Origin of the sequence: Pseudomonas sp. G166, from assembly GCF_037027455.2 — a bacterium.
Classification (GTDB): domain Bacteria; phylum Pseudomonadota; class Gammaproteobacteria; order Pseudomonadales; family Pseudomonadaceae; genus Aquipseudomonas.
In genome coordinates, this window is the sequence record NZ_CP146985.1 from 5614594 (window position 1) to 5729936 (window position 115343).

A 115343-nucleotide genomic window follows, 5' to 3' on the forward strand; every position below is an offset into this window, starting at 1 on the left:
CGCAGGGTCGCGTCGTCCGCCAGGTAGGTGAACAGGCCGACCGCCGAACCGGACAGCGCCGTCAGGGCAATACCGGCCAGGAGCATGGTCGCGACATGGGTCTGGCCATTACGTCGGCCGAGGCGATAGACCAGCGCCGTGACCCCAAGCCCACCAAGAAACGCACACAACGACAACACATAAGGGCCGAAAGCTTCGGGCAACCCGCCCAACGCTGAACCCGCGACAATCGCGAAAGCCGCGCCCAGCGCCGCGCCGCTGGACACGCCCACCAGCCCCGGGTCGGCCAGCGGGTTGCGGAACAGGCCTTGCATCGCCACACCGGACAACGCCAGCACCCCACCCACCGCCAGCCCGAGCAAAGTGCGCGGCAAACGAATCTGGCCAAGGATCAGTTCGGCCTGCTCCAAACCCTCGGCGCTCACCGGCAACCCCAACAGGCGCAAAGCCGCGCGCGCGGTGTCGAACAGCGGCAAACTCACCGGCCCCAAGGCCAGGGACAACCAGATTGCCAACAGGCACAGCGCGCTCAAGCCGATGAATAAGGACCGCGGCTTGACCACCGGCCTCATGGTGCCTTGGCCGGTGCGGTCGGATAGAACCCATCCGTCAGTTCCACCAGGCTTTGCGGTAGCCGCGGCCCCAGCCCACCCACCAGCAGCGTCGGGTCCAGCTCCATGACTCGCCCATCCCTGGCCGCCCGGGTCGAGGCAAGGATCGGGTTGTCCTTGAACAACGCCGCGCGGGCCTCTTCCCCCTTCAAGGCGCGGTCGGCGAAGACCAGCACTTCAGGATTCAGGCCGGCGAGGTTTTCCATGGAAAATGGCTTGTAACCGTTGTGAGTCGCCAGGTTATGACCACCGGCCTGCTGCAACAGCCAGTCGGCGGCGGTGCCCTTGCCGGCAACCAGGGGTTTGCCACCCGCGCCCCCGACCAACAGCAAAACCCCTGGAGCCTTTTGCTTGAGCTGGATTTCACTCACCCGGGCGTTTTGTTGAGCGAGCTGCTGCTGATAACGCTCGAACAGCCGCGCAGCCAGGGCCTCGCTGCCCAGCAATTGACCCAGGTGCCGCAGATTGCCTTGCAGGGTCGGCAGGTCCGGCGTGGCCGAGAACAGTTCGACTTGTACCCCGGCGCTGCGAACCTGCGCCAGGACCGGTGGTGGCCCCATTTCTTCGGTGCCCACCAGAATCTGCGGGCGCAGGCTCAGCACACCCTCCGCCGACAGCTGTCGCTGATAACCGATACTGGGCAGGGCCCGCAAGGACTCGGGATGCTGGCTGGTGGTATCCACCCCCACCAGTTTCGACTCGCCACCCAACGCACTGACCCACTCCGACAAGGCGCCGCCGACGCTGACCCAGCGTTGCGGCAAATCGGCCGCAGCGACTCCCTGGTTGGCCAGCAGTGCGATACAGAGCGCAACAATGCGGATATTCAGGCGCATCAGGCCGTTTCCTCAAAGAAGTTGTTCGCAGGACCGGGCATGGATTCGCCAGGCCAAGTATCCTCAGTCACCTGCGCAGGAGCGGCCATTTGATAATTGTTTTCATTTGACCGTCAAGCATGAACCTTTTGCCATACGAAACCTTGTGGGAGTGAGCTTGCTCACGATAGCGGCGTGTCAGTCACTGAGATGTTGAATGTGTCGTCGTCATCGCGAGCAAGCTCGCTCCCATAACGGGTTCACTCCGACAAATATCGAGACACACATGAAGTTTCTTTGTACCGCCACCCAATTGCCCGACAACGGCAGTCGCGGTTTCGACATCGATGGGCGCAAGGTGCTGGCCGTGCGCCGCGCGGGCCAGGTTTATGCGTACCTTAACCGCTGCCCGCATCGCGGCGTGCCGCTGGAATGGCAACCCGACCAGTTTCTCGACCCCAGCGCCAGTCTGATCCAGTGCGCCACCCACGGCGCACTGTTTCTGATCGAGAGCGGAGAATGCGTGGCCGGTCCCTGCGCCGGTCAGTTCCTTGCTGCGTTAGACAGCAGGGAGGATGAGCAAGGCATCTGGGTGGCACTGTAGCGGTTCGAGCTGCACCGGCAACGAATGGGCCACCCACATCTCATCCGGCGTCAGCGTGACCCCATAGGCCAGCACCTCCACCCCGGCCGCCACCGCATCGTGCAAGGCGGCCGCATACACTGGGTCGATTTCCTGCGCCGGGCGTACCGCGTCAATGCCACTCAGGTTCACGCAATACAGCTGCACCGCCCGCACGCCCTCGCGGGCCAGGCAAGCGAGTTCGCGCAGATGCTTGGCCCCACGTAGGGTCACCGCATCGGGAAATGCCGCGACGTTCGTGCCATCGAAACCCAGTGTGACGCTTTTGACTTCGACCCAGGCCGAGCTGTTTTCGTAGTCCAGCCTGAAATCGATCCGACTGTTTTCCTGACCATAAGCCACTTCACGCTTTAGCCCGGTAAACCCGTTCAGTTCGCTGATGACCTCGGCCCGCAGGGCCTCTTCGATCAAGGCATTGGCCCGCGCGGTATTGATGCAGGCCAAGCGCCCCTGAGGGGTTTCGCCGATTTCCCAGGTACCGGGCAGCTTGCGCTTGGGGTCGCTGGACCGACTGAACCAGACACGTGCGCCCGGCGCCATGCAATTGAGCATCGAACCAGTGTTCGGGCAATGAATGGTCAGCAATTCGCCATGAACGGTCTCGATATCGGCGAGAAAACGCTTATAACGTCGAATCAGCCGACCTTCTTCCAAAGCAGGGGAAAAACGCATCAGCCTTGCCAACTCCGCAGTCCACGTGCGATTCGCTCCACCGCTTCCTGTAGCCGCGGCAGGCTCTGGGTGTAGGCAAAACGTACATGATGGCCGGCCTGATAGCGGCCGAAATCCAGACCCGGCGTAAACGCCACGTGTTCGGTTTCCAGGAAATGCTGGCAGAACGCGAAGGCATCACCGCCGAACGCGCTGATATCGGCGTAGAGATAAAACGCCCCTTGCGGCTCCACCGCGATACCGAAGCCCAGTTCACGCAAGGCTGGCAGCAGAAAGTCGCGGCGCAGCGCGAACTCGGCCCGACGCTGCTCGAAGATCGCGATGGTGGCGGGTTCGAAACAGGCCAGCGCCGCGTACTGGGCCATGCTCGGCGCACTGATGTAGAGATTCTGCGCGAGTTTTTCCAGCTCGCCGACGGCTGCCGAAGGCGCCACCAGCCAGCCCAGCCGCCAGCCGGTCATGCCGAAATACTTGGAAAAACTGTTCAGGACAAAGGCATCGTCGTCGACTTCCAGCACGCTGGCGGCGTCGGTGCCATAGGTCAAGCCGTGGTAGATCTCATCCACCACCAGATGACCATTGTGCCGCTTGATTGCCTTGGACAACCCGGCCAACTCGTCTCGGGAGAGGATCGTCCCAGTCGGGTTGGCCGGCGACGCCACCAACGCGCCGACGCTGTCCTGGTCCCAATGGCGGTCCACCAACTCCGGAGTCAGCTGGTAACGCACCTCAGGGCCTACCGGCACCAATTGCGCCGCGCCCTCTACCAACCGCAGGAAATGACGGTTGCACGGATAGCCAGGGTCGGCCAACAGCCAATGCTTGCCCGGGTCCACCAGCAACGCGCTGGCCAGCAGCAACGCACCGGACCCGCCCGGGGTGACCAGGATGCGCCGCGGATCGATGTCCACGCCGTAGCGCTGGGCGTAGAAACCGGCGATAGCCTCGCGCAACTCAGGAATGCCACGGGCGGCGGTGTAACGGGTCTTGCCCGACGCCAGCGCCGCCTGGCCGGCCTGGATGATCGGCTCAGCCGTGGTGAAATCCGGCTCGCCGATCTCCAGGTGAATGACGTCGTGCCCCGCAGCCTGCAATTCATTGGCACGGGCCAGCAACGCCATCACATGAAAAGGTTCGATAGCGCGGCTGCGCGCACTGTAGGGCTGAGCCATTGGCCTTCCTTACGTAAGAAAAAGAACCGATTCTACCCAACTCAGGAACCCGTGCGGGAACGAGCGCGAACCTGAAGCGGTCAGAGCCCTCGGATTGCAGGAAATGACTCCGGCGATTGGCCCAGGCTTGACTAGAATCAAGCATTGAGCAGGTTTACATCCGCACCGAACCGAACCCGACCACGCTTTGCAAAGTCCCCGGCCGCTGCAGGCTCGACAACCGGGAGTAGCGCGGCCCGATTTGATCTGGTAAGTTCGCCCGCTTGCAGCCGCAGGGCCGGCAGGTGTCGGTGATGGAGCAATCCTGCGTAGTGGATTACAAGAGTAGAGGCGGTCCATTCATGCCCACCCAAGCAAAGCAAAATCAAAATCAGACGCTCAGCGGGTTTGAGCCTTACGTCCCGCAAGCTGGCGAAGAGTACATGGGCGCCCCCATGCGCGCGCACTTCACCAAGATCCTGAATAAGTGGAAACAGGACTTGATGCAGGAAGTCGACCGCACCGTGGATCACATGAAAGACGAAGCGGCCAACTTCCCTGACCCGGCCGACCGTGCCAGCCAGGAAGAGGAATTCAGCCTCGAACTGCGCGCCCGTGATCGTGAGCGCAAGCTCATCAAGAAAATCGACAAGACCCTGCAACTGATCGAAGACGAAGAATACGGTTGGTGCGAGTCCTGTGGCGTCGAGATCGGCGTCAAGCGGCTGGAAGCCCGTCCGACCGCCGACATGTGTGTCGACTGCAAGACCCTGGCGGAAATCAAGGAAAAACAGGTCGGCAAGTAATTGCCCCGGCTGTAACGAAAACGGAGCGTTCACACGCTCCGTTTTTTGTTTCTGGCACCCTCTGTACGCCCAATACCCTTTTGGGAACGAGCTTGCTCGCAATGACGGCGGCATATTCAATACGGGTGCAAGCTGACCCACCGCTATCGCGAGCAAGCTCGCTCCCACAGGGATCAGGTTTCGTCAGCAAGCGCTATATCCCTACCGCTCAGACTCAGTAACATTCTCCCCATGACTGCCACCGCCCCCTACATCGGCCGCTTCGCCCCCACACCCAGCGGCCACCTGCACTTCGGTTCACTGGTCGCCGCGCTGGCGTCGTACCTGGATGCCCGGGCGGTGGGAGGGCGCTGGTTGTTGCGCATGGAAGACCTCGACCCGCCCCGGGAAGAACCTGGCGCGCAAACGGCGATTTTGAAGGCACTGGAAAGCTACGGGTTTGAATGGGATGGCGAGATGGTCCGCCAGAGCGAGCGCCATGAGGCCTACGACCAAGTCATCAACCGACTGCTCAGCCAGGGCCTGGCCTATGCGTGCACCTGCTCGCGCAAACAGCTGGAGGCGTACCACGGCATCTACCCGGGGCTGTGCCGCAACGCCGGGCATGGCGCTGAAAACGCCGCCATTCGCCTACGTGTCCCTGAACTCGAATACCACTTCACCGACCGCGTACAGGGCCAGTTCCGCCAGCACCTGGGACGTGAGGTCGGTGACTTCGTGATTCGCCGTCGCGACGGGCTCTACGCTTATCAGCTGGCGGTAGTACTGGACGACGCCTGGCAAGGGGTGACCGATATCGTGCGCGGTGCCGACCTGCTGGATTCCACGCCACGCCAACTCTACCTGCAAGAGCTGCTCGGGCTGCCGCAACCGCGTTACCTGCACGTGCCGTTGATCACCCAACCCGACGGGCACAAACTGAGCAAGTCCTATCGCTCGCCACCGCTGGCGGCTGATCAGGCCTCGCCATTGTTGTTGCGGGCCCTGCGCGCGCTGGGCCAGCAACCGGGCCCTGAGCTGGTCGATGCCAGCCCACCGCAATTGCTCGAGTGGGGTATTCGCCACTGGGATGTAGCAAAGATCCCGCGCACACTGAGCCTGCCCGAAGCGCAAATACGTTGACGGGCCTTGCAGCTTGGCGCCCATCCGTTACCATCGCCGCACGTTTTCGGGCACGCGCATAAATAAGAGAGGCCGGGATGTATATCTATCGCTTGGTCCTGCTCCTGGTAGTGGGGATTTATCTGTTCTCCCCGGCCATCATGGATTGGTGGATCGATGCCACGGGTGCCTGGTATCGGCCGTACCTGCTCTGGCTGATCCTGATCGTCGTGACCTTCATCCTGCAGAGCCAAAAAGATGCCGATGAGCTTTAGCCTGACCCAGATGGTCCTGATCAGCGCAGCCTACCTGGCTGTACTGTTCGGCGTGGCCTGGATCAGCGAACGGGGCATGATTCCCCGGGCGATCATCCGCCACCCGCTGACCTACACCCTGTCGTTGGGTGTCTATGCCAGCGCATGGGCGTTCTATGGCACCGTCGGGCTGGCCTATCAGTACGGCTATGGTTTCCTGTCCAGTTACCTCGGTGTCTCGGGCGCGTTCCTGCTCGCACCCGTGTTGCTCTACCCGATCCTGAAAATCACCCGCACCTATCAACTGTCGTCCCTGGCCGACCTGTTCGCCTTTCGTTTCCGCAGTACCTGGGCCGGCGCGCTGACCACCATCTTCATGCTGGTCGGCGTGTTGCCGCTGCTGGCCCTGCAAATTCAGGCCGTGGCCGATTCCATCGGCATCCTGACCCGAGAGCCGGTGCAGCACCGCGTGGCACTGAGCTTCTGCGTATTGATCATCCTGTTCACGATTTTCTTCGGTTCCCGGCACATCGCCACACGGGAGAAACACGAAGGTCTGGTGTTCGCCATTGCCTTCGAATCGGTGATCAAGCTGATCGCCATCGGTGGTGTCGGGCTCTATGCCCTGTACGGCGTGTTCGATGGCCCGCAACAGCTGGAAGTGTGGCTGCTGCAGAACCAGACAGCCCTGGCCGCCCTGCACACACCCTTGCAGGAAGGCCCATGGCGCACGCTGTTGCTGGTGTTCTTCGCTTCGGCAATCGTGATGCCGCACATGTACCACATGACCTTTACCGAAAACCTCAACCCGCGTTCGCTGGTCAGCGCGAGCTGGGGGCTGCCGCTGTTCCTGCTGCTGATGAGCCTAGCGGTACCGCTGATCCTGTGGGCGGGCTTGAAGCTGGGGGCCAACACCAATCCAGAGTATTTCACCCTGGGCATCGGCATCGCCGCCAACAGCAAGGCCCTGGCATTGCTGGCTTATGTCGGCGGTCTGTCGGCGGCCAGTGGCCTGATCATCGTCACCACGCTGGCGCTGTCGGGGATGGCCCTCAACCATTTGGTGCTGCCGCTCTATCAGCCGCCGGCGGAAGGCAATATCTACCGTTGGTTGAAATGGACCCGTCGCGCACTGATCGTCGCGATCATCATGGCCGGCTACGGTTTCTACCTGATGCTCGGCGAAGGCCAGGACCTGGCCAACCTGGGCATCGTCGCCTTCGTCGCCACCCTGCAGTTCCTGCCCGGCGTGCTGTCGGTGCTGTATTGGCCGACCGCCAACCGCCGCGGCTTTATCGCCGGTTTGCTGGCAGGGATCCTGGTGTGGCTGGTAGCCATGCTGTTACCGCTGCTGGGCAACTTGCAGGGTTTCTATATTCCGCTGCTGAACATGATCTATGTGCTCGACGACACCAGTTGGCACATGGCAGCCATCGCCTCGCTGGCGGCGAACGTGCTGATGTTCACCCTGATTTCACTGTTCACCAACGCCAGCAGCGAAGAAGCCAGCGCCGCCGAAGCCTGTGCCGTAGACAACGTCCGCCGCCCGCAGCGCCGAGAGCTTCACGCTGCCTCGCCCCAGGAGTTCGCCACACAGCTGGCCAAGCCCCTGGGCGCCAAGGCCGCGCAAAAGGAAGTCGAACAGGCCCTGCGCGACCTCTATCTGCCCTTCGATGAGCGCCGTCCCTATGCCTTGCGTCGCCTGCGGGACCGCATCGAAGCCAACCTGTCCGGCCTGATGGGCCCCAGCGTGGCCCAGGATATGGTCGAGACATTCTTGCCCTACAAGGCCGGTGGCGAGAACTACGTCACTGAAGATATCCACTTCATCGAAAGCCGCCTCGAGGACTATCACTCGCGCCTCACCGGCCTGGCCGCCGAGCTGGACGCTCTGCGCCGTTATCATCGCCAGACCTTGCAGGAGTTGCCGATGGGCGTGTGCTCCCTGGCCAAGGATCAGGAAATCCTGATGTGGAACAAAGCCATGGAAGAGCTGACCGGGATCGCCGCCCAGCGCGTGGTCGGCTCCCGCCTGAGTACCTTGGGCGAGCCGTGGAAAGGCCTGCTGCAGGGTTTCATCGACCTGCCGGACGAGCACCTGCACAAACAGCACCTGGCCCTCGACGGCCAGACCCGCTGGCTGAACCTGCACAAGGCCGCGATCGACGAGCCGCTGGCGCCGGGTAACAGCGGCCTGGTGCTGCTGGTGGAAGACCTGACCGACACCCAGATGCTCGAAGACAAGCTGGTCCACTCCGAACGGCTGGCGAGCATTGGCCGACTGGCCGCCGGGGTGGCCCACGAGATCGGCAACCCGATCACCGGCATCGCCTGCCTGGCGCAGAACCTGCGCGAAGAGCGCGAGGACGACGGCGAACTGACGGAAATCAGTGGCCAGATCCTCGAACAGACCAAGCGCGTGTCGCGCATCGTCCAGTCGCTGATGAGCTTCGCCCATGCCGGCGGTCACCAGCATAATGATGAGCCCGTCTGTCTGGCCGAAGTGGCCCAGGATGCCATTGGTCTGCTGGCACTGAACCGGCGCAATTTCGAAGTGCAATTCTTCAACCTGTGCGACCCGGATCATTGGGTCGATGGCGACCCCCAGCGGCTCGCCCAGGTGTTGATCAACCTGCTATCCAACGCGCGGGACGCCTCACCGGCCGGCAGCGCGGTGCGGGTCAAGAGCGAAGCCTTCGAACACACGGTCGACCTGATCGTCGAGGACGAAGGCAGCGGTATCCCACAGAACATCATGGACCGATTGTTCGAACCTTTCTTCACCACCAAGGATCCTGGCGAAGGCACCGGTCTGGGCCTCGCACTGGTCTATTCCATCGTTGAAGAGCATTATGGACAAATCACCATCGACAGCCCGGCCGATGTACAAAGCCAACGCGGCACCCGTATCCGGGTGACCTTGCCGCGTCATGTCGAAGCGACGTCCGCTGTGAACTGAGACCGTCGAGAGAATCGAATCAATGCCGCACATTTTGATCGTCGAAGACGAAACAATTATCCGCTCCGCCTTGCGCCGCCTGCTGGAACGCAACCAGTACCAGGTCAGCGAAGCCGGTTCAGTGCAGGAAGCACAAGAGCGTTTCAGCATCCCAACGTTTGACCTGATCGTCAGCGACCTGCGCCTGCCTGGCGCTCCCGGCACCGAGCTGATCAAGCTCGGCCAGGGCACGCCGGTACTGATCATGACCAGTTACGCCAGCCTGCGCTCGGCGGTCGACTCCATGAAAATGGGCGCCGTGGACTACATCGCCAAACCGTTCGACCACGACGAGATGCTCCAGGCCGTGGCCCGTATCCTGCGCGATCGACAGACAGCAGCCGGCACTACGTCGGAGCCCGCGGGCAAGACTTCCGCCGCGGCGAAAGCCGGCGCCAGCAACCATAACGGCGAAATCGGTATCATCGGTTCCTGCCCGCCCATGCAGGACCTGTACAGCAAGATCCGCAAAGTGGCGCCGACCGACTCCAATGTCCTGATCCAAGGCGAGTCCGGTACCGGTAAGGAACTGGTAGCCCGCGCCCTGCATAACCTCTCTCGCCGAGCCAAGGCGCCGATGATCTCGGTGAACTGCGCGGCGATCCCGGAAAGCCTGATCGAGTCCGAGCTGTTCGGTCACGAGAAAGGCGCGTTCACCGGCGCCAGCGCCGGGCGTGCCGGATTAGTGGAAGCGGCGGACGGTGGCACACTGTTCCTCGACGAAATCGGCGAACTGCCGCTGGAAGCCCAAGCGCGTTTGCTGCGTGTGCTGCAGGAAGGCGAGATCCGCCGAGTCGGGTCGGTACAGTCGCAGAAAGTCGACGTACGCCTGATCGCGGCGACCCACCGTGACCTCAAGAGCCTGGCCAAGATCGGCCAGTTCCGCGAAGACCTGTATTACCGCCTGCACGTCATCGCCTTGAAACTGCCGCCCCTGCGCGAGCGCGGCGCGGACGTCAACGAAATCGCCCAGGCGTTCCTCGCCCGCCAGAGCGCGCGGGTCAACCGCACCGACCTCAAGTTCGCCCCGGACGCCGAACAGGCCATTCGTCATTACGCCTGGCCGGGTAACGTTCGAGAGCTGGAAAACGCGGTCGAGCGGGCAGTGATCCTGTGTGAAAGCCCGGAAATCTCTGCGGACCTGCTGGGCATCGACATCGAACTGAGTGACCTGGACGACGAAGAGTTCATCGGCCTGGCCCCACAACAAGGCGGCGCTGCCAACAACACCAGCCACGAGCCTACCGAAGACCTGTCCCTGGAGGACTACTTCCAGCATTTCGTCCTCGAACATCAGGATCACATGACCGAGACCGAGCTGGCCCGCAAGCTCGGCGTGAGCCGCAAGTGCCTGTGGGAACGCCGCCAGCGCCTGGGCATCCCACGGCGCAAGACCGGGGTAGCAAGCGAAAGCTGATTTGTGGGAGCGCGCTTGCTCACCCCACAGGAGGAACGGCTCGAATAGCCATGAATGTGAAAAAACTGTTACCTCAGCTTTTTCACGTAACAGAAGCCGGGGTTTACGGTAACGAAACCCCGGCTTTTTTTCGGCCTGAAAAAACCACTCTATCCTTAGAACCCCCGGTTTCCGGGGTTTAGCAAAAGTTGGCACGCCCCCTGCTATAGCGTTGGTACAAGAACAATAACAAGCAATGCAAAAGACAATAAAAATAAGACGAATCGACTCACGCACAATAAAAACAAGACGGCGAGAGGCGCAGCTAACTGATTCTTTTGGAGAGGCGTTGTATTTGGGGCTTGCCCCACAACCAGGCCGAGAACAATAAAAACTGTCTCAAGACAGGTGCCTGAACTGGTTGGATCGATTGATCACTGCAACACAGCGACCAAAGCAATCCGTTTGCTCTTGACTCCCGATTGGGAGGGTCACGAAGGAAAAAACCTTGTGGCGCGGGCACTCAACAAAAACAAGAAGCCCGAAATCAATAATAAAAATAGAGCACGTAACTAATTCTGGGGGAGCTTCGGCTCCCCTTGTGGTTTCTGTCATTCCCTTCCTTGAAGCCTACAGAGCTTGTCGCTTGAAGCTTGCAGCTCAAAACTGCTCCGTCCTACACCATCCCTCGACTAAATGCTAGAATCCCCGCCCATCATGCGGTCATTCTTCGTTTTTGGCCGAATATTCCTTCAAACAGTGCATCCCATGCTGAAGAAGCTGTTCCAGTCATTCCGTTCCCCCTTGCGTCGTACGCAACACATTCGCAGCACGCCTGAAGTGCTCAACAGCAGCCAGCATTCGCTGCAAAAGGCCCAGTTCAGCCGTTATGCGGTGAACATCGTCGAACGCCTGCAGAACGCCGGTTACCAGGCTTACCTGGTCGGTGGTTGCGTGCGCGACATGCTGCTCAACATCACGCCCAAGGATTTCGACGTCGCCACCAGCGCCACGCCGGAACAGATACGGGCCGAATTTCGCAACGCACGGATCATTGGCCGGCGCTTCAAGCTGGTCCACATCCACTTCGGTCGCGAAATCATCGAAGTGGCGACATTCCGCGCCAACCACCCGCAAAACGATGACGAAGAAGACAGCAACCAATCTTCTCGCAATGAGAGCGGGCGCATCCTGCGCGATAACGTCTACGGTACGCTGGAAGAAGACGCGCAACGCCGCGACTTCACCATCAATGCCTTGTATTACGATCCGGTCAGCGAGCGCATCCTCGATTACGCCAACGGCGTACATGACATCCGCAATCGCTTGATCCGCCTGATTGGCGACCCTAAACAACGCTACCAGGAAGACCCGGTACGGATGCTGCGGGCCGTGCGTTTCGCCGCCAAGCTGGATTTCGGCATCGAAAAGCACAGCGCCTTGCCGATTCGCGAATTGGCCCCGATGCTGCGGGAAATTCCTTCGGCTCGCCTGTTTGAAGAGGTGCTCAAGCTGTTCCTGTCGGGCAACGCGGCGGACACCTTCGAGATGCTGGTGGACCTGCAACTGTTCGACCCGCTGTTCCCCGCCAGTGCCGAGGCGCTGGAGCACAACCCGACGTACACCCACACCCTGATCAGCGAAGCGCTGATCAACACCGACCTGCGCATCAAGCAGAACAAGCCGGTAACCCCGGCCTTCCTGTTTGCCGCCCTGCTCTGGCCTGCTCTGCCGGCCCGGGTACTGCGCCTGCAGGAACGTGGCATGCCGCCGATCCCGGCAATGCAGGAAGCCGCCCACGAGCTGATCAGCGAACAATGCCAGCGCATCGCGATTCCAAAACGCTTCACGATGCCGATCCGCGAGATCTGGGACATGCAGGAACGCCTGCCACGGCGCAGCGGCAAACGTGCCGACCTGTTGCTGGACAACCCACGTTTCCGTGCCGGCTACGACTTCCTGCTGTTACGCGAAAGCGCCGGCGAACAGACCGATGGCCTGGGTGAATGGTGGACCGATTACCAGGACGCCAACGAGAGCGAGCGTCGCGACATGATTCGCGAGCTCAGCGGCAAGGATGACGGGGCCACCGGCCCGCGCAAGCGGCGGCGCAGCAGTGGCGCCAAGCGTAAGCGCGCCGGTGTGCCGAGCGCTTCGGGCGAGTGATCGATGGAGCGCATCTACATCGGCATGGGCAGCAATCTGGCCGAACCCGCTGAACAATTGCGCAGTGCCGTCCAGGCGCTGGCGCAATTGCCCGATACCCAGCTGGTAGGCGTTTCAGCGTTCTACCAGAGTGATTCCCTGTTGCCCGGCCAGCCACGCTACACCAATGCGGTGGCTGCGCTGGACAGCCGGCTGGCGCCGCTGGACTTGCTCGATGCGCTGCAAGCCATCGAAACCGGGCAAGGCCGCGAACGCCTGGAACGCTGGGGGCCGCGCACGCTGGACCTGGACATTCTGCTGTTTGGCGACCATCTGATCGACGTACCCCGTCTCAAGGTCCCGCACTACCACATGCAGGCGCGCGCCTTCGTACTCTACCCCCTCGCAGAACTGGCCCCCGCTAACCTGCGCCTGGCCGATGGACGCCTGCTCGAGGACCTGCTTGCGGCGTGCCCGTTTGTCGGCTTGGAACGCCTGCCGCCTAACTGATGCAAGCCCCCTGTGGGAGCGGCTTGCTCACGATGGCTGTGGATCAGTTGCCCCCCATGCGACTGACATACCGCGATCGCGAGCAAGCTCGCTCCCACAGGTTCCAGCACCAGACAGTCATTCTGGGACGCTCATCCAAGCTGAAACGCATCAGTAACCTCGGTAACACTCAGCGGTAACACATCCAATTGACTTCCCGAGAGCTCCTCACGACTATAGGCGTCCCGCTGCCGCCAACGCGGCGTTTAAAGGGCGCAATCCAGGCCTTACAAGCACCACACATAGAGGGTGCGCCTGTATAGATGACGATTCATGCGCGTTACTCGCAGTAGCTCAAGAGCGCCTAATGAGGACTTTTTCATGCCAGCTATTACCCTGACCACGCTGCAAGGTCTCAAGCAAAAAGGTGAGAAAATCGCCATGCTGACCTGCTATGACGCAACCTTCGCCCACGCCTGCAACGAGGCGGGTGTCGAAGTGCTGCTGGTGGGCGATTCCCTCGGCATGGTGCTGCAAGGTCACGACAGCACGCTGCCGGTGACCACTGCCGAGATGGCCTACCATGTAGCCGCCGTCAAACGCGGTAACACCGATGCGCTGATCCTCGCTGACCTGCCGTTCATGGCTTACGCCACCCTCGAACAAACCATGACCAACAGCGCCATGCTGATGCAGGCCGGTGCCCACATGGTCAAAGTCGAAGGCGCGTTGTGGCTGGCCGATTCGATTCGGCTGTTGGCCGAACGCGGCATCCCAGTGTGCGCCCACATGGGCTTGACCCCCCAGTCGGTAAACATTCTCGGTGGTTACAAAGTCCAGGGGCGCAATGAGAACCAGGCACGGCAGATGCGCGCCGACGCCATTGCCCTGGAACAGGCCGGTGCCGCGATGTTGCTGCTCGAATGCGTACCCAGCGAGCTGGCTGAAGAAATCACCCAAGCGGTAAAAATACCGGTGATAGGGATCGGCGCCGGCAACGCCACCGACGGCCAGGTACTGGTGCTGCACGACATGCTCGGACTGTCGATCACCGGCCGAGTACCCAAGTTCGTGAAGAACTTCATGGCCGGGCAAACCTCTATCCAGGCGGCCTTGAGCGTCTACGTCGCTGAAGTCAAAGCAGCGACCTTTCCAGGCGTTGAACACGGATTCTCTGCATGAACACCGTCAAAACCGTGCGTGAACTGCGGGCCGCCGTGGCCCGCGCCCGTAGCGAAGGCAAACGCATCGCCTTCGTGCCAACCATGGGCAACCTGCACAGCGGCCATATGGCGCTGGTCACCAAAGCCGCGCAACGAGCCGACTTCGTGGTGGCGAGCATTTTCGTCAACCCACTGCAATTCGGTGCCGGCGAAGACCTGGACAAATACCCCCGCACCCTGGCGGCCGACCAGGAGAAACTGCTCCAGGCCGGTTGCCACCTGCTGTTTGCCCCCAGCGTCGAAGAGATGTACCCCGACGGCATGGCCGGGCAGACGCGGGTCAGCGTCCCGCAATTGTCCGAAGGCCTGTGCGGCGCTAGCCGGCCCGGGCATTTCGAGGGCGTGGCGACGGTGGTCAGCAAGCTGTTCAACATGGTCCAGCCTGACCTGGCGGTGTTCGGCCAGAAAGACTTCCAGCAACTGGCAGTGATCCGTGCGCTGGTCCATGACCTGAACATGCCGATCCAGATCATCGGCGAACCCACTGTGCGCGCCGAGGACGGCCTGGCGCTGTCGTCGCGCAACGGTTTCCTCAGCCCCGAGCAGCGCGCCGTCGCACCCGCGATCTACCGCAGCCTGAACCAGATCGCCGAGGCGATCCGCCAGGGACAACGGGATTTCCCGGCGTTGATTGCCGAGCAGCTCAAGCAACTGGACGCCGCCGGCCTGCGCCCCGATTACCTGGAAATCCGCCATGCCCGGACCTTGCGCCCGGCCACAGCCGAGGATCGTGACCTGGTGATACTGGTGGCGGCATTCCTGGGTACAACGCGGTTGATCGACAACCTGCACCTGGACCTCGACGCGCCCGCCTGAACACCCCACCCCCTGTGGGAGTGGGCTTGCTCGCGAAAGCGGTGTATCTGTCACATTGACGTTGGATGTGTCGACGCCTTCGCGAGCAAGCCCGCTCCCACAAGGGTACTGCGGTGTTATTGCCGCTTCGGTAGCCTTCGGGCAAACTGCCCGCCGTTCGGACCCGACCAGAGGAAACACTCATGCACGCCATCATGCTCAAGGCCAAGCTGCACCGCGCCGAAGTCACTCACGCCGTGCTCGATTACGAAGGCTCCTGCGCCATCGATGGTGAATGGCTGGACCTGTCGGGTATCCGTGAATACGAACAGATCCAGATCTACAACGTCGACAACGGCGAGCGTTTCACCACCTACGCCATCCGTGGCGAGGAAGGTTCGCGGATGATCTCGGTCAATGGTGCCGCCGCGCACAAGGCCAAGGTCGGTGACCGCGTCATCATCTGCGCCTACGCTCATTACAGCGAAGCCGAACTGGTCAACTTCAAGCCCCGCATGCTGTACATGGCTCCGGGCAACGAACTGAGCCACACCAGCAATGCCATCCCGGTTCAGGTTGCCTGAGTCCCCCTTACCTTGTGGGAGCGAGCCGCTCGCGATGCGGTCGATCAGTCACATAGCCTGGCAGGTACACCGCTATCGCGAGCAGGCTCGCTCCCACAGTTGATCATTGTCATCCACCGACCTTCCGTCTGTCGGACCATTCCCGGCCCATTTGTATAAAAAAGTACCGGCAACCGGTCTGACAAAGTCAAGACAGATCGCAACGCGAGGTTTACTGTAGTCGCCCTGCGCCCAGAGATCGTGTCGACGCAGTTGTCCGGACGCCCACCTTGGGCCGGGCCGGAATTTTTAGTGTACAAAAGGTCGTTCAAGTAAAAAGGAAACCCGCAGCGATGGCGTATTACCGAACCCCTCATGACGTGACCGCTCTGCCTGCCTGGCAAGCGCTGAATGACCACCGCAAAGCCATGCAGGATTTCAGCATGCGCGAAGCGTTCAATGCCGATCCGCAGCGTTTCAGTCAATTCACCCTGTCGAGCTGCGGCTTGTTTCTCGACTATTCAAAAAACCTGATCAACGCCCAGACCCGCGACCTGCTGGTGGGCCTGGCCAACGAAGTCGACCTCAAGGGCGCGATCAAGTCGCTGTTCGAAGGTGAAATCGTCAACGCCTCCGAAAACCGCCCAGCCCTGCACACCGCCCTGCGTCGGCCGGTGGGCGACAAGTTGCTGGTGAACGGCGTCAACGTGATGCCGGACGTGCACAAAGTGCTGAACCAGATCACTGACCTGGTGGGCCGCATTCACGACGGCCTGTGGCGCGGCTACACCGAAAAGCCGATCACCGATGTGGTGAACATCGGCATCGGTGGCTCCTTCCTCGGCCCGGAGCTGGTGTCCGAAGCGCTGTTGTCCTACGCGCATAAAGGCGTGCGCTGCCATTACCTGGCGAACATCGACGGCAGCGAGTTCCACGAACTGACGATGAAGCTGCGCGCCGAGACCACGCTGTTCATTGTCTCGTCGAAATCCTTCAACACCCTCGAAACCCTGAAGAACGCCCAGGCTGCCCGTGCCTGGTACCTGGCCCAGGGTGGCTCCGAAGCGGAGCTGTATCGCCATTTCATCGCGGTATCGAGCAACAACGCCGCCGCCGTGGCCTTCGGCATTCGCGAAGAAAACATCTTCCCGATGTGGGACTGGGTCGGCGGGCGTTACTCGCTGTGGTCGGCCATTGGCCTGCCAATCGCCCTGGCCATCGGCATGTCGAACTTCAAGGAATTGCTCTCCGGGGCCTATTCCATGGACCAGCATTTCCAAAGCGCGCCGTTCGAGCAGAACATGCCGGTACTGCTGGCACTGCTGGGCGTGTGGTACGGCAACTTCTGGGGTGCGCAAAGCCACGCGATCCTGCCGTACGACCACTACCTGCGCAACATCACCAAACACTTGCAGCAACTGGACATGGAATCCAACGGCAAGAGCGTGCGCCAGGACGGCACGCCCGTGTCTACCGATACGGGCCCGGTGATCTGGGGCGGCGTCGGTTGCAACGGTCAACACGCCTACCATCAGTTGCTGCACCAGGGCACCCAGTTGATCCCGGCCGACTTCATCGTGCCTATCGTCAGCTTCAACCCGGTTTCCGACCATCACCAGTGGCTGTACGCCAACTGCCTGTCCCAGAGCCAGGCGCTGATGCTGGGCAAGACCCGCGCCGAAGCCGAAGCCGAACTGCGGGACAAGGGCGCCAGTGAAGAAGAGGTGCAGAAACTGGCGTCGCACAAGGTGATCCCGGGCAATCGTCCGAGCAACACGCTGGTGGTCGAACGCATCAGCCCACGGCGCCTTGGCGCGCTGGTGGCACTGTATGAACACAAGGTGTTCGTGCAAAGCGTGGTCTGGGGCATCAACGCCTTCGACCAATGGGGCGTGGAGCTGGGCAAGGAGCTGGGCAAGGGCGTCTACAACCGGCTGGTGGGCAGTGAAGAAAGCCCGGCCGAAGATGCTTCGACCCAAGGCTTGATCAACTACTTCCGTGGGCGTCATCGCGGCTGACCCTTAGGCTTTGCATTACCCCTGTGGGAGCGAGCTTGCTCGCGATGGCGGTAGATCAGTTGATACCTATGTTGACTGACAAACCTCTATCGCGAGCAAGCTCGCTCCCACAGTTGCTTTGTACATGACTTGAACCCTCCGGCCACTGGGCGCATCTTTATGACTTGTCGCAAAAACAAGAATAAGGAACCGTCATGTTCGATATCAGCCAGTACCCCCAAGCCGATGCCGTCCGCCGGGCTGCGCAACTGAGTCAGGACGAGTACCAGCGGCTCTACAAAGAATCCATCGAGCACCCCAGCGCCTTCTGGGCCGGACAGGCCACGCGCTTTCTCGACTGGATGACGCCTTGGCAAACTGTCCAACGGTATGACCTGAAGATGGGTGACGCCACCTGGTTCGCCGGCGGCAAGCTGAACGTCAGCGCCAATTGCATCGACCGTCACCTGCAAACACGTGGTGACCAGACGGCAATCATCTGGGAAGGCGACAACCCCACCGAATCGGCAGAAATCACCTACAAAAAACTTCACAACCATGTTTGCCGCCTGGCCAACGTGCTGAAAAGCCGTGGGGTGAAGAAAGGCGACCGGGTCTGCATCTACATGCCGATGATTCCAGAAGCCGCCTACGCCATGCTCGCCTGCACCCGCATCGGTGCAGTGCATTCGGTGGTGTTCGGCGGTTTTTCGCCGGATTCGCTGCGCGACCGAATCCTCGATGCCGATTGCCGCACCGTGATCACCGCCGACGAAGGCGTGCGCGGTGGGCGCTTCGTACCGCTCAAGCGCAACGTCGACAAAGCGCTGGAGAGCTGCCCGAACGTCAGCACCGTGCTGGTGGTCGAGCGCACCCAAGGCGAGGTGGGCTGGGTTGAAGGGCGTGACCTGTGGTACCACCAGGCCATGCACGAGATGAGCGACGACTGCCCACCCGAACCGATGGACGCCGAAGACCCATTGTTCATCCTCTACACCTCCGGTAGCACCGGCAAACCCAAGGGCGTGCTGCACACCACCGGCGGTTACCTGCTGCAAGCGGCGATGACGTTCAAGTACGTGCTCGATTACCGCGATGACGAAGTGTTCTGGTGCACCGCCGACGTCGGCTGGGTCACCGGCCACAGCTACATCGTCTATGGTCCGTTGGCCAACGGCGCCACCACCCTGATCTTCGAAGGCGTGCCGAGCTACCCCAGCAGTTCGCGCTTCTGGCAGGTGATCGACAAACATCAGGTCAACATCTTCTATACCGCGCCGACGGCCCTGCGGGCGCTGATGCGCGAAGGTCCCGGACCGTTGCAGGAAACGTCGCGCAAAAGCCTGCGATTGCTCGGCAGTGTCGGTGAGCCGATCAACCCGGAAGCGTGGGAATGGTACTTCAACGTGGTCGGCGAACAGCGCTGCCCGATTGTCGATACCTGGTGGCAGACCGAAACCGGCGGCATCATGCTCAGCCCGCTGGTGAGTGCGCCACGGCTCAAGCCCGGCTGCGCGACCCGGCCGATGTTCGGCGTACAACCGGTCTTGCTGGATGAAACGGGCAAGGAAATCAGCGGCGCCGGCAGCGGCGTGCTGGCGATCAAGTCCAGCTGGCCGGGGCAGATTCGCAGCGTCTACGGCGACCATCAGCGCATGGTCGACACCTACTTCAAGCCCTACCCCGGCTATTACTTCACCGGCGACGGTGCACGCCGCGATGAAGACGGCGACTACTGGATCACCGGGCGCATCGACGATGTGATCAACGTCTCCGGGCACCGTATCGGCACCGCCGAGGTGGAAAGCGCCCTGGTGTTGCATGACAACATCGCCGAAGCGGCGGTCGTCGGCTACCCCCACGACCTCAAGGGCCAGGGCATCTATGCTTTTGTCACGCCGATGAACGGTGTGGAGGCCAACGACGAGTTGAAGAAAGAATTGCTGGCCCACGTCAGCAAGGAAATCGGCAGCTTCGCCAAACCCGATCTGATCCAGTGGGCGCCGGCGCTGCCCAAGACCCGTTCAGGCAAGATCATGCGGCGGATCCTGCGCAAGATTGCCTGCAACGAACTCGACAGCCTTGGTGATACCTCGACATTGGCCGATCCGAGCGTGGTGGAGGGCTTGATCGACAAGCGCCTGAATCGCTGAGCCAAACGACTCGGTCCCCCTAAGGCACCGAGTCCCTGTGGCGAGGGGATTTATCCCCTCGTCACAGATAAATCCCTCGCCGCAGATGGGCGTCTGGTCCATAACTGCTAAACTCCCGCGCCTCATTTCTCTAAGGCGCGCCCGGCATGTCTTCCTTGAATCAGGCGCTGCGCGCCGCCCTCGACCAACGCCAGGACCTGCTTGGCCAGTTGCATCAGCAAGGCACCGATTGCTATCGCCTGTTCCACGGCAGCCAGGAAGGCGCTCCCGGGCTGACCGTCGACCGCTACGGCCCGCAACTGTTGGTGCAGAGTTTCCATCAGTCCCTGGAACGCGATGCCTTGTTGCAACTGCACGGCATCGTCAACGAACGCCTGGGCCAGGACACCCTGCTGGTCTACAACGACCGCGCCCGGGGCAATTCGCGCATCGACCGCCAGGACACGGTGTACCAAGCTGACGAAGCCGCCCTGCAAGACCTGATCGGCCATGAATGGGGCCTGAACTATCGCGTGCGCGGGCGCCATACCGGGCAGGATCCGCTGCTGTTCCTCGACCTGCGCAACGCCCGGGGCTGGGTCAAGGAACACAGCCGTGACAAAAGCGTACTGAACCTGTTCGCCTACACCTGCGGCGTTGGCTTGAGCGCTGCGGCCGGTGGAGCGCGCGAGGTGTGCAACCTGGACTTCGCCGAAGGCAACCTGGCGGTGGGTCGCGAGAACGGCCTGCTCAACCCCGCTTTGCCACCCATGGAATTCGTGCAATCGGATTACTTCCCGGCGATCCGCCAACTGGCCGGTCTGCCTATCAGCCAGCGACGCGGGCAGAAACTGCCGGCTTATACGCGCCTGGAGCAACGTCAATACGACCTGGTACTGCTCGACCCGCCGGCCTGGGCCAAGAGTGCTTTCGGCACCGTCGACCTGTTGCGCGACTACCAAAGCCTGCTGAAACCGGCGCTGCTCACCACCGCCGACAATGGCGTGCTGATTTGCTGCAACAACCTGGCAAAAGTGCCCATGGACGACTGGCGCGAGCAGGTGTTGCGTTGCGCGCAAAAGGCCGGCCGCCCGGTGCGCGAATGGAGCGTGTTGACACCCGGCCGTGATTTCCCCTCCCTGGATCAGCAGCCACCGCTCAAGACATTGATCCTCCAGCTCTAAACGCGCACCGCAATTCTCACGCAGAAAACAGACAAATCTCATAAATCACAGTGGCTTCGGAACCGTAAACGCATGCCATACTCCAAGGCATTCCGAATTCACACCAAGATGAAGCCGCACATGCCCAAAGGATTGATTCGCGCTATCGGCGCTCTGTTGACCGCACTGGCCCTCTACAGCCTGTTGGGTTTCCTGATAGTGCCGGGCATCGCCTTGCGCATCGCCAACCAGCAATTGGCCGCCCTTGCGACGGTGCCGGCCCAGATCCAGCGTATAGAACTCAATCCCTTCAGCCTGGAAGTCACCCTCTGGGGTTTGAATATCGGCGAACCGGGCAAGGAGCAGGTCGGCTTCGAACGGCTCTACGCCAACTTGCAACTCGATAGTCTGTGGTCCGGCGCCCTGCACCTGGTCGACATCGAACTGGACAAGCCAAAGACCGAAGTCGTGTTCACCAAGGACGGCCAGTTGAACCTGCTAGGCCTGTTCAAGCTGCCGGCCAGCGAACCGACGCCCGCCGATCCCGAAGCCCGCCCCTTCCCGCTGTGGGTCGATCGGATCAAGCTGGCCGGCGGTTATGTGCACTTCCAGGACCTGCGCCCCAGTGAACCCATCGAATTTCTTTACGACACCCTCGATTTCGAGCTGAAAAACCTCAGCACCCTGCCCGACGACAATGCCGACATGACCCTGGTGGCCGCCGGCCCCGAAGGCGGGCATATCGACTGGAGCGGCAATTTCAGCCTCACGCCGATTGCCTCCCAAGGCACACTCAAAGTCACCGGCGGCCAGATGAAAGCCTGGTGGCCCTATGTCCGCGATGCGGTACCCCTGGTACTGGAAAACGGCATCCTGAATCTCAGCACCGACTACAAGCTCAACCTGGCCAAGGGCACCGAGCTGCTGCTCAACAACGTCGCCGTCAGTGTCGCACCTTTCGCCATCAAGGCCCCCGATGGCCGTCCACTGGTGAAACTCGAACGCCTGGATGTCAGTGAAACCACGGTGGACCTGGCCAAGCAGCAAGTCATCGTGGGCAAGATCCGCAGCCAGAAACTGGAAACCTGGGCCGCGCGCGAGGCGGACGGGCAGTTGGACTGGCAGAAACTCTTCGCCAGCCAGCCAGCCAAACCCCAGGTAAAGGCCGAGCCTGCCTCAGCCCCGGCTGCCGCCGATTCGCCGAAGCCAGCCCCCCAGGCGCCCAGCAAACCGTGGCAGGTGGTGTTGAAGGATGTGCAACTGCGCAATTACCAAGTGCATCTGGCTGACCGTCAGGCCCAGCCCGCCGTAGCACTTGAGATCGGCCCGCTGAACCTCGACCTGCAGAACTACGACACCCTCAACGGCTCACCCTTTACCCTCAAGCTGGACACCGGGCTGGGTAAGCAAGGCAAGATCCTGGCCGACGGCGAGGTCAACCTGAACCCGATCACCGCCCGGCTCAAGGTCAAGACCCAGGATGTCGACCTGCGGGTGGCCCAGTCGTATATCAACCCGTTCATTCGCTTGGAATTGCGCTCCGGGATGCTCGGCAGCGATCTGGCGGTAGATCTCAAAAGCACCGAGCCGCTGGCATTCGCCGTTACCGGTCGCGCCCAGGTCGATCAGCTACACACCCTCGACACCCTCAAGACCCGCGATTTCCTCAAGTGGCAGAGCCTGGTCCTCGAGGGCCTCAACTACCAGCACGGTGACAGCCTGTCCATCGACAAGGTCAACCTGTTCCAGCCGTACGCGCGCTTCATGATCAACGACGACCGCACCACCAATGTCGATGACCTGCTGATCCCGCAACCGGCCGACAGCGGCACGAAGAAAACCGCGGCAAAATCGGCCTCCCAGGAAAAACCGCTGGGTATCCACATCGGAGGCATCGCCATCAACGACGGCTCGGCCAACTTCGCCGACTTCAGCCTGACCCCCAACTTCGCCACCGCCATCCAACAGCTCAACGGTCAGATCGGCACCATCGACAGCCGCCAGGCCAAACCGGCCAGCGTGGACATCAAGGGCAAGGTCGATCGCTATGCACCGGTCACCATCAAGGGGGCGGTCAACCCCTTCGACCCAATGGCCAGCCTCGACATCGCCACCAGCTTCAAACGGGTCGAGCTGACCACCCTGACGCCCTACTCTGGCAAGTTCGCCGGCTATCGCATCCGCAAGGGCCGGCTCAATCTCGACCTGCATTACCGGATCACCCAGGGCAAGCTCCAGGCGGAGAACAAGGTGGTGGTCGAGCAACTGCAACTGGGGGAAAAAGTCGACAGCCCGGATGCCGTGAGCCTGCCACTCAAATTGGCCGTTGCATTGCTGAAGGATTCAGACGGCAGGATTTCCATCGAACTACCGGTTTCCGGTGATCTCAACGATCCGCAATTCAGCGTCATGCCGATCATCTGGCAGACCCTGCGCAACCTGGTGGTACGAGCGGCCCAGGCGCCGTTCAAACTCATCGGTGGGTTGGTGGCCGGTGGCGGTTCGGAAGACTTGGGCAGTGTGTCGTTCGCTCCGGGTTCCAGCGATCTGAGCAAAGAAAACGAAGGTGTACTGCTCAAGCTGTCCGAGGCCCTGGGTAAACGTCCCGAGCTGCGCCTTGAGATCGAAGGCACTGCCGCCGAGAGCAGCGATGGCCCGTTGCTCGCCGCCCAGCGCCTGGAACGTGAATACCAGTACAACTACTACAAGATGCTGCAACGTCGGGGCGACAAAGTACCGGCTCAGGCCTCGCTGATACAGGTGCCCGAGGATGAAAAGCCACCGCTGCTCGAAGGCATCTACCGCACCCGCCTCAAGACCCAGCCGCCCGCCGAATGGACGCAATTGGATAAAAAGGCACGAATCGAGAAACTGCGCGAGGGCGTGATCAAGTTCTGGAGCGGCAGTGACGTGCTCTTGCGCCAACTGGGGCAGGAGCGGGCTAGCAGCATCAAGGACTTCCTGGTGGACAAAGGGCAGTTGGCCGACGACCGTGTGTATTTCATAGACGCCAGCCTCGGCCAGGCCGAGAGCGACGGCAGTGTGATCACGCCTATGCATCTGGATGCCGAATAAGATGAAGTACCTGTACGGCCTCAGCCTGGCTTTATTGCTGGCCGCTGGCCAAATGGCGGCAGCCGATACGCTGCGCTGCGGCAGCCAGTTGATCAGCGTCGGAGACCGCTCGAGCGAAGTGCTGCAAAAGTGCGGGGAGCCGGTAGCGCGGGATGACCTGGGCTATAAACGCAGTGTCAATCGCCGGGAAGAATACCCGGTGGAAGAATGGACCTACGGCCCCAACAGCGGCATGTACCAGTACCTGCGTTTCGAGGGGAATCGGCTGGTGCAGATCACCAGCAAGCGCGGGCGCTGAGCTTGTGTTGAATGTGCCGCCGCCATCGCGAGCAAGCTCGCTCCCACAGGGGGGACACGGTGAACATCGATTTGGGGATCACCCTGAACAATGGGGGAGCGAGCTTGCTCGCGATGGCGGCGACTCGCTTCTGATTCGGGCGCAAACGCTGCCCCACAGATTAATCCCGCAATAGAACAGGCCCCCGGCACGAATGCCGGAGGCCTGTAACGGCCACATCCATGTGGCCTTTCGCATGAACTCCAAAGCGACGGCAAACGTATATCCTGGCCCGCTTGCCGCGCCTTCTCCCAGCCCAGGCGAGAAGTCTTAGCCTTACTCGGCTTTCAGGCCATCAGCCGATACGGCCTTGACGCCTTTGATTTTCTTGGCGATCGCCACAGCGGTGTCTTTTTGTGCATCAGTGACTTTGGTCATCGAAGATAGGGACACAACACCTTTGTTGGTTTCGACTTTGATATCAGTGCCTGGAATGCCTTTTTCGGTGACCAGGTCAGCTTTGACCTTGGTGGTGATCCAGGTATCGGAAACGTCCTCTTTGGCCTCTGTCACTTCGCCAGCAGCCAGCATCATCGGCGCCTGAGTCGCTTGAGTGGTCTCGGCGAATGCGCTAGCCATGGTCAAGGTCAGTGCGGTTGCAGCGGCGGCAGTGATAGCGAACTTCTTCATACGAGTAACTCCTGTTTTTCTCAAAAACTGCCGGACGTGCATCCCGGCAGGGTTATCAGGAGTAGTGCGAAGGCTGTGCCAGTTTTTGAAAAACCATTAATTTGTTTTAAATCAATTAGTTAAGCGAAGCGGCGATTTTCACAATCATGCAAAATGCATGAAGCGGTGATTCTGGACATGCAACTTGCGGGTTTTGGCTTCCCGCTAAGCTTATGAATTACGAAGGTTTTCTTTTAGTGAGGGAGCAAGCCCCCTCACCTCGTCACGTATCAGACGCCAGGGCAGCCAGCCGGCAGGAATTCCTTGGCAGCGTTAGATGCGCATGTCCAGGCACCGGCGGCGTCTCGGCTAAGGGTGATCGTCTTACCCGCTACAGCAGCAGGAGCATTTGAGAGGGTACAAACGATGGTGCCTGTGCCTGCCGAAGCAGTACCCGTGACTGCTATTGCGCAGTTGCTGGTAGGCGTCGTGATGTTCATGTTGGCCGCTGTTGGGTTAGTTCCCTGATTCATCATGTCCTCGTACGGTACCTTCAACGCAGAAATCTCCCCAAGCCCGGCCGTAGCCTTGGCTCGCGCCTGGTACTTGGAATATTGCGGCAACGCAAACGTTGCCAGAATGCCGATGATCGCCACGACGATCAGCAGCTCGATCAGCGTAAAACCCTTGTGCTTATTCATAGATATCTCCATAGCATGAGGCGAAATCTCATGACCTGAAGCAGCCACTGCACGGCACATGCCAACCCTCACAGCCCAGCCAGCAGCAGGTTTGAGTCTTAAAAAACCCTGCGTCCTACCCCAACAACCGCACTATCTGACGTTTTTTGTCACCCTTGCTTGCTGGTTAGGCGCTTACGCTTGACTAGGCTATAAGTCATGAACTGTTCGCCGCCGGGATTCCCATGAATGACATCGCCCTCAGCGGCCTGACCAAGCAATTGGTGCTGGCCGAACTGCTCACCGAGCAAAGTGCGCAGCAGGCGTACCAACAGGCCCAGCACAGTCGCACGCCCCTGGTCAGCTATCTGGTACAGAACAAACTGGTCCAGAGCCGCCAGGTCGCGGAGATCGCCTCGGAGCATTTTGGCGTCGCCCTGCTGGACCTCAACAGCCTGGACAAAGAGACCCAACCCACGGGCCTGGTCAGCGAAAAACTGGTGCGCCAGCACCACGCCCTGCCACTGTGGCGGCGTGGCAATAAATTGTTCGTGGGCATCTCCGACCCGACCAACCACCAGGCCATCAATGACATCCAGTTCAGCACCGGCCTGACCACCGAAGCCATCCTGGTGGAGGACGACAAGCTCAGCGACGCCATCGAGAAGTTCTTCGAATCCAGTAGCACGGGCCTGGAAGGTATGGGCGATGTCGACCTCGATGGCTTGGACATCGAGTCGATCGACGAGCACAAGCAGGATTCCATCGCTGGCCAGGACACCGACGACGCGCCGGTGGTGCGGTTCGTCAACAAGATGCTGCTGGACGCGATCAAGGGCGGCTCCTCCGATTTGCACTTCGAGCCCTATGAAAAAATCTACCGGGTGCGGGTGCGTACCGATGGCATGTTGCGGGAGGTGGCCCGGCCACCGATCCAGTTGGCCACCCGTATCGCCGCACGCCTCAAGGTGATGGCCAGCCTCGATATCTCCGAACGGCGCAAACCCCAGGACGGGCGCCTGAAAATGCGCCTGTCGAAAAGCAAATCGATCGATTTCCGGGTCAACACCCTGCCCACCCTCTGGGGCGAAAAAGTGGTGATCCGGATTCTCGACCCGTCCAGCGCACAAATGGGCATCGATGCCCTGGGCTACGAACCGGATCAGAAAGACCTGTACATGGCGGCCCTCAAACAACCACAAGGGTTGATCCTGGTGACCGGGCCGACCGGCTCGGGCAAGACCGTGTCGCTGTACACCGGTCTGAATATCCTCAACACCGTGGACATCAACATTTCCACCGCCGAAGACCCGGTGGAGATCAACATGGAAGGCATCAACCAGGTCAACGTGAACCCACGCCAGGGGCTGGATTTCGCTCAAGCCCTACGCTCGTTCCTGCGCCAAGACCCGGATGTGATCATGGTCGGCGAGATCCGCGACCTGGAAACCGCCGAAATCGCCATCAAGGCAGCGCAGACCGGGCACCTGGTGCTCTCCACGCTGCACACCAACAGCGCCGCCGAAACCTTGATTCGCCTGCAGAACATGGGCATTCCGGGCTTCAATATCGCCACCGCTGTACACCTGATCATCGCCCAACGGCTGGCGCGCAAGCTGTGCAACCACTGCAAGAGAACCATCGAGGTGCCTGAGGAGACCCTGCTCAAGGAAGGTTTCCCCCGGGAACGCATCGGCACATTCACGATCTATGAGCCGGTTGGATGCGAACAGTGCAACCACGGTTACAAAGGGCGCGTAGGGGTTTATGAAGTGGTCAAGAACACACCTGAGCTGCAACGGTTGATCATGGCCGAGGGCAACTCGCTGGAAATCGACCTGCAAATGCGCAAGGACGGTTTCAATGACCTGCGCACATCGGGGCTGCTCAAGGTGATGCAGGGCATGACCAGCCTCGAGGAAATCAACCGGGTCACCAAGGATTGAACATGGCGGTCAAAGCAGTCAAAACCGATGTCTACACTTGGGAAGGCAAAGACCGCAAAGGCACAAAAATGAGCGGCGAGCTGACCGGTCAGAGCCCGGCCCTGATCAAGGCTCAATTGCGTAAACAGGGCATCAACCCGGAGAAGGTACGCAAGAAGTCCACCTCGATTTTCAGCAAGGGCAAACGCATCAAGCCGTTGGATATCGCCCTCTTCACCCGCCAGATGGCCACGATGCTCAAGGCCGGCGTACCTCTGTTGCAAGCGTTCGACATCATTGGTGAAGGCTTCGACAACGCCAACATGCGCAAGCTGGTGGAAGAGGTGAAACAGGAAGTCGCCGCTGGCAACAGCTTCGCCGCATCGCTGCGCAAGTGCCCGCAATATTTCGACGACCTGTACTGCAACCTGGTGGACGCCGGTGAACAGGCCGGCGCCCTGGACACACTGCTGGACCGGGTCGCGACTTACAAGGAAAAGAGCGAAGCGCTCAAGGCCAAGATCAAGAAAGCCATGACCTATCCAGCGGCCGTCGTTCTCGTCGCCGCGGTGGTCACGGGGATCCTGCTGGTCAAGGTGGTGCCGCAGTTCGAGTCGGTGTTCTCCGGGTTCGGTGCGCAGTTGCCGGCCTTCACGGTGATGGTCATCGGCCTTTCGGAGTTCATGCAGCAATGGTGGTGGATGCTGCTCGGCGGGCTGGTGGGTAGTTTTTTTGCGGTGAAATACGCCCTCAGGCGCTCCGAGGCCTTTCGCGACTGGCGCGATAAATGGCTGCTCAAGCTGCCTCTGATAGGCACCCTGATGTACAAATCCGCCGTGGCCCGGTACGCCCGCACGCTCTCCACCACATTCGCCGCCGGCGTGCCGCTGGTGGAAGCCCTGGACTCGGTCTCGGGCGCCACCGGCAATGTGGTGTTCAAGCGCGCGGTGCAGCGCATCAAGCAAGACGTCTCGACCGGCATGCAGTTGAATTTCTCCATGCGTACCTCAGGGATCTTTCCGAACCTGGCGATCCAGATGACCGCCATCGGTGAAGAATCCGGTGCGCTGGATGACATGCTCGACAAGGTGGCGAGTTTTTATGAGGCCGAAGTGGACAATCTGGTGGACAACCTCACCAGCCTGATGGAACCCTTCATCATGGTGGTCCTGGGGGTGGTCGTCGGTGGCCTGGTGGTTGCCATGTACCTGCCCATCTTTCAACTCGGCTCAGCGATCTGACATGCCCCTGACTGACTTCTTCGTGCTGTATCCCCTGGCCTTCGTGCTCACTGCGTTATTGCTTGGATTGATCGTCGGCAGTTTCCTTAATGTCCTGGTGTGGCGCCTGCCAAAGATGCTCACCCGCGAATGGCGCCTGCAAGCCCACGACCTGCTGGGCCTGCCGGCCGAAGCCCCCGGCCCGGTCTACAACCTGATGCTGCCCCATTCCCAGTGCCCCCACTGCGGCCATCGCATCCGCGCCTGGGAAAACATCCCGTTGCTGAGCTACCTGATATTGCGCGGTCGCTGTTCCAACTGCGCCGCCCCCATTGGCAGGCGCTACCCGCTGACCGAACTGGCCTGCGGCGCCTTGTCAGCGTTTGTCGCCTGGCACTTCGGCTTTGGCTGGCAGGCCGTGATGGTGATGGTATTGAGCTGGGGCCTGCTGGGCATGAGCCTGATCGATGCCGAACATCAATTACTGCCCGATACCCTGGTGCTGCCGTTGTTGTGGCTGGGTTTGATCGTCAACAGCTTCGGGCTGTTCGTTTCCTTGAATCAGGCGATGTGGGGCGCGGTAGCCGGCTATCTGGCGCTGTGGTCGGTGTTCTGGGTATTCAAATTGATCACCGGCAAGGAAGGCATGGGCTACGGGGATTTCAAGCTGCTGGCGATGCTGGGGGCCTGGGGTGGCTGGCAGATCCTGCCACTGACCTTGCTGCTGTCGTCGCTGGTGGGGGCCGTTGTCGGGGTTATTGTGCTGCGCCTGCGTGACGCTCCGGGATCGACGCAGATCCCCTTCGGACCCTATCTGGCAATTGCTGGCTGGATTGCCTTGCTCTGGGGTGGTCAAATAACCGACTTCTATTGGCGGTCTGTCGGTTTCTAATGTCGATGTTTATGAATAGCTCCGTGAAAAAACCCTGGATTCTCGGCCTGACCGGTGGCATCGGCAGCGGCAAGAGCGCGGCGGCCCAGCACTTCATCGACCTGGGCGTGCATGTCATCGACGCCGATCACGCGGCGCGCTGGGTGGTCGAACCAGGGCGCCCGGCGCTGGCTGAGATAGCGGAACACTTCGGCCCTGGCGTATTGCAGGCCGACGGCACGCTGGACCGGGCGGCCCTGCGCAAACTGATTTTCGAAAATGCCGAGGAGCGCCGTTGGCTCGAGGCGCTCTTGCATCCATTGATCGCCGAAGAGATCGCCCATCATCTGGCCCAGGCACAATCGCCCTACGCGATTCTGGTATCGCCGCTGTTGATCGAGTCGGGGCAGTACGCCATGACGCAACGGATCCTGGTGATCGATGTGCCGGAACAACTACAGATCGAACGCACCTTGCAGCGCGACCAGATCAGCGAACAACAGGTCCAGGCGATCCTCAAGGCCCAGTCCAGCCGCCAGGATCGCCTGAGCCATGCCGACGACGTGGTGGTCAACGACCGCGACCTCGCCTGGCTACACAGCGAGGTCGAGCGCCTGCATCACTTTTACCTTACTTTGCGTGGAGGCCAGTCATGAGCCAAACCCCAACCGTTGATTGCCCAACCTGCGGCGCCCCTGTGGAATGGAGCCCGGAAAGCAAATTCCGGCCATTCTGCTCCGATCGCTGCAAACTGATCGACCTGGGCGCCTGGGCGTCGGAAGAACACAAGATCCCGGTCAGCCCCGATGCCGAGGATGAGCTGTTCAGTGAAGATTTCGAGCCTCGCTCACATCATTAGGGGGCGTTCTCAATTAGTTTCCGGTGGGGAAACTAATTGAGCCCCCCTAAGGCCGCATGAAACCGTAGTCCTGTTCATCGTCGAGGTTTTCCGCCAGGAAACTCAACTCATCGGCCAGGTCTTCAGGGCTGCGCACTGTCTTGCTCTGTTGCACGATCGCACTGAGCAAGGCACGCAGACTCAAGCCCGGGTCGAAGCCGATCTCCATTGCGGCATCGTGACTACGCTTGATCTCTTGCCTCGCCCATTCATAAACACTCATGGTTGTACTCCTGGAAGTTTTCCAGAGCATGAAGGGCCTGCGCGGGTGCAGCCTTGATGTGAATCAAGGCTTGTCGTCATCCTTCCAGGGGGCCGACAGATAGCGCGTGCGGTTGAACGTCTCCAGCCATTCAGGGCTGAACACCACCAGCGCACTGACCACCATGCCGTTGATGAAGGCCTCGGGGAAAATGATCAGCCAGAGGTAGCCGACGAAGTCCTCCAGCCAGTAAGGCATGGCGAACACGCCGTCGTACCACAACAGACCGAGCCCCAGCAGCAGGCACAACAACGCCGAAAGCGCGGCGGCGAGAAACCCCGAGCAGAAGATGTACACAAACAGATTGCGCGGTTGCGCGCGCTCCACCAGGATCGCGCAGCACTCGGTGACCAGCACCGGCAACAGAATCAGCAACACGCCGTTGACGCCCACCGCTGCCATGTCCTGGCGGCCCAGCAGCACCAGCGCAAGCTGGGCGAAAAGGCCGCCGAGGATCGCCAACGGCCAATCCAGCAGCAGGGTCACGGCGGTCATGCCGATAAAGTGATACGAAACGCCCGTGTCGAAATCCCGCCGTACCAGCCACAACAGGAATAGCGCCAACACCGTGCCAAACAGCAAGTGCTGGCGACGACTGTCGGTGAACAACTCGACCCACGGCGCCCTCGACACCGCCCAGACCAACACCGGCACATAAATCAGCCAGCCGCATGCCAGGGTCTGCGGTGAGAGCAGTTCGGCACCGATCATGGACGACTCCTGCGAGAACTTGAAAACGGCACTGCGCTTAATCGAGCGACGGACCTCAAAACGCAGTTCGTTCGCTACTCCGTAGCGACACTCCCTGCCTGCTGTACCAATGCCATTGCAAACTGACCAAAGCCCACCGACCAATCCGAATAGTCATTCTCATGCATGAAGATGAAAACGTCTTGCGGACGAACCTTAGCCTGGACACCAAGATTGTCAGCAATTTTTTTGTAGAGTTCCCGTTTCATCGCATCACTGCGGCCTCTGCGCATCGTAATCTCAATCACGATCAAATTGTCCGAACGAGCCACGCCATTAAACGTGCGGCTGTAGAAAAACTGCTCCGGATCATAGTCCGCGACCAGGTTGAACAATTCATCCTCGGGCATACCAATGCTCTCGACCAACGCTTGGTGTATCGCGTCCACAATGCGCTGGCGTTGCTGCTGGCTGGTACCTTTGATAACGGCTGTACGAACGAATGGCATGTGAGGTGCTCTCAATTTGATTTGGAGTGCTCCGCCATCCTGCCGATCCTGAGCAGTCAGCAAATACTTGGGGAACCAGGGGATTCTGCAAAATCCAGGCGCTGCCTGATATCGATTTATGCGCCCCATCTAATTGAGTTAAAGTCACTTTATGAGACGTCGACTCCCTCCACTGAATGCACTGCGTACCTTCGAGGCTGCTGCTCGACTGGGAAAAATGACGGCTGCCGCCGAGGAGCTGTCTGTCACGCCCGGCGCGGTGAGTCGCCAGGTACGCCAGCTGGAGCTGAGTCTTGGCGTGGACCTGTTTGAAGGCCCAAAAAACAAACCGCAGCTCACCGCTGCCGGAAAAGAACTCCTACCGGATTTGACAGCCGCGCTGGATCATATCGAGGCTGCGGTGGGCAGGGTCCGAGACACGGCGACCGGCACCTTGGACGTGTCCTGCTTCAGCACATTTACGGTCAAGTGGCTGATACCCCGCCTTTTCGACTTCAATACGACTTACCCCGACATCAAGATTCGCCTGAGCTCCCCAGTCCACGGGACCGATCCGGGCCGGGACCGATACGACGTCATGATCACCGCTGAACAAGGTGTCGTTGCAGAACAAAAAAACACCGTCCTGCTGTTTCCTGAACGCTTGGGCATCGTTTTGTCGCCCACATTATCCGCGCGCATTCAATTAACTGACTTGAACTCGATTTTCAGCCATCCCCTCCTGCATACGAAAACCCGCCCGGATGCCTGGACAAATTGGGCAGATGCGATTGGATATCGGGGCACTCCGCCGGCCGGACCGGAATACGAGCACTATTACTTTACGTTGGAGGCAGCCATTGCCGGCTTGGGGATTTGCGTCGCCCCGTGGCATCTGGTGGCCGACGACATTCGCCTGGGCCGCCTGGTGGCACCGTTCGGATTCCACCCAAGCCGCTACGCCTATATCGCGAAGCGAAGTGCCCAACACAGCAAGAAACTGGAGCTGTTCTGCGCCTGGTTGGTGCGCCAGGTTGAGCAGGACGGGTTAGCGGGCCCTACCTGATCGAAAATTTGCCCCTTCACGGCAAGCTTTATTTTTTTTGATCACATTTGGACGCTAAGCTTGGGCTCATGGATGACTCCGATTATTTACGCCTGCTGACCATCGCGGCCGAGCAAGCAAACGCCTTTCTCTCCAATGCCCGCAAATGGGAGCGTGAGCGTTGGGTCTGCCAGCGCCTGCTGCAAGGGCTGAACGTGCCCTATCGCGCCGACGAATTCGCCCCTGCCGGGGAGCCGCCGGACGTCTTGTTTCGCGACGCCAACTTCGAGGTGTTTTTCGTCCTCGACGAAGGTCGTCGCCTCAATGACGAATGGCGCGACGAACTGCAACGTCGCCGCAGTGCGTTCTCCCTCAGCCAACTGGTGCGCCGCGAAGCCAAGCCTAGGCGGATCCCGGCCAACGAGTTCCTGATGCGGCTGGCCCCGACCTTGCGCAAGAAAGCCCACAACTACACCGAGCGCGGCATGGACCTGGGCGATCTGGACATCATCGCCTTCGCCAGCCTCAAGCGTGAAGTGCTGGACCTCAACAGTCATTTCCCACCGCCGACCGAATACCTGCGCCAGGGTTGGCGTTCGCTGTCGCTGGTGGGGCCGACGTTTGCCCGGGTATTGTTCGCCCATCCCGACGCGCCGGATTTTCTGCGCAGTAACCTGGGGCGCAGCATTGTGTTCGATGTCGGGATCAGCCTGTGAGCCCTCTGCAAGAGTTGATTGCCGCAGTGCCCCAGCAAGGCCGCGTACGCTGGATCGGCGTGCGCCCCCAGGGCCATGCCCCCATGATCGAACTGGACGCCGTGGAGGCACGCCTGGAAGCAGGCCTGACGGGTGATCATGCCCGCCCCAGCGTGCGCAATGCGCGGCAAGTCACCTTGATTCAGTGGGAACACCTGGCCGTGATCGGTTCACTGATGGGCCGCCCGGCGGATCAACCGGTGTTGCCGCAAGAACTGCGACGCAACCTTGTGATCAGCGGCATCAACCTGTTCAGCCTCAAGGGCCGGCGCTTTCGCATCGGCCAGGCGATCTTCGAAACCACCGGCTGGTGCCAGCCGTGTGCGCGACTGGAGCGCAACCTCGGCGAAGGGACGTTCCAGGCCGTGCGCGGCCATGGCGGAATCACTGCACGGGTGTTAAAAAGTGGAATCATTCGCCTGGACGACAGCCTGCGTGTCGAACCTATTCCGGCGAGCGGCTACGCTGCTTTCAATGCCGGATAGCCTGACGCTGTAGCGTCTACACATTTCGCAACGTCTACCTGACGAGGCCTTTATGACCAGCCGCCTGAACCCAGAAGACCAGAAGCATGTCGAAGAGTACCTGCAACTGTCCCAGCACCGAGTCGAGCGCCGACCCTTCCGGCCGTGGATGCTCCTGGTGGTGGTACTGGCCATCACGATTGGCCTGGGCCTGTTGAGCCGATTGATCAGTTACCTGACGCTATGAGTTGCATTGCACTCGCTCGGGTAACGGCACCGATTTCCTTTAGCCTTGCGAGATATCCCCATGACTCATCGTATTGTCATCGTTGGCGGCGGCGCCGGCGGTCTGGAGTTGGCTACCCGTCTGGGTAAGACTCTGGGCAAGCGCGGTACGGCCAGTGTGATGCTGGTCGACGCGAACCTGACCCACATCTGGAAACCGCTGCTGCACGAAGTGGCCGCCGGCTCCCTGAACTCTTCCGAAGACGAACTCAACTATGTCGCCCAGGCCAAATGGAACCACTTCGAGTTCCAGCTGGGGCGCATGAGTGGCCTGGATCGCGAGCGCAAGAGAATCCAACTGGCCGCCACCTATGACGAGGCCGGCGTCGAATTGTTGCCGGCCCGGGAACTGGGCTACGACACCCTGGTGATTGCCGTCGGCAGCACCACCAACGACTTCGGCACCGAAGGCGCGGCGCAGCATTGCCTGTTCCTCGACACCCGCAAGCAAGCCGAGCGCTTCCATCAGCAGCTGCTTCACCACTATCTGCGTGCCCACGCCGGGCAGACCGATGTCGTTGAGCGCATCAGCGTCGCTATCGTCGGCGCCGGTGCGACCGGGGTCGAACTGGCGGCCGAGCTGCATAATGCCGCCCATGAACTGCACGCCTACGGCCTGGACCGCATCAAGCCGGAAAACATGCACATCACCTTGATCGAGGCGGGCCCACGCGTCTTGCCAGCACTGCCGGAGCGTATCGGCGGACCGGTGCACAAGACTTTGGAAAAACTCGGGGTCAATGTCATGACCAACGCCGCCGTCAGCCAGGTGACCGCCGACAGCCTGATTACGGCAGATGGCAAAGTGATCGACGCGAGCCTGAAAGTCTGGGCCGCCGGGATTCGCGCACCAGACTTCCTCAAGGACATCGACGGGCTGGAAACCAACCGAATCAACCAATTGCAAGTGTTGCCTACCCTGCAAACCACCCGCGACGAGAACATCTTTGCCTTCGGTGACTGCGCCGCCTGCCCGCAACCGGGCAGCGAGCGTAATGTTCCACCGCGTGCCCAAGCGGCGCACCAGCAGGCCTCGTTGTTGGCCAAATCGGTGAAGCTGCGAATCGAAGGCAAGGCCCTGCCCGAATACAAATACACCGACTACGGCTCACTGATCTCGCTGTCGCGTTTTTCGGCGGTGGGCAACCTGATGGGCAACCTGACCGGCAGCGTGATGCTCGAAGGCTGGCTGGCGCGGATGTTCTACGTCTCGCTGTACCGCATGCACCAGATGGCGCTGTACGGCATGTTCCGCACGGCGATGCTGATGCTGGGCAGCAAGATCGGGCGTGGGACTGAGCCTCGGCTGAAGTTGCACTGAGGAAACCGGGCCTGCCAGTGATTGCGGTGAACCAGCGGCATTGATGCCGAATGATCCACCGCTATCGCGAGCAAGCTCGCTCCCACAGAATGACCGCGATCAACTGTGGGAGCGAGCTTGCTCGCGATGAGGGCAGCATAGCCAGTACTTAACCCTCAGTCACACCTGAAACCGCTGCACCATCGTGCGCAACGAATTCGCCAGTTGCGACAACTCATGGCTGGACGCGCTGGTCTGGTTCGCACCGGTGGCCGAGCGCACGGACAAATCCCGAATGTTCACCAAGTTGCGATCCACCTCACGGGCCACCTGGGCCTGCTCTTCGGCGGCGCTGGCGATCACCAGGTTGCGTTCGTGAATCTCGTTGACCGACGCCGTGATGGTCTGTAGCGCCTCCCCTGCCCGCTCCGCCATCGCCAGGGTGCTGGCGGCGCGACTGGAGCTGGCCTGCATGGAGTCCAGCGCCTGGGTGGCGCCGCTGCGCATGCCCTGGACCATCTGCTCGATTTCCTGGGTCGATTGCTGCGTGCGATATGCCAGCGCCCGCACCTCATCGGCCACCACCGCAAACCCGCGACCGCTTTCCCCAGCCCGGGCCGCCTCGATGGCCGCGTTGAGGGCCAGCAGGTTGGTCTGCTCGGCGATGGCCCGAATCACATCCAATACCTTGCCGATATCCTGCGACTGGTTGGCCAGGGACTGCACCAGACCACCAGTCACCTGTACATCGCTGGCCAGGGCGCCAATGGCATCGACCGTGTCACTGACCCGCTGCTGCCCGATAGACGCCGACTCACTGGACTGACGCGTGGCATCGGAGGTGGAAACCGCATTGCGCGCAACTTCCTCCACGGCAGTGGTCATCTCAGTGACAGCAGTGGCGGCCTGTTCGATTTCGTTGTTTTGCTGTTGCAAGCTATGGGTGCTATCGACGGTGACTGCGTTCAACTCATCGGCAGCGGTCGCCAGCTGCGCAGCCGAGCCACTAATGCCCTGCAAGGTTTCACGCAGGTTCTGCTGCATGGTCGCCAGCGCCTTGAGCAAGCGGCTCACTTCATCGCTGCCATGGGTCTCGATCGCACGGGTCAGGTCACCTTTGGCCACGCTCTCTGCGGCACCCAGCGCCTCGCCCAAGGGCTTGACGATGCTACGGGTGAGCAGCATGGCCAGGGCAACCGTAGCCAGGGCGGCGAGCACCACGAACAGGCTGACGATCATCCGGGAATTGACGTAATGCTCCTGGGATTTCTGGCTCTCGATGGAGACTTGCTTGGAGAACAGCTCCGCCAAGTCGTTGAGCTGTTTGCCGGAACCATCCACCACGGTCTTCATGTCCACCAGCAGCAGCTTGATCAGCTCGTCCCGGCGCCCTTGTTCTGCGAGGGTGAAGGATTGGGCGATGCCCGTACGGTAAGCGGCGAAGGTCTGCTTGAACTGGTCATAAAGCGCCTTGCCTTCAGGCGTGACGACCAGCTTTTCGTAACTGGCGATTTTTTCGCTCAGCTCCTTGTCGCGAGTGTCCATTTGCCCACGGTATACCGGGATGTTCTTCGGATCCTGATCCAGGGCCATGCGCAAGGAAATCGTGCGGATGCGCAACATCCACTCGCGGATCTCATCACCACCGCGAATGCTCGGCAGCCACTGGGTTTCCACCGCCACTTCGCTGTCGCGGATACTCGACATCTGCCCCAGCGCAAACACCCCGAGCAACGCCACCAGCACGGCGATCAAGGCAAAACCCAGCGCCGCGCGCGGGGCGATATTCAGCTGACGAAGAAACATAACGAGGTGCCTTTTTTATTGTTGGCCTGAGGTGGGGCTAGGCCCCTGTTGGCGGGTTATCGGCAACTTGTACGATGACTTAACACCATTTGCTTTTTCGCAGGCAAAAAAAATCCCCGTATCTTTCGATACGAGGATTTTCAATATGGTCGGGGTAAGGGGATTCGAACTCCTGACATCCTGCTCCCAAAGCAGGCGCGCTACCGGACTGCGCTATACCCCGGTAAAAAAAAGGCGACCTTCGCAAGTCGCCTTCTCGATCAGCGCTTTTGGCCTCTGATCTTAAGATTCGATTCCAGCGAACTGGTTTCAAAAATGGTGGGTCGTGTGGGATTCGAACCTACGACCAATTGGTTAAAAGCCAACTGCTCTACCAACTGAGCTAACGACCCAAAAATGGTCGGGGTAAGGGGATTCGAACTCCTGACATCCTGCTCCCAAAGCAGGCGCGCTACCGGACTGCGCTATACCCCGATTGAAATGGCTCCGTGACCAGGACTCGAACCTGGGACCCAATGATTAACAGTCATTTGCTCTACCGACTGAGCTATCACGGAACTGATATTTCAAGTTACAACGTTGAAGCTAGCTTCAACCTCTTCTACCCTTACGCATCGCTGCGTTCGTGTGTCTGAGGCGCGCTATTCTACAATCTTAAAAACCTCTGTCAACCCCTTAAATTGCTTTCAAGACAATGATTTGCAACTTGTTTCGGGTTGCTTCCCAAAGAGAAGTGACCCTAGGGGGTGACGTACTGCGGGGCGCACTTTACAAGCCTTTTCCTTTGAGTTCAACGGCCTGATGAAAAAAATGGCCTCGCAGTGCGAGGCCATTCCAATCACCCGATACGCGGGCTTTCAGTTGAAGACGATTTCGTCGTTCTCCACAGTGCCCGTCACGGTTTCGCCTGGCATGAAGCGACCGGACAGAATCAACTGCGCCAGCGGGTTTTCGATCCAGCGCTGGATCGCCCGCTTCAGCGGCCGTGCGCCATAGACCGGGTCGTAACCCACTGCGATCAACTTGTCCAAGGCTTCGTCGCTCAACTGCAGCTTCAGCTCGCGCTCGGTGAGGCGGCTGCGCAGACGACCCAGCTGGATCTCGGTAATGCCGGCAATCTGATCACGGGCCAGCGGCTCGAAGATCACCACTTCATCCACCCGGTTGATGAACTCAGGCCGGAAGTGGGTGGAAATCGCGTCCATCACCGCAGCGCGTTGCGCCTCGCGATCACCGACCAGTTCCTGGATCTGCGTCGAGCCCAGGTTGGAGGTCATCACGATCACCGTGTTGCGGAAGTCCACCGTACGCCCATGGCTGTCGGTCAGGCGACCATCCTCCAACACCTGCAGCAGAATGTTGAACACATCCGGGTGGGCCTTCTCGACCTCATCGAGCAGGATTACCGAGTACGGTTTGCGCCGCACAGCCTCGGTCAAGTAGCCGCCTTCTTCATAACCGACATAACCCGGTGGTGCACCGATCAACCGTGCCACGGAATGCTTCTCCATGAACTCGGACATGTCGATACGCACCATGGCCTCTTCGGTGTCGAAGAGAAACTCGGCCAAGGCCTTGCACAGCTCGGTTTTACCGACACCGGTCGGGCCAAGGAACATGAACGAACCACTCGGCCGGTTAGGATCCGACAGCCCGGCACGCGAGCGGCGCACGGCGTTGGACACCGCCACCACCGCTTCTTCCTGGCCAATCACACGCTGGTGCAGCAGGCTTTCCATTTTCAGCAGCTTGTCACGCTCGCCTTCGAGCATTTTCGACACCGGAATGCCGGTCCACTTGGAGACCACTTCGGCAATTTCTTCCTCGGTGACCTTGCTGCGCAGCAACTGGTTTTCGCTCTTGCCGTGCTGGTCGACCATTTGCAGGCTGCGCTCCAGGTCCGGGATCACCCCGTACTGCAGCTCGGCCATGCGGTTGAGGTCGCCTTTGCGGCGGGCCGCTTCCAGTTCCTGGCGGGACTGTTCGATCTTTTGCTGGATCTGCGCCGAACCCTGGACTTCGGCTTTCTCCGAGTTCCAGATTTCCTCGAGGTCGGAATACTCGCGCTCATGGCGAACGATCTCTTCCTGCAACCTTTCCAGGCGTTTCTTCGCCGCTTCGTCGCTTTCTTTCTTCAGGGCCTGGGACTCGACCTTGAGTTGAATCAGGCGCCGCTCCAACCGATCGAGTACCTCCGGCTTGGAGTCGATCTCCATGCGGATGCGACTGGCCGCTTCGTCGATCAGGTCGATGGCCTTGTCCGGCAACTGGCGGTCGGTGATGTAGCGATGGCTGAGCTTGGCCGCCGCGATGATCGCGCCATCGGTGATCGCCACCTTGTGGTGAACTTCGTAGCGTTCTTTAAGGCCGCGCAGGATCGCGATGGTGTCTTCTTCGCTCGGTTCTTCCACCAGCACTTTCTGGAAGCGCCGCTCCAGCGCCGCGTCCTTCTCTATATATTGGCGGTACTCATTGAGCGTGGTCGCGCCGACGCAGTGCAACTCGCCACGGGCCAGCGCGGGCTTGAGCATGTTACCGGCGTCCATCGAGCCTTCGCCCTTGCCCGCACCGACCATGGTGTGCAATTCGTCGATGAACAGGATGATCTGCCCTTCCTGCTTGGACAATTCATTGAGCAGGGCCTTGAGCCGCTCTTCGAACTCGCCACGGTACTTGGCGCCAGCGATCAACGACCCCATGTCCAGGGACAGCAGGCGCTTACCCTTGAGGCCGTCCGGCACTTCGCCGTTGATGATGCGTTGGGCCAGGCCTTCGGCGATGGCGGTTTTACCCACGCCAGGCTCACCGATCAGCACCGGGTTGTTCTTGGTACGGCGTTGCAGCACTTGGATCGTGCGGCGAATCTCGTCATCGCGGCCAATCACCGGGTCGAGCTTGCCCTCTTCGGCACGCTTGGTCAGATCGACGGTGTATTTGTCCAGCGCCTGGCGGGATTCCTCGTGATTGGCGTCGTTTACCGCTTCGCCGCCACGCAGGTTGTTGATGGCGTTTTCCAGGGCTTTCTTGCTCACGCCTTGGCCAAGCAGCAATTTGCCGAGCTTACTGTTCTCGTCCATGGCGGCGAGCAGCACCAGCTCGCTGGAAATGAACTGATCCCCCTTCTGCTGGGCCAGACGGTCGGCCTGGTTGAGCAGCCGCGCCAGATCCTGGGACATGTTCACGTCCCCGGTCGGATTCTGGATCTTGGGCAGTTGGTCGAGTTCTTTGGCCAACTCTTTACGCAGGCTGCTCACGTCGAAGCCCACCTGCATCAGCAGTGGCTTGATGGAGCCGCCCTGCTGCTCGAGCATGGCCTGCATCAAATGCGCCGGTTCAATACCGGGATGGTCCAGACCGACAGCCAATGACTGGGCATCGGACAGGGCCAACTGTAATTTGCTGGTTAAACGATCAATACGCATGGGTCACCTTCCTAATGAGCAGGCCGGACCTTGGACACATCCTGAATGAAGAAACCTGCCAGATACCGTTATAGATGTGGTCGATTCTGGAAGATTCAAGCCGGGCGCCCTTGATACAGATCAGAGAAGTCTAGCGATCAATCCAGATCAGGGAGGCGAAGCGACCGGTGCGCGGATTGCGGCGGTAGGAAAAGAAGCGCGGATCCGTCACGGTACAAAGACCGCCACCGTACACGGCCGTGACACCGCGTGCCGCCAGCCGCAGACGGGCCAGCGCATAGATGTCAGCCAGGAACTTGCCAACGTTGTGGCTCGGTACAAAGGCTTGTGCCGCCTGAGGCAGTTGCGCAATGAAAGCTTCGCGCACCTCAGGCCCGACCTCGAAGGCTTGCGGACCAATGGCCGGACCGAGCCAGGCAAGGACTTCACCCACAGGCACTTCAAGGTTGTCGAGAGTGGCCTCCAGCACGCCGTTGGCCAGCCCCCGCCAACCGGCATGGGCCGCCGCGACGCGGGTGCCGGCACGGTTGCAGAACAGCACGGGCAGGCAGTCCGCCGTCATCGCTGTGCAGGCGATACCCGGCGTGGTGGTCCAACTGGCATCGGCGGTGGCCACCTGGGTCGGGTCGGCTTCGACCACGGCAACCCCATGGACCTGCTGCAACCAGGCCGGACGCATGGCGAATCGATCGGTGAGGCGGCGACGGTTTTCGGCGACGGCCTCAGGGGCGTCACCTACATGATCGCCCAGGTTCAGGCTGTCGAACGGCGCCAGGCTGACGCCGCCCGCACGGGTGGTAACACAGGCCTTTACCCAGGCCGGCGCGGGCCAGTCGGGTATCAGCCAGTCACTCATCCGATGAACGCCTCGCGGTCCTGCTTGAGCAGCGTCAGCAGCCAGACAAAGTCATCCGGCAACGGCGACTCCCAGCTCATGCGCTTACCGGTGGTCGGATGGTCCAGCTCCAGGAAACGCGCGTGCAGCGCCTGGCGCGGGAAATTCTTCAGCGATTCGACCATGGTCTGGCTGGCAGCCGGCGGAATGCGGAAGCGACCGCCGTAGGCCGGGTCACCCACCAACGGGAAGTTGATGTGGGCCATGTGCACACGGATCTGGTGGGTACGGCCGGTTTCCAGCTTGACCCGCACGTGAGTGTGGGAGCGGAAGCGTTCGAGCACGCGGTAATGGCTGACCGCCTGCTTGCCACCCTCCATCACCGCCATGCGCTGGCGCTGCTGGCCGTGTCGACCGATGGGGGCGTTGATCTTGCCACCGGCGGTGACCACGCCGATCACGATGCACTCATAGATACGGCTGACGCTGCGGCTTTGCAACTGAGTGACCAGTTGTGTCTGCGCCTGGATGGTCTTGGCCACCACCATCAGACCGGTGGTGTCCTTGTCCAGGCGGTGGACGATGCCGGCACGCGGCACGTTGATGATGTCCGGGACGTGGTGCAACAAGGCGTTGAGCAGGGTGCCGTCGGCATGACCGGCGGCCGGGTGCACCACCAGGCCCGCTGGCTTGTTGATCACCAGGATGTCATCGTCTTCGTAGACGATGTCCAGGGCAATGTCCTGGGCGACCCATTCTCCCTGGGCCTCCTGTTCGGCAGTCAGCTCGAGAATGGCGCCGCCGTGGACGATGTCGCGCGGGCGGATCACCGCCCCATCCACAGTCAGGCGGCCGTCCTTGATCCAGGCGGAAAGGCGCGAGCGAGAGTGCTCGGCGAAGAGTTGTGCGGCGACTTGATCGAGGCGTTGGCCGCCCAATTCGGACGGCACCTCTGCGCGAAGTTCTATTTTATCGGACATGCTCGGACTGGGCGTCGGCACAGCCTTTGGTTTCGGCTGCGCGCTTGTGGTTAAATACGGCGTCTTTTGCCCCGAGGCTTTTCAACGGGGCGCTCATCATAACAGGACGGCCCCGCCCAAGACAGCGGCCGTCATAGGGACGCAAGCCGCCATGCAAGTGAAACACCTGCTGCTGATCGCCATCCTCGCATTGACTGCTGCTTGCTCGTCGAAGGAAGTCGTAGACGAAAACCTGAGCGAAGTCGAGCTGTACCAACAGGCGCAGAACGACCTGGACAACAACAGCTATACCAGCGCCACGGCCAAGCTCAAGGCCCTGGAGTCGCGGTATCCGTTCGGTCGCTACGCCGATCAGGCCCAACTGGAGCTGATCTACGCCAACTACAAGAACGCCGAGCCGGAAGCTGCAAAATCCGCCGCCGAGCGTTTCATTCGCCTGCACCCGCAGCACCCGAACGTCGATTACGCCTATTACCTCAAGGGCTTGACCTCCTTCGACCAGGACGTTGGCCTGCTGGCGCGTTTCCTGCCGCTGGACATGACCAAGCGTGACCCAGGCGCCGCGCGCGACTCCTACAATGAGTTCGCCCAGCTGACCAGCCGCTTCCCCAACAGCCGCTACTCGCCGGACGCCAAGCAGCGCATGATCTACCTGCGCAACCTGCTGGCTTCCTACGAAATCCACGTGGCCGACTACTACCTGACTCGTCAGGCCTACGTCGCCGCCGCCAACCGTGGTCGCTACGTGGTGGAAAACTTCCAGGAAACCCCATCGGTGGGCGACGGCCTGGCCGTGATGACCGAAGCGTACCAGCGCCTGCACCTGGACGAGCTGGCGGCCACCAGCCTGGAAACCCTCAAGCTGAACTACCCTGATCACCCTTCCCTGGTTGATGGCCAGTTCACCCCACGGGTCGACGAAGCCGACAACCGTTCGTGGTTGAGCAAGGCGACCCTGGGCCTGATCGAATCCCGCCCACCCCTGCCGCCGGGCGAAACCCGCGCCAACCAGGACGTGCAGCGTCAGTTCCAGGATGCCAAGGAAGCCATTCCGAACGAGCTCAAGCCCAAGGACGAAAATGGCGACGTGATCGAAGAAGAAGAGCCTGAGAAAGAGTCCGGCGACCGCTCCTGGTTCAGCCACCTGACCTTCGGCCTGTTCGACTGAGGCCAAGCCATCAGCAAAAAGGGAGACCCAGCGGTCTCCCTTTTTTGTGCCTGGCTTTTATTGCGCTGTGCGCCGTTCCAGTCCTTGGCTAAACTGCCTGATCACTCGCCAAAAAGCCGCCCATCATGCTTCGTCTATTGATTCTGTTCGCCGTCGTTGCCTCCGCCATATGGATCTTTCGCGGGATGAAAAACAACGGTCGCACCTCACGTCCTACCCAGGAACAAGACGCACCGCCCATGGTCCGTTGCGCCCATTGCGGCGTACACCTGCCACGTGACCGGGCCCTGGCTCTCGAACAACAGTGGTACTGCAGCCAGGCTCATCTCGAGCAAGGCCCGGGCAGTCGTGATCGCTGAGGCCTCGAGCCCCCGCGTCAAACAGGCGCAGCGCCTGCTGCGCCTCTATCACCTGTATCGCCTGAGCATCGGCATCACCCTGGTGCTGTTGATCTCCAGCAAACTGGACAATCGCCTGCTGGAGTTCGCCAACGACGACCTGCTGCGCAGCGGTAGCTGGTTGTACCTGGTGCTGAACATCCTGCTGGTGGTGTTCCTTGAGAACACTCGCCGCCCTGCCCGACTGTTCGGCCTGGCACTCACCGACGTACTACTGCTTTCGTGGCTGTTCTTCGCCGCAGGCGGTGTGCCCAGTGCCATCGGCAACCTGCTCATCGTCTCGGTAGCCATCGGCAATACGCTATTGCGAGGCCGGGTCGGCCTGTTGATCGCCGCTGTCGCCACGATCGGTATCGTCGGGTCGACGTTCTTCCTCGGCCTGAGCGACTCAAACCGTCCCAGCAGCTATCTGCAAGCTGGCACCCTGGGAGCACTGTGTTTTGCCGCCGCCCTGCTGGTACAAGGCCTGACCCGGCGACTGGAAGCCAGTGAAACCCTGGCCGAGCAACGGGCCAGCGAAGTGATCGGCCTCGAAGCGCTCAATGCACTGATCCTGCAACGCATGCGCACCGGCATCCTGGTCCTCGACCGCGAGCGGCGCGTGCAATTGGCCAACGAAAGCGCTTTGAACCTGCTAGACATGCATGACCTGGTCGGCCAGCGGATCGATGACTATTGCACCGCCCTGGTCGAACGCCTGCAATTGTGGTTGAACAACCCCAGCCTGCGCCCACCCAGCCTGACCGTGGCTGGCACAGGCCTGACCCTGCAACCGAGCTTCATCGCCCTGGGGCATCACGATCAGCAGCAGATCCTGGTATTCCTTGAAGACCTGGCCCAGGTTGCCCAGCAGGCCCAGCAACTGAAACTCGCCTCCCTCGGGCGCCTCACCGCGGGCATCGCCCATGAAATCCGCAACCCCTTGGGGGCGATCAGCCATGCAGCGCAATTGCTGCGCGAATCCGAGGAACTGAACGACGCGGATCGACGTCTGACGCAGATTATTCAAGATCACTCCCAACGAATGAATCGCGTCATTGAAAACGTCTTGCAACTGTCCCGCCGCCAGCAGACCACGCCGCAACGCCTGGACCTACGGGCCTGGCTCGAGCAGTTTGTCCGTCAGGCCCGCGAAAACGCTGCCGAGCACCAGCAGTTGCACTTGAGCATCGACCCAGGCGACTACACCACGCTGATGGACCCCGACCAACTCACCCAAGTGCTCGACAACCTGCTGCGCAACGCCTGGCGCCACAGTGCAATGGCCCATGAACAGGCCGAGGCCTGGCTGAAACTGTTTATCGATCCCCACAGCCAGCTGTCCACCCTGGACATCATCGATAACGGTCCTGGTGTGACGCCAGAGCAACAGGCGCATCTGTTCGAACCCTTCTTTACCACCAGCAGCCAGGGAACCGGCCTTGGGCTCTATCTGTCCCGTGAGCTGTGCGAAAGCAACCAGGCCCGCCTAGACTTCAAACCACGCCAAGGCGGCGGCTGCTTTCGCATCACTTTTGCTCACGGACGGAAACAGATTTGAATATTCGCTCACGGCAACGAATCCTGATCGTCGATGACGAACCGGACATCCGCGAACTCCTGGACATTACCCTGGGCCGGATGAAACTCGACACCCGCAGCGCCAAGAACCTTGCCGAGGCCCAAGCCCTGCTGACGGACGAAGCCTTCGACCTGTGCCTGACCGACATGCGCCTGCCCGATGGCACCGGCCTGGAACTGGTGCAACATATCCAGCAACGTTACCCCCAACTCCCCGTGGCGATGATCACCGCCTATGGCAGCCTGGAAACCGCCATCGACGCCCTCAAGGCCGGGGCCTTCGACTTCCTGACCAAACCGGTCGACCTGGGCCGGCTGCGAGAACTGGTCACCAGCGCCTTGCGCCTACCGCCGGTCGCCACGCCGGTCGCCACCATCGAGCGCTGCCTGCTGGGCGACTCTCCACCGATGCGCAGCGTGCGCAAACAGATCGAAAAGCTCGCCCGCAGCCAGGCACCGGTGTACATCAGCGGCGAGTCAGGCTGCGGCAAGGAACTGGTCGCCCGGCTGATCCACGAACAAGGCCCCCGCTCCAGCCAGGGGTTTGTGCCAGTCAACTGCGGGGCAATTCCCAGCGAGCTGATGGAAAGCGAGTTTTTCGGCCATCGAAAAGGCAGCTTCAGCGGCGCCATCGAAGACAAACCCGGGCTGTTCCAGGCCGCCCACGGCGGAACGCTGTTCCTCGATGAAGTGGCCGATCTGCCCCTGGCGATGCAAGTCAAACTGTTGCGAGCGATCCAGGAAAAGGCCGTACGCGCCGTGGGCGGCCAGCAGGAAGAAGTGGTGGATGTACGCATCCTCTGCGCCACCCACAAGGACCTGGACGGCGAAGTGGCCGCCGGGCGCTTTCGCCAGGACCTGTACTATCGGCTGAACGTCATCGAACTGCGGGTCCCGCCGTTGCGTGAGCGCCGTGAAGATATCGAGCCGCTGGCCAACCACATGCTCCAGCGCCTGGCAGCCAACACCGGCAGCCCACCGGCCAGGTTGCATCCCCAAGCGTTGGACGCCCTCAGGAATTACCGCTTCCCGGGCAACGTGCGCGAACTGGAAAACATGCTCGAACGTGCCTACACCCTTTGCGAACAGCAACAGATCGAAGCCGTCGACCTGCGCCTGGCCGAGGGCAGTAGTGCTAGCGAGGCGGGCAATCCCGATTTGATGCAGGTCGACAACCTGGAGGATTACCTGGAAGACGTCGAACGCAAGCTCATCCTCCAGGCCCTGGAGGAAACTCGCTGGAACCGCACGGCGGCGGCGCAGCGGTTGAAGTTGTCGTTTCGGTCGATGCGGTATCGGTTGAAGAAGTTGGGGTTGGATTGAGCCACGGCGTTGAAGCCACGCTAACCCCTGTGACGAGGGGGCTAGCTCCCTTGCCACAGGTTCTGTGTTTGCCTTGGCAACTCTTCTAGCCTTGCGCCACCGGCACCTGTTTATCCAGTACTCGATTGGCCAACAACTCGCTCAGCTCAATCAACTGCTGTACCCCCAAGGCAACATGTCGCCGCGAGCCTTCGAGCTCGAAGGCCAGGTCGCTGACCGTTGCGTTGGCGGAGGCCAGGGTTTCGCTGAGGTTGGTGAGGAGGCATTCGGTGTCGATGCTGTCCACGACAGTGAATAGCTGGTTTGAGGCGGGTTTCTTTTTGGCTTCAGGCTTTGGGCCGAGGTAATAGTCGAGGGCGCGTTTGGCGGCTTCATCGAGTTCTTTCGAGTTAAGGCCGGTGTCATAAGAAGCGTTATTGGTTTCTGAAGGTGATGAAGGTTTGTCACACATTGCGGTACTCCAAAGGGGGAATGGATTACCAAGTTTTCGGGCCGCGACGCCCGGTCGCTGAATTGGCAGCGACAGGAGAAGGTTAGCCAGAGCCCTTCCCACCCGGCAACCGCCGGAACTCGTCGGAAAATTCGGTTTGAATCAGGAATCTTGTCCGACCATTCCCACAAAGCCTGGTCAGCTGTAAGGGCGGTGTGTATATCCGTTTCTTCGATAACGGCTGCTGGCGGTTCCGCCCTTACAGCGGCTCACTTTTGAAAAGCGCAAAAGTAAGCAAAACGCTTTATGCCCCACCACTCGGTGCCTCGCCTAGGCTCGGCATGCCCTCACTCCGGCATTGCTCCGTGGGCCCGCCGCGAAGGGCCATCCATGGCCCAGCGCGGCTATCCCGGCATCCATGCCGGGATGCCCACTGCGCAATGCCTGCGTTCGGCCAGCGTGGTTAACGGGGCGCCAAAATCTACGTCCACCGCGAGGCGGCCTTATAGCCGACCTGACTCTTGGTGAGACCGCGTTTCTCCTGTGGGAGCCAGCCTGCTCGCGAAGAGGCTGGAGCATTCAACATATTCATCGACTGTACTGTCACCTTCGCGAACAGCCCCACAATTGGTTCGGGGGCACAGCTGGAGAAACAGGTCGGCTATAACGCCGCCTTCGCGAGCAAGCTCGCTCCCACACTGGGTCGGTGACAATCTACAGATTTTCGGCCACTGCAAATCCCTGTGGGAGTAAAACTTGCTCGCGATGGCGGTGGACCAGCTTGCATCAGCCTTGGATGTACCGCCGTCTTCGCGAGCAAGCTTTGCTCCCACAGATTTGACGGGTGTACGACCAGGAGAACCAGGTCGGCTACTAGGCCGCCTCGCGGTGGACGTTGATCTCGGCGCCCCGTTAACCACGATGGCCGAACGAAGGTATTGCGCAGTGGGCACCTCGGCATGGATGCCGAGGTAGCCGCGCTGGGCCATGGATGGCCCTTCGCGGCGGCCCACGGAGCAATGCCTTCGTTCGGGCATGCCGAGCCTAGGCGAGGCACCGAGTGGTGGGGCAGAAGCGCTTTGCTTACTTTCGCGCTCTTCGAAAGTGAGTCGCTGTAAAAGCGAAACCATAAGTGGCCGTTACCGCAGGAATGGATATGTACTCGGTCAACAAATCCCGGCCGGCTGTAAGGCCGCCATCGCGAGCAAGCTCGCTCCCACAGTTTGATCGGAGTACGACCGGGAGAGACAGGTCGGCTTTAAGGCCGCCTCGTCACCAAAACTCCCGAGCCAAAGCCGAGCCCTACAAGCGCCCCGCCGGCGCATAAGGCGCAGGATCAATCACCGGCTCAAGCCCCAACATCAAATCCGTAAACAACCGACACGACGCCGGCGCCAACACCAACCCATTGCGATAATGCCCACAGTTCAACCACAACCCCGCAAACCCCGGCACCTCGCCGATATAAGGAATGCCTTCAGGCGATCCAGGCCGCAGCCCAGCCCAGTGCCCGACCACCTCAGCATCGGCCAGCTCCGGAATGAGTGCCACCGCCGAAGCCTTCAGGCTCTCCAGCGCAGCATCGGTCGGAGTCTTGTCGAACCCCTCACGCTCCAGCGTACTGCCAACCAGAATGTGCCCATCACGACGCGGAATCGCATAACGCCCTTTGGCCAAAACCATGCTCGACAGAAAATCCGACGCGCACTTGTACAAAATCATCTGGCCCTTGACCGGTTCGACCGGCAACTTCAAGCCCAATGTCTTGAGCAACTCGCCGCTCCAGGCACCGGCGGCCAGTACCACCTCATCGCCACGAATTTCACCGGCCGAACTGTGCACACCCACCACTCGCCCGCCATCACGGATGAACCCACTGACTTCGCATTGCTCATGAAGTGTGACATTGGGTAGCGCCTGCAACGCTGCCTTGAGAGATTTGACCAGTCGGGGATTACGCACATTGGCCACGTCAGCCATGTAGATCGCCCGGGAAAAATCCGCGCCCAGCACCGGCACCGCATCGTGGACAGCCGAGATTTCCACAGCCCGCAGCGGACGCCCTTCCCGCTCGGCCCAGGCCAGCGCTTCTTCCTGGTCGTCCAGATCCAGCCAATACAACCCGGTGACATGCACTTGCGGATCGACCCCTGTCGCCGCGAACAAACGCTCGCCCAGTTGTGGATAAAAATCCTGCGACCAATGGGCCAACGCTGTGACCGCCGGGCTATAGCGCCACGGATACAGAGGAGACACGATACCGCCGCCAGCCCAGGACGATTCCTGGCCGACACTGGAACGGTCCAGCAGCACCACACGCTGCCCTTCGGACGCCAGATTGAACGCAGTCAGCAGGCCAATGACTCCGCCGCCGACAATCACCACTTGCTGTTGCCTGGTCATGTTCTGATTCGACTCATAAGACAAAGGGCGCAAGGGTGCGCCCGAACAAAGAAACTCAGCGACCCCAGCAATCCTTGGCGGTCAGCCCGGCGGCGGCGTTGATCATGCCCCGTACGCCAGTATTGTTGATGGTGAAATCACCGCACTTGTCCGTGGCCATGGACGAACCGCTCTTGCGCACGGCGGTCAGCGTGAAGCTCTGGTCCGCCAGTGTCTGGGTAATGGTATAGAAATCGTTGCCGCCGCTCAGGCCGGTCGCGTTGGTGTAGACGTTATTCTTCGAGTAATAACGCTCGAGAATCTGCGCCTGCTGCGACAGCAACCCAGCGATTTCAGTACGCCGCCCCTTCTTCATGTATTCGGTCAGGCTCGGATAGCCGACGGTGATCACGATACCGATGATCGCAATCACGATCATGATTTCGATCAAGGTGAAACCCCGGTTGGATCTGCGCATGCCTTACCTCTCACTGTATTTGTCGCCACATGATGCGACGGCTGCCGCCCACGGATTTTTCCAGCAGCTCGGTGATGTTGCCGCTGGAGTCATTGACGATCATGTTGGTGGCCCCGCTGGCGCTAACCACGGCGCTCAAGGTCGGGATACCGCCCGTGAAGACCACCCCGCTGGAAATCGTATCGGAGCTGTTGATCGTGCCGTCACCGTTGGTATCGAGCACCGCATAATTGAGCATCTTACCGTTGAACGCATCCAACTCGATCAGTTTGCCGGTACCGAAGCTGGCGCAAGGGTCGGTGGTGTCGACGGCGGCCGTGGTAAAGACCACGCGCCCGCTCACCAGATTGGCCGGGTTGATCACCCGCTCTCCGGTCAGCACGTTGTTGTACACCAAGGGCAGGTACCAGCCCTTTTTCGAAGGATAAGCCACGTCGTTCTGGCTGGTGGTCACGAACTGCCCCGTACTGCCTGAGAACACCCCCGTGATCGACTGGGCCTGCAGGTTCGACACGGTGATTTGCCCGGCACCGCCGGTGGCGTCCCATATCGAGTAGAACCCTTGCAGGTCCTTGTTGAGTTTATCCGCCGTTTCGTTGAACTTGCCGGTGCCGAAAAACACCTGGGTACCGCCCTGCGGGTTGTCGGCCAGCAGCGGTTGAACGGTGATCGGCTGAGTCGCGCCACCGGGCGCAGTGAACAATGGCTGGCCGGAAAACGCCACGCCCCATGTGGTCGGGGAAGTACCACTGAGGTCGAACTTCCACATCCGCCCTTTCAAGTCGCCACCGTAAGCCGCCTGCACCACGTTCTGGGAGTTGACCCGCAACTTGACCGACGACAGGCCATTATCGGTTTCGCTGCCGTTGATCACGATTTTCCTGATCAGCGAGCCATCGCGGATATCCACCACGTACAACGCCGCGACACCGCTGTTGCTGCCGTAGCCATTGGAGATGAACGCAGCCCAGCGCCCGTCCGCCAGGCGGGCGACTTCGGGGCGGGCGTAGGCGTAGCCCAGGTCATTGAAGGCGTTGGCGGTGTTGGCCACGGTCGGTGCACTGATCTCCCACAACGCTCGCAATACATTACCCGCCGTCGCATCGAACAACTGGACCGCATAGAACGTCTTGCCCCCGGCACCGGTACCGCCCAGCGCCACTGTCTTCCAGGCACTCCCCGATTGCGTATCGAATACGCCGACCTGCCCATCCACCAGAAACTTGTGGCTTACACCGTTGACGTAGTTGGTGTCGGCAATGTCCTGCAACAATGACAACACGCTCGACGGCATATAGGCGTAACGCCGGGTACCGTTGGCACTGTTGATGACGCTGAAAAAACCGTCGTTGGCGTTCACCACCAGGCTGGTATTCATGTTCGTCGCCTTGGTCGTCAGGTACGAGCTGTAGCTGGTGTCGTTGAGCAAATCCGCAGCGGTCTGCTCATTGGGCGAAGCCAGCACCAGCGGTGAGTTGATAATGTCCCCCAGCAATACACTGCGAACCTTCAAGCCGGTCTTATTGACGCCCTTGCTCCACTCCACCAGGTCGTTGCCGGTGATCCCCGTGGGCAGGTTCTGGCTGAGGCTGGTTTGCTGGGCCGGCGAGAAGTTAGCGTAGGCCAGGGTGACAGGCACATTGGTCGCAGTATTCCACGACTGATAAATCGGCGCCGTGGCACCGGGCACGATGGCGGTGTCGGTGGTCCATTGCACCGCGGCTCTGTCGACCGTGCCTGCCGCGGTGAAACCGAACGCCCGGATGGTGCCGCGCCAGTCCTTGGGGTCATAGGTGGTCTGATAATAACTGGAGGTGCTGGACACCGTGGCGGCGTTGGTGGTGCCAGCACCTCCGGACCCGGCCTTGGAGGTGATGTCGCTCAGGGCTGATGACAGGGCATCGTTCAAACCCTCGCTGTCGGTCGCCTGGTAATACTTGCCTGCCCCGTAGCGGGCGGCGTCGGACAGCATCTGATTGGTGGCGGTAAAACCCACAGTGTAGGTATTGAGGTACTGCCGGGGAAAATCCGTCGCGTTCCAACTCTGGCCGGTGGCGTCGGTGCCAGTGGAGCGCATGTCGATGTCGAAGGCGAACTTGGCAATGTCGTCCAGATACAGCGTGTCGCCCTCGCTGTCACCACTGGGGTTGTCGCCATCGTTGGTGCTGATGCCATCCCAGTTGGGCAGCCGGGCGCCGCCCGTTGGGGTACCCTGCGGGTCGTTGGTGGGGAACGTCCGGTCATAGGTGGGCAGCCCGTCGGTGATCACCACGCCGAAATTTTTCTGGCAACGGTACTGGATCGGGCTGGTGTAGGTGCTCGGTGTGCTGTTGTAGTACGGCGCCATGCCCCTGAAATAGCGGGTGACTTCGTAATAACTCTCGGCAAGCGGTGTGTTCGCGACGGCACCCAGGGCGTTGATGGCGTTGATCAGGGCGCTGTAGTTGGTGTTGGCCTGGGTCTGGGTCACGCTGCCGCTGACCGGCGAAAGGTCGCTGATGGCCCGAGCGATGTAGCCTCCTGGCCCGGAATTGCTGCTGTTGGGCGGGTTGAACGTGGCGAGGCCGATACGCAAGGCACGATTGCTGGTAACCAGGTCGTTGGACACATCCCGCGCCACGTTGATTCGATAATCGTTGGGAATCGTGCCGGTGGTGAAATCCCGGCTCGAGCCGTTGGCCAGGGTCACCAGATACGCCAGGTATTTACCGGTGTAACGGGTATTGCCGCCTCCCACAGGATCTGGCAACCGAAGGCAGACCCGCCCAATGCTGGGTCGATAGAAACCGTACCAGCCAGACGAGCAGCCGCCACGCAACAGGCCCACCAACAGGATGTTCGAATCTTCCAGGTCCAGCTCATACCTGTCGTTACAGTTGTTACTGGCGCTGCAGGCATAAGTGCGCACTTGCGTCACAGCCGGATCAAACCCCGCCGCCCAGATGATGTTATTCATACTCCCCGAATCATCGATCAGCAGCATCACGTTCGGCGTAACCGCAGCCGCACTCAACAGCGGCGAATCCGAGGGCGTGAACGCATACGCCGGGGCCGCCAGGTAAAGGCTCAGCAGCGCGCCCCACAGCGCCTGCGTCCAATTGCGGCGTACCTTAGTACTTCGCATAAATGCTCTCCACCACGCTGCGCTGGTTATTCCCCACCACAGCCACCGCCGTGATCCTGTACAGCGTCGCCGAGGTATTGCTCGGCACATTGACCGCCGCCATCGTGGTGCCGATGTTCTGCACGCCATAAAACCCACCAGCGGCGGCAACCCAGGTCACCCCCGAGGATGAATAGCGTCCTGCCGTCGTAACGGTCGCTGATTCAGGCGGCGGCGCGCATTGAGCCGTGCTATTGCAGACTGGCAAGGAGTAAGCCTCGACCTGCACCGCACTCTCACCCACCCTCAACGCCGCTTCGGCGATCTGAAAAGACTGGTTACGCAGCATGACGCTGCTGGTCATCTTTTCCTGGAGCGTGGCGCTCTGCATCGACGACAGGCCAATCAGGGTCAGGAGCAGCAGGAAAACCAGGCTGACTAGCAAGGCCATGCCGCGCTGGCGGTGTGCAATGGCGTTCGGATTCATCGGTCGCCCCCTCACAAAAGCCGGTTGCGCAAAGCGGCAACCACGTTGAAGGTCTGCTCGCGCACGGCGTTCTTCGGATCAAAGAGCGTCAGGGTCAGGCGCACGCTGCGAATCAGTGCCGGGTCAGTTGGATTGCTGCTGTAGCTCGACGCCGCGATGTCCGTCGCGCTGCTGGCTACGCCGAAAGTCACGTTGAAGGTTCGGACGTTGTCCACCAGCACCGCCAGGGTCGGGTTACCGGCACCAGTGCCCATCAGCAACTGGTTATTGCTGAAGCTGTAGATCAGCCGTCGTATCGGAAACGCCGTCTGCCCGGCCGCAGGTACCCGTACTCCGGTGTAGGCGGTTGCCGAGGTGCGGCAATCGGAGACGACGGTCCAGGTCGGTACGCCACCACCACCGCCGACATCCGTTGTCACCAAGGTCAGTTTCAGGTTGGTGTTGTCCCAGCGGATCGGCGTGATCTGGCTGGCATTGAAGTCCCCCGCCGAGGAAGCATCGGTAATGGTCCCCAGGCAACCGAACATGCCCACCATGCGCAGTTCCTGGACCATTTTGCTCAAGGCGAACCGGGCGTCCTCCTGCATCACCGCCGCCGCCCCCTGGCTGATGTAGGTGTTCTTGGCCGCAATGAAAATCTGCACCACGCCCAGCACGACGATCAGGCTGAGCACCAGCGCGATCATCAATTCAATCAGGCCGAATCCCCGGCAATACTTGTTCAAGGCGGTGTCCCCACCGGGTCGACAGCGACACGACTGGTCAGCACGAAGCTGCGTCGCGCCTCGGCCGCGTCGGACGTGTTGGCGGCGCGGTCGTCGTCCCAGGAAATGGTGATGGTGTAGACCCGCTGGTTCAGCCGTATGGTGCCGGTGGCCGTGGCGCCGCCGAAGGCAATGATGTTGGTCTTGAAATCGTAGAGGTCCTGGTCGCGAGCAACGTTGAGGTTCGGCGAACTGGGCGGCGTGACGGTGTAGTCGGCACCGGAGTTGGCGCGGATGCGGTCCAGAATGTCATAGGCGATGAAACTGGCCTGGCTGGTCATGCGCGAACTGTCGGTGTACTTGAGGGCATTGAGCTGAATCATCGCCGCCCCCAGCAAACCCACGCCGAGGATCAGCACCGCCACCAGCACTTCGATCAGCGTCATGCCCCCCTGTGCCTTGTTACTGCAATCCTTCATCCGCAACTTCCACCCAAAACGATTCTTCCATTGAGGCAAACACTCAGCGTCCGACTCTGCGCCCCCCTTACATAATTGAAGCTCACTGGCGTAGCCGGGGCCGACAACCCGCCAAGGCTGTTGAAATCTATGTTGGTCACCTCTGAGGTTAGCGTCAGAGTGACGCCGCTGCCCATCGCTGGAACAACCCGCAATACATTGGTCGGGGTGGTCGGATTGCCAGTGTTGTCATACACCATCAATTCACCGCTCCAGGCACCGCCCTGGGTCGTGGGGCGAATCCGAATGGTGACACCACGGTCGATCGCTTCCATTCGGGCAAAGTTCAGCGCCCGGCGCAGATCGCTGATCTCGGTATCGGCCTTGGTGCTCTGCATCGATCCGGTAAACGCCGGCACCGCCAGGGTGATCAGGATCAGCATCACGCCGAGGGCCACCACCACCTCAATCAGCGTGAAACCTTTTGTACGAAGATCCATCGGTGCCCTCCGTTGCCGTCGGCTATACCTGCTTGTACACGCTAGAACAAACCACCGCCGCGTGTACGGTTGTTTTGGAATACGGCGCACGGATCGCGCCGCTTAACACGCTTCAGGGAGGAGATGTCATGCACCAACAGGGCTTCAGCCTGATCGAGCTGCTCATGGGACTGGCGATTACGGCAATTGTTCTGTCGTGGGCCGGCTCCGGCTACAAAGCGCTGGTCGAATCCACTGAACGCAAAGACGCCGCGCTGCTATTGGCCAGCGGCTTGCGCAGCGCTCGCAGCGAAGCCATCGCGCGCAACCGAACCGTCGTGATCAGAGGAATAGACAACGATTGGGGCCGGGGCTGGCGAATCACGCTGGACGACAAAGAGAAGACATTGCTGATGGAACGCAGCAGTCGCGCCCGGGTGATTGGCAACTGGCCGGTGAAGCGGTCGGTGCGGTTCAGCAGCCTGGGGGAGGCACTACTGCCCAGCGGCGCCTTCCAGGCCGGCACGCTACACGTGTGCGCCAAACGCGAGCCACTCAGTCACCATCAGGTGGTGCTGGCGCGCACCGGACGCATCAGCCTACGCAGCGAAAAAGCCGAGCAGGCCGCATGCGAAAAGGACTTAAAGCAGGGAACGGACGCGTAGCTCTTTGGGCATCGAGAAAGTGATGTTCTCCTCGCGACCGGCCAATTCATCGGCACCGGTTGCGCCCCAGGCCTGCAATTGCTGGATCACGCCACGCACCAGCACTTCCGGCGCGGAGGCACCGGCGGTGATGCCGATACGCTCGACGCTGTCGAACCAGCTACGCTGCATGTCCTCGGCGCCGTCAATCAGATAAGCCGGCGTGTCCATGCGCTCGGCCAGCTCACGCAAGCGATTGGAGTTGGAGCTGTTCGGGCTGCCGACCACCAGGACCACATCGCATTCGTTGGCCAGTTGCTTGACCGCGTCCTGACGGTTCTGGGTGGCGTAGCAGATGTCGTCCTTGCGGGGCCCGCCGATGGCCGGGAAGCGAGCACGCAGTGCGTCGATCACCCGACTCGTGTCGTCCATGGACAGGGTGGTCTGGGTGACAAAAGCCAGGCTCTCGGGGTTACGGACCTGCAAGGCCGCGACGTCAGCCTCGTCCTCGACCAGGTAGATCGCCCCGCCATTCTTGGCGTCGTACTGGCCCATGGTGCCTTCGACTTCCGGATGCCCCTCGTGGCCGATCAGGATGCATTCGCGACCGTCACGGCTGTAGCGCGCGACCTCGATATGCACCTTGGTCACCAGTGGGCAAGTGGCGTCGAACACCTTCAGGCCACGGCCGGCGGCTTCGGTGCGCACCGCTTGGGAAACCCCGTGGGCGCTGAAAATCACGATGACGTCGTCCGGGACCTGGTCCAGCTCCTCGACAAAGATCGCTCCGCGGCTACGCAGGTCTTCGACGACGAATTTGTTGTGGACCACTTCGTGGCGCACATAGATCGGCGGCCCGAAGACTTCCAGGGCGCGGTTGACGATTTCGATCGCCCGGTCCACACCGGCGCAGAAGCCACGGGGGTTGGCGAGTTTGATTTGCATGCTGTGCCTCGTGTCTGTGGGAGCGAGCCTGCTCGCGATGCGGTGGATCAGTGAACTCGACGGTGGCTGGGACTCAGCTATCGCGAGCAGGCTCGCTCCCACAGGAATTGTGGGGGCAGCCACTGCCCGTTAAACCTTAAAGCGCCTTGACCTCGAGGATTTCCACTTCGAAGCTCAAGGTCTTGCCCGCCAGCGGATGGTTGAAGTCCACGGTCACCTGGGCGTCGTCGTAAGTCTTCACCACACCTGGCAGCTCGGTGTTGGCAGCGTCGTTGAAGATCACCAGCAGACCCTCGGACAGCTCCATGTCCTGGAACTGGGAGCGTGGCATGGTCTGCACGTTTTGTGGGTTGGGCTGACCAAAGGCGTTTTCTGGTGGAACGACCACGGTGCGCTTGTCGCCGGCCTTGAAACCGAAAATCGCTGCTTCGAAGCCGGGCAACAGGTTACCGTCGCCGACCTTGAATACCGCCGGGGCTTTGTCGAAAGTGCTGTCGACAGTGTCGCCGTTTTCCAGGTGCAGGGCGAAGTGAAGCTTCACTTCAGTGTTTTGAGCGATACGCTGCTCAGTCATGGACGGCTTCTCCGGTTTTCTTGCTCTTGAACATATCCAGGGCGAGCATCACGGCGCCCACGGTGATAGCGCTGTCGGCAAAGTTGAACGCCGGGAAATACCAGCGGTTCTGCCAATGCACCAGTATGAAATCGATGACGTGGCCCAGGGCAATCCGATCATAGAGATTGCCCAACGCGCCACCGAGCACCAACGCCAGCGCCACGGCCAGCCAGGTTTCATCGCGGCCCAGGCGCTTGAGCCAGACTACCAGCACGGCGCTGACCACCACCGCGATCAGGGCGAACAGCCAGCGCTGCCAGCCCGAACTGTCGGCCAGGAAACTGAACGCCGCCCCCGTGTTGTAGGCCAGGGTCCAGCTGAAGTAGTCAGGGATGACCACGATCTGCTGGTACATGGTCAGCGAGTGCTCGAAGTAGTACTTGCTGGCCTGGTCGATGACCAGGACCAACACGCTCAACCACAACCAGCCCAGCCGTCCGAAACGGCTCGCCACGTTAGGCATAGTGACGAACCTCACCGCTGCCGCTGATGTTATCGACGCAACGACCGCAGATTTCCGGATGTTCCGGGTTCACGCCGACGTCTTCGCGACAGTGCCAGCAACGGGCGCACTTGGTGTGGTTCGACTTGACGATCTTGAGCTTCAGGCCGCTGACTTCAGTGACCACCGCATCGGCCGGTGCCTGCACGAAAGGTGCAACACTGGCAGTGGAGGTGATCAGCACGAAGCGCAGCTCGTTGCCCAGTTTGGCCAGGTCGCAGCCCAGGGCTTCTTCGGCGTAGAGGGTCACTTCGGCCTGCAGGTTGCCACCGACGGCCTTGGCCGCGCGCTGGATCTCCATTTCCTTGTTGACCGCCGCCTTGACCGCCATGATCCGGTCCCAATAGGCCCGGTCCAGCTCAAAGCCTTGCGGCAACTCGGTGAGGCCTTCGTACCAGGTGTTGAGCATCACCGATTCGTTGCGCTCGCCCGGCAGGTACTGCCACAACTCGTCGGCGGTGAACGCCAGGATCGGCGCGATCCAGCGCACCAGCGCCTCGCTGATGTGGAACAGCGCGGTCTGGCACGAACGGCGCGCCTTGCTGTTGGCGCCGGTGGTGTACTGGCGATCCTTGATGATGTCGAGGTAGAAACCACCCAGCTCCTGCACGCAGAAGTTGTGGATCTTGGAGTAGACGTTCCAGAAGCGGTATTCGCCGTAGTGTTCCTGCAACTCGCGCTGCAGCAGCAGGGTACGGTCCACGGCCCAACGGTCCAGCGCGAGCATTTCTTCGGCCGGCAGCAGATCGGTGGCCGGGTTGAAGCCGGTCAGGTTGGAAAGCAGGAAGCGCGCGGTGTTACGGATCCGCCGGTAGGCGTCCGCGCTGCGCTGCAGGATCTGCTCGGAAACAGCCATCTCGCCGGAATAATCGGTGGAGGCAACCCACAGGCGCATGATGTCGGCGCCCAGGGTGTCGTTGACCTTCTGCGGCGCGATCACGTTGCCCAGGGACTTGGACATCTTGCGGCCGGACTCATCGACGGTGAAGCCGTGGGTCAGCAGCTCGCGGTACGGCGCGTGGTCGTCGATGGCGCAACCGGTCAGCAACGAGGAATGGAACCAGCCACGGTGCTGGTCCGAACCTTCCAGGTACAGGTCGGCACGCGGGCCGCTCTCGTGGCCCATCGGGTGCGAACCGCGCAGCACGTGCCAATGGGTGGTGCCAGAGTCGAACCAGACGTCCAGGGTGTCGCTGATCTTGTCGTACAGCGGCGCTTCGTCGCCCAAAAGCTCAGCGGCATCCATCTTGAACCAGGCTTCGATGCCTTCGACTTCGACGCGCTTGGCCACTGCTTCCATCAGCTCAACGGTGCGTGGGTGCAGCTCGCCGCTTTCCTTGTTCAGGAAAAACGGGATCGGCACGCCCCAGTTGCGCTGGCGGGAGATGCACCAGTCGGGACGGTTGGCGATCATCGAGTGCAGGCGCGCCTGGCCCCAGGCCGGCACGAATTTAGTGTCTTCGATGGCCTTGAGGGATCGCTGGCGCAGGGTGTCGCCAGTGGTGGGCTGCTTGTCCATGCCGATGAACCACTGCGCGGTGGCGCGGTAGATCAGCGGGGTCTTGTGGCGCCAGCAGTGCATGTAGCTGTGTTCGATGACGGTGGTGTGCAACAGCGCGCCGACTTCGGTCAGCTTGTCGACGATGGCCGGGTTGGCTTTCCAGATGAACTGGCCGCCGAAGAATTCCAGCGACGGCACGTACACGCCATTGCTCTGCACCGGGTTGAGGATGTCGTCGTTGACCATGCCGTATTTCTTGCAGGTCACGAAGTCGTCAACGCCATAGGCCGGCGCGGAGTGAACTACGCCAGTGCCCGCACCCAGTTCCACGTAGTCGGCCAGGTACACCGGCGACAGGCGATCATAGAACGGGTGACGGAAATTGATCAGCTCCAGCGCCGAACCTGGCGCGGTGGCAACCACCGAACCTTCGAGGCTGTAGCGGGCCAGGCAGGATTCGACCAGCTCTTCGGCCAGCACCAGCAGCTTGTCGCCGACGTCGATCAGGGCGTAGTTGAACTCCGGGTGGACGTTCAGCGCCTGGTTGGCCGGGATGGTCCACGGGGTGGTGGTCCAGATCACGATCGCGGCCGGTTTGGCCAACTTGCCCAGGCCGAAAGCGGCGGCGAGCTTGTCTTCATCGGCAATCGGGAACGCGACGTCGATGGTCGAGGACTTCTTGTTTTCGTACTCGACTTCCGCCTCGGCCAGGGCCGAACCGCAATCGAAGCACCAGTTCACCGGCTTGAGGCCCTTGAACACGAAGCCGCCCTCGACGATTTTCGCCAGGGCACGGATTTCGCCGGCTTCGTTCTTGAAGTCCATGGTCTTGTACGGATTGGCGAAGTCGCCCAGCACGCCAAGGCGAATGAATTCGGACTTCTGCCCTTCGATCTGCTCGGTGGCGTAGGCACGGCACAGCTCGCGGGTCTTGTCCGCGCCCAGGTTCTTGCCGTGGGTCACTTCGACCTTGTGCTCGATCGGCAGGCCATGGCAGTCCCAACCCGGGACATACGGCGCATCAAAACCCGACAGGGTCTTGGAGCGGATGATCATGTCCTTGAGAATCTTGTTCAGCGCGTGACCGATGTGAATGGTGCCATTGGCGTACGGAGGGCCGTCGTGCAGGACGAACTTCGGACGATCCTTGCCAATTTCGCGCAACTTTCCGTACAGGCCAATGCTGTCCCAACGCTGCAGAATCTGTGGTTCGCGCTGAGGCAGGCCGGCCTTCATTGGGAAGGCGGTGTCCGGAAGGTTTAGCGTGGCTTTATAGTCGGTCATTTAAGGCTCTTCATTAGCGATTGGCGCTGGTTGCGACAAGGGCACGGGCGGCGGCGATATCTGCATTGATCGCCGTCTTGAGCGCCTCCAGAGAGGCAAAACGCTGCTCTTCACGCAGCTTTTGGTGGAAAACCACCGTCAAACGCCGGTCATACAGATCGCCGGCAAAATCCAGAACATGTACTTCGAGGTGGGCCTTGCCATCCCCTTGGACCGTGGGCCGTACGCCGATATTGGCGACACCGGGCCAGGTCTTGCCGTCGATCTCGACACTCACCAGGAACACCCCGGTCAACGGTACACGACGACGCTTGAGTTGCACGTTGGCCGTCGGCGTGCCCAATTGGCGCGCCAGTTTCTGCCCGTGCAGGATCCGCCCGGCAATCCGGTACGGCCGGCCGAGCAAGCGCTCGGCCAATTCGAAGTCGCCAGCTGCCAGGGCATTGCGGACCTGGGTGCTGCTGACGCGCAAGCCGTCGATCTCGACAGTCTGCGCCGCCTCGACAGTGAAACCCTGGGCGATACCGGCCTGTTGCAAGTAGTTGAAATCCCCTACCCGGTCGCAGCCGAAACGAAAATCGTCGCCCACTTCCAGATGCTTCACACCCAGACCGTCCACCAGGATGGTCTCGACGAACGCGGCGGCGCTGAGCTTGCTCAGGCGCCGGTTGAAGGCCAGGCACAGGACCCGGTCGATGCCTTCGGCGGCCAGCAGTTGCAGCTTATCGCGCAAACGGGCCAGACGGGCCGGGGCGGTGGCAGGGTCGAAACATTCCCGGGGCTGCGGCTCGAAGATCACCACGCAGCTCGGCACGCCCAATTCCAGCGCACGCTCGCGCAGCCGCGCCAGGATAGCCTGGTGGCCACGGTGAACACCGTCAAAGTTGCCAATAGTGGCGACACAGCCCCGATGTTGGGGGCGCAGGTTGTGGAGGCCTCGAACCAGCTGCATAACGCGCTTCTTGCTCATAAAGTGGCCGATTATAACCACACCCGGCGGCCAACGACAGGCAACACCGCAAGCCAAAGTGATCGAACCGACAAAACCGCTGCCCGGCCCGGGATTCTCGAAGGCAAACCCTCAGCTCAAGGCCTTGCGATTGAAGTCGCGCAGGCGGAAACCCATCAACAGCAACATACCGAAATATGCCACCACGCCGGCGACGACCAGCACGCCCAGACGCAGGAAACGCGCGAGCATCTGCCCTTCGCCCCAGGCCGGCATGAAATGCATCGCGCCAAGCAGGACTGCCGACATCACCGCCACGGCCACCAGCAGCTTGAGGCCGAACTTGCCCCAGCCCGGCTGCGGCTGATACATCTTCTGTTTGCGCAGTTGGTAAAACAGCAACCCGGCGTTGAGACAGGCGCCGGCACTGATCGCCAAGGCCAGGCCGGCGTGCGCCAGCGGACCGATCAGCAACAGGTTGAACAGTTGGGTCATCACCAAGGTAAAAATGGCGATTTTCACCGGCGTGCGAATGTTTTGCTGGGCGTAGAAGCCTGGCGCCAGCACCTTGATCACGATGATCCCGAGCAAGCCCACCGAGTATGCGATCAGCGCACGCTGGGTCATCAAGGCGTCGAACGCATTGAATTGACCGTATTGGAACAGCGAAACCGTCAGCGGCTCAGCCAGGATTCCCAGCGCGAGGGAACAGGGCAAGACCAGCACGAAGCACAGGCGCAGGCCCCAGTCGAGGATGCGCGAGTATTCCTGGCGGTCCTGGCTGGCGTAGGTCTTGGCCAGGGTTGGCAGCAGGATCGTGCCCAGGGCCACGCCCAGCACGCCGGACGGCAACTCCATCAGGCGGTCGGCGTAGTACATCCACGACACCGAGCCGGCCACCAGGAACGAAGCGAAAATGGTGTTGATAATCAGGGAAATCTGACTCACAGACACCCCGAGGATCGCCGGCAGCATCTGCTTCATCACCCGCCATACACCGCTGTCGCGCAGATTCAGCCGCGGCAGAACCAGCATGCCGATCTTTTTCAGGTGCGGCAGTTGGTAAAGCAACTGCGCCAGGCCACCGACCAATACCGCCCAGCCGAGAGCCATCACGGGAGGGTCGAAGTATGGCGTGAGGAACACCGCAAACACGATCATGCTGACGTTGAGCAGGGTCGGCACAAAGGCCGGCACGGAAAAACGGTTCCAGGTATTGAGGATTGCCCCGGCCAGGGACGACAGGGAGATCAGCAATATATAAGGAAAGGTCACCCGCAGCAGGTCCGAGGTGAGCTGGAATTTTTCCGGCGTATCGGTGAAACCCGGGGCCGTGGCCCAGATCACCCATGGCGCGGCGAGCATGCCGGCGGCCGTGACCAACGCCAGCACCAAGGTCAGCAGCCCTGTGACGTAGGCGATGAACGTGCGGGTCGCCTCGTCGCCCTTCTGGCTTTTATATTCCGCCAGGATTGGCACAAAAGCCTGGGAAAAAGCGCCTTCGGCGAAGATCCGGCGCAACAGGTTGGGCAATTTGAAGGCGATGAAGAAGGCGTCGGTGGCCATTCCGGCACCGAATATCCGCGCAATCAGCGTGTCGCGAACGAACCCCAGGACGCGGGAGAGCATCGTGATAGAGCTGACGGCAGCCAACGATTTGAGCAGATTCATGAAAAGAGTTTTTGCCTGTCGATAAACAGCAGGCGAACAACGCGCCCACTTATGCGATACTCCGCGCCGCTAAACAGTGCAGAGCCAAAGCCCGCGAGTTTACAGGTCGCACGCCGGAAAGAAATCCTTCGGTGCGCCGCACCTGCCATTCAGCGGAACGCGTCACCCGCCCTTGACAAGACCTCAACTCATCGGCATGATTCGCGGCCTATTTTGTTTGCTATTTCCTAAAAAGTCTTTCGAGGAGCTCGACGGTGGCCAACACACCTTCCGCCAAAAAACGTGCAAAACAGGCTGAGAAGCGTCGCAGCCACAACGCCAGCCTGCGTTCCATGGTCCGTACCTACATCAAGAACGTAGTTAAGGCCATCGACGCAAAAGACGCTGAAAAAGCCCAAGCTGCTTACGTTCTGGCTGTGCCAGTTATCGACCGTATGGCCGATAAAGGCATCATCCACAAGAACAAGGCTGCTCGCCATAAGAGCCGCCTGAATGGCCACGTAAAGGCCTTGAACGTTGCCGCTGCTGCCTAAGCGACGCGCTCGTTAAAAAACCGACCTTAGGGTCGGTTTTTTATTGCCTGGGATTTACCCCACGCCAGAGCACCCCTCCCCTGTGGGAGCGAGCTTGCTCGCGATGGCGGTGGATCAGATGACGGAAATGGTGACCGCACCGCCGTCATCGCGAGCAAGCTCGCTCCCACACTGGATCTTCAGCGGGCATAAGCCCCGCGCCCACCACACATCCCCTGCGGGAGCCTACTCACCAAAATTGAAAACCACTGGCTTGGGTGGAGGGCAACCGCCAGGCGGTGGGAAATTCTGTACACCGGCCTCATCGTAGCCGGTGTAACACCCCACTATCTTGTCATCCTTGAAGTTCATGCGACGCTCAACCACGCCCGTCGGGTAATAGTAGATCGTCTCGCCCTCACGCTTGGCGTATGAGTAGTCCTTGTATTCCCGCCCCTCGACCGTTATCAGGCGAAAGCCCTGCTTGGCTTCGGAGAACTTCAACTGACCGTTGGGGTAGTACTCGTTGTGAGTCACGCGATCATCAGGCCCCAGCAACACCTCTCGGACGTTACGCCCATCCTGGGTGTGGCGGACACTTTGCTCGTTTCCGAACAGGTAGTCGCTCTCAGAGTCGAAATGGCCGTTATTGAAAGCCCCTCGCTGCTTGCCGCAGCGCTTGATGCTGGTGTACTTGCCATCAGGCACATGGCAGTAGTTCCTGTCAGCGATCAGCACGCCATTCGCATCAAAGGATTGCAGATTACCAATGGGCTCATCGCCCTCGTAGGTTGCCACCGTATCGGGCTGACCATTGGGGTGATAGAGGCGAAACGGGCCCTCTTTCGAACCATGCCGCCACGAGATATCCGAAAGCAGCACCGCGCCGTCATCACTGTAGGTCAGGGCGCGCCCCTCGATCTGGCCGCTGGCATAGTTGGCCGAATAGGTGAGCTTGCCATTGGCCGCGTAGGTTTCTTTCAAGCCATCCAGCACGCCTGCACGGTAATGCTCGACGAGCCGCAAGACACCCGCAGCATCCACTTCACGCAATTCGCCCTGCTTCTTATCAGCAACGAAATCCACGGTCTGGGCACCACCACCTTCTACATTCAGCTTCCAACGACCTTCCCGGACACCGCGCACATAACGCCCCTCACCCCAGGGCATTATCCAGTTCCCGTGCTGCATTCCCGCCACAAAATCGCCACGCTGGATGACCTCACCCTGACGCACACGCTCGGAAGGCCCGTCAAAATCACCATGCTTGTAAGTATCGAAGCCGGACATCGCCCCTTCATCGTCGCGCCCCTCGATCGTCCAGCGCCCCTCATAGAAATCGTCGACGATCATGCCCCTGGAAACCGTGCCCCCATCACTGACAACCCACGGCCCCTGGCGCAATCCATCTACATAGGCGCCAGTGGACTCGTAGCCCGACTCGTCGAATTCAGTCCACTGACCCGATCTCTTACCCTGGACATACGAGCCCCGCGCCCAGAGCCGCCCATCGCCCAAGGCCACCCACGCCCCATCCTCGGAGCCCTGATAGACCTTTGGATTGGTTTCCCAAGCCATTCTGCTGACACGGTAGGCAGAACCAACATCCTCGTCCTGGGGAGGCACGCGCTCATACGTCAGCGTGAGCCAGCGCCCTTCGCGCTGCAGGAAAGTCTTCTTGTAGGTGTCGCGATGAGGATCCTCCGCCGGCTGCCCCACCGAAGCCGGGACACCGTCGACACCGAAATAGCCCACCAGCGTGCCACTCGCAGGCGCCAGCGTGTCGAATTCGGCAATACCGGTCTTGGGCAACACAGCGCTGTAATCGTAAGGCGGCAATTTGCCCAGTTCTTTCTGGACCAGCGCGGCAGTGAGAACCTTGTGATCAGCGGCAATACGATCCAACACCGGCTGCAGCGTCTCGAGCCGGCGATACCCGCCAACGGACGGCACGAAGCGATAACCGTGAAGTGCAGACCGCCCCTTGGCCCGGGACAGCACGATCAACGTCTGCAGATCACTGTCGAGACTGGCATAGAACACCGACTCGATGCTCGCATCACCATAAGTGTCGAGCACTTGCGGGACACCGTCCGGCGAATCGCACAGGCATGAATAACCGACGACACCCTCCGCCTCGCGGATAAACGCCAGCGTCGCCCCACTTTCCTGGGAAGTTTTTATCACCGGATGCGCCAGCGGCTTTGCGCCATAAAACGGTTCGGCCAACGCCCCGGCGCAAACGGAACAACCCAATACAAACAGCAGCAAAAACGAACGCATACGAATCCCTTCGCGCCAAAAGCACAACAAATCCATGAAAATTAAAAAAGCGAGCCGATCGGCTCGCCCATTATTCGAGACTTAACGCCACGGCAAGATCGGAATGGCTGTCACCGCATTCTGCGGGCTGCCTTCGATCACGCGGTCGCTATAGACCAGGTACACCAGCGTGTTGCGTTTCTTGTCGAGGAAACGCACCACCTGCATGGTCTTGAACACCAGCGAAGTGCGCTCCCTGAACACCTCTTCGCCGTCCTTGAGTTCACCCTTGAAGCTGATGGGCCCAACCTGGCGACAGGCGATGGACGCCTCGGCGCGATCCTCGGCCAGGCCCAGACCGCCCTTCACGCCGCCGGTCTTGGCTCGCGACAGGTAGCAGGTCACACCGTCGACCTTGGGATCATCGAACGCCTCGACCACGATCCGGTCGTTCGGCCCGACAAACTTGAACACCGTCGATACCTGGCCGATTTCTTCAGCCGAAGCCAGCAGCGGCAATGCCAGCAGCAAGCCGATCAATCCTTTTGCCAAACCCATGATTTTTCCTTAGACAAGGATCAGGTTGTCACGGTGAACCAACTCAGGCTCAGCCATGTAACCCAACAGACCGACAATCGCATCAGACGACTGCCCGATGATTTTCTGTGCTTCCAACGCGCTGTAGTTGGCCAGGCCACGGGCGATCTCGCGACCATCCGGCGCCACGCACACCACCATTTCGCCACGACGGAAACTGCCCTGGACCAGCTTCACGCCCACCGGCAACAGGCTTTTGTTGCCTTGGGACAAGGCCGCCACCGCACCTGCGTCCAGCACCAGGGTGCCACGGGTTTGCAGGTGCCCGGCCAGCCATTGCTTGCGTGCCGCCAGCATGCCGCGCTCAGGGGAGAGCAAGGTGCCGATGCGCTCGCCGGCCTTCAGGCGATCCAGCACACGCTCCAAGCGACCGCCGACAATGATGGTGTGGGCCCCGGAGCGCGCCGCCAGACGCGCCGCACGCAACTTGGTCTGCATGCCGCCACGGCCCAGCGCACCACCGGTACCGCCCGCCACCGCATCCAGCGCCGGGTCATCGGCACGGGCTTCGTAGATCAGCTTGGCATCGGGGTTGTTGCGCGGATCGGCGTCGAACATGCCGTCGCGATCCGTGAGAATCACCAGCAGGTCCGCTTCCACCAGGTTCGCCACCAGCGCGGCCAGGGTGTCGTTATCGCCAAAGCGGATTTCGTCGGTGACCACTGTGTCGTTCTCGTTGATCACCGGGATGACCTTGAGCTCCACCAGCGCGCGCAGGGTGCTGCGGGCGTTGAGGTAGCGCTTGCGGTCGGACAGGTCGTCGTGGGTCAGCAGGATCTGCGCCGTATGGCGACCGTGCTCGGCAAAGCTCGATTCCCAAGCCTGCACCAGGCCCATCTGGCCGATAGCGGCAGCGGCCTGCAATTCGTGCATCGCGCTGGGTCGCGACGTCCAGCCCAAACGGCTCATACCGGCTGCCACAGCCCCCGAAGAGACCAGTACCAGCTCGACGCCAGCCTCATGCAAGGCCACCATCTGCTCGACCCACACCGCCATTGCCTGGCGATCCAGGCCCTTGCCATCCGCTGTCAGCAGTGCGCTGCCGATCTTCACGACCCAGCGCCGCGCACCCGTCACCTTGCTCCGCATCATCTTCAACCTTTGCCAGCGAACGGCGCGACCCAGCGCCGCCCATGGGATTATTCGTATTTGCGTTTTACAGATACCAAAACGCCGCTCGAATGAGCGGCGCCTTGGAAACCGGCTGGCTGCGATGATAACACCGCGCTGAAACACTTAAACCTGTGGGAGCGAGCTTGCTCGCGATTGCATTGGGCCAGCAATATTGATACCGGCTGTCACACCGCTATCGCGAGCAAGCTCGCTCCCACAGGCCCCAGCTTCAACCGAGCGACATCAGCACACGATCAGTCGCGAACGTAGATGATTTCCGGACCGTCTTCGTCATCCACATCTTCTTCGTCCCAATCGTCGTCACCGATGTCATGGACCGACTTCACGCCGCTGCGGCGCAGGGCTCGCTGGTCATCCAGCGCCTGCAACTGGGCACGCGCCTCGTCTTCGATGCGCTGGTCGAGCTCAGCCAGCTCTTCCTTGTAGGCCGGATCGTTGGCCAGGCGATCGGCACGATCTTCCAGGTAACGCATGATGTCGTGGCACAGACGCTCGGTGCCTTCTTTGGCAATGGCCGAGATCACATAGACCGGACCTTCCCACTCCAGGCGATCGACGATTTCCTTGACCCGCTCGTCATGCTCCTCTTCGAGGATCTGGTCGCACTTGTTCAGCACCAGCCAACGGTCACGCTCGGCCAGGGCCGGGCTGAACTTGGTCAGCTCGCTGACGATGACTTCAGCGGCATCGGCGGCATCAGTCTCATCCAGCGGCGCCATGTCCACGAGGTGCAGCAACAGGCGAGTACGGGACAAGTGCTTGAGGAAGCGAATCCCCAGGCCAGCGCCATCGGAAGCGCCTTCGATCAGCCCCGGGATGTCCGCGACCACGAAGCTCTTCCAGCGGTCGACGCTGACCACGCCCAGGTTCGGCACCAGGGTGGTGAACGGGTAATCGGCGACTTTCGGCTTAGCCGCCGACACCGAGCGAATGAAGGTACTTTTACCGGCATTCGGCAAACCCAGCAGGCCCACATCGGCCAGCACTTTCATTTCCAGCTTGAGGTCACGCTGCTCGCCCGGCTTGCCTGGCGTGGTCTGGCGTGGCGCACGGTTGGTACTGGATTTGAAACGGGTGTTGCCCAGGCCGTGCCAGCCGCCATGGGCAACCAGCAGACGCTGGCCAGCCTTGGTCAGGTCGCCAATGACTTCCTGGGTGGCGGAGTCGATCACCGTGGTGCCGACTGGCACGCGCAGGACCAGATCCTCACCTTTTTTGCCGGTGCAGTCGGTGCTGCCGCCGTTGGAGCCACGCTCGGCATCGAAGTGCCGGGTGTAACGGTAGTCCACCAGGGTGTTGAGGTTTTCGTCGGCGAGCATGTAGATCGAGCCGCCGTCGCCACCGTCACCACCGTTCGGGCCACCGTTTTCAATGAACTTTTCCCGACGGAAACTCATGCAACCATTGCCGCCGTCGCCAGCCTTTACTCGAATCGATACTTCATCAACAAACTTCATGACACACGCCTCTCGCCATACGGACGAGCCAAAAAAACAAGACATAAGACTCTTGCAAAAATGAGCGCAGCGACCTGATGACACGCCCCAACCGCAGCGCCGACAGCCCATACAAACAGTTTTGCAAGAGACTCACCCCACAAACGAAAAAGCCCCGTCGCAAGACAGGGCTTTTCCAGCGGTCTCGCAATTAAGCTGCGATAACGCTTACGTAACGACGACCGAAGGCGCCTTTTACTTCGAACTTGATCACGCCTTCGACTTTAGCGAAGAGGGTGTGATCTTTACCCATGCCCACGCCGTAGCCAGCGTGGAATTGGGTGCCGCGCTGACGCACGATGATGTTGCCTGCTTTGATAGCCTGGCCGCCATACATCTTCACGCCAAGGCGTTTGGCTTCTGAGTCGCGACCGTTACGGGTACTACCACCAGCTTTTTTGTGTGCCATGAGTTCAATTCTCCTAGTGAGGAATTAGGCTGAAATTAAGCCTGAATACCGGTGATTTTGATCTCGGTGTACCACTGGCGGTGGCCCATACGCTTCATGTGGTGCTTACGGCGACGGAACTTGATGATGCGGACTTTATCGTGACGACCTTGGGAGATCACTTCAGCCACAACGGTAGCGCCAGCAACGACTGGAGCGCCGATATTCACGTCATCGCCATTGGCGACCAACAGAACGCGATCAAAAGTCACGGATTCGCCGGTAGCGATTTCCAGTTTTTCGATCTTCAGGTATTCACCTGGGGCGACCTTGTATTGCTTGCCACCAGTAACAATTACTGCGTACGACATGGTATTTCTCCGATAATCCTGCTCACCCAGCGCTTTATAAGAAGAGGTATTGGCTGGCATGGCTGCATGGGCTGGAAGGCCCGGATGCAATTGCGTAAGGCAGGTGCTGCCCAGGAAGTTCAGGGTGCGCGATTGTACGCAAGGCGCAACAGCCTTGCAAGTAGCCGTCCATCGCGCCTTGACAGGCCTGGGTGGGGGTCCTAGCATGCCGCGCAACCCTTCTGGAGCACCTGTCGCTGATGCAACCCCAAGCTTTCTACCGCGCGGTGGCGGACGATTTTAGCGCCGTCGACGGCATCATCAAGAAGCAGCTGACTTCCCGAGTGCCTCTGGTATCGAAAATCGGCGACTACATCACGTCAGCGGGTGGCAAGCGCCTGCGTCCTTTATTGGTGCTGTTGTGTGGCAAGGCCCTGGGCCGCGAAGGCGACGACCTGCGCCTTCTGGCCGCCACCATCGAATTCCTGCACACCGCGACCCTGCTGCATGACGACGTGGTCGACATGTCTGGCATGCGCCGTGGCCGCTCGACTGCCAATGCCATGTGGGGCAACGCCCCAAGCGTGCTGGTGGGCGACTTCCTGTATTCGCGCTCGTTCGAAATGATGGTCGAACTGGGCTCGATGCAAGTGATGAAGATCCTGTCCCAGGCTACTCGCATCATCGCCGAAGGCGAAGTGCTGCAGTTGTCCAAGGTGCGCGACGCCAGCACCACCGAAGAAACCTACATGGAAGTCATTCGTGGCAAAACCGCGATGCTCTTCGAAGCCTCGACCCACAGCGCCGCCGCGCTGGCCGGCGCCACTGCCGAGCAGAGCGAAGCGCTGCGCACCTTTGGCGATCACCTGGGCGTGGCCTTCCAGTTGGTGGACGACCTGCTGGACTACAAGGGCGACGCCGAGACCCTGGGCAAGAACGTCGGTGACGACCTGGCCGAAGGCAAGCCTACCCTGCCATTGATCTACACCATGCGCGAAGGCACGCCTGAACAGGCGGCCCTGGTCCGCCAGGCGATCCAGAAAGGCGGGATCGAGAACCTGGAAAGTATTCGTGAAGCGGTTGAAGCGTCCGGCTCGCTGGACTACACCGCGAAACTGGCCCGTGACTATGTCGCCCGCGCGATCAAATGCCTCGACGCCCTGCCGGCCAGCGAATACCGCGATGCGCTGGTGGAATTGAGCGAGTTTGCGGTGGCGCGTACCCATTAAGTCGATCACCAGAGGCTTTTTTGTGAAGAGGGGATTTCTCCCCTCTCCACAATGCTCCCGCAGCAGCCATCCTTTTCAGCAACAAAACCCTATATAATGTGCGCCCTTTTGCCCTCCTGATACCCAAGGAACCTTAGTGAGCACGTTGCCTCCCTGCCCGAAATGCAATTCCGAATACACCTACGAAGACGGTACTCAACTGGTCTGCCCGGAGTGTGCCCACGAATGGTCTGCCAATGGCGAAGTCGAAACGGCGTCCGATGACACCGTGAAGAAAGATTCGGTCGGCAACGTCCTGCAGGACGGCGACACCATCACCGTGATCAAGGACCTCAAGGTCAAGGGCACCTCACTGGTGGTCAAGGTCGGCACCAAGGTGAAAAACATCCGCCTGTGCGATGGCGATCACGACATCGACTGCAAGATCGACGGCATTGGCCCGATGAAGCTCAAATCCGAGTTCGTCAGAAAGGTCTGAGCCCGCTATTTCCCATCCCACGCGCTGCGTGGGATGGTGCTTGGCCCTCCTCGCTTTTGTCCTATCCCCACGCGCCAGCCATCTCGGGCTGCCACGACCCATCGTCAGAAAACCAATCGGAACACCAATAGAGACTTGCTATTTAGCGAATAAGAATTATTCTCATCGAACCCCATCAAGGAGATGAGAACCATGACTTATTTGATCGATGCCTGGCTGGACCGCCCACATCCCTATCTCAGGATCCTGCATCGGGAAACCGGGGAAGTCTGTGCGGTGCTTGAAGAAGAAGCCTTGAGCGAGCTGCAGGACCAAGGGGATCTGGACCTCAACAGTCTCAATTCCAGCGAACCGTTGGTACTCAAGGAGCTGGTGCGTAATCTGTTCCTGTTCTGCTACGCCCGGGCGTTGCGCCCGACGAGCGATTTCAATGGCAGGTTTCACGGATGAAGCACCAAACCCTGTGGGAGCGAGCTTGCTCGCGATAGCGGTGTGACAATCAACTGGGATGTTGAATGTAAGTCCGCCATCGCGAGCAAGCTCGCTCCCACAGGTATTTAGGGTCTTACAGAACGTCCAACAGCTCGACGTCAAACACCAGTACGCTGTGCGGCGGGATGCTACCAACGCCTTGAGCGCCGTAAGCCAGTTCGCTCGGTACGTACAGGCGCCATTTGCTGCCGGCGTTCATCAGTTGCAGTGCTTCGGTCCAGCCTGGAATCACGCCGCCCACCGGGAATTCGGCAGGCTGGCCACGATCATAGGAGCTGTCGAACACAGTGCCGTCGATCAGGGTGCCGTGGTAGTGGGTACGCACCTGGTCTTCACGGGTCGGCTTGGCGCCTTCGCCCTGGGTCAGCACTTCGAATTGCAGGCCGGAAGCCAGGGTGGTGATGCCTTCACGCTTAGCGTTTTCGGCCAGGAATGCACGGCCTTCGCCAGCAGCGGCTTCAGCCTTGGCAGCGGCTTCGGCCTGCATGATTTCGCGGATGACCTTGAAGCTGGCGGACATCTCGTCCTGGCCCACACGGCTCGGCTTGCCGGCGAAGGCGTCGGTCAGACCGGCCAGGATCGCGTCCAGGCTCACGCCCGGTGGCGGGTTGTCGCGCAGTTGGTCGCCCAGCTGGCGGCCAATGCCGTAGCTGACGCGGGTTTCGTCGGTGGACAGGTTAACTTCGGACATGATGCTGCTCCGCTGTGCGGACGGCTCGGGAAATTGCCGTGGATGACACAGCGCCTCCCGGAGCGCCCGGAACCAAAAGGGCGAGCAGACTAGCACAGATGCCGGGGCGGGTGACGAGCCCCGCATCGAGCGCCGCCGCCAGAAACGACAACGCCCGCCTGCTTCTCGACAGGCGGGCGCTACGCCAGGGCGATGAAACGACCTCAATGCTTGGTCAGTTTATCCAGGTAGCCCATGGCAAATGCCGACACCACGAACGTCATGTGAATGATCACATACCACTTCAGGTGCTCGGGATCGACGTTCTTGGCATCCATGAAAATGCGCAGCAGGTGAATGGAGGAAATGGCCACGATCGAGGCCGCGACTTTCATCTTCAGCGATGAAGAGTCCATGGTGCCCAGCCAGTTGAGCTTTTCCTTGTCGGAATCGATGTCCAATTGCGAGACGAAGTTCTCGTAGCCGGAAATCATCACCATCACCAGCAGGCCGCCCACCAGCGCCATGTCGATCAGCGACAGCAGCACCAGGATCAGATCGGATTCGGCCATGGAAAACACGTTGGGAATGACGTGAAAGACTTCCTGGAAGAATTTCAGCGCCAGGGCCAGCAAGCCCAGGGACAGCCCGAAGTAGATCGGCGCCAGCAGCCAACGGGAGGCGTACATTGCGTTTTCGATAAAGCGTTCCATTGAATCTCACACCAGGGCTGAAAAATCGCGGCGAGTATATCAGCCACGACCAACCCCACAAACGCCGGGCCGATCCTTGGCTCCGACCCTTGTTTCAAAACTTTACTGCACATGCCCGTCCGAAGATGCCGCGTCAATGCAGTGGACGAAACTCGAAACCATCAACGCTACGGCACCGGCCGCCATTGATTTCACGCAATTGGGCTTGCATGTGCAGGCACCAGATTTGCGGGTCGTCGGCCAGTTCATAGCCGTGCAATGTCAGGCTCTGAACGATGGTGTCGAGGATGGATTCAGCGGCGTTCGGGCCAGGAAACGGGCCCTGGGCCTTGATCGCGGAAGGTTGTTCACCGGCCATTCCGGCGGCGAAGAGCAAGGTCCACATGCCGGTATCACCCGCCAGCGGGCGAATGGCGCATTCGATACGGGTGACAAGGCCCAGGCATTGACGAGTGAGGCAAAGGTTGCGCGACATGGCGGCGCCCCTCGGTAGATCCGGTATTCAGCCCAGGGAGGGCTGTTTCGATCCAATGATGACTCTCGTTATCCTTGAACTGAGGATAGAAGAAAAGTTCCGGCCTCAAGGGAAAGCGAGACCAGAATACGCCGAATGGTCATAGTGTGAATATTGACGCCAAAGTGGTGGCACTTCTTAACTCAACCCCGAAACAATGTGGGAGCGAGCTTGCTCGCGATAGCGGTATGACAGTCGAGAAAAAAGTGACTGAAACTCCGCTATCGCGAGCAAGCTCGCTCCCACAGCAATCAGGAAAGCATCAAGCCGGCTTGGCCTCCGCCAACGCCTGCTGCGCCAGCTCCTTTTCCGCTTCCTTGATGTCGTCTTCGCTGATCATCTCCGCAATCACCCGCAGCCGCTCCACCACCCGGGCGTTGACGCTGCCCTCGGGGAATTCGCCGTTTTCATTCGGCTCACCGGCAGGCTCGCCCACCAGCAGGCTCAAGGCTTCGTCGGCCTGGCGCACGGCATAGACGTGGAACTGCCCGGCGCGCACGGCAGCCAGCACCTTCTCGTCGAGCATCAGTGTCGCGACGTTGGCCTGGGGAATGATTGCCCCCTGCTCACCGGTCAACCCGCGGGCTTCGCAGAGGCGGAAGAAGCCTTCGATCTTCTCGTTGACCCCGCCCACCGCCTGCACTTCACCGAACTGGTTGATCGAACCGGTAATGGCGAAGCATTGCTTCAACGGCGTTTTCGACAAGGCCGAAATCAGCGTGCACGCCTCGCCCAGGGACGCGCTATCGCCGTCCACATAACCGTAAGACTGCTCCAGGGCAATGCTGGCGGAGATCGCCAGCGGGAACTCCTGGGCATAACGACTGCCCAGGTAACCCGTGAGAATCATCACGCCCTTGGAGTGGATCGGTTGGCCAAGGTTGACCTCCCGCTCAATGTCGACGATACCGCTGCCGCCCGGATACACCGTGGCGGAGATCCGCGCCGGGACCCCGAACGCCGAGTCGCCCACTTCCAGCACGGTCAAGCCGTTGCACTTGCCCACGGCCGCGCCGTCGGTGTCGATCAGGATGATCCCCGCCAACATGTCGTCGAGGATCCGCGCCGAGACACGCCCGGTGCGCGTGGCCTTGGCCTTGAGCGCGCGCTCGATGTGGCCAGCGTCGGTCATTTCGTCACCGGCCAACTGGCGAATGAAATCCGCCTCGCTGACCAGTTGGAACAGGTCGCCGATACGCGCCGATAAGCGCCCCTGGTGTTCGGCCAGCCTGGCACTGTAAGTGGCCAGGCGCGCCACCGCATCGGCGGTCAGCGGGGCCATGCCCTCTTCAGAGGTACGGGTCTTGAGCAACTGGGCGAACTGCTCCAGGCTCTCGTCGCCCATCGGGATGTCTTCGTCGAAATCCACCAGCACGCGAAACATTTCCTGGAAGTCCGGATCCAGGTCCTGCAAGGCGTAGTAGAGCTGGCGCGCCCCGATGATCACAACCTTGACCTGCAGCGGGATGTGCTGCGGCGTCAGGGTTACCGTGGCTACGCGCCCCAGTTCACCGAGCGGCGATTCCATTTTCAGCTTGCGCGATTGCAGAGCACGCTTGAGCGCATCCCACACGAACGGCTCACCGAGCATTTTTTCCGCTTCGAGAATCAGAAAACCGCCGTTGGCCCGGTGCAGGGCGCCCGGCCGCAGCTGCCGATAGGTGGTGTAGAGCGCGCCCTGGTCAGTGCTGTATTCGATACGACCGAACAGGTTGTCGTAGGTCGGGTGCGGCTCGAACACCACCGGGGCGCCACCACTGAACGGATGCCCGACCACCAGGCTCGGAGCATATTGCTCCTCCAGCAGCTTGCGAGCGATGGCGTCGGTCTTGCTGTCGTCCACCAGTTGCTCGACCACGGTCTTGAGCAGATAAACCTGCATGGCCTGCAGGTAACCGCAGACCGCCGCGTTTTCCGCGTACTTTTCCGACAGCGGTGCCAAAAGAGGCTGCAGGGCCAAGGTAATGGTTTCTTCGTTGAGCTGGCGCAACTGGTTGCTCGACTCACGCTTCCACTGCGGCAGGCTGGCGAGTTCTTCGTTCAGGCGCTCTTCAAGGCCGGAAATGTCCTCATGGAAACGCTCGCGCTCGGCCTCTGGCAACTGGGCGAACTCCGCCTCATCCAGGGCCTTGCCTTCGCTCATCGGTGTGAAGGCGATGTTGCTGCTGTCACGGTACAGCGCGACATCCTTCTCCAGTGCCAGGCGCTCGATCACATCGAGGGCACGGTCGTAGCGCTGGTTGAAGGCACGGTCGATGGCGCTTTTTTTCTGCTGGTAGGACGGGTGCTCGAACACTGCCGGGAAGGTCGCCAGCAGGTTGTCGATCAGGCCGTTGATGTCAGCGATGAAAGCACCGGCAGTGCCCGATGGCAGCTCCAGGGCACGGGGTTCGCGGGGCTCATCGAAATTGTTGACGTAGACCCAGTCGGCCGGGGTCTGCAGGCGCTTGCCTTCAGCCTTGAGGTAACGTTTGACGAACGAAAACCGGCCAGTGCCAGGCTCTCCCATCACGAATACGTTGTAACCGGGGCGCGGCATGGCCACGCCGAACTGCAATGCTTCGACCGCACGTTCCTGGCCAAGCACACCGCGGAAGGGCTCCAGATCATTGGTGGTAGAGAAGCTGAACTGTTCAGCGGAAAACGGACGGGTCAGCGCTTCGGGCGCTAGACGCAAGCTGGCAGCAACAGGATCAGGCATCGGGCTTCCTTACATCAGGCGGGGCAGATAGCGGCATTCTGGCGCTGCCTGTACCTGACTGGCAAGGAGCGCCTCAGACCAAAGCATAGTCAAGGCGTGAACCCCGAGCCGGGCTTCGTGGATTCATGACTTGCCGGATAGTTTTTGCAAAATGTCACGGAACCCCTGGATCGTGCCTAAACTCCAAATTGCGCGGCTGGAACAATAACCGGCCCACTGGCGCCTAGCCCAACAGGAACGAGGTGCCAGACCCTGTCCATTGGTATGCACATAAAGAGAACATAGCTATGAAACGGATTCTTCTCGGTACTCTCTTCACCGCTGTATCCATCAACGCCATGGCCCAGGCGCCGGGCGGCCCGGATTGCGGCTGGGGCAACATGCTGTTTGAAGGTCAGCGTGGCACCCCGGCTCACTTCCTGGCATCCACCACCAACGGCACCTCCGGTAACGCTACCTTCGGCATGACGTCCGGCACCAACGGTTGCTCGACCAACGCGGCACTGACCTACGGTGGCAAGTCCTGGCTGGCCATGAATGGCATGATGAACGAGCTGTCCGAGGACATGGCCAAGGGTCAGGGCGAAGCGCTGACCACCTACGCCGTGGTGCTCGGCGTGGCGCCGGAAGACCGTGCGCACTTCTCCGCCGTCACTCACGAGCACTTCCAGCAGATCTTCAGCAAGGCTGACGTGACCGCCGAAGACGTGCATACCAACACCCTGGCCGTACTGAAAAGCGACCCTCGCCTGGCCAAGTACGCCACTCAAGCTTAAGCTCGACACCACTCGCTCCTTCCGGGGAGCGGGTTTTTCTTTTTCGGGCCCCCTTGCGGTCTTTATTTTCGACTTTCCAAGTAGCCGACTATGCTCAAACGCCTTGCCTGGCTGGCGCTCTGTGTCTGCGCCCCGCTGTCCGCCGCGCCTCATGTCGACCCTCAACGTTTGCAGCAACTGGCCAATGACCGCTTCTGGATTTCCCTGGGCCATTACGAAACCGCCAAGCTGGGTGGCTGGCGTAGCTATGTCAGCGACAAGAAATTCTTCCTCGCCCCCGACGGCAACGAACACCCCGACCGTGAACTGAGCGCCACGCTGAACGCCTTGTACGGCCCGGCCAGCGCCGGCCAACAACACGCCCAGTGCGTGTACCCGGCGCGCACGCGCTGGCTCAAAGCGCAGCTCAAACTGACGGATCTGCCAGCGGTCAACTGCAGCGAATTCAACCAATGGTTCAAGGACGTGTCGCCCCACAGCGCGGTGATGATTTTCCCCGCGGCGTACCTCAACAGCCCGTCCTCGATGTTCGGTCACACCTTGCTACGCATCGATCAGGCCGACGTGCAGGCCGACAAGACCGCCCTGCTCAGCTATGCGATCAATTTCGGCGCCTACATCGAAGGCTCGGACAACAGCATCCTCTACGCCTGGAAAGGCCTCATGGGCGGCTATCCGGGCCTGTTCGCCCTGGTGCCTTACCAGGAAAAACTCTCCGAGTACCGTAGCCTGGAGAACCGCGACCTGTGGGAATACCGCCTGAACCTGAGCCAGGCGGAAACCGAGCGCATGGTCGAGCACGTCTGGGAACTCAAGCAGATTCAGTTCGACTATTTTTTCTTCGACGAAAACTGTTCCTATCGCCTGCTCGAACTGCTGCAAGTGGCCCGTCCCAGCCTGCACCTGACCGAACAATTCCCGCTGACAGCCATTCCCACCGACACCGTCAAAGCCGTGAAAGAAGCCGGTCTGGTGGAAAGCATCGACTATCGGCCGTCCCGTGAACGGGAACTGCTCAGCCGCGCCGAGCCGCTCAACAACGACGAACAGCAATGGGTGCTGAAAGTCAGCGCCGACCAGCAGCAACTGCAAACGCCCGGATTCAAGGCGCTGGCGCGCGAACGCCAGGCCCTGATCATCGATGCGGCCTATCGCCTGGAGCGCTATCGCGCCAACGGCCAGGAGCGCGATCCGCAACGCTCCCAGCGCAGCTTCGAATTGTTGCGGGCGATCAACCAGAACCCCGCGCCAGAACTGGACATCCCGCAACCTGGCCTGCCCGAGAATGGCCATGAGTCGCGCACCTGGCAGGCCGGCCTCGGCACGCGAGGCGACCGGGCGTTTGGCGAGTATGGCTTGCGCATGGCCTACCACGACCTCAACGACAACGGCGAGAGCTTCCCACTGGGCGCGCAGATCGAGATCCTGCAACTGAAACTGCGCCAGTACGAAGGCAATGACTGGCAAGTGCAGCAACTGGACCTGGCAACCATTCGCTCCCTGACCCCGCGCAACGAGCTGCTGCAACCGCTGTCCTGGCAGGTCACCGGCGGCCTGGAGCGGGTGCCGGGCAGACACGACGATGAAACCTTGGTCAGCCACGTCAACGGCGGCGCCGGTGGTACCTGGGCGTTGGGCGAAGATGTGCTGGGCTTTGCCCTGGGCACGGTGCGCGTCGAGCACAACAACGACTTCGCCCAGTTCATCGCCCCGGCCGCGGGCTTCAACAGCGGCGTGCTGTGGAAAAACCCGCTGGGCAACCTGAGCCTGGAAGCCAAGGGGGATTATTTCGTCAACGGCGAATTGCGTCGTAGCCTGAGCCTGAATCAACAGTGGGAGTTGTCCCGCAACCTCGGCTTGCGCTTGAGTGCCCAGCGGGAGTTCAGCCAACTGGCCTCGCCGGAGAACGAGGTGATGCTCGAGGTGAAGTGGTATCACTATTGATCAAGACATGTGCGCACGCGCAAAGCCAAGAACAGATTGATCACAACGCTTTCACATCGGCCTGACGAATCCGCTTCTAGACTTCTTGTATAAGTGGATGCGGCAGGACGGTAGAAAATGAGGCGCGCGGCAGTGGTACTGGGTGTGTTGATGTTGCTCGGCGGCTGTGAAACCACCCATGAAGACCTGATCGCCCGCGGTTATCCACCGGCGTTCGCCGACGGCTACGACGACGGCTGCAGCAGTGGTCGGCAAGCCGCTGGAGTGATGACCGGCCAGTTCAGGAAAGACGTGCCGCGCTACCTCAAGGATGCACGCTACGCTGAAGGCTGGAGCGATGGTTTTCGCCAATGCCAGGCCATGCGCGAGAGCGAGGAGCGTGACGCCTACCGTGAACGTCACTGGGACGAGCGCGAACGGGCCTGGCAGCAACAGAAGGACCAGGGCGCCGCGCGGGCTTATCGCTCGCAGTGAGTCGCGCATGGACATTCGTTGAAACCAAAAGCCTGCGACCATGGCCCAAACTCCAACCAGAGGAGCAATTCCATGAGTCGCGCCTTCGTCAACGAAGACAACGCCGCAGCCCAGGCCGATCAGCCGGTCGAACGCCAGGTCAGCGCACAAGCCAATTACGTCACCGCCGCCGGACTCGCCCAATTGCAGGCGCGGGTTGCCCAATTGCAGACGCTGCACAGCCAGCAGACGGCCAGAGGGGACCAGGCAGACAAACAGCGCATCGCGGACATTGAACGGGATCTGCGCTATTTCAATCAGCGCCTGCAAAGTGCGCAAGTGGTTATGCCCACGTCATCCGACCAAGTGCGGATCGGCCATTGGGTGTCCTTTGTCGATGAGCAAGAGCACGAGCAACGGGTGCAATTGGTAGGTGAAGACCAGGCCGATGCGGCCAGTGGGCTGATCAACTGGGGCTCGCCGCTGGGGCGAGCGTTGTTAGGGGCCAAGGTCGGGGATGAGGTGATCTGGGAACGACCGGTGGGGAATCTCGCCATTGAAATCATTGCGATAGAGCCTGCTTAAGCGACGCTTGTTAAGTGCAGCGATAGAACACTTCAAACTCTTCGCATCGTCAACAGTGTTGGATAAAGGGTTTAAATCTTCTAGCACTAGAGCCTGACGACAGCAGATTACATGCCTGTAGCAACATGTAACCGCAACATAAGGTCATAACGACAAGTTGGTGTTAAACCAGGAGCATGCTACTGTTTTTTCCGCACCAAAACAGGTGCGTGACAACAGTAGAGGAGAAACATAATGAGCGAACAAATACTGGCAATGTCAGGTGACTTCGACGGTGACTTCAAGTCCTACCAACAAGTTAACAGCCTTGGCATTGAGTCAGCAGCGCTGACCATTGTCGAGTGCGGCACCACCGAGTGCACCGCTCTTTTGTGCTAACCCCTACCCTTTCAAAGTCACCATGTAACACGACTTTGACATCCCTAATCCCATTCATAAAAAACTTCATTTCACATCCTACAGTTCGGGCGCAATGACTGGTTTCCGATTGACCACAAGTCACTGTACGTGATGTTTAATAATTGATGAGGCAATACCATGAGCGAAAAAATCCTGAACATGTCCGGTGACTTCTATCTCGAATTCGACGCCTACCAAGCGCCCGCCAGCAACATCGGGGAAATGCTGGTAACCTCGATGGAATGTTACACCTTTGGCGGCTGCACCGTCATTGAATGTTCGACACTCGGCTGTTAACTCCGGTTAACTAATCATCGAAACAGGCAACATCTATAAACATAGAGCAGGCATCGCCTATCATTGATGAGGAAATACCATGAGCGAAAAAATCCTGAACATGTCCGGTGACTTCTATCTCGAATTCGACGCTTACCAAGCGCCCGCCAACAACATCGGCGGAATGCTGGTAACAACAATGGAATGCAATACCTTTGGAACGTGCACCGCCATTGAATGCTCAACAATCATGTGTTAATCCCGGTTAACTTATCACCATACAGGCAACACTTTTAAACATAGAGCAGGCATCGCCTGCTCTATCCATGCCAGGAGCTACGGCATGCTTGTTAACGCTTTGAAGTTGGATCAGCGTGGGAAGTGCAGATATTCTTCCGACGGCGACATCGCCCTTTTTGAAAACAACCTGACCCGTCTGCATGCTGACGACCAAACCTTGCTGAATCACTTTGGGTTGAACAGGGAGCAGCTGATCTCTTATATCAAGGAACCTATCAACCAGCAGTGCTTGCCCGCCGCTGGCGAAACCGCCTTGAATGCCCTCAAGGATAAGCTTGCTCGCCTCGACAGCATTAATGTCGAAACAAAAGAAAGCTCAGGCGGCACGGATAATTTTTATTGGTTCAGCTATCGTTTTTTTCTTTATTTCGTCGACGCCTTCAAGGCAGATGAGCGCTATTTGAATGCGTCAACGCACATTGATGAACCCGCGTTGTTTGCAAGCCTTGAACGCTATGTCCTGGCCCGGGTTGAACGCACGGCGGAGCAGAGCCTGGTCCATTATTTGAATACACGGATTGCGAACGGTGATGACATTGACTTGAACGGATTCAATGAGCATCTGCGCACGTTGCCGCTGCTGACATTCTTCGAATCCTACCCAGTTCTAGCGACACTGCTGTTTGATCTGCTGGAAGACACCCTCCATTACCTTTATGCAGTCATTCACAACTTCGCCGACGATGCTGAAGCGCTGGTGCGGGAATTTTCGATTCCGTCCCGGAAAATCGAGGCTATCGAGCTTGGCCTGGGTGACCCCCATGGTCGCGGCGAAACGGTCTGCCAAGTCAAGATCAGCACGACTTCATTGGTCTACAAGCCAAGAGCAAACCGGGAGGCGATTTTTTTCTATCGTCTTCTTGGAAAGTTGCGTGAGTGGACAGGCGCGGATTGTTTTTCTATCCACACCCCACGGATCCTCAGCCGCGAGCGACATAGCTGGGTAGAGAAAATCGACAACCTACCTTGTGACAGCGAAGCGGACGTTGGACTGTTCTATGAAAAAATGGGGGCACAAATAGCCGTCATCCATGCATTGAATGGGATCGACTTTCACTACGAAAACATTATCGCGTGCGGCAACAGTCCGGTCATGATCGACCTCGAGTGCTTGTTCACGGCTTCCACCAGCGACCTGCTCACTGACCTGCCCGCTGGCTGCGCACTGTCCAATAGCTTTAAATTGGTCCAGCGGTCGATATGTTCCAGCGGCTTCGTACCCTTTTCACAGCAACTCAATAACGACCAAAGTGGTCTGACCCGACAAGCCTTATTCATCTCAACCCGCCATTCCCTGGTTTTCGACGGTGGTTTTTATCATCTGCGTAAAGTCGAATTCGAACACCACCTGATGCAAAAACACTTGCCGCTTTTGCAGAGTGAGCGCAAGGGGCCCCAAGCTTATAAAGCAGAGCTTCTCCAAGGCTTTGAATATGCCTATGGCAGACTCATGGTTCACCGGCACGCGATCATGCAGAAGCTTGAACAAGCCGCAGGCGAACTGTCGACCCGGGTGTTGCTGAAAAACTCTCAACGCTACGCTGACTTCATCGGGCTGATCCGTCACCCGCGCTTCATGCAGAACATGCTCGACAGAGAACTCCTGCTCGCGACCTTGTGGAAAGATTTGAAAGAACCCTATCGGGAAAAGGGCATTCCCCGCTATGAAATAGCCGACCTGCAAAGGTCCAGCATTCCGTGCTTTACCATGCCGCTGAACGCCAACTATTTTACGAGCGCACAGGGTGAAACAATACCGATGGCGGCCGTGGAGCCCCCGCTGGAAAGCTGCCTACAGAAAATAGCCAACCTGTCCCACAAAGACTGGGCCTTGCAACGCACCTTGCTCGAAATCTGTTTGTTCCCAGAACCGAATGGACATCCACCATCGCTTATCAAGCAAACGCTGGCGAACCGTGAAAAGAAGCCCCTCGACGCGATTCTGAGCATCAGTTCCCGCCTCGAGGAACTCGCGATAGTGGGCGCAGCAGAGGATGTAAGCTGGCTGTCTTTCCATATGCACCCCACGACTCAGAGAAAATACCCCTCGCCAATGGATCACGGGCTGTACTCCGGTATCGCCGGGATTGGGTTGTTTTACCTGAGCCTGTTTAAAGTGAGCGGCAAACCGCGCTTTCTATCGCGCATGGATCAGGTTCTGGACTCACTGGAACAACGCTTCGGCTTTTTCAAAACCGATTTGACGGTCAGTGCGTATCACGGGCTGGGGTCTTACATCTATCTGCTCATCAATCGTCGCCAGGTCACTGGAGACGCCAGTCACGATGAAAAAATTGCCGGCCTGCTGACCCAGCTGATTGAAGTGCCTCCTGAACACTATGATTTCGACTTCCTGGGAGGTTGTTGTGGGGCGGTGACACTACTGGCCAATATCCATGCGTTATCGGCACAGGAGGACGTGTTGCCGGCCATACAACGCATGGTCGACTACATAAAAGACCAAATCCTGATTGAAGACGGCCAGCTTCTGCGACGCGATGACCGCTCTGTCATTCTGACAGGCTTGTCCCACGGCCTCTCGGGCGTCATCCATGCCCTGTGCAAAGCCTATGACGTGACCGGCGATGCGACGCTGGTGCCTTTGGCCATCCAGGTACTCGTGGGTGAAAATCGCTTGAGTCGGGATGGTTTCTGGCTGGACCTGCGCAACCTCGGGCCGGCGGACCATACGTCCAAGTGGTGCCACGGCGACGGAGGCATCCTCATCGCCAGACGACAGCTCATGGAGTCGATGGGGGACGCCCTGGATGAAGCGACCAGGCAGACCGTGCTCGACGATATACAGCGATGCGAGAACAATCTCTGGCAACACGGGTTTGGCGAGGGCTACAACCTGTGCCATGGCGACTTCGGCAATCTGCTCTGCCTGTATGACCTGTATCGGCATTCAGATAACCCCGAGGGTATGAACAGAGTCAGAGAGGCACTTGACGAAGTCTCCCGGCAATTTTTCGAAGGGCCCTCTCTCGACAGTGATCGGGTGCCCGATGTCAGTCTGCTGACTGGAATCGCAGGGGCGGGCTATGCCTTGCTGTACCAGATGGATCCGACGCTTCCCAACATTCTCTCGCTCGATTTCGCGACACCAGCATAGACAGCCCCCACAATGGATTTGCATGCATAAAAAAACGGAGCCTTTCGAAGGCTCCGTTTTTTATGCAACTGACCGCGAATCAGGCCAGTTTCTTGTGCCGTACACGGTGCGGTTGGGCGGCCGCTTCGCCGAGACGTTTCTTGCGATCGGCTTCGTACTCGGTGTAGTTACCTTCGAAGAACACCGCTTGCGAGTCGTCTTCGTACGCCAGGATGTGGGTCGCCACGCGGTCAAGGAACCACCGATCGTGGGAGATCACAATGGCGGCGCCCGGGAAGTCCAGCAGGGCTTCTTCCAGGGAACGCAGGGTTTCGACGTCGAGGTCGTTGGACGGTTCGTCGAGCAGCAGGACGTTGCCACCCTCCTTCAAGGTCAACGCCAGGTGCAAGCGACCGCGCTCACCACCGGACAGGTCCTTGACGAACTTCTGCTGGTCGCCGCCCTTGAAGTTGAAGCGGCCCACGTAGGTGCGCGACGGAATTTCATAGTTGCCGATGCGGATCTGGTCGGAACCGTCGGAGATCTGCTGGAACACGGTCTTGCTGCCGTCCAGGTCTTCGCGGCTCTGGTCGACGCAGGCCAATTGCACGGTTTCACCGATTTCGATGCTGCCCGAATCCGGTGTTTCCTTGCCCATCAGCATGCGGAACAGCGTGGATTTACCCGCGCCGTTACCACCGATCACACCGACGATGGCGCCTTTGGGCATGGAGAACGACAGGTTGTCGATCAGCACGCGATCGCCATAGCCCTTGGTGACGTTCTTGAACTCGATGACCTTGTCACCCAGGCGCGGACCGGCCGGAATGTAGATCTCGTTGGTTTCGCTGCGCTTCTGGAATTCCTGGGACTGCATTTCCTCGAAGCGCTGCAGACGCGCCTTGGATTTGGACTGGCGGGCCTTGGCGCCTTTGCGCACCCACTCCAGTTCTTCCTTCATGGCTTTTTCATGGGCCGACTGCTGCTTGGATTCCTGGGCCAGACGATCGGACTTGGCTTCCAGCCAGCCCGAATAGTTGCCTTCGTACGGGATACCCGCGCCACGGTCCAGTTCCAGGATCCAGCCGGCGACGTTATCGAGGAAGTAACGGTCGTGCGTAATCGCGACCACGGTGCCCGGGAAATCGTGCAGGAAGTGTTCGAGCCAGGCGACGGAGTCGGCGTCCAGGTGGTTGGTCGGTTCGTCGAGCAGCAGCATGTCCGGGGCGGACAGCAGCAGCCGGCACAGGGCCACACGGCGTTTTTCACCGCCGGACAGGTGTTCGACCTTAGCGTCCCAGGCCGGCAGGCGCAGCGCATCGGCGGCGACTTCCAGCTGACGGTCCAGGTTGTGGCCATCGCTGGCCTGCAGGATCGCTTCGAGCTTGGCCTGTTCGGCAGCCAGCTTGTCGAAATCGGCATCCGGCTCGGCGTAGGCAGCGTAGACCTCATCCAGGCGCGCCTGGGCGTCCTTGATCACGCTGACCGCTTCCTCGACCACTTCACGCACGGTCTTGGTCGGGTCCAGCTGAGGCTCTTGAGGCAGGTAGCCGATGTTCAGGTCCGGCATCGGACGGGCTTCGCCGTCGAATTCGTTATCGACGCCGGCCATGATTTTCAGCAACGTGGACTTACCCGAACCGTTGAGACCCAGCACGCCGATCTTGGCGCCGGGGAAGAACGAGAGTGAAATATTTTTCAGGATTTCCCGCTTCGGCGGAACAACTTTGCTCAGCCGATGCATGGTGAAGACGTATTGAGCCATGGTGAACCTAGCGTCAGTGACAGGTGAAAAGAACGAGCCAGGCCATGCACAGCGCAGGCACTTGATGGTCATCAATGCCTGCGGGCAGTTAAAGCCTGGGAGTCTGGAGCCGGAGCGCTCTTGTTTGACCGGCAAAGCTACCTCAACCGTCCGTCAAGGTCCAGCCGCCAGGGACTGGCACTTTGCCACAACTCAAGGCATGCTAGCCGCCCTTCGGGCGTCCGGCTTATAGTGCACGTCGCGCCAGTCCAGCAAACTGCAGGATTACAGCTTGTCCAAAGTCACGCCGACCCTGTCCCCACGCGCACCGGCTGCTGTGCCCGGCTCCCCCCTGCGCGGGACATTGAAAGGCGCACTGGCCACGCTGGTGCTGCTGTTGCTCGGATTACTCTTCTGGCAGTTACTCGACCAACTGCGCGAAACCCAGCAGCAACAGCGCCAATACACTATCGACTACACCGCCGATCTGGCCGCGCAAGTCAGCCTGAACATGGCCCTGAACGCGCAAATCGCCCTCAACCTGCTACCCATCGTCGAACAACCGCAAACGGCCGACGAACAGCAGGCCCTGTTGCGCAAACTCCAGCAATCGTTGCCCGAGCTGCGTAGCCTGGCATTGCTGAGCCCCTCCGGCAAAGTACTCAGTGACAGCGATGCCCAGAGCCAGGACGCTGACTACCTGGGTGAACTGGTACGCCGAAGTCATGCCCAGGCGCACTATTTCAGCAACGCAGAAGACGGTTCCGTGGTGCACCTGCTGTTGCACCAGGCCACCGGCAGCACCCGCGGTTATTGGGCCCTGCGCCTGAACCCAAGCTTTTTCTCGACCCTGACCAAACAGGTCGATGTCGGCTTGCGCCCGCTGTGGCTGGTGGAAAACCGCCTCAACCAACAGATCATCAGTCGCGACGAAGGGCTGCCCTCGGCCAGCGCTACCCGTCTATCGCCGGATGACCTGAACAACACCGTGCTGACCGTGCCCTTGAGCAGCAGCGACTGGCAGCTGCGCGGGCTGTTCGACCGTCGCCAGGTGATCGAACAACTGCTGCCGGCCTTCGTCGGCAAATGCCTGCTGGGCCTGGCGTTTTCGTTGTTGCCGGTGATTGCCCTGCTGAGCATGCGCCGGCGCCAGCGCCAACTGCACGAAGGTCGTCGTCGCTACCAGGATATTTTCGAAGGCACTGGCGTGGCCCTGTGCGTGCTCGATCTGTCGGGGCTCAAGGCCTTTTTTGAGCGGGCCGGCTTGCACAATGGCGATCAATTGCGCGCTTGGATGAAAACCTCTCATCAAATCGAGCAATTGCGCCAGGAAGTTCACGTCACCGAAGTCAACCAGATGGCGTTGAAGCTGCTCAACGTCGACTCCTGCGATCAGGCCTGGCAACTGCTGGTCGGCAAGGGTGCGCAGGACCACAACCCCGTTGGTTCGAAGCTGCTCGAAGCACTGCTCGACCAACACAAGCAACTGGAGCTGGAAATCAGGCTCCAGGACGCCCATGGCCGTGATCAGCACCTGTGGCTGGTACTGCGCCTGCCGGAAAGACAGCAAGACTATAACGCCGTCATCCTCAGCATCAGCGACATCACCAGCCGCAAGCTGATCGAGCTCTCGCTGCTTGAACGAGAAGGCTTCTGGTCCGACGTGGTGCGCACCGTACCGGATCATCTCTACGTGCAGGACGTCATCAGCCAGCGGATGATCTTCAGCAACCATCACCTGGGCCAGACCCTGGGGTACGACCGCACCGAGCTGCAACAGATGGGCGAGTACTTCTGGGAAATCCTGCTGCACAGCGAAGACGCCGATCATTACCATTGCCTGCGCCAGGAACAACGCCGGGCCGGTTACGCGCAACTGCTGCAATGCCAGCTGCGCTTTCGTCATCGCAATGGCAAATGGCGGCGTTTCGACATCCGTGAACAGGCCCTGGCCCGGGACCGCTACGACCAGGTGACACGGATCATCGGCGTCGCCAAGGACATCACCGAGCAGATCGAGGCCAGTGAATCGCTGCGTGACAGCGAACAACGCTACCGGATGCTCGCTGAAAGCATCAGCGATGTGATTTTCTCCACCGACAACAAGCTCTCGCTCAACTATGTCAGCCCGTCGGTACAGGCAGTGCTGGGCTACACCGCCGATTGGATCTTCCAGAACGGCTGGCAATCGACCATCGCCAATCCACAGCAGCTGACCGGCATCTACACCCTGATGGACCGGGTCAGCAAGGCCCTCGACAAGCCCGAACAATTGGCCGAGCTGCGCAACCAGATGCAAACCCAGCTGTTCCTGTTCGACTGTCTGCGCGCCGACGGACGCAAGATCCCCATCGAACTGCGACTGGTGCTGGTGTGGGATGAAAACGGCGCGTTCGAAGGCGTGCTCGGCGTGGGTCGCGATATCAGCCAGCAGCGACGCGCCGAAAAAGACCTGCGCATGGCCGCCACGGTGTTCGAACATTCGACCTCGGCGATCCTGATCACCGACCCGGCCGGCTACATCGTCCAGGCCAACGAAGCCTTCAGCCGCGTCAGTGGTTATGCAGTGTCGCAAGTGCTGGACCAACTGCCCAACATGCTGACCGTGGACGAGCAGCAGGAAGCCCACTTGCGCTACGTGCTCAAGCAGCTGCAACAGCACAGCACCTGGGAGGGCGAAGTCTGGCTCAAGCGCCGCAATGGCGAACATTACCCGGCTTGGGTCGGCATCACAGCGGTGCTGGACGACGAAGGCGACCTGGCCAGCTATGTGTGTTTTTTCAGCGACATCAGCGAGCGCAAGGCCAGCGAGCAACGGATCCATCGCCTGGCCTACTACGACGCCCTGACCCACCTGCCCAACCGCACGCTGTTCCAGGACCGCCTGCACACCGCGCTGCAATCGGCCGAGCGGCAGAAGACTTGGGTCGTGTTGATGTTCCTCGACCTGGACCGTTTCAAACCGATCAACGACTCCCTGGGCCATGCCGCCGGCGACCGGATGCTCAAGGAGATGGCCACGCGCCTGCTCGGCTGCGTGGCCGACGACGACACCGTGGCGCGCATGGGCGGCGACGAATTCACCCTGCTGCTGCAACCGCGCGCCAGTCGGGAAATGGCATTGAACCGGGCCATTACCGTGGCCGAACAGATCCTCGCCAGCCTGGTCCGACCCTTCGTGCTCGAAGGTCGGGAGTTCTTCGTCACCGCCAGTATCGGTATCGCCCTGAGCCCCCAGGACGGCAACGAGCTGAGCCAGTTGATGAAAAACGCCGACACCGCCATGTACCACGCCAAGGAGCGAGGCAAGAACAACTTCCAGTTCTACCAGGCCGACATGAACGCCAGCGCCCTGGAGCGCCTGGAGCTGGAAAGCGACCTGCGCCATGCCCTGGAGCAGAACGAGTTCGTGCTGTATTACCAGCCGCAGTTCAGCGGTGATGGCAAACGTTTGACCGGCACCGAGGCCCTGCTGCGCTGGCGTCATCCACGACGCGGACTGGTGCCGCCGGGGGACTTCATTCCGGTGCTCGAAGAACTCGGGCTGGTGGTGGACGTCGGCGACTGGGTCATCAGCGAGGCCTGTCGCCAACTCAGGACCTGGCACCAGGCCAAGGTCCGGGTGCCGAAGGTCTCGGTCAACATTTCCGCCCGGCAGTTTTCCGACGGCCAGCTCGGCACGCGCATCGCCAATATCCTGCGCAGCACCGGTCTGCCGCCAGCCTGCCTGGAGCTGGAACTGACCGAAAGTATCCTGATGCGTGAAGTCAGCGAGGCGATGCAGATCCTCGACGGCTTGAAAAACCTCGGGTTGAGCATTGCGGTGGATGACTTCGGCACCGGTTATTCGTCGCTCAACTACCTCAAGCAATTCCCCATCGATGTGCTGAAGATCGACCGCACCTTTGTCGACGGCCTGCCCTCCGGCGAGCAGGACGCCCAGATCGCCCGGGCAATCATCGCCATGGCCCATAGCCTCAACCTGGCAGTGATCGCCGAAGGCGTCGAGACCCACGAGCAATTGGACTTTCTGCGCGAGCACGGCTGCGACGAGGTCCAGGGCTACCTGTTCGGCCGGCCGATGCCGGCTAATCGGTTTGAAGCGCAGTTCAGCAATGATGCGTTGTTCATGCTCGACTGAAATTTCTGCTGCCTGGACTGGCTTCATCGCGAGCTTGCTCGCTCCCACAATTGTTTTTGGTTGCCCTTGGAATCCACAGACGCCACAGACCCCCTGTGGGAGCGAGCAAGCTCGCGATGAGGCCGGTACAGGTGACGCCAAGCCCTGCTTGAACCCCATTCGTCCGCGACATGATGTCCTTTCATATGCCTTCCAAAACCGGTTGGGTTAGAATGCCCCCCTTTTCTGCCCCCGATCCTTGAGGACCGCCATGTTCAGCCGTGATTTGACTATTGCCAAGTACGACGCCGATCTCTTTGCCGCCATGGAGCAAGAAGCTCAGCGCCAGGAAGAGCACATTGAGCTGATCGCTTCGGAAAACTACACCAGCCCTGCGGTGATGGAAGCTCAAGGCTCGGTACTGACCAACAAATACGCCGAAGGCTACCCAGGCAAGCGCTACTACGGCGGTTGCGAGTTCGTCGATGTGGTCGAGCAACTGGCCATCGACCGTGCCAAGGAGCTGTTCGGTGCCGACTACGCCAACGTCCAGCCCCACGCCGGTTCCCAAGCCAACGCCGCTGTCTACCTGGCGCTGCTGTCGGCCGGTGACACCATCCTGGGCATGAGCCTGGCCCACGGCGGTCACCTGACCCACGGCGCCAGCGTTTCCTCCTCCGGCAAGCTGTACAACGCTATCCAGTACGGCATCGACGGCAATGGCCTGATCGACTACGACGAAGTCGAGCGCCTGGCTCTGGAACACAAGCCGAAGATGATCGTGGCCGGTTTCTCTGCCTACTCGCAGATCCTCGACTTCCCACGCTTCCGCGAAATCGCCGACAAGGTCGGTGCCTACCTGTTCGTGGACATGGCTCACGTTGCGGGCCTGGTCGCCGCCGGCGTCTACCCGAACCCGGTGCCATTCGCCGACGTGGTCACCACCACCACCCACAAAACCCTGCGCGGCCCACGTGGCGGCCTGATCCTGGCTCGCGCCAACGCCGACATCGAGAAGAAGCTGAACTCCGCTGTCTTCCCGGGTGCCCAGGGCGGCCCACTGGAACACGTGATCGCCGCCAAGGCGATCTGCTTCAAGGAAGCCCTGCAACCTGAGTTCAAGGCTTACCAACAGCAAGTGGTGAAAAACGCCAAGGCCATGGCCGGCGTGTTCATCGAACGCGGCTTCGACGTGGTCTCCGGCGGTACCGAGAACCACCTGTTCCTGCTGTCCCTGATCAAACAGGACATCTCCGGTAAAGACGCTGACGCGGCGCTGGGCAAGGCGTTCATCACCGTGAACAAGAACTCGGTGCCAAACGACCCACGCTCTCCGTTCGTCACCTCGGGCCTGCGCTTCGGCACCCCAGCCGTAACCACCCGCGGTTTCAAGGAAGCCGAGTGCAAGGAACTGGCCGGCTGGATCTGCGACATCCTGGCTGACCTGAACAACGAAGCTGTGATCGACGCTGTTCGTGAGAAGGTCAAGGCTATCTGCAAGAAGTTGCCGGTATACGGCGCTTAATCAGCCCGCCAGACCGTAGTTAAAAAGGCCCGCATCGAAAGATGCGGGCCTTTTTTATTAGTCGTCAACCAGACAAGGCCAATTAACCAAGTTACCCGCAATCCCATGCAACGCTCGCCACCGCACTTAACTTTCTGCAATACAGATAACACCACCGACAATCAATAAATCAATAATATCCAGCTCGCTCCACCTCACAACTCAATACAGGATTCAATTATCACATGGACAGTGAACAATCTTTTCATGCAACACTTAATATGTTTGACGCCCACGTAAATCTACTTGAAACGCTGCATGGCAAACCCGCGATGGCGACCGTCAGTTCATTCAGCGGTGGATTCTTTACCGGCAAACCGCAAACCCATGATCACTCACACCTGCTCGGCATGCGCGCCGAAGCCCAGGGCGTGGACTGCACCCCATTGATGCTGCATTTCCAGCCTACGCCCAATGGCTACATCCTGACCCTGAAAAACCCCGGGGAATACCATAACAAACTGATTAGCAAGAGCTGGCTTGAAGTGCTTGGCGCACAGAATTCAAACACTGTTAATCCGACGCGTTTCCTCCTTATCGATCATCAACAAAACATCATCACACGAAAAAGTATCAACACCCAGCACCCCCCCATCTCGCTCATGACCGCGACTAATAAATATGTCGGTGGATTAAGAATGCGCGGGTCGCCTTATATTTATCTTGCCGAGACCGAAGAAAAGTCAAAGATAACTTTCATCTTGAGCCTGCGTGAAGGAGTGTAGGGCCCGCCCAAAAACATGAAACCAGGTAGCCCCTGTGACGAGAGGTTTGTCCCCTCGCCCCAGGGGCTGCGTCAGGTTGACCGGCTGCAAAATTTTTTAATTGGAAGAAAAGGCTCAAGCACAGGGGTTTCATCAGAACTGGTAAGACCGGTAAAGCCAAAACCCCGCAATTCAGCTTGCATCCCCTGAAAAACCGCGCCTAGACTGCGCCTGCACTGGACAAACCGGTAAGACCACAATAGTGAAGTCCTGACGCCAACGGCCCAGCGCCGACGAACAAGGACACCGAACCAGGAATCCCTCCCATGCTCAAATGGTGCTCGCGGTCGATCTTCCTTCAAGTTGTCCTCGGACTGGTGCTCGGCATCGTCTGCGGGCTTACCCTTCCCGAATACTCTGCACAGCTCAAACCCCTCGGCGACGGCTTTATCAAGCTGATCAAGATGCTCATCGGCCTGATCGTGTTCTGCGTGGTGGTCAGCGGTATCTCCGGTGCCGGCGACCTGAAGAAGGTCGGACGCATTGGTCTCAAGTCGGTGATTTACTTCGAAGTGCTCACCACCATCGCCCTGGTCCTCGGCCTGGTGCTGGCCTTCAGCACCGGCATCGGCAGCGGCGCGAACATTCATCTGGAGCAGTTTTCCAGCGCAGACATGGGGGATATCGCTCAGCGTGGCCAACACATGGTCACCACCACTCAGTTCCTCATGAACCTGATTCCGACTTCGGTGATCGGTGCGTTCGCCGATAACAACATCCTGCAGGTGTTGCTGTTCTCGGTACTGTTCGGCAGTGCGTTGAATCTGGTGGGCGACGCGGCTTCCGGCATTTCGCGGTTGATCAACGAACTCAGCCACGTGATTTTTCGCATCATGGGCATGATCGTGCGCCTGGCCCCTATCGGCGTGTTCGGCGCCATTGCCTTCACCACCAGCAAATACGGCCTGGACTCGTTGCAGCACTTGGGCAGCCTCGTCGGGCTGTTCTACCTGACCTGCATCGCTTTTGTCGCGGTGATCCTGGGCCTGGTCATGCGCGCGTCGGGCCTGCCGATGCTGCCGTTCCTCAAATACCTGCGCGAAGAGCTGCTCATCGTCCTCGGCACTGCTTCGTCCGACGCCGTGCTGCCACAGATCATGCGCAAGCTCGAACACCTCGGGATCGGCAGCTCCACCGTGGGCTTGGTCATTCCCACCGGTTACTCGTTCAACCTCGACGGTTTTTCGATTTATCTGACCTTGGCGATTGTCTTCATTGCCAACGCGACCGGTACGCCCCTGGCCCTGAGCGATCTGTTGACCATCCTGCTGGTGTCGCTGATCACCTCCAAGGGCGCTCACGGGATTCCCGGCTCGGCGCTGGTGATCCTGGCCGCCACACTGACAGCGATCCCGGCGATCCCGGTGGTCGGCCTGGTGCTGGTGCTGGCCGTGGACTGGTTCATGGGCATCGGTCGCGCACTGACCAACCTGATCGGCAACTGCGTGGCCACCGTGGCGATTGCCCGCTGGGAAAAAGACATCGATGTCCCTCGGGCGCGCAAAGTACTGTCGGGCCAACAAGGTTATGCCTTTCAATCGAGAAAACCGGTGGGCAGCGCCCATCATCAGCAATTCTGAAAGACCGCAGTGCCGGCCCGCGAACCGGCACCGCCTAAGTGATTTTCAAGGAGTGACATGTGATCAGTTCATCAACCGTCGTCAATTCCGTGGTGGAGAAACTCCGTGCCGCCCTGGCCCGGGGCCAATGGCGTTCGGGCGACATGCTGCCCGGTCAGCGTGAACTGGCCGAGCAACTGGGTATCAGCCGGCCAAGTCTGCGTGAAGCGGTGATTGTGCTGGAGACCCTGGGACTGGTGCGCTCGATGCCCGGCAAGGGCGTCGTGGTGCTGGAGGCCACGTTCAGCGATACGGCCGGTGAAAGCAGTGCCATGGCCGGTGCGAGCCTGGAAGATGTGCTGCAACTGCGCTACACCCTGGAGCCCTTCATCGTCGGCCTTGTGGCCCAGTCCATCAGCAGCAAGGAAGTCGGCCAGTTGCGCCTGACCCTCATGGACATGCGCGAAGCCCTGGAAGCCAACGACAGCGACGCCTGCGCCAACGCCAACATCGCTTTTCATGAAGAGCTGTTTGCCCTGACCTCCAACCCAATCTTCCAGAACGTGGTCCAGCAGACCAGCAACGCGCTCAAGCAAAGCGCTGATGTACTGCGTAATTCGCCCGAGCACCTGGCCGAACGCCTGGAAGAGAACGAAGCCGTGGTGCGCGCCATCCGTGGCAAGAACAGCGCCCAGGCCAGCGCTGAAATGCGTCGGCACATTCTCAGGGAAGGCCAGCGCATGGGCATCGAACTGAATATTCCGGACGACAGCCTCGGCACTTGAGCCAGGGCCCGCGGAGACTGCCATGAACAATCTCGTTTCCCATCAACATAACTGCAACGTGCTCGCCGGCCTGCCTCTGCCCGGCCGGATCGGCAAACCGTCGGTGGACGATATCTACCCGCGGATCTTCGATGCCATCCTCGAACAACGTATTGCTCCGGCCAGCCGTTTCACCGAGGAAAGCCTGGGGGATGTATTCGGTGTCAGCCGCAGCATCATTCGCCGCGTCCTGGCGCGCCTGTCTCACCAGCAAGTGGTGATCCTGCGCCCGAACCATCGACCACAAGTCGCAGCGCCGGACCTGGAACAGACGCGGCAGATCCTGCACGCCCGTCGCCTGGCCGAACAGACCCTGGTGCGCCTGGCCTGCAAGGCACCGCAACCGCAGGATCTACGGCGCCTGCGAGAGCTGGTGGAACAGGAACAGCACTGCCTGGATCGCGGCGAGCGCGGCCCGGCGATACGCCTGTCCGGCGAGTTTCACCTGCACTTGGCGGCCATGGCCGGTAACGCGCCATTGGCGCAATTCCTCGGCAGCCTGGTGCCATTGACCTCGCTGGCCCTGGCGCGGCACGAGATAAAGTCCCGCAGGCATTGCGCCTGGCAGGAGCATCTGGCAATCGTCGAGGCCGTGGAAGGCGGTAATGCTAATGAGGCAGTGCGGTTGATGGACGAGCACCTGGACCATCTGGAGCAAAAGCTGACGATCAGATAGCTGTTGTGGCGAGGGAGCTTGCTCCCGCTCGGTCGCGCAGCAACCGCCAAAAAGCGAGGGCGGCTACGCCTCCCAGCGGAAGCAAGCTCCCTCGCCATGAGATGCTCTTTAGCCGCACATTGTCGATGGTCGCAGGCAAAGCGTCGTCAAAGTAGGATGGCGTCGAAGCCTGCGCGGATTTTTTCCTCGGGCAGCTCGTCGGCGATAAATACGATAACGCTTTCCCGCGGCTCATCCGGGGCCCATTCAGTGTCCCAATCGAAACCGTACAGCTTGAGCACGCCCTGGAACACCAATCGCCGGGGTTCATTGGCGATGTTCAACACGCCCTTGTAGCGCAGCAACTGCTTGCCATGCGCTTCCAGCAACTGGTTCATGAACTCGCTGAGCTTGTCGATATCCAGCGGTTTGTCGGTGCGCAGCACGAGGCTGCTGATGCGGTCACCTGGGGTTGCCTTGCCGACCGGGCGCAAACTGAACCCCGCGCCCAGGTCGGCATTGAGATTGAAACCACGGATATCGAGCAGTTCGGCCAGATCGATCTTGCCGTGTTCAACCACCCTGATCGGCGCCCGTCGGTTGATGCGCGTCAGGCGCTCGCCAAGGGCCTCGACCTGGGCGGCGTCCACCAGGTCGGTCTTGCTCAAAAGCAGGCGATCGGCGAACCCCACCTGAGCCTGGGCGATGGCCTGGGCCAGGTGGACATCGGCGTGAGCGGCGTCCACCAGGGTCAGGATCCCATCGAGGATGTAGCGCTCGCGCAGGTCCTCGTCGATGAAAAACGTCTGGGCTACCGGGGCCGGGTCAGCCAGGCCGGTGCACTCGATGACCAGGCGATCGAAAGCGATCTCACCACTGTCCAGCCGCTCCAGCAGCAGGTAAAGGGCCTTGGTCAGGTCGGTATGGATGGTGCAGCACACACAGCCGTTGGCCAGGGTCATGACTTGCACCGGCTCGTCGCCGAGCAGTTGCGTGTCGATGCCGGCATCGCTGAATTCGTTCTCGATCACGGCGATTTTCAGGCCATGCTCGGCCTTGAGCAGATGGCGCAACAACGTGGTCTTGCCGGCGCCGAGGAAGCCGCTGAGGATGGTGACCGGGATGGGAGAGGACAACATGGTTCTCCTGTTTCGAAATTAAAGAAAAGCACAAACCCCTGTTGGAGCGGGCTTGCTCGCGAAAGCGGTAGGTCAGCCGACATCGATGCTCCTGACCCGACGCCATCGCGAGCAAGCTCGCTCCCACAAGGGGTTTCTGTGGCGTATGCAAACTCTGAGACCACCCAAAAACAACTGTGGGAGCGAGCTTGCTCGCGATAGCGGTAGGTCAGCCGACATGATCGCAACTGACACTACGCCTTCGCGAGCAAGCCCGCTCCCACAAGAGTTACCTCAACCCAAGCGGTGCTTCAACAGCACTTGGGCCCACCCTTGCCACCGTAACGGGCCTCCTGGCGTTCGCGGAAGAACGCCTCGTAGTCCATCAGCGGTTTGTCCGGGTGCTTGGTTTGCATGTGCTCGACGTAGTTGTCGTAGTCGGGCATGCCGACCATCAGGCGCGCGGCCTGACCGAGGTATTTACCGAGGCGACTCAAGTCATTGAACATCGTTGCAATCCTCGTTTCAGGCGTCCGGCACGGCCTGGAATGGCGCTTCTTTATCCGTGCGTTCCTTGGTGCCCCAGGCGGCGATGCCAACCTTGAGCGCGTAGAACAGGATGCTGAAGACCACGAACAGGAACAACACCGTCAGCGTTGCGTTGGTGTAGGCGTTGAACACCACGTGCTGCATCTGCTCGATGCTCTTGGCCGGGGCCAGGATCTGGCCGGCGGCCAGGGCATCGTTGTATTTGCGGGCCAGGGCCAAAAAGCCGATCGCCGGGTTGGCGTCGAACAGCTTGATCAGGCCTGCCGTGGTGGTGCAGATCAGCAGCCAGGCCGCTGGCAGCATGGTCACCCAGACGTAGCGCTGGCGCTTCATCTTGATCAGTACCACGGTGGCGAGCATCAGGGCGATACCGGCCAGCATCTGGTTGGAGATGCCGAACAGCGGCCACAAGGTGTTGATGCCGCCCAGCGGATCGATCACGCCCTGGTACAAAAGGTAGCCCCACATCGCCACACAACCGGCGGTGGCGATCAGGTTGGCCGGCCAGGATTCGGTGCGCTTGAGCGAAGGCACGAACGAGCCGAGCAAATCCTGCAGCATGAACCGCCCGGCACGGGTACCGGCGTCCACTGCGGTAAGGATGAACAGCGCTTCGAACAGGATCGCGAAGTGGTACCAGAACGCCATGGTGTTCTCACCTGGCAGCACCGAGTGCAGGATCTGCGCGATCCCGACCGCCAGGGTCGGCGCACCGCCAGCACGGGCCAGCACGGTGGTTTCGCCGATGTCCTTGGCCACCGCTTGCAGCGCCTCAGGCGTGATGGCAAAGCCCCAACTGCTGACGGTCTGCGCCACGGCCACCACGTCACCGCCGACGATCGCCGCCGGGCTGTTCATGGCGAAGTACACACCCGGCTCGATCACCGAAGCGGCGACCATGGCCATGATCGCCACGAAGGACTCCATCAGCATGCCGCCGTAACCGATGTAGCGGGCATTGACTTCGTTATCCAGAAGCTTGGGCGTGGTGCCCGACGAGATCAGCGCATGGAACCCCGAGACCGCGCCGCAGGCGATGGTGATGAACAGGAACGGGAACAGCCCGCCCTTCCACACCGGCCCGGTGCCGTCGGTGAACTGGGTCAGCGCCGGCATTTTCAGCTCGGGCATGGTGACCAGGATGCCGATCGCCAGGGCGACGATGGTACCGATCTTGAGAAACGTCGACAGGTAGTCCCGCGGCGCCAGGATCAGCCACACCGGCAGCACTGCCGCGACAAAACCGTAGCCGATCAGCATCCAGGTGATCTGGATCCCGGTGAAGGAGAAAGCCTTGGCCCAGACCGGGTCGGCGGCGATCTGCCCGCCCAGCCAGATCGAGCCCAGCAGCAACAGCACGCCGATGAGCGAGATTTCCCCGATGCGGCCCGGACGGATGTAGCGCATGTAGATGCCCATGAACATCGCGATCGGGATGGTCGCCATCACGGTGAAGATGCCCCATGGGCTCTCGGCCAGGGCCTTGACCACGATCAGCGCCAGCACCGCGAGGATGATGATCATGATCAGGAAGCAGCCGAACAGCGCGATAGTGCCGGGGATGCGGCCCATTTCTTCACGGACCATGTCGCCCAGGGAGCGCCCGTTGCGGCGGGTGGACAGGAACAGGACCATGAAGTCCTGCACCGCACCGGCCAGCACCACGCCGGCGATCAGCCAGAGCGTGCCGGGCAGGTAGCCCATCTGCGCCGCCAGCACCGGCCCGACCAGCGGCCCCGCACCGGCAATGGCCGCGAAGTGGTGGCCGAAGAGAATGTGTTTGTTGGTCGGGACATAGTCCAGGCCATCGTTGTTGAGCACGGCGGGGGTGGCCCGACGCGCATCGAGTTGCATCACGTTGTTGGCGATGAAGAGGCTGTAGTAGCGGTAGGCGACCAGGTAGATGGCCACGGCTGCGACGACGATCCAGAGGGCGTTGATCGGTTCGCCGCGGCGCAAGGCCACGACGCCCAGGGCGCACGCTCCTACGACGGCCAGCAGTAGCCAGGGTAGATGGCGCAGCAGGCTATTATTGTTTTTCATTTTTATATTCCAGCCAGGGTGGACAAGAAGGTAGCTATCGGAGTTTAGCGCTAACACGAGCAAAGGCCATACCTGACATTCGTCTACCAGCGGCCGAATGGTGACGATGATGCGCCAGCAGGGTCTATAGTCAGTGAATCTTCAGAGGGAACGCGTAATGAGCGATCGTCGCCGCTTCGTACGAATCGAATTTCATGCCAGGACCGAACTGAGCCAGACCCCATACAAATGGCCGGTAGAGCTGCTGGACCTGTCCCTCAAGGGCTTGCTGATCAAAAAACCCGAACCCTGGCTGGGGAATCCCGAAAAAACCTTTATTGCCGACATTCACCTGAGCAATGAGGTGGAAGTGCAGATGGAGGTTCGGTTGGCCCACGACGACCACGGCCACCTGGGCTTTGTCTGCGAGCATGTCGACCTGGACTCCATCGCCCACCTGCGCCGATTGGTGGAGCTGAACCTGGCCGATCATGATGAGCTGGAGCGGGAGCTGGCGGCGTTGATCCAGATCTGAATCAACGCCGATCCCTTTGTGGCGAGGGGATCTATCCCCTCGCCACAGGACCGCGGCATCACTCGAACAACGCATCCAACGCCTGCTCCAGGCGCGTCACGGCAATGATCTGCAACCCCGGCGGTGCTTCCTTCGGCGCGTTGCCCTTGGGCACGATGGCGCGTTTGAAACCATGCTTGGCCGCTTCCTTGAGTCGCTCCTGGCCACTGGGCACCGGCCGCACCTCGCCCGACAGCCCCACTTCGCCGAACACCAGCAGATCATGGGGCAACGGACGATTGCGCAGGCTGGACATGACCGCCGCCATCAACGCCAGGTCGGACGCGGTTTCCAGCACCTTGACCCCGCCGACCACGTTGAGGAAAACGTCCTGGTCGTGAGTCGGAATACCACCGTGTCGATGCAGGACAGCCAGCAGCATGGCAAGCCGATTCTGATCCAGCCCCAAGGTGACCCGGCGCGGATTCGCCAAGTGACTGTCGTCCACCAGGGCCTGAACTTCCACCAGCATCGGGCGCGTGCCTTCCCAGGTGGCCATGACCACGCTGCCCGGTACTTCTTCCTGGGCACGCGTCAGAAAAATCGCCGAAGGATTGGAGACTTCTTTCAGGCCTCTGTCAGTCATGCCGAACACACCCAGCTCGTTAACGGCGCCAAAGCGGTTCTTCACGGCTCGTAACAAACGCAGGCGCCCATCGGATTCGCCCTCGAAATACAACACGGTGTCGACCATGTGCTCCAGTACACGCGGGCCCGCCAGCGCGCCTTCCTTGGTGACGTGGCCCACCAGGAAAATCGCCGTACCGCTCTGCTTGGCATAACGCACCAGCAACGCCGCACTTTCGCGCACTTGAGACACGCCGCCCGGCGCCGATTGCAGTTGTTCAGTGAAAATCGTCTGGATCGAGTCGATCACCATGACCTTGGGTTTTTCCAGGCGCGCCGTGGCGATGATGGTTTCGATGCAGGTCTCGGTCATGACCCGTAGTTGGTCCTGGGGCAGCCCCAGTCGTCGGGCGCGCATGGCGACTTGCTGTTGGGATTCCTCACCGGTGACATACAGCGCCGGCATGCGGGTGGCGAGGTTGCACAAGGTCTGCAGCAGGATGGTGGACTTGCCGATGCCTGGGTCGCCGCCGATCAGCACCACCGAGCCGTCCACCAGGCCGCCGCCCAACACGCGGTCCAGTTCACCGGACGCGGTGGAAAAGCGTGGGATTTCTTCAACGCTGACTTCGGCCAGGGTCTTGATCTGTGCCTGCTGGCCGGCCCAGCCCGTGCGACCGGTGGGCGCCGCCGCACCGCCGCTTTCCACCATGGTTTCGGTCAGGGTATTCCAGGCTCCGCACTCGCTGCACTGGCCGGCCCATTTGGGAAAGGTCGAGCCGCACTCGGTGCAGCCGTACATGCGCTTTGCCTTGGCCATCTGAACTCCGGGTCAAAACCGCGATGATAGCCCAGCCAAGGTTCACTGAGGGGCCGGCATTCTGATTTCACCCTTGGCCAGCCCCTCCGCGGTATTGCCCAACGGATCCTTGGCCTGCAAGTCGGCGCCCTTGGCCTTCAAGGCATCGAGCAATTCATCACGCTTGAACAGACCGGCATACATCGCCGCGGTCTGCCCGGCACCATTGCGTTGGTCCGGACTGCAGTCGGTGGACAACAAACGGCGGGCAATCTGCACTTCACCCTTGAAAATGGCGCCCATCAGCGCCGTGTTGCCACGCTTGTCCTGGGCACAGGCATCGGCGCCGGCGGCCAGCAGTCGCTCCACCGCAGGGCCGTGACCGTGATAAGCGGCCAGGATCAGCGCGGTATAGCCCTTTTCATCCTGGGTGTTGAGCGAGTAACCGGCCTTGATGAAAGTATCGAGCATCGGCACGTCGCCCCGGCGGGCGGCGTCGAAATAATAGTTTTGCAACTGTTCTTGTACAGCAGCCGGGTCGGGGGGTATTGGCTGATCGGCCAGTACACTCATTGACCAGATTGCGAGCATCGATAAAAAGAATTTACCCATCATGACGTCTCCCATGACTCAAGACTGTGGGAGCGAGCTTGCTCGCGATGCAGACGCTGCGGTGTACAGCCAGACCGAGTCGCCTGAATCGCGAGCAAGCTCGCTCCCACAGGTGGATCAGTCGCTCAGTTTTTCCGCCAGCGCCTTGACCCGGGCCAGATCGCCCTTGGCGACACGGGCCACGCCAGTGCCGTACTCAGGGTCAGCCTTGTAGAGGAACGACAGGATGATGTGCTTGCTCTCGTCATCGGTGGTCGCCAAAGAGCCGCCGAAGCTTTCGATCAGGTCATTGCGCTCCTTCTGGTTGAACGAGCGGTACAGGTCACCGGCCTGCTTGAAGTTCTGCTCGCGCTGGATCTTCGCCTGCTGGGTGCTGCCGGTCAGCGCGGCCTGGCTATAGCGCGCCGCTTGCGGTTCTTCGCGCGGCGTCAGGCGGCTCGGCTGGTAATTCACGCCGGTGCTGGTGCTACCTGGGTTCATCGCACCGTCCTGGTTACCGTTGTTCACCGCCACCTTGGGCGCGTTGATCGGCAGTTGCAGGGCATTGGCGCCTATCCGGTACATTTGCGTATCGGCGTAGGAAAACACTCGCCCCTGGAGCAAACGATCCTCCGAAGGCTCGATGCCCGGCACCAGATTGGCCGGCGCCATCGCCACCTGTTCGGTTTCCTGGAAGACATTCGCCGGGTTGCGATTCAAGACCATTTGCCCGACTTTGCGCTCAGGCACACCTGGCCAGATTTTGGTCGCGTCCAGTGGATCGAAATCAAACTTGGCAAGGTCCTGCGGGTTCAAAACTTGAACGTACAAGTCCCACTTCGGGAAGTCGCCCTTATTAATATGACTGACCAAGTCATTTGTCATATGGCTGTAATCTTGCCCCTGAACTTTCACAACTTCTTTCGGATCGAGATTTTTCAGGCCCTGTAAACTTTTCCAATGAAACTTCACATAGTGAACTTCGCCCTTGGCATTAACCAACTTGTAAGCATGCACGCCGTTACCGTCCATTTCACGATAACTGGCCGGCGTACCGGAGTTGGAATACAGCTCCGTCAGGGTGCGGGTCGACTCTGGAACATGGGAAAAGAAGTCGAAACGACGCGAGTCATCGTCCAGGTTGGTTCGCGGGTCTGGCTTGAATGCATGAACCATGTCGGGGAACTTGATGGCATCGCGGATGAAAAAGGTCGGGAAGTTGTTACCCACCAGGTCCCAGTTACCGTCCGCCGTGTAGAACTTTGTGGCAAAGCCGCGGGGGTCGCGCAGGGTTTCCGGTGAATGATTGCCGTGCACCACGGCAGAAAACCGTACGAACACTGGCGTGACCTGGCCAGCGGCGAAGACCTTGGCCTTGGTCAGATCGCTGAGGTCGTCGGAAACCGTGAAGGTGCCATGGGCGCCGGTACCGCGGGCGTGCACCACGCGCTCCGGGATGCGTTCGCGGTCAAAGCGCTGGAGCTTCTGGATCAACTGCACATCTTGCAGCAGGGTCGGACCGTTGGGGCCGGCCGTTTGCGAATTCTGGTTGTCGCCGACGGCAGCCCCATTGTCTCGGGTCAGGGTGGCCGCGTTAACGGATAAGGACAGCAGGCTGGCGGTCAGCACAACGAGAGCGCGGCGGTGGGGAAAAGTCCCGCAGCCAAGGGAGATGTTCATAAGCATGTTCCTCTGATGTTATAGGGCGCATCCATGTGCGCCATCCAGAGGCTAGTGCCCGAAAAAGGAAAACCTAAATAGAAATGCCGTACCGCCACGATAGAAAAAACGTTGTGGGGGATTGCTCTGAAACCGCGTATCGCGCGCGATTGGTGGCACTTTGTAAACTTTTCATCAGGGACCGGGTCGATAACTGGAGCTTTGTAAGCAGGCGTTTCGAGCGCGACACGCCAGGCTGATTTACACTGCCAGCATCCACTTTCTGTCACAAGGAACAACACATGGGCGTGCTAAGCGAGTTCAAGGCCTTCGCGGTCAAAGGCAATGTCGTCGACATGGCCGTCGGGATTATCATCGGTGCCGCTTTCGGCAAAATTGTTTCGTCGTTCGTTGGCGACGTGGTCATGCCGCCGATTGGCCTGCTGATTGGCGGGGTGGACTTCAGTGACCTGGCCATCACACTCAAGGCCGCCCAAGGTGACGCGCCAGCCGTCGTGCTGGCCTACGGCAAATTCATCCAGAGCACCATAGACTTCATCATCGTAGCATTCGCCATTTTCATGGGTGTGAAGGCCATCAACCGCCTAAAGCGTGAAGAGGCCGTAGCCCCGAGCGCGCCGCCCGTTCCGACCAAGGAAGAACTGCTGCTGACGGAAATTCGCGACCTGCTCAAGGCCCAGAACGAGCGGCCTTGAGGGGCGCATCAATGCCAGTCGGACACTGACACCCTCGCCACAAGGGCTGTGCCTGATTGATTGAGCTTTACCAATAGTTTTCCACCGCCACCTGGCCTGGCCGACGGGTGAGGCTCAATTGAAGGCCCCTGGTCTTGAGCAGCTTGCGGGTGTCATCGATCATTTGCGGGTTGCCGCATAGCATCACCCGCGAATGCTCTGGCGTCAGCTCGACGCCAGCCACCCGCTCCAACTCACCATTCTCGATCAAAGTGGTGATGCGTCCGCTGAGCGCACCGGGGTGTTGCTCACGGGTCACGGTCGCGATGAAACGAAACTTATGGGCGTACTCGGCCAGGTAATCGCGTTGGGTCAACCCTTTGATCAGGTCTTGATACGCCAGCTCCTGCGCCTCGCGCACGCTGTACACCAGGATGATCCGCTCGAATTTTTCCCAGACTTCAAAATCCTGGAGAATCGACAGAAACGGCGCGACACCCGTGCCCGTGGACAGCAGCCACAAGTCGCGCCCGTCAACGAAACGATCCAGCGTCAGGTAGCCAAAAGCCTGGCGATCCACCAGCAGACTGTCGCCTGGCTTCAGGCGGCTAAGCTCACTGGTGAATTCGCCATCCGGAACCACGATGGAAAAAAACTCAAGGAATTCGTCGAAGGGCGAAGACACCATGGAATACGCTCGCCAGACGGTGCTCCCATCCGCCTTGACGACGCCCAACCGGGCGAACTGACCGGCGCGAAAACGAAAGCCGCGATCGCGGGTGGTACGCAAAGTAAACAAATGAGACGTCAATGGCTGAACGTCGAGCAGGGTTTGGCGGGTGAACTTCTCTGCGCTATCGGTCATGAGCCACTCCACTGGGACAAGGCTCACAGTGTCCCGCAAACTGAGCCGCTAAACCACCAATAGCGAGTAGTGGCATTTAGTCATAAGTGCCCACCTCACTCGCCTGAAATCTTTCACTGGAATTATACAAGCCTAAGATGCTTGTAAAAATAAACAATTAAACAAACTGTTCCTGTGATGACTCGACTGTAAGCAAAAACAAAAAATCTAACTACAAGTTAGGAATAGTCCTACACTGAAAGTTCGCATCATGGATTGGATCCGCATGGACGAATCAACCCAGGAGAGAGCGATGGACAAGTGGAAGGACTTGCAACTGAGGAAGTTATCCTGTGAAAAAGACCTGCAGACAGCCTATCGGTTGACCCTGAATTTCTTTAACAATCAGGGGTTTGAATATTGCGCATTTGCAGCCTATCTCGGGAGCCCCGACAACCACACCAACAAGGTGAACCTGAACAACTACCCGTATGGATGGGACAGGTTTTATGAACAGAACGGCTATGCTTCGAATGACCCAATAATAGCACATTGCAATCAATCCCTGCTCCCCATCCTGTGGGATGAAAACGTTTTTGCCCAGGCCCCCAAGTTATGGCGCGAACTTAATCGACAGGGGCTCAAATATGGTTGGACCCAAGCCGTTCATGATGAGCAAGGTGCCCATTACAGCCTGTTCAGCCTCGCCCGCACTCATCGCGCCATCGATATCGAGGAGCATTATGGAAACCTCGGCTACGCCATCTTCGCCAGTCGAAAGCTGCATGCACTGGCGAGTAAAAAACTATCCGACACCGCCGCAGACACGCATAAATATCATCTGTCACCTCGAGAGATCGAAGTGTTGAGATGGTCCGCGGAAGGGAAGACCGCATCGGAAGTGGGCAGGATCCTCTGTCTCTCGGAGCGCACCGTGAATTTCCATGTCTGCAGTTGCATGCGAAAACTGAACGTCAGCAACAAAATTTCTGCAGTCGCCAAGGCGGCCCATATTCACGTGATCTGAACAGTGGACCCGTATTGCCAATCTTGAAAACCCGCGAGTAAAGCAACGCAAAAAAACGTACCATTTACGGCTCCACTTGAATGATGCCGCTTCTTGCACGCGACGCAGTTCATTCAGGCGGTCCCGCCCAGACACCTACACCCAGGCAGCGGGACATTCGTTGATTTCCAGAGTCCCAGCCATGCCCTTGCTCGACAGCCCCTTCGCCCAACTTGACCTGATCCGCCAACCCGAGCAGCAGAACGAACCCCTGCAAGCCTTCGATGCAGCCGACGAATACCTGCTCGCGTATCTGGCCGAACAACACCCGGCCGTGGGTGCGCGAGTGCTGGTGCTCAACGACGGCTTCGGTGCCCTGGCCGCGAGCCTGGCCGGCAAGGTTGACGTCATCAGCAGCAGCGACTCATTCCTGGCCCTGCAAGCGCTGGAGAAAAACCTGGTGCGCAATGGCCGGTCCTTCGACGCGGTGCCAACGGTGCCGGCCAGCGCACCACTGGCCGGGCCCTTCGATCGCGTGCTGATCAAAGTGCCGAAAACCCTGGCCTTGCTGGAAGAGCAACTGATTCGCCTGCAAGACCAACTGGCGCCCGGCGCCCAGGTGATTGCCGGTGCAATGGTCAAGCATCTGCCCCGGGCCGCCGGCGACCTGATGGAGCGTTACATCGGCCCGGTACAAGCCTCCCTGGCGGTGAAAAAGGCCCGCCTGTTGATCGCCACGCCGCAAGCCAAGCCGCCCGTCGTATCGCCCTACCCCACGCGTTATTGGCTGGACGAGCCAAAGATCGAACTGCTCAACCACGCCAATGTGTTCTGTCGTGAAGGGCTGGACATCGGCACCCGGGCATTCCTGCCGCATTTGCCAAAAAATCTGGGGGCGGCCCGGGTCGCGGACCTGGGTTGCGGCAACGGCGTGCTGGCAATCGCCAGCGCCCTGCAAAACCCCGAGGCCCGCTACACCCTGGTGGACGAGTCGTACATGGCCGTGCAGTCAGCGGCCGAGAACTGGCAAGCTGCCCTGGGCGAGCGCGAGGTGACCGTACGGGCCGCTGACGGCCTGGCCGGGCAGGAACCGCAGTCCCTGGATGTAGTGCTGTGCAACCCACCCTTCCACCAACAGCAAGTGGTGGGTGATTTTCTGGCCTGGCGGATGTTCCAGCAGGCTCGCGAAGCATTGGTGGTCGGCGGCGCGCTCTATATCGTCGGTAACCGGCACCTGGGCTATCACAGCAAACTGGCGCGATTGTTCCGCGGTGTCGAGCAAGTGGCCGCCACGCCGAAATTCGTGATTCTCAAAGCCCGGAAATGAATTGTCCTCTGTGGGAGCAACGCTTGCTCCCACAGGGAAATCAGTGGGTGGTCAGGCCTGCGGCATTCATGAACATCCGCATCAGGCTGGCGACGACAAACAGCGCCAGCACACTGCCGGTCCAGATCACCACCAGCCAGCCGAGCCGCTGCCAGAGCGGCTTACGCTCGGCGGCTTCGATGTCTTTCAAATCAGGTCTGGCCATGCTCAACACCTCGCAGGTCGATCAATGGTAGCCATCATCATGGGTCACCTTGCCGCGGAACACGTAGTAGCTCCAGAAGGTGTACACCAGGATCAACGGGATGATGAACAGCGTGCCGACCAACATGAAGCCCTGGCTCTGGGGCGGTGACGAGGCATCCCAGATCGAGATCGATGGCGGCACGATATTCGGCCACAGGCTGATACCCAGGCCGCTGTAACCGAGGAAGATCAGCACCAGCGTCAGAATGAAGGGGGTGTAATTGGCGTTGCGCGCCACCGCGCGGAACAACCCGTACATGGTCACCAGCACCAGGATCGGCACCGGCAGGAACCAGAACAGGTTCGGCAGGGTGAACCAGCGGGCCGCGATATCGGCATGGGCCAGCGGTGTCCAGATGCTGACGATACCGATCACCGCCAGCACCACGAACGCCAGCGGCCTGGCCAGGTCATGCATCTGTTCCTGCAACCTGCCTTCGGTCTTCATGATCAGCCAGGTACAGCCGAGCAAGGCATAGGCCGCGATCAACGCCAGGCCGCAGAACATCGTGAACGGCGTGAACCAGTCCAAGGAGCCCCCAGCGAACTGGCGATTGACCACCTCGAAGCCATCGATGAACGCTCCCAGCGCCACCCCCTGGAAGAAGGTGGCTGTCAGCGAGCCACCGATGAACGCCTTGTCCCACAGGTGCCGCTTCTCAGCCTTGGCCTTGAAGCGGAACTCGAAGGCCACGCCCCGGAAGATCAGGCCGATGAGCATCAGGATCAACGGCAGGTACAGCGCCGAAAGCACCACCGAATAAGCCAGCGGAAACGCCCCGAACAAACCGGCGCCACCGAGCACCAGCCAGGTTTCGTTACCGTCCCAGACCGGCGCCACGGTGTTCATCATCACGTCTCGGTCGCGCTCGCCCTTGACGAAGGGGAAGAGAATGCCGATCCCCAGGTCGAAGCCGTCCATGACCACGTACATCATGATGCCGAAGATGATGACCACGGCCCAGATCAGCGGAAGATCAATACCCATGACTCAATTCCCCTTGTTCGAGCGGTCGGTTTGGTCCACGCCTTCGCTGTCGTCGTCGGCGGCCGACAATGGCCGGGCCGGCGTGCGCTTCTGGCCTGGGCCGCCATCGGTCGGCTCGGCTTCGTGGGCCTGCGGCCCCTTGCGCACCAGGCGCATCATGTAGCTCAAGCCGGCACCGAACAGCGCGAAATACACCACGACGAACAGCACCAGGGTGATGCTCATTTGCGCAAAACTGTGCCCGGAGGAAGCATCGGCGGTACGCATCAGGCCGTAGACCACCCAAGGCTGACGACCGATTTCAGTGGTGAACCAGCCCGCCAGGATCGCAATCAGCCCGGACGGCCCCATCCACAGCACCATGTAGAGGAACGGTCGGGACTGATAGATCCGATCCTTGCGACGCAGCCAGAGGCTGCACAGGCCGGTGAAGATCATCAGCAGGCCCAGGCCCACCATGACCCGGAACGACCAGAACACGATGGTCGAATTCGGTCGGTCCTCAGGCGGGAACTCCTTGAGGGCCGGCACCTGTTTGTCCAGGCTGTGGGTCAGGATCAAGCTTCCCAGGTAAGGAATTTCCACGGCGAAGCGGGTCTTCTCCGCCTTCATATCCGGCAGGCCGAACAGGATCAGCGGGGTCGGCTCATTGCCGACGTTCTCCCAGTGACCTTCGATGGCCGCGATTTTCGCCGGTTGATGCTTGAGGGTGTTAAGACCATGGAAGTCGCCGATGACTGCCTGGATCGGAGCCACCAGCAAGGCCATCCACATCGCCATCGACAGCATGCGGCGGATGGCCGGGGTATCGCGACCGCGCAACAGATGCCAGGCCGCTGACGAGCCCACAAAGAACGCCGTCGCGACGAACGCCGCCGTGGACATGTGCAGCAAGCGATAGGGGAATGAGGGGTTGAACACCACCGCCAGCCAGTCCACCGGGATCACCCGGCCATCAATGATTTCGTAGCCCTGCGGGGTCTGCATCCAGCTGTTGGAAGACAGGATCCAGAAGGTCGAGATCAGCGTACCGATCGCCACCATCACCGTGGAGAAGAAGTGCAGGCCACGGCCAACGCGATTCCAGCCGAACAGCATCACGCCCAGGAAACCCGCCTCGAGGAAGAACGCCGTGAGCACTTCGTAGGTCAGCAGTGGCCCGGTCACCGCCCCGGCGAAGTCCGAAAAACGGCTCCAGTTGGTGCCGAACTGATAGGCCATGACCAATCCAGACACCACCCCCATGCCGAAGTTGACGGCAAAGATCTTCGACCAGAAGTGATACAGGTCGCGGTAGGTGTCGTCGCGGGTCTTGAGCCACAGGCCTTCGAGCACCGCCAGGTAACTCGCCAGGCCAATGGTGATGGCCGGGAACAGGATGTGGAACGAGATGGTGAACGCGAACTGGATTCGGGCGAGATCGAGCGCCTCCAAACCGAACATAAGTCTTCCTCTGTCAGGTAAAACCGGCTGCGGGCGGGGCCTGCATCACAATCCCCAGGGATATGGAGTGCGATGCTTTTCAAATCGTTCTTTTTAAAACCGTCACAACGCAGGACTCTGGCCGGATGGCCGCCAGTCCAACACTGCGAAAGGTGTTGATCTGGATCAAGCAATGATCAAAGAGTAGCCGCTTTATTGCCGATGAACGGCGTGGTCTTTTGTCGCGTGACAGGTTGTCTCAGAGGCTCAGGACATAAGTGAAGACTTTTATGGCGAGAGGATTTATCCCCGATCTGTGGGAGCAAGCCTTGCTCCCACAGCTCGGGGATAAATCCTCTCGCCACGGGATGACCTGGCCCGAGATCGATGTTTGGCTAACTATTTTTTTCCGGCAAGCGCAACTTCCTGTTACAGCTCGGTGATAATCTCGTTGCCTTCATCTCCGGACCCGTCATAGATGCCCAGCCAAGCACCGCTGCTGCTCCGTCACCACCGCCCGTTCATCGCCTTCTGGCTGGCCCGGATATTCACCGCCAGCGGCTTCCAGATGCTCACCGTGGCCATCGGCTGGAACCTCTATCAACTGACCGGCAACGTCTTGGACCTGGGCCTTGTGGGCCTGGTGGAGTTTGCGCCCCGGGTGCTGTTCATGCTGCATACCGGGCACGTGGCCGACCGTTATGACCGGCGCAAGGTCGCGGCCATCTGCCAGTCGTTACAGGCGTTGATTGCTCTGTCGCTGGCGATCGGCAGCGCCACCGACCATGTCACGCGGGAAATGATCTTCATCCTCGCCTTCCTGCTGGGCGCCGCCCGTTCCTTCGAAATGCCGACCACCCAGGCGCTGCTGCCGAGCATCGTACCGTCGGCACTGTTTCCCCGGGCCGTGGCCGCCGCGCAGTCGGCCCAACAGTCAGCCACCATTGTCGCCCCGGCCCTCGGCGGCTTGCTCTACGCCTTCGGCAGCACCTGGGTCTATGGGCCAACCGTGCTGCTCTACCTCATCGCTTGCTGCCTGATGCTCAACCTGCCCGCCCGGCAGACGCCCCTGAACAAAGGCAAGGCCACGATGGACTCGTTGCTGGCCGGGATTCGCTTCATTCGCAGCCGTCCGGACATTCTCGGGGCAATCTCCCTGGACCTGTTCGCGGTGTTGCTCGGCGGTGCGACGGCGCTGCTGCCGGTGTTCGCCAAGGACATCCTGCTCACCGGCCCCTGGGGCCTGGGCCTGTTGCGGTCGGCGCCCGCGGTCGGGGCCTTGCTGATGTCGCTGTGGCTGGCGCGATTTGCCGTGGAGCGCAAGGTGGGCCGGGTGATGTTTACCGCCGTGGGCGTGTTCGGCGTCGCCACTATTGCGTTCGGCCTCTCCACTTCGTTCTGGTTTTCCCTCGCGGTGTTGGTGGTACTGGGCGCGGCGGACATGATCAGCATGGTCATCCGCGCCTCCTTCGTGCAGTTGGAAACACCGGATGAAATGCGCGGTCGAGTCAGCGCGGTGAACGGGCTGTTCATCGGCGCCTCGAACCAGTTGGGCGAGTTCGAATCCGGCCTGACCGCCCACTGGTTCGGCACCGTGCCGGCGGTGGTCATGGGCGGAGTTGGCACGCTGCTGGTAACCGGGGCCTGGATCAAACTGTTCCCGACCCTGGCCAACCGCGACCGGATGCACGAACCGGCGGAAACCGCAAAAGCCTAGAGCAACTTGTCGAGGGTGATCGGAAAGTCCCGAACCCGTTTGCCGGTGGCGTGATAGATCGCATTGGCCACCGCCGCTGCCACACCGACGATACCGATTTCACCAACGCCCTTGGACCCGAGGGCGTTGACGATTTCATCGTGTTCATCGACAAAAACCACGTCAATATCGCCAATGTCGGCGTTAACCGGCAGATGGTACTCGGCCAGGCTGTGGTTCATGTGGCGGCCCAGCCCATGGTCGGTCAGGGTTTCTTCGTGCAGGGCCATGCCGATGCCCCAGACCACACCACCGAGAATCTGGCTGCGAGCGGTTTTCGGGTTGATCACCCGCCCGGCGGCAATGGCGCTGACCACCCGATTGACCTTCACCGTGCCCAGGTCTTCATCCACCCAAACCTCAACGAACACCGCCGAGTGGGTGGCGGTGGCGTAGGCCTGGCGCTTTTCGTCCGGCTCTGCAGTGACCTGGGCCTGCAGCGGTGTCTCGCCACTTTTTTGCGCCAACTCGGCCAAAGCGACGCTCACCTCGCCCAACCGCAGTTGGCCATCGGCAAACGTCACTTGCTCAAGGGTCGCGCCACTGAAGGCCGGGCACGTCTGCCGGGCCACGGCCAACAGCTTTTCCTTCAGGGCTTCACAGGCCTGCTGCACAGCAGTGCCCACCGATGAGACGGTGAACGAACCGCCCTGCAGCGGTGCTGTAGGCAACGACGAATCACCGAGGACAAAGCTGACGTCTTCAAGAGAAACACCCGACGCCTCGGCGGCGATCTGGGTCATGACTGTGTAGGTCCCAGTACCGATGTCAGTGGTGGCGCTGCTGACGGTCAGCTTGCCGTCAGCCCCCAGCGAAGCCTTGGCGCTGGCCTTCTGCTGCATGGCTTCCCACACGCCACCGGCCATGCCCCAGCCCACCAGTTGCCGGCCCTCACGCATGCTGCGCGGTTCCGGGTTGCGCTTGTCCCAACCGAAACGGCGGGCGCCCTGGGCGTAACACTCACGCAATTGCTTGCTGGAATACGGCTTGCCTTCGTTCTCGTTACGCTCGGCGTAGTTGATCAACCGCAGTTGCACCGGATCGATCGCCAGGGCGCAGGCCAGTTCATCCATGGCGCATTCCAGCCCAATCAGGCCCAGGGCTGCGCCAGGCGCGCGCATGTCCAACGGCGTGTAGACGTCCAGCGGCACCAACTTGTAGGTCAGCGCCACGTTGTCGCAGTGATAGAGCATGCCGCTCCACTCCACCACATGTTCGGTGAAATCTTCGAAGCGCGAAGTCTGGGCGACAGCCGTATGGGCCACGGCCAGTAACCGCCCGTTGGCCGCCGCCCCCAGTTGCAAACGCTGCAAGGTGCGCGGTCGATAGCCGAAGGTAAACATCTGCTGGCGCGTCAGGCTGACCCGCACGGAGCGCTTGAGCGCCAGTGCCGCCATCACGGCCAAAGGCAATTGATATTGTGGCCGCAGTCCGGAACCAAAGGCGCCGCCGACATATGCGGCGAACACACGCACCTGCTCTTTCTCGAGCCCGAACACTTTTTGCACATAGGCCTGGCAGTTTTGCGTGCCTTGAGTCTTGTCGTGGATGTGCAAGCTGCCGTCGGGTTGAAACAACACGGTAGAAGCATGCGGCTCCATCGGGTTGTGGTGTTCAATCGGTGTGCTGTAGGACACATCCACACTGAGCGCCGCACTTGCGTACTCACCCTGAAAATTCCCACGGGGCTTGGGCAGTTCGGCCGGAGCGCAATGGGCTTCGTTTTGCAGGATGGCCAGATCGGTCTGATGGTCCTGGGCTTCATATTCGATTTCAATCAGTGAGCCGGCATGGCGGGCCAGCTCAAGATTGTCCGCCACGACCAAGGCCAGGGGCTGGCCGCTGTAGAGGACCTGGTCGTCGTACAGCGGCCGGAACGGCGAACCGTCCGCAGCGTCAGCATCTTGGTAAGGTTCATCGTAGCTGGCGATCCTGGGCCGGTTGGTATGGTCGATCACCGCAACTACACCGGGCAACGCCAAGGCTCGCGAAGCATCGATACGCAGCACGCGTCCACGGGCGATCGTGCCAGACACGACGCTGCCATGTAGCAGGCCGTCCTCGGGATATTCAGCGGCATAACGGGCCTGGCCCGTGACCTTGAGCAGGCCATCGACCCGGTCCAGTGGCTGCCCTATGGATTTGCTTGAAGCGTTCATCAGGCTTGCCCTCCCTGCGCAGCACCCAGTGCGGCATCGCTCAATGCACGGACAATCGCCCGGCGCGCCAGTCTGACCTTGAAACCGTTGTGTGCCAGCGGCTCGGCGCTTTGCAGCAGCGCATCGGCGGCAGCGGCGAACGTCTCGCGGCTGACGGTCTGGCCGGTCAGCCAGCTCTCCACGGCCCGGTCGCGCCAGGGTTTGTGGGCCACGCCGCCCAGGGCCAGGCGCGCCTGGCGGATCACCGCCCCGTCCAGCTCCAGCGCCGCCGCCACCGACACCAGGGCAAAGGCGTAGGAGGCCCGATCTCGAATCTTCAAGTAGTGGCTATGGTCGGCGAAACCGCGGGCCGGCAACTCGATGGCGGTGATCAACTCATCATCGGCCAATTGGTTATCCCGCTGCGGAGCATCACCGGGCAGACGATGAAAATCGGCAAACTCGA

Annotated in this window: 104 protein-coding genes and 4 tRNA genes (2 of these 108 only partly in view); 54 read left to right on the plus strand and 54 right to left on the minus strand. The window is 60.3% G+C overall.

Annotated features, from left to right (window positions below; genetic code table 11):
- Positions 1 to 518, minus strand: the 5' portion of a protein-coding gene (locus SGN16_RS24830) for an iron ABC transporter permease (RefSeq protein WP_210645418.1). The gene continues 466 nt to the left of window position 1, outside the view; only the first 518 of its 984 coding nucleotides appear in the window; its start codon is at positions 516 to 518; its stop codon lies off the left edge, out of view.
- 50 nt (positions 519 to 568) lie between these two features.
- The gene (locus tag SGN16_RS24835) at positions 569 to 1447 is read right to left on the minus strand and encodes an ABC transporter substrate-binding protein (protein WP_335946015.1); all 879 of its coding nucleotides are present in this window, start codon (positions 1445 to 1447) and stop codon (positions 569 to 571) included.
- Positions 1448 to 1712: 265 nt separating this feature from the next.
- Between SGN16_RS24835 and SGN16_RS24840 the strand changes: the two genes are divergently transcribed.
- Entirely contained in the window at positions 1713 to 2030 is a 318-nt protein-coding gene (locus tag SGN16_RS24840; protein WP_335946016.1) for a Rieske (2Fe-2S) protein, read from the plus strand.
- Here the strand turns inward: SGN16_RS24840 and sfsA are convergent.
- On the minus strand, positions 1986 to 2741 hold the full coding sequence (gene sfsA, locus SGN16_RS24845) for a DNA/RNA nuclease SfsA (RefSeq protein WP_335946017.1): 756 nt from the start codon (positions 2739 to 2741) through the stop codon (positions 1986 to 1988). The genes SGN16_RS24840 and sfsA overlap by 45 nt on opposite strands.
- Entirely contained in the window at positions 2741 to 3913 is a 1173-nt protein-coding gene (locus tag SGN16_RS24850) for a pyridoxal phosphate-dependent aminotransferase (RefSeq protein WP_335946018.1), read from the minus strand. The genes sfsA and SGN16_RS24850 overlap by 1 nt, the downstream gene beginning before the upstream one ends.
- Positions 3914 to 4254: 341 nt before the next feature.
- Between SGN16_RS24850 and dksA the strand changes: the two genes are divergently transcribed.
- The 15 genes from dksA to SGN16_RS24925 all read left to right on the plus strand — a co-directional run bounded on the left by dksA (position 4255) and on the right by SGN16_RS24925 (position 24327).
- Positions 4255 to 4698: an RNA polymerase-binding protein DksA gene (dksA, locus tag SGN16_RS24855; RefSeq protein ID WP_186709115.1), complete on the plus strand. Its 444-nt coding sequence runs from the start codon at positions 4255 to 4257 to the stop codon at positions 4696 to 4698.
- 231 nt (positions 4699 to 4929) lie between these two features.
- Positions 4930 to 5820, plus strand: coding sequence for a tRNA glutamyl-Q(34) synthetase GluQRS (gluQRS, locus tag SGN16_RS24860; protein ID WP_335946019.1), 891 nt, complete (start codon positions 4930 to 4932; stop codon positions 5818 to 5820).
- Positions 5821 to 5897: 77 nt separating this feature from the next.
- Positions 5898 to 6074, plus strand: a complete 177-nt coding sequence (locus tag SGN16_RS24865; RefSeq protein WP_003176118.1) for a hypothetical protein — start codon at positions 5898 to 5900, stop codon at positions 6072 to 6074.
- The gene (locus SGN16_RS24870) at positions 6058 to 9012 is read left to right on the plus strand and encodes a sensor histidine kinase (protein WP_210640958.1); all 2955 of its coding nucleotides are present in this window, start codon (positions 6058 to 6060) and stop codon (positions 9010 to 9012) included. Before SGN16_RS24865 ends, SGN16_RS24870 begins: the two co-directional genes overlap by 17 nt.
- A 22-nt stretch (positions 9013 to 9034) precedes the next feature.
- Positions 9035 to 10468: a sigma-54 dependent transcriptional regulator gene (locus tag SGN16_RS24875; protein ID WP_335946020.1), complete on the plus strand. Its 1434-nt coding sequence runs from the start codon at positions 9035 to 9037 to the stop codon at positions 10466 to 10468.
- 747 nt (positions 10469 to 11215) lie between these two features.
- Positions 11216 to 12613, plus strand: a complete 1398-nt coding sequence (locus SGN16_RS24880) for a polynucleotide adenylyltransferase PcnB (protein WP_335946021.1) — start codon at positions 11216 to 11218, stop codon at positions 12611 to 12613.
- A 3-nt stretch (positions 12614 to 12616) separates the two neighbouring features.
- A complete protein-coding gene (folK, locus tag SGN16_RS24885; RefSeq protein ID WP_335946022.1) occupies positions 12617 to 13102 on the plus strand; it encodes a 2-amino-4-hydroxy-6-hydroxymethyldihydropteridine diphosphokinase in 486 nt (161 codons plus the stop codon).
- A gap of 360 nt (positions 13103 to 13462) precedes the next feature.
- Positions 13463 to 14263 (plus strand): 3-methyl-2-oxobutanoate hydroxymethyltransferase, encoded by an 801-nt coding sequence (gene panB / locus SGN16_RS24890; RefSeq protein WP_210640966.1) that lies wholly within the window; start codon positions 13463 to 13465, stop codon positions 14261 to 14263.
- Entirely contained in the window at positions 14260 to 15120 is an 861-nt protein-coding gene (panC, locus tag SGN16_RS24895) for a pantoate--beta-alanine ligase (RefSeq protein WP_210640968.1), read from the plus strand. Before panB ends, panC begins: the two co-directional genes overlap by 4 nt.
- A 182-nt stretch (positions 15121 to 15302) precedes the next feature.
- Positions 15303 to 15683, plus strand: coding sequence for an aspartate 1-decarboxylase (panD, locus tag SGN16_RS24900; protein ID WP_007963888.1), 381 nt, complete (start codon positions 15303 to 15305; stop codon positions 15681 to 15683).
- Positions 15684 to 16015: 332 nt separating this feature from the next.
- Positions 16016 to 17680 carry a glucose-6-phosphate isomerase gene (pgi, locus tag SGN16_RS24905; protein WP_210640969.1) on the plus strand — a complete coding sequence of 555 codons (1665 nt, stop codon included), beginning with the start codon at positions 16016 to 16018 and terminating at the stop codon, positions 17678 to 17680.
- Positions 17681 to 17874: 194 nt separating this feature from the next.
- Positions 17875 to 19812, plus strand: a complete 1938-nt coding sequence (acs, locus tag SGN16_RS24910; protein ID WP_335946023.1) for an acetate--CoA ligase — start codon at positions 17875 to 17877, stop codon at positions 19810 to 19812.
- A 146-nt stretch (positions 19813 to 19958) separates the two neighbouring features.
- Positions 19959 to 20975 (plus strand): class I SAM-dependent methyltransferase, encoded by a 1017-nt coding sequence (locus SGN16_RS24915; protein ID WP_210640973.1) that lies wholly within the window; start codon positions 19959 to 19961, stop codon positions 20973 to 20975.
- 120 nt (positions 20976 to 21095) lie between these two features.
- A complete protein-coding gene (locus SGN16_RS24920) occupies positions 21096 to 24029 on the plus strand; it encodes a DUF748 domain-containing protein (protein ID WP_335946024.1) in 2934 nt (977 codons plus the stop codon).
- A gap of 1 nt (position 24030) precedes the next feature.
- A complete protein-coding gene (locus tag SGN16_RS24925; protein WP_210640977.1) occupies positions 24031 to 24327 on the plus strand; it encodes a DUF2845 domain-containing protein in 297 nt (98 codons plus the stop codon).
- A 315-nt stretch (positions 24328 to 24642) separates the two neighbouring features.
- Here the strand turns inward: SGN16_RS24925 and SGN16_RS24930 are convergent, their stop codons facing one another.
- Together SGN16_RS24930 and SGN16_RS24935 are read right to left on the minus strand one after the other, a co-directional pair.
- Entirely contained in the window at positions 24643 to 24996 is a 354-nt protein-coding gene (locus tag SGN16_RS24930) for a BON domain-containing protein (RefSeq protein ID WP_003205664.1), read from the minus strand.
- A gap of 269 nt (positions 24997 to 25265) precedes the next feature.
- Complete coding sequence (locus SGN16_RS24935) at positions 25266 to 25676, minus strand: pilin (RefSeq protein WP_335945957.1); 411 nt, start codon at positions 25674 to 25676, stop codon at positions 25266 to 25268.
- A gap of 224 nt (positions 25677 to 25900) precedes the next feature.
- Between SGN16_RS24935 and pilB the strand changes: the two genes are divergently transcribed.
- The 5 genes from pilB to yacG are packed head-to-tail and all read left to right on the plus strand — an operon-like array spanning position 25901 to position 30530.
- A complete protein-coding gene (gene pilB, locus SGN16_RS24940; protein WP_210640980.1) occupies positions 25901 to 27601 on the plus strand; it encodes a type IV-A pilus assembly ATPase PilB in 1701 nt (566 codons plus the stop codon).
- A gap of 2 nt (positions 27602 to 27603) precedes the next feature.
- Entirely contained in the window at positions 27604 to 28821 is a 1218-nt protein-coding gene (locus SGN16_RS24945) for a type II secretion system F family protein (protein ID WP_210640982.1), read from the plus strand.
- Between the two features lies 1 nt (position 28822).
- Positions 28823 to 29692 carry an A24 family peptidase gene (locus SGN16_RS24950; protein WP_210640984.1) on the plus strand — a complete coding sequence of 290 codons (870 nt, stop codon included), beginning with the start codon at positions 28823 to 28825 and terminating at the stop codon, positions 29690 to 29692.
- 11 nt (positions 29693 to 29703) lie between these two features.
- On the plus strand, positions 29704 to 30327 hold the full coding sequence (coaE, locus tag SGN16_RS24955) for a dephospho-CoA kinase (RefSeq protein ID WP_210640986.1): 624 nt from the start codon (positions 29704 to 29706) through the stop codon (positions 30325 to 30327).
- Positions 30324 to 30530, plus strand: coding sequence for a DNA gyrase inhibitor YacG (gene yacG, locus SGN16_RS24960; protein WP_003205675.1), 207 nt, complete (start codon positions 30324 to 30326; stop codon positions 30528 to 30530). The genes coaE and yacG overlap by 4 nt, the downstream gene beginning before the upstream one ends.
- A gap of 46 nt (positions 30531 to 30576) precedes the next feature.
- Here the strand turns inward: yacG and SGN16_RS24965 are convergent, their stop codons facing one another.
- From SGN16_RS24965 to SGN16_RS24975, 3 genes are all read right to left on the minus strand, one after another.
- Entirely contained in the window at positions 30577 to 30792 is a 216-nt protein-coding gene (locus tag SGN16_RS24965; RefSeq protein ID WP_210640988.1) for a hypothetical protein, read from the minus strand.
- Between the two features lie 63 nt (positions 30793 to 30855).
- Positions 30856 to 31542 carry an energy-coupling factor ABC transporter permease gene (locus tag SGN16_RS24970; protein WP_210640990.1) on the minus strand — a complete coding sequence of 229 codons (687 nt, stop codon included), beginning with the start codon at positions 31540 to 31542 and terminating at the stop codon, positions 30856 to 30858.
- A gap of 74 nt (positions 31543 to 31616) precedes the next feature.
- Positions 31617 to 32030: a tautomerase family protein gene (locus SGN16_RS24975; RefSeq protein ID WP_210640992.1), complete on the minus strand. Its 414-nt coding sequence runs from the start codon at positions 32028 to 32030 to the stop codon at positions 31617 to 31619.
- Positions 32031 to 32181: 151 nt separating this feature from the next.
- Here SGN16_RS24975 and SGN16_RS24980 point away from each other — a divergent pair, with 151 nt between their 5' ends.
- The 5 genes from SGN16_RS24980 (at position 32182) to SGN16_RS25000 (ending at position 35879) form a co-directional block, all read left to right on the plus strand.
- Positions 32182 to 33075, plus strand: coding sequence for a LysR substrate-binding domain-containing protein (locus tag SGN16_RS24980; protein WP_335945960.1), 894 nt, complete (start codon positions 32182 to 32184; stop codon positions 33073 to 33075).
- Positions 33076 to 33143: 68 nt separating this feature from the next.
- Entirely contained in the window at positions 33144 to 33770 is a 627-nt protein-coding gene (locus tag SGN16_RS24985; RefSeq protein WP_003205682.1) for a DUF1780 domain-containing protein, read from the plus strand.
- Positions 33767 to 34294 carry an MOSC domain-containing protein gene (locus SGN16_RS24990; RefSeq protein WP_335945961.1) on the plus strand — a complete coding sequence of 176 codons (528 nt, stop codon included), beginning with the start codon at positions 33767 to 33769 and terminating at the stop codon, positions 34292 to 34294. Before SGN16_RS24985 ends, SGN16_RS24990 begins: the two co-directional genes overlap by 4 nt.
- Before the next feature lie 52 nt (positions 34295 to 34346).
- Positions 34347 to 34520, plus strand: coding sequence for a DUF3094 family protein (locus SGN16_RS24995; RefSeq protein ID WP_076386361.1), 174 nt, complete (start codon positions 34347 to 34349; stop codon positions 34518 to 34520).
- A gap of 60 nt (positions 34521 to 34580) precedes the next feature.
- Positions 34581 to 35879, plus strand: a complete 1299-nt coding sequence (locus SGN16_RS25000; protein ID WP_210640998.1) for an NAD(P)/FAD-dependent oxidoreductase — start codon at positions 34581 to 34583, stop codon at positions 35877 to 35879.
- Between the two features lie 159 nt (positions 35880 to 36038).
- On the opposite strand, the gene SGN16_RS25005 is transcribed toward SGN16_RS25000, so the two are convergent.
- The 8 genes from SGN16_RS25005 to rluD all read right to left on the minus strand — a co-directional run bounded on the left by SGN16_RS25005 (position 36039) and on the right by rluD (position 42901).
- A complete protein-coding gene (locus SGN16_RS25005) occupies positions 36039 to 37664 on the minus strand; it encodes a methyl-accepting chemotaxis protein (protein ID WP_210641000.1) in 1626 nt (541 codons plus the stop codon).
- A gap of 146 nt (positions 37665 to 37810) precedes the next feature.
- Positions 37811 to 37887, minus strand: a tRNA-Pro gene (locus SGN16_RS25010).
- 93 nt (positions 37888 to 37980) lie between these two features.
- Positions 37981 to 38056: transfer RNA gene (locus tag SGN16_RS25015), tRNA-Lys, on the minus strand.
- Positions 38057 to 38061: 5 nt separating this feature from the next.
- Positions 38062 to 38138: transfer RNA gene (locus tag SGN16_RS25020), tRNA-Pro, on the minus strand.
- A gap of 7 nt (positions 38139 to 38145) precedes the next feature.
- Positions 38146 to 38221 (minus strand) — tRNA-Asn (locus SGN16_RS25025).
- 300 nt (positions 38222 to 38521) lie between these two features.
- The gene (gene clpB / locus SGN16_RS25030; protein ID WP_210641001.1) at positions 38522 to 41086 is read right to left on the minus strand and encodes an ATP-dependent chaperone ClpB; all 2565 of its coding nucleotides are present in this window, start codon (positions 41084 to 41086) and stop codon (positions 38522 to 38524) included.
- Positions 41087 to 41216: 130 nt separating this feature from the next.
- A complete protein-coding gene (gene pgeF, locus SGN16_RS25035) occupies positions 41217 to 41942 on the minus strand; it encodes a peptidoglycan editing factor PgeF (RefSeq protein ID WP_335945962.1) in 726 nt (241 codons plus the stop codon).
- The gene (gene rluD / locus SGN16_RS25040; RefSeq protein ID WP_003205696.1) at positions 41939 to 42901 is read right to left on the minus strand and encodes a 23S rRNA pseudouridine(1911/1915/1917) synthase RluD; all 963 of its coding nucleotides are present in this window, start codon (positions 42899 to 42901) and stop codon (positions 41939 to 41941) included. Before rluD ends, pgeF begins: the two co-directional genes overlap by 4 nt.
- 151 nt (positions 42902 to 43052) lie before the next feature.
- Here rluD and SGN16_RS25045 point away from each other — a divergent pair, with 151 nt between their 5' ends.
- The 4 genes from SGN16_RS25045 to SGN16_RS25060 all read left to right on the plus strand — a co-directional run bounded on the left by SGN16_RS25045 (position 43053) and on the right by SGN16_RS25060 (position 47350).
- A complete protein-coding gene (locus SGN16_RS25045) occupies positions 43053 to 44069 on the plus strand; it encodes an outer membrane protein assembly factor BamD (protein ID WP_210641005.1) in 1017 nt (338 codons plus the stop codon).
- Positions 44070 to 44194: 125 nt separating this feature from the next.
- Positions 44195 to 44428 carry a PP0621 family protein gene (locus SGN16_RS25050; protein ID WP_135847227.1) on the plus strand — a complete coding sequence of 78 codons (234 nt, stop codon included), beginning with the start codon at positions 44195 to 44197 and terminating at the stop codon, positions 44426 to 44428.
- A complete protein-coding gene (locus SGN16_RS25055) occupies positions 44418 to 46007 on the plus strand; it encodes an ATP-binding protein (RefSeq protein WP_335945963.1) in 1590 nt (529 codons plus the stop codon). The genes SGN16_RS25050 and SGN16_RS25055 overlap by 11 nt, the downstream gene beginning before the upstream one ends.
- Positions 46004 to 47350: a sigma-54 dependent transcriptional regulator gene (locus SGN16_RS25060; RefSeq protein ID WP_335945964.1), complete on the plus strand. Its 1347-nt coding sequence runs from the start codon at positions 46004 to 46006 to the stop codon at positions 47348 to 47350. The genes SGN16_RS25055 and SGN16_RS25060 overlap by 4 nt, the downstream gene beginning before the upstream one ends.
- Positions 47351 to 47435: 85 nt before the next feature.
- On the opposite strand, the gene SGN16_RS25065 is transcribed toward SGN16_RS25060, so the two are convergent.
- The 8 genes from SGN16_RS25065 to SGN16_RS25100 form a co-directional block, all read right to left on the minus strand.
- The gene (locus tag SGN16_RS25065; protein WP_210641011.1) at positions 47436 to 47801 is read right to left on the minus strand and encodes a DUF6124 family protein; all 366 of its coding nucleotides are present in this window, start codon (positions 47799 to 47801) and stop codon (positions 47436 to 47438) included.
- A gap of 1281 nt (positions 47802 to 49082) precedes the next feature.
- Entirely contained in the window at positions 49083 to 50183 is a 1101-nt protein-coding gene (thiO, locus tag SGN16_RS25070; protein ID WP_335945965.1) for a glycine oxidase ThiO, read from the minus strand.
- Positions 50184 to 50238: 55 nt separating this feature from the next.
- Positions 50239 to 50640, minus strand: a complete 402-nt coding sequence (locus tag SGN16_RS25075) for a type IV pilin protein (protein WP_210641014.1) — start codon at positions 50638 to 50640, stop codon at positions 50239 to 50241.
- A 10-nt stretch (positions 50641 to 50650) separates the two neighbouring features.
- Positions 50651 to 53764: a PilC/PilY family type IV pilus protein gene (locus SGN16_RS25080; protein ID WP_335945966.1), complete on the minus strand. Its 3114-nt coding sequence runs from the start codon at positions 53762 to 53764 to the stop codon at positions 50651 to 50653.
- On the minus strand, positions 53751 to 54230 hold the full coding sequence (locus SGN16_RS25085) for a PilX N-terminal domain-containing pilus assembly protein (RefSeq protein ID WP_335945967.1): 480 nt from the start codon (positions 54228 to 54230) through the stop codon (positions 53751 to 53753). The genes SGN16_RS25080 and SGN16_RS25085 overlap by 14 nt, the downstream gene beginning before the upstream one ends.
- 11 nt (positions 54231 to 54241) lie before the next feature.
- Positions 54242 to 54955 (minus strand): prepilin-type N-terminal cleavage/methylation domain-containing protein, encoded by a 714-nt coding sequence (locus tag SGN16_RS25090; RefSeq protein ID WP_210641020.1) that lies wholly within the window; start codon positions 54953 to 54955, stop codon positions 54242 to 54244.
- Positions 54952 to 55413 carry a type IV pilus modification protein PilV gene (gene pilV / locus SGN16_RS25095; RefSeq protein ID WP_210641022.1) on the minus strand — a complete coding sequence of 154 codons (462 nt, stop codon included), beginning with the start codon at positions 55411 to 55413 and terminating at the stop codon, positions 54952 to 54954. Before pilV ends, SGN16_RS25090 begins: the two co-directional genes overlap by 4 nt.
- Positions 55410 to 55892 carry a GspH/FimT family pseudopilin gene (locus tag SGN16_RS25100; RefSeq protein WP_335945968.1) on the minus strand — a complete coding sequence of 161 codons (483 nt, stop codon included), beginning with the start codon at positions 55890 to 55892 and terminating at the stop codon, positions 55410 to 55412. The genes pilV and SGN16_RS25100 overlap by 4 nt, the downstream gene beginning before the upstream one ends.
- A gap of 128 nt (positions 55893 to 56020) precedes the next feature.
- Here SGN16_RS25100 and SGN16_RS25105 point away from each other — a divergent pair, with 128 nt between their 5' ends.
- A complete protein-coding gene (locus SGN16_RS25105) occupies positions 56021 to 56536 on the plus strand; it encodes a GspH/FimT family pseudopilin (RefSeq protein ID WP_335945980.1) in 516 nt (171 codons plus the stop codon).
- On the opposite strand, the gene ispH is transcribed toward SGN16_RS25105, so the two are convergent.
- From ispH to murJ, 6 genes are all read right to left on the minus strand, one after another.
- Entirely contained in the window at positions 56513 to 57460 is a 948-nt protein-coding gene (gene ispH, locus SGN16_RS25110; protein ID WP_335945969.1) for a 4-hydroxy-3-methylbut-2-enyl diphosphate reductase, read from the minus strand. The genes SGN16_RS25105 and ispH overlap by 24 nt on opposite strands.
- Positions 57461 to 57596: 136 nt before the next feature.
- Positions 57597 to 58034, minus strand: coding sequence for an FKBP-type peptidyl-prolyl cis-trans isomerase (gene fkpB / locus SGN16_RS25115; RefSeq protein WP_210641029.1), 438 nt, complete (start codon positions 58032 to 58034; stop codon positions 57597 to 57599).
- Positions 58027 to 58539 (minus strand): signal peptidase II, encoded by a 513-nt coding sequence (gene lspA, locus SGN16_RS25120; protein ID WP_210641031.1) that lies wholly within the window; start codon positions 58537 to 58539, stop codon positions 58027 to 58029. Before lspA ends, fkpB begins: the two co-directional genes overlap by 8 nt.
- Positions 58532 to 61363, minus strand: coding sequence for an isoleucine--tRNA ligase (gene ileS, locus SGN16_RS25125; protein WP_335945970.1), 2832 nt, complete (start codon positions 61361 to 61363; stop codon positions 58532 to 58534). The genes lspA and ileS overlap by 8 nt, the downstream gene beginning before the upstream one ends.
- A 13-nt stretch (positions 61364 to 61376) precedes the next feature.
- On the minus strand, positions 61377 to 62315 hold the full coding sequence (gene ribF / locus SGN16_RS25130) for a bifunctional riboflavin kinase/FAD synthetase (protein WP_210641034.1): 939 nt from the start codon (positions 62313 to 62315) through the stop codon (positions 61377 to 61379).
- 129 nt (positions 62316 to 62444) lie between these two features.
- Positions 62445 to 63983 (minus strand): murein biosynthesis integral membrane protein MurJ, encoded by a 1539-nt coding sequence (gene murJ, locus SGN16_RS25135; protein ID WP_335945971.1) that lies wholly within the window; start codon positions 63981 to 63983, stop codon positions 62445 to 62447.
- Between the two features lie 254 nt (positions 63984 to 64237).
- Between murJ and rpsT the strand changes: the two genes are divergently transcribed.
- Positions 64238 to 64516 carry a 30S ribosomal protein S20 gene (rpsT, locus tag SGN16_RS25140; protein WP_003185593.1) on the plus strand — a complete coding sequence of 93 codons (279 nt, stop codon included), beginning with the start codon at positions 64238 to 64240 and terminating at the stop codon, positions 64514 to 64516.
- Positions 64517 to 64741: 225 nt separating this feature from the next.
- Here the strand turns inward: rpsT and SGN16_RS25145 are convergent, their stop codons facing one another.
- The 6 genes from SGN16_RS25145 to rplU form a co-directional block, all read right to left on the minus strand.
- A complete protein-coding gene (locus tag SGN16_RS25145) occupies positions 64742 to 66778 on the minus strand; it encodes a hypothetical protein (protein WP_335945972.1) in 2037 nt (678 codons plus the stop codon).
- Between the two features lie 81 nt (positions 66779 to 66859).
- Positions 66860 to 67315 carry a CreA family protein gene (locus tag SGN16_RS25150; protein ID WP_135847245.1) on the minus strand — a complete coding sequence of 152 codons (456 nt, stop codon included), beginning with the start codon at positions 67313 to 67315 and terminating at the stop codon, positions 66860 to 66862.
- 9 nt (positions 67316 to 67324) lie between these two features.
- On the minus strand, positions 67325 to 68443 hold the full coding sequence (proB, locus tag SGN16_RS25155) for a glutamate 5-kinase (RefSeq protein WP_092333957.1): 1119 nt from the start codon (positions 68441 to 68443) through the stop codon (positions 67325 to 67327).
- Between the two features lie 278 nt (positions 68444 to 68721).
- Positions 68722 to 69945 (minus strand): Obg family GTPase CgtA, encoded by a 1224-nt coding sequence (cgtA, locus tag SGN16_RS25160; protein WP_210641045.1) that lies wholly within the window; start codon positions 69943 to 69945, stop codon positions 68722 to 68724.
- A gap of 190 nt (positions 69946 to 70135) precedes the next feature.
- Positions 70136 to 70393: a 50S ribosomal protein L27 gene (gene rpmA, locus SGN16_RS25165; protein ID WP_003205738.1), complete on the minus strand. Its 258-nt coding sequence runs from the start codon at positions 70391 to 70393 to the stop codon at positions 70136 to 70138.
- A 35-nt stretch (positions 70394 to 70428) separates the two neighbouring features.
- The gene (rplU, locus tag SGN16_RS25170; protein WP_003176051.1) at positions 70429 to 70743 is read right to left on the minus strand and encodes a 50S ribosomal protein L21; all 315 of its coding nucleotides are present in this window, start codon (positions 70741 to 70743) and stop codon (positions 70429 to 70431) included.
- Between the two features lie 239 nt (positions 70744 to 70982).
- Here rplU and SGN16_RS25175 point away from each other — a divergent pair, with 239 nt between their 5' ends.
- The 3 genes from SGN16_RS25175 (at position 70983) to SGN16_RS25185 (ending at position 72879) form a co-directional block, all read left to right on the plus strand.
- Entirely contained in the window at positions 70983 to 71951 is a 969-nt protein-coding gene (locus SGN16_RS25175; RefSeq protein WP_210641046.1) for a polyprenyl synthetase family protein, read from the plus strand.
- Positions 71952 to 72087: 136 nt separating this feature from the next.
- Positions 72088 to 72429 carry a zinc ribbon domain-containing protein YjdM gene (locus SGN16_RS25180; protein ID WP_210641048.1) on the plus strand — a complete coding sequence of 114 codons (342 nt, stop codon included), beginning with the start codon at positions 72088 to 72090 and terminating at the stop codon, positions 72427 to 72429.
- A gap of 192 nt (positions 72430 to 72621) precedes the next feature.
- Positions 72622 to 72879: a hypothetical protein gene (locus SGN16_RS25185; protein ID WP_210641050.1), complete on the plus strand. Its 258-nt coding sequence runs from the start codon at positions 72622 to 72624 to the stop codon at positions 72877 to 72879.
- 115 nt (positions 72880 to 72994) lie between these two features.
- Here SGN16_RS25185 and SGN16_RS25190 read toward each other — a convergent pair whose 3' ends face one another.
- The 4 genes from SGN16_RS25190 to SGN16_RS25205 all read right to left on the minus strand — a co-directional run bounded on the left by SGN16_RS25190 (position 72995) and on the right by SGN16_RS25205 (position 77519).
- Positions 72995 to 73612, minus strand: a complete 618-nt coding sequence (locus SGN16_RS25190; RefSeq protein WP_003205746.1) for an FKBP-type peptidyl-prolyl cis-trans isomerase — start codon at positions 73610 to 73612, stop codon at positions 72995 to 72997.
- Positions 73613 to 73815: 203 nt separating this feature from the next.
- Entirely contained in the window at positions 73816 to 74304 is a 489-nt protein-coding gene (locus SGN16_RS25195) for a TIGR00645 family protein (protein ID WP_003185611.1), read from the minus strand.
- A gap of 133 nt (positions 74305 to 74437) precedes the next feature.
- The gene (locus SGN16_RS25200; RefSeq protein ID WP_210641051.1) at positions 74438 to 74779 is read right to left on the minus strand and encodes a hypothetical protein; all 342 of its coding nucleotides are present in this window, start codon (positions 74777 to 74779) and stop codon (positions 74438 to 74440) included.
- 301 nt (positions 74780 to 75080) lie between these two features.
- Positions 75081 to 77519: an ATP-binding protein gene (locus SGN16_RS25205; RefSeq protein WP_210641053.1), complete on the minus strand. Its 2439-nt coding sequence runs from the start codon at positions 77517 to 77519 to the stop codon at positions 75081 to 75083.
- A gap of 287 nt (positions 77520 to 77806) precedes the next feature.
- Between SGN16_RS25205 and SGN16_RS25210 the strand changes: the two genes are divergently transcribed.
- From SGN16_RS25210 to lanM, 8 genes are all read left to right on the plus strand, one after another.
- The gene (locus SGN16_RS25210; protein ID WP_003185616.1) at positions 77807 to 78295 is read left to right on the plus strand and encodes a DUF3015 domain-containing protein; all 489 of its coding nucleotides are present in this window, start codon (positions 77807 to 77809) and stop codon (positions 78293 to 78295) included.
- Between the two features lie 90 nt (positions 78296 to 78385).
- Positions 78386 to 80239, plus strand: coding sequence for a DUF4105 domain-containing protein (locus tag SGN16_RS25215; RefSeq protein ID WP_335945974.1), 1854 nt, complete (start codon positions 78386 to 78388; stop codon positions 80237 to 80239).
- 117 nt (positions 80240 to 80356) lie between these two features.
- Positions 80357 to 80713 (plus strand): hypothetical protein, encoded by a 357-nt coding sequence (locus SGN16_RS25220; RefSeq protein WP_210641058.1) that lies wholly within the window; start codon positions 80357 to 80359, stop codon positions 80711 to 80713.
- A gap of 72 nt (positions 80714 to 80785) precedes the next feature.
- Entirely contained in the window at positions 80786 to 81277 is a 492-nt protein-coding gene (locus tag SGN16_RS25225) for a GreA/GreB family elongation factor (RefSeq protein WP_210641060.1), read from the plus strand.
- Positions 81278 to 81511: 234 nt separating this feature from the next.
- A complete protein-coding gene (locus tag SGN16_RS25230) occupies positions 81512 to 81655 on the plus strand; it encodes a hypothetical protein (RefSeq protein ID WP_178084280.1) in 144 nt (47 codons plus the stop codon).
- Between the two features lie 159 nt (positions 81656 to 81814).
- Positions 81815 to 81973, plus strand: coding sequence for a hypothetical protein (locus SGN16_RS25235; protein WP_210641062.1), 159 nt, complete (start codon positions 81815 to 81817; stop codon positions 81971 to 81973).
- A gap of 79 nt (positions 81974 to 82052) precedes the next feature.
- Entirely contained in the window at positions 82053 to 82211 is a 159-nt protein-coding gene (locus tag SGN16_RS25240) for a hypothetical protein (protein WP_178084281.1), read from the plus strand.
- An 84-nt stretch (positions 82212 to 82295) separates the two neighbouring features.
- Positions 82296 to 85367 (plus strand): type 2 lanthipeptide synthetase LanM, encoded by a 3072-nt coding sequence (gene lanM / locus SGN16_RS25245; RefSeq protein WP_335945975.1) that lies wholly within the window; start codon positions 82296 to 82298, stop codon positions 85365 to 85367.
- Between the two features lie 79 nt (positions 85368 to 85446).
- Here lanM and ettA read toward each other — a convergent pair whose 3' ends face one another.
- The gene (ettA, locus tag SGN16_RS25250; RefSeq protein ID WP_123344840.1) at positions 85447 to 87111 is read right to left on the minus strand and encodes an energy-dependent translational throttle protein EttA; all 1665 of its coding nucleotides are present in this window, start codon (positions 87109 to 87111) and stop codon (positions 85447 to 85449) included.
- A gap of 271 nt (positions 87112 to 87382) precedes the next feature.
- On the opposite strand from ettA, the gene SGN16_RS25255 reads away from it, so the two are divergent.
- The 6 genes from SGN16_RS25255 to SGN16_RS25280 all read left to right on the plus strand — a co-directional run bounded on the left by SGN16_RS25255 (position 87383) and on the right by SGN16_RS25280 (position 96597).
- Positions 87383 to 91231: a bifunctional diguanylate cyclase/phosphodiesterase gene (locus tag SGN16_RS25255; protein WP_210641068.1), complete on the plus strand. Its 3849-nt coding sequence runs from the start codon at positions 87383 to 87385 to the stop codon at positions 91229 to 91231.
- Between the two features lie 250 nt (positions 91232 to 91481).
- On the plus strand, positions 91482 to 92735 hold the full coding sequence (gene glyA, locus SGN16_RS25260) for a serine hydroxymethyltransferase (protein WP_047230150.1): 1254 nt from the start codon (positions 91482 to 91484) through the stop codon (positions 92733 to 92735).
- Positions 92736 to 92959: 224 nt separating this feature from the next.
- Positions 92960 to 93499 carry a hypothetical protein gene (locus SGN16_RS25265; protein ID WP_335945976.1) on the plus strand — a complete coding sequence of 180 codons (540 nt, stop codon included), beginning with the start codon at positions 92960 to 92962 and terminating at the stop codon, positions 93497 to 93499.
- A gap of 305 nt (positions 93500 to 93804) precedes the next feature.
- A complete protein-coding gene (locus SGN16_RS25270) occupies positions 93805 to 95118 on the plus strand; it encodes a C4-dicarboxylate transporter DctA (protein ID WP_210641071.1) in 1314 nt (437 codons plus the stop codon).
- 59 nt (positions 95119 to 95177) lie between these two features.
- Positions 95178 to 95882, plus strand: coding sequence for a FadR/GntR family transcriptional regulator (locus SGN16_RS25275; RefSeq protein WP_335945977.1), 705 nt, complete (start codon positions 95178 to 95180; stop codon positions 95880 to 95882).
- A gap of 22 nt (positions 95883 to 95904) precedes the next feature.
- Positions 95905 to 96597: a GntR family transcriptional regulator gene (locus SGN16_RS25280; protein WP_335945978.1), complete on the plus strand. Its 693-nt coding sequence runs from the start codon at positions 95905 to 95907 to the stop codon at positions 96595 to 96597.
- 146 nt (positions 96598 to 96743) lie between these two features.
- On the opposite strand, the gene yjiA is transcribed toward SGN16_RS25280, so the two are convergent.
- The 3 genes from yjiA to SGN16_RS25295 all read right to left on the minus strand — a co-directional run bounded on the left by yjiA (position 96744) and on the right by SGN16_RS25295 (position 100286).
- Positions 96744 to 97712 (minus strand): GTPase, encoded by a 969-nt coding sequence (gene yjiA / locus SGN16_RS25285; protein ID WP_210645422.1) that lies wholly within the window; start codon positions 97710 to 97712, stop codon positions 96744 to 96746.
- A gap of 293 nt (positions 97713 to 98005) precedes the next feature.
- Positions 98006 to 98203 (minus strand): YbdD/YjiX family protein, encoded by a 198-nt coding sequence (locus tag SGN16_RS25290; RefSeq protein WP_003201656.1) that lies wholly within the window; start codon positions 98201 to 98203, stop codon positions 98006 to 98008.
- 16 nt (positions 98204 to 98219) lie between these two features.
- Entirely contained in the window at positions 98220 to 100286 is a 2067-nt protein-coding gene (locus SGN16_RS25295) for a carbon starvation CstA family protein (RefSeq protein ID WP_339101858.1), read from the minus strand.
- Positions 100287 to 100443: 157 nt separating this feature from the next.
- On the opposite strand from SGN16_RS25295, the gene SGN16_RS25300 reads away from it, so the two are divergent.
- Entirely contained in the window at positions 100444 to 100800 is a 357-nt protein-coding gene (locus SGN16_RS25300; RefSeq protein WP_210641084.1) for a PilZ domain-containing protein, read from the plus strand.
- Between the two features lie 58 nt (positions 100801 to 100858).
- On the opposite strand, the gene radA is transcribed toward SGN16_RS25300, so the two are convergent.
- From radA to SGN16_RS25315, 3 genes are all read right to left on the minus strand, one after another.
- The gene (gene radA, locus SGN16_RS25305; protein ID WP_003185644.1) at positions 100859 to 102226 is read right to left on the minus strand and encodes a DNA repair protein RadA; all 1368 of its coding nucleotides are present in this window, start codon (positions 102224 to 102226) and stop codon (positions 100859 to 100861) included.
- 42 nt (positions 102227 to 102268) lie between these two features.
- Positions 102269 to 102796 carry an ankyrin repeat domain-containing protein gene (locus tag SGN16_RS25310; protein ID WP_335945905.1) on the minus strand — a complete coding sequence of 176 codons (528 nt, stop codon included), beginning with the start codon at positions 102794 to 102796 and terminating at the stop codon, positions 102269 to 102271.
- A 138-nt stretch (positions 102797 to 102934) separates the two neighbouring features.
- Positions 102935 to 104476: a catalase gene (locus SGN16_RS25315; RefSeq protein WP_210641086.1), complete on the minus strand. Its 1542-nt coding sequence runs from the start codon at positions 104474 to 104476 to the stop codon at positions 102935 to 102937.
- Between the two features lie 281 nt (positions 104477 to 104757).
- On the opposite strand from SGN16_RS25315, the gene mscL reads away from it, so the two are divergent.
- Positions 104758 to 105171, plus strand: a complete 414-nt coding sequence (gene mscL, locus SGN16_RS25320) for a large-conductance mechanosensitive channel protein MscL (RefSeq protein ID WP_072411386.1) — start codon at positions 104758 to 104760, stop codon at positions 105169 to 105171.
- A gap of 67 nt (positions 105172 to 105238) precedes the next feature.
- Here the strand turns inward: mscL and SGN16_RS25325 are convergent, their stop codons facing one another.
- Positions 105239 to 106015 carry a ferredoxin--NADP reductase gene (locus SGN16_RS25325; protein ID WP_210641088.1) on the minus strand — a complete coding sequence of 259 codons (777 nt, stop codon included), beginning with the start codon at positions 106013 to 106015 and terminating at the stop codon, positions 105239 to 105241.
- A gap of 265 nt (positions 106016 to 106280) precedes the next feature.
- Here SGN16_RS25325 and SGN16_RS25330 point away from each other — a divergent pair, with 265 nt between their 5' ends.
- Positions 106281 to 107021, plus strand: coding sequence for an autoinducer binding domain-containing protein (locus SGN16_RS25330; RefSeq protein ID WP_335945902.1), 741 nt, complete (start codon positions 106281 to 106283; stop codon positions 107019 to 107021).
- Between the two features lie 181 nt (positions 107022 to 107202).
- On the plus strand, positions 107203 to 108327 hold the full coding sequence (locus tag SGN16_RS25335) for a methyltransferase (RefSeq protein ID WP_335945901.1): 1125 nt from the start codon (positions 107203 to 107205) through the stop codon (positions 108325 to 108327).
- Positions 108328 to 108367: 40 nt separating this feature from the next.
- Here the strand turns inward: SGN16_RS25335 and SGN16_RS25340 are convergent, their stop codons facing one another.
- From SGN16_RS25340 to SGN16_RS25350, 3 genes are read right to left on the minus strand one after another with little or no spacing between them, the layout of a single operon-like run.
- Positions 108368 to 108532, minus strand: coding sequence for a DUF2474 domain-containing protein (locus tag SGN16_RS25340; RefSeq protein ID WP_210641092.1), 165 nt, complete (start codon positions 108530 to 108532; stop codon positions 108368 to 108370).
- 21 nt (positions 108533 to 108553) lie between these two features.
- Positions 108554 to 109561, minus strand: coding sequence for a cytochrome d ubiquinol oxidase subunit II (gene cydB / locus SGN16_RS25345; RefSeq protein ID WP_210641100.1), 1008 nt, complete (start codon positions 109559 to 109561; stop codon positions 108554 to 108556).
- A 3-nt stretch (positions 109562 to 109564) separates the two neighbouring features.
- Positions 109565 to 111004 (minus strand): cytochrome ubiquinol oxidase subunit I, encoded by a 1440-nt coding sequence (locus SGN16_RS25350; RefSeq protein WP_335945900.1) that lies wholly within the window; start codon positions 111002 to 111004, stop codon positions 109565 to 109567.
- Between the two features lie 457 nt (positions 111005 to 111461).
- Between SGN16_RS25350 and SGN16_RS25355 the strand changes: the two genes are divergently transcribed.
- Positions 111462 to 112700, plus strand: coding sequence for an MFS transporter (locus SGN16_RS25355; RefSeq protein WP_335945899.1), 1239 nt, complete (start codon positions 111462 to 111464; stop codon positions 112698 to 112700).
- On the opposite strand, the gene SGN16_RS25360 is transcribed toward SGN16_RS25355, so the two are convergent.
- Together SGN16_RS25360 and SGN16_RS25365 are read right to left on the minus strand one after the other, a co-directional pair.
- Entirely contained in the window at positions 112697 to 114898 is a 2202-nt protein-coding gene (locus SGN16_RS25360; RefSeq protein ID WP_335945898.1) for a xanthine dehydrogenase family protein molybdopterin-binding subunit, read from the minus strand. The genes SGN16_RS25355 and SGN16_RS25360 overlap by 4 nt on opposite strands.
- Positions 114898 to 115343: the 3' end of a xanthine dehydrogenase family protein subunit M gene (locus SGN16_RS25365; RefSeq protein ID WP_335945897.1), read on the minus strand. It continues 553 nt past the right edge of the window; the window shows 446 of its 999 coding nt (coding positions 554-999); its start codon lies beyond the right edge, outside the window — the gene reads right to left on this strand; it ends in the stop codon at positions 114898 to 114900. Before SGN16_RS25365 ends, SGN16_RS25360 begins: the two co-directional genes overlap by 1 nt.

Coding starts and splice junctions, on each gene's coding strand:
- SGN16_RS24835 (WP_335946015.1), bottom strand. CDS start 1,447: ATGCGCCTGAATATCCGCATTGTTGCGCTCTGTATCGCACTGCTGGCC.
- SGN16_RS24840 (WP_335946016.1), top strand. CDS start 1,713: ATGAAGTTTCTTTGTACCGCCACCCAATTGCCCGACAACGGCAGTCGC.
- sfsA (WP_335946017.1), bottom strand. CDS start 2,741: ATGCGTTTTTCCCCTGCTTTGGAAGAAGGTCGGCTGATTCGACGTTAT.
- SGN16_RS24850 (WP_335946018.1), bottom strand. CDS start 3,913: ATGGCTCAGCCCTACAGTGCGCGCAGCCGCGCTATCGAACCTTTTCAT.
- dksA (WP_186709115.1), top strand. CDS start 4,255: ATGCCCACCCAAGCAAAGCAAAATCAAAATCAGACGCTCAGCGGGTTT.
- gluQRS (WP_335946019.1), top strand. CDS start 4,930: ATGACTGCCACCGCCCCCTACATCGGCCGCTTCGCCCCCACACCCAGC.
- SGN16_RS24865 (WP_003176118.1), top strand. CDS start 5,898: ATGTATATCTATCGCTTGGTCCTGCTCCTGGTAGTGGGGATTTATCTG.
- SGN16_RS24870 (WP_210640958.1), top strand. CDS start 6,058: ATGCCGATGAGCTTTAGCCTGACCCAGATGGTCCTGATCAGCGCAGCC.
- SGN16_RS24875 (WP_335946020.1), top strand. CDS start 9,035: ATGCCGCACATTTTGATCGTCGAAGACGAAACAATTATCCGCTCCGCC.
- SGN16_RS24880 (WP_335946021.1), top strand. CDS start 11,216: ATGCTGAAGAAGCTGTTCCAGTCATTCCGTTCCCCCTTGCGTCGTACG.
- folK (WP_335946022.1), top strand. CDS start 12,617: ATGGAGCGCATCTACATCGGCATGGGCAGCAATCTGGCCGAACCCGCT.
- panB (WP_210640966.1), top strand. CDS start 13,463: ATGCCAGCTATTACCCTGACCACGCTGCAAGGTCTCAAGCAAAAAGGT.
- panC (WP_210640968.1), top strand. CDS start 14,260: ATGAACACCGTCAAAACCGTGCGTGAACTGCGGGCCGCCGTGGCCCGC.
- panD (WP_007963888.1), top strand. CDS start 15,303: ATGCACGCCATCATGCTCAAGGCCAAGCTGCACCGCGCCGAAGTCACT.
- pgi (WP_210640969.1), top strand. CDS start 16,016: ATGGCGTATTACCGAACCCCTCATGACGTGACCGCTCTGCCTGCCTGG.
- acs (WP_335946023.1), top strand. CDS start 17,875: ATGTTCGATATCAGCCAGTACCCCCAAGCCGATGCCGTCCGCCGGGCT.
- SGN16_RS24915 (WP_210640973.1), top strand. CDS start 19,959: ATGTCTTCCTTGAATCAGGCGCTGCGCGCCGCCCTCGACCAACGCCAG.
- SGN16_RS24920 (WP_335946024.1), top strand. CDS start 21,096: ATGCCCAAAGGATTGATTCGCGCTATCGGCGCTCTGTTGACCGCACTG.
- SGN16_RS24925 (WP_210640977.1), top strand. CDS start 24,031: ATGAAGTACCTGTACGGCCTCAGCCTGGCTTTATTGCTGGCCGCTGGC.
- SGN16_RS24930 (WP_003205664.1), bottom strand. CDS start 24,996: ATGAAGAAGTTCGCTATCACTGCCGCCGCTGCAACCGCACTGACCTTG.
- SGN16_RS24935 (WP_335945957.1), bottom strand. CDS start 25,676: ATGAATAAGCACAAGGGTTTTACGCTGATCGAGCTGCTGATCGTCGTG.
- pilB (WP_210640980.1), top strand. CDS start 25,901: ATGAATGACATCGCCCTCAGCGGCCTGACCAAGCAATTGGTGCTGGCC.
- SGN16_RS24945 (WP_210640982.1), top strand. CDS start 27,604: ATGGCGGTCAAAGCAGTCAAAACCGATGTCTACACTTGGGAAGGCAAA.
- SGN16_RS24950 (WP_210640984.1), top strand. CDS start 28,823: ATGCCCCTGACTGACTTCTTCGTGCTGTATCCCCTGGCCTTCGTGCTC.
- coaE (WP_210640986.1), top strand. CDS start 29,704: ATGAATAGCTCCGTGAAAAAACCCTGGATTCTCGGCCTGACCGGTGGC.
- yacG (WP_003205675.1), top strand. CDS start 30,324: ATGAGCCAAACCCCAACCGTTGATTGCCCAACCTGCGGCGCCCCTGTG.
- SGN16_RS24965 (WP_210640988.1), bottom strand. CDS start 30,792: ATGAGTGTTTATGAATGGGCGAGGCAAGAGATCAAGCGTAGTCACGAT.
- SGN16_RS24970 (WP_210640990.1), bottom strand. CDS start 31,542: ATGATCGGTGCCGAACTGCTCTCACCGCAGACCCTGGCATGCGGCTGG.
- SGN16_RS24975 (WP_210640992.1), bottom strand. CDS start 32,030: ATGCCATTCGTTCGTACAGCCGTTATCAAAGGTACCAGCCAGCAGCAA.
- SGN16_RS24980 (WP_335945960.1), top strand. CDS start 32,182: ATGAGACGTCGACTCCCTCCACTGAATGCACTGCGTACCTTCGAGGCT.
- SGN16_RS24985 (WP_003205682.1), top strand. CDS start 33,144: ATGGATGACTCCGATTATTTACGCCTGCTGACCATCGCGGCCGAGCAA.
- SGN16_RS24995 (WP_076386361.1), top strand. CDS start 34,347: ATGACCAGCCGCCTGAACCCAGAAGACCAGAAGCATGTCGAAGAGTAC.
- SGN16_RS25000 (WP_210640998.1), top strand. CDS start 34,581: ATGACTCATCGTATTGTCATCGTTGGCGGCGGCGCCGGCGGTCTGGAG.
- SGN16_RS25005 (WP_210641000.1), bottom strand. CDS start 37,664: ATGTTTCTTCGTCAGCTGAATATCGCCCCGCGCGCGGCGCTGGGTTTT.
- clpB (WP_210641001.1), bottom strand. CDS start 41,086: ATGCGTATTGATCGTTTAACCAGCAAATTACAGTTGGCCCTGTCCGAT.
- pgeF (WP_335945962.1), bottom strand. CDS start 41,942: ATGAGTGACTGGCTGATACCCGACTGGCCCGCGCCGGCCTGGGTAAAG.
- rluD (WP_003205696.1), bottom strand. CDS start 42,901: ATGTCCGATAAAATAGAACTTCGCGCAGAGGTGCCGTCCGAATTGGGC.
- SGN16_RS25045 (WP_210641005.1), top strand. CDS start 43,053: ATGCAAGTGAAACACCTGCTGCTGATCGCCATCCTCGCATTGACTGCT.
- SGN16_RS25050 (WP_135847227.1), top strand. CDS start 44,195: ATGCTTCGTCTATTGATTCTGTTCGCCGTCGTTGCCTCCGCCATATGG.
- SGN16_RS25065 (WP_210641011.1), bottom strand. CDS start 47,801: ATGTGTGACAAACCTTCATCACCTTCAGAAACCAATAACGCTTCTTAT.
- thiO (WP_335945965.1), bottom strand. CDS start 50,183: ATGACCAGGCAACAGCAAGTGGTGATTGTCGGCGGCGGAGTCATTGGC.
- SGN16_RS25075 (WP_210641014.1), bottom strand. CDS start 50,640: ATGCGCAGATCCAACCGGGGTTTCACCTTGATCGAAATCATGATCGTG.
- SGN16_RS25080 (WP_335945966.1), bottom strand. CDS start 53,764: ATGCGAAGTACTAAGGTACGCCGCAATTGGACGCAGGCGCTGTGGGGC.
- SGN16_RS25085 (WP_335945967.1), bottom strand. CDS start 54,230: ATGAATCCGAACGCCATTGCACACCGCCAGCGCGGCATGGCCTTGCTA.
- pilV (WP_210641022.1), bottom strand. CDS start 55,413: ATGAAGGATTGCAGTAACAAGGCACAGGGGGGCATGACGCTGATCGAA.
- SGN16_RS25100 (WP_335945968.1), bottom strand. CDS start 55,892: ATGGATCTTCGTACAAAAGGTTTCACGCTGATTGAGGTGGTGGTGGCC.
- SGN16_RS25105 (WP_335945980.1), top strand. CDS start 56,021: ATGCACCAACAGGGCTTCAGCCTGATCGAGCTGCTCATGGGACTGGCG.
- ispH (WP_335945969.1), bottom strand. CDS start 57,460: ATGCAAATCAAACTCGCCAACCCCCGTGGCTTCTGCGCCGGTGTGGAC.
- fkpB (WP_210641029.1), bottom strand. CDS start 58,034: ATGACTGAGCAGCGTATCGCTCAAAACACTGAAGTGAAGCTTCACTTC.
- lspA (WP_210641031.1), bottom strand. CDS start 58,539: ATGCCTAACGTGGCGAGCCGTTTCGGACGGCTGGGCTGGTTGTGGTTG.
- ileS (WP_335945970.1), bottom strand. CDS start 61,363: ATGACCGACTATAAAGCCACGCTAAACCTTCCGGACACCGCCTTCCCA.
- ribF (WP_210641034.1), bottom strand. CDS start 62,315: ATGCAGCTGGTTCGAGGCCTCCACAACCTGCGCCCCCAACATCGGGGC.
- murJ (WP_335945971.1), bottom strand. CDS start 63,983: ATGAATCTGCTCAAATCGTTGGCTGCCGTCAGCTCTATCACGATGCTC.
- SGN16_RS25145 (WP_335945972.1), bottom strand. CDS start 66,778: ATGCGTTCGTTTTTGCTGCTGTTTGTATTGGGTTGTTCCGTTTGCGCC.
- SGN16_RS25150 (WP_135847245.1), bottom strand. CDS start 67,315: ATGGGTTTGGCAAAAGGATTGATCGGCTTGCTGCTGGCATTGCCGCTG.
- proB (WP_092333957.1), bottom strand. CDS start 68,443: ATGCGGAGCAAGGTGACGGGTGCGCGGCGCTGGGTCGTGAAGATCGGC.
- cgtA (WP_210641045.1), bottom strand. CDS start 69,945: ATGAAGTTTGTTGATGAAGTATCGATTCGAGTAAAGGCTGGCGACGGC.
- rpmA (WP_003205738.1), bottom strand. CDS start 70,393: ATGGCACACAAAAAAGCTGGTGGTAGTACCCGTAACGGTCGCGACTCA.
- rplU (WP_003176051.1), bottom strand. CDS start 70,743: ATGTCGTACGCAGTAATTGTTACTGGTGGCAAGCAATACAAGGTCGCC.
- SGN16_RS25175 (WP_210641046.1), top strand. CDS start 70,983: ATGCAACCCCAAGCTTTCTACCGCGCGGTGGCGGACGATTTTAGCGCC.
- SGN16_RS25185 (WP_210641050.1), top strand. CDS start 72,622: ATGACTTATTTGATCGATGCCTGGCTGGACCGCCCACATCCCTATCTC.
- SGN16_RS25190 (WP_003205746.1), bottom strand. CDS start 73,612: ATGTCCGAAGTTAACCTGTCCACCGACGAAACCCGCGTCAGCTACGGC.
- SGN16_RS25195 (WP_003185611.1), bottom strand. CDS start 74,304: ATGGAACGCTTTATCGAAAACGCAATGTACGCCTCCCGTTGGCTGCTG.
- SGN16_RS25200 (WP_210641051.1), bottom strand. CDS start 74,779: ATGTCGCGCAACCTTTGCCTCACTCGTCAATGCCTGGGCCTTGTCACC.
- SGN16_RS25205 (WP_210641053.1), bottom strand. CDS start 77,519: ATGCCTGATCCTGTTGCTGCCAGCTTGCGTCTAGCGCCCGAAGCGCTG.
- SGN16_RS25210 (WP_003185616.1), top strand. CDS start 77,807: ATGAAACGGATTCTTCTCGGTACTCTCTTCACCGCTGTATCCATCAAC.
- SGN16_RS25215 (WP_335945974.1), top strand. CDS start 78,386: ATGCTCAAACGCCTTGCCTGGCTGGCGCTCTGTGTCTGCGCCCCGCTG.
- SGN16_RS25220 (WP_210641058.1), top strand. CDS start 80,357: ATGAGGCGCGCGGCAGTGGTACTGGGTGTGTTGATGTTGCTCGGCGGC.
- SGN16_RS25225 (WP_210641060.1), top strand. CDS start 80,786: ATGAGTCGCGCCTTCGTCAACGAAGACAACGCCGCAGCCCAGGCCGAT.
- SGN16_RS25230 (WP_178084280.1), top strand. CDS start 81,512: ATGAGCGAACAAATACTGGCAATGTCAGGTGACTTCGACGGTGACTTC.
- SGN16_RS25235 (WP_210641062.1), top strand. CDS start 81,815: ATGAGCGAAAAAATCCTGAACATGTCCGGTGACTTCTATCTCGAATTC.
- SGN16_RS25240 (WP_178084281.1), top strand. CDS start 82,053: ATGAGCGAAAAAATCCTGAACATGTCCGGTGACTTCTATCTCGAATTC.
- lanM (WP_335945975.1), top strand. CDS start 82,296: ATGCTTGTTAACGCTTTGAAGTTGGATCAGCGTGGGAAGTGCAGATAT.
- ettA (WP_123344840.1), bottom strand. CDS start 87,111: ATGGCTCAATACGTCTTCACCATGCATCGGCTGAGCAAAGTTGTTCCG.
- glyA (WP_047230150.1), top strand. CDS start 91,482: ATGTTCAGCCGTGATTTGACTATTGCCAAGTACGACGCCGATCTCTTT.
- SGN16_RS25265 (WP_335945976.1), top strand. CDS start 92,960: ATGGACAGTGAACAATCTTTTCATGCAACACTTAATATGTTTGACGCC.
- SGN16_RS25270 (WP_210641071.1), top strand. CDS start 93,805: ATGCTCAAATGGTGCTCGCGGTCGATCTTCCTTCAAGTTGTCCTCGGA.
- SGN16_RS25280 (WP_335945978.1), top strand. CDS start 95,905: ATGAACAATCTCGTTTCCCATCAACATAACTGCAACGTGCTCGCCGGC.
- SGN16_RS25290 (WP_003201656.1), bottom strand. CDS start 98,203: ATGTTCAATGACTTGAGTCGCCTCGGTAAATACCTCGGTCAGGCCGCG.
- SGN16_RS25295 (WP_339101858.1), bottom strand. CDS start 100,286: ATGAAAAACAATAATAGCCTGCTGCGCCATCTACCCTGGCTACTGCTG.
- SGN16_RS25300 (WP_210641084.1), top strand. CDS start 100,444: ATGAGCGATCGTCGCCGCTTCGTACGAATCGAATTTCATGCCAGGACC.
- radA (WP_003185644.1), bottom strand. CDS start 102,226: ATGGCCAAGGCAAAGCGCATGTACGGCTGCACCGAGTGCGGCTCGACC.
- SGN16_RS25310 (WP_335945905.1), bottom strand. CDS start 102,796: ATGCTCGCAATCTGGTCAATGAGTGTACTGGCCGATCAGCCAATACCC.
- SGN16_RS25315 (WP_210641086.1), bottom strand. CDS start 104,476: ATGAACATCTCCCTTGGCTGCGGGACTTTTCCCCACCGCCGCGCTCTC.
- mscL (WP_072411386.1), top strand. CDS start 104,758: ATGGGCGTGCTAAGCGAGTTCAAGGCCTTCGCGGTCAAAGGCAATGTC.
- SGN16_RS25325 (WP_210641088.1), bottom strand. CDS start 106,015: ATGACCGATAGCGCAGAGAAGTTCACCCGCCAAACCCTGCTCGACGTT.
- SGN16_RS25330 (WP_335945902.1), top strand. CDS start 106,281: ATGGACGAATCAACCCAGGAGAGAGCGATGGACAAGTGGAAGGACTTG.
- SGN16_RS25335 (WP_335945901.1), top strand. CDS start 107,203: ATGCCCTTGCTCGACAGCCCCTTCGCCCAACTTGACCTGATCCGCCAA.
- SGN16_RS25340 (WP_210641092.1), bottom strand. CDS start 108,532: ATGGCCAGACCTGATTTGAAAGACATCGAAGCCGCCGAGCGTAAGCCG.
- cydB (WP_210641100.1), bottom strand. CDS start 109,561: ATGGGTATTGATCTTCCGCTGATCTGGGCCGTGGTCATCATCTTCGGC.
- SGN16_RS25350 (WP_335945900.1), bottom strand. CDS start 111,004: ATGTTCGGTTTGGAGGCGCTCGATCTCGCCCGAATCCAGTTCGCGTTC.
- SGN16_RS25355 (WP_335945899.1), top strand. CDS start 111,462: ATGCCCAGCCAAGCACCGCTGCTGCTCCGTCACCACCGCCCGTTCATC.
- SGN16_RS25360 (WP_335945898.1), bottom strand. CDS start 114,898: ATGAACGCTTCAAGCAAATCCATAGGGCAGCCACTGGACCGGGTCGAT.